General features: G+C 60.1%; 77 protein-coding genes and 5 pseudogenes (1 of these 82 only partly in view). 65 read left to right on the top strand and 17 right to left on the bottom strand.

Annotated elements, in window-relative coordinates; genetic code table 11:
- Together B9A15_RS13565 and B9A15_RS13570 are read right to left on the bottom strand one after the other, a co-directional pair.
- Positions 1-129: the 5' end (the start) of a PQQ-dependent dehydrogenase, methanol/ethanol family gene (locus tag B9A15_RS13565; RefSeq protein WP_280173803.1), read on the bottom strand. 1,854 nt of this gene lie to the left of the window's left edge; the window shows 129 of its 1,983 coding nt (coding positions 1-129); it begins with the start codon at positions 127-129; its stop codon lies beyond the left edge, outside the window.
- A 164-nt stretch (positions 130-293) separates the two neighbouring features.
- Complete coding sequence (locus B9A15_RS13570) at positions 294-743, bottom strand: hypothetical protein (RefSeq protein ID WP_084410644.1); 450 nt, start codon at positions 741-743, stop codon at positions 294-296.
- Positions 744-1,329: 586 nt separating this feature from the next.
- On the opposite strand from B9A15_RS13570, the gene B9A15_RS13580 reads away from it, so the two are divergent.
- On the top strand, positions 1,330-2,331 hold the full coding sequence (locus B9A15_RS13580; protein WP_084410648.1) for an SDR family oxidoreductase: 1,002 nt from the start codon (positions 1,330-1,332) through the stop codon (positions 2,329-2,331).
- 69 nt (positions 2,332-2,400) lie between these two features.
- Here the strand turns inward: B9A15_RS13580 and B9A15_RS13585 are convergent, their stop codons facing one another.
- Positions 2,401-2,652: a hypothetical protein gene (locus B9A15_RS13585; protein WP_084410650.1), complete on the bottom strand. Its 252-nt coding sequence runs from the start codon at positions 2,650-2,652 to the stop codon at positions 2,401-2,403.
- A 535-nt stretch (positions 2,653-3,187) separates the two neighbouring features.
- Between B9A15_RS13585 and B9A15_RS13590 the strand changes: the two genes are divergently transcribed.
- The 9 genes from B9A15_RS13590 to hydA all read left to right on the top strand — a co-directional run bounded on the left by B9A15_RS13590 (position 3,188) and on the right by hydA (position 15,135).
- Entirely contained in the window at positions 3,188-3,937 is a 750-nt protein-coding gene (locus B9A15_RS13590; protein ID WP_244556951.1) for a Crp/Fnr family transcriptional regulator, read from the top strand.
- 43 nt (positions 3,938-3,980) lie between these two features.
- A complete protein-coding gene (locus B9A15_RS13595) occupies positions 3,981-4,652 on the top strand; it encodes an HWE histidine kinase domain-containing protein (RefSeq protein WP_084410652.1) in 672 nt (223 codons plus the stop codon).
- Positions 4,653-4,983: 331 nt separating this feature from the next.
- Positions 4,984-8,646 carry a PAS domain S-box protein gene (locus B9A15_RS13600; RefSeq protein ID WP_170923295.1) on the top strand — a complete coding sequence of 1,221 codons (3,663 nt, stop codon included), beginning with the start codon at positions 4,984-4,986 and terminating at the stop codon, positions 8,644-8,646.
- 412 nt (positions 8,647-9,058) lie between these two features.
- Positions 9,059-9,790, top strand: a complete 732-nt coding sequence (locus tag B9A15_RS13605) for a GntR family transcriptional regulator (protein WP_084410655.1) — start codon at positions 9,059-9,061, stop codon at positions 9,788-9,790.
- Positions 9,791-10,114: 324 nt separating this feature from the next.
- Positions 10,115-10,909, top strand: coding sequence for a basic amino acid ABC transporter substrate-binding protein (locus B9A15_RS13610; RefSeq protein ID WP_084410657.1), 795 nt, complete (start codon positions 10,115-10,117; stop codon positions 10,907-10,909).
- A gap of 94 nt (positions 10,910-11,003) precedes the next feature.
- Entirely contained in the window at positions 11,004-11,678 is a 675-nt protein-coding gene (locus B9A15_RS13615; protein ID WP_084410659.1) for an amino acid ABC transporter permease, read from the top strand.
- Positions 11,678-12,430, top strand: coding sequence for an amino acid ABC transporter ATP-binding protein (locus tag B9A15_RS13620; protein ID WP_084410661.1), 753 nt, complete (start codon positions 11,678-11,680; stop codon positions 12,428-12,430). The genes B9A15_RS13615 and B9A15_RS13620 overlap by 1 nt, the downstream gene beginning before the upstream one ends.
- Positions 12,431-12,488: 58 nt before the next feature.
- Positions 12,489-13,706 carry a cysteine desulfurase-like protein gene (locus tag B9A15_RS13625; RefSeq protein WP_084410663.1) on the top strand — a complete coding sequence of 406 codons (1,218 nt, stop codon included), beginning with the start codon at positions 12,489-12,491 and terminating at the stop codon, positions 13,704-13,706.
- A 22-nt stretch (positions 13,707-13,728) separates the two neighbouring features.
- The gene (gene hydA / locus B9A15_RS13630) at positions 13,729-15,135 is read left to right on the top strand and encodes a dihydropyrimidinase (RefSeq protein ID WP_084410665.1); all 1,407 of its coding nucleotides are present in this window, start codon (positions 13,729-13,731) and stop codon (positions 15,133-15,135) included.
- Between the two features lie 146 nt (positions 15,136-15,281).
- Here hydA and B9A15_RS13635 read toward each other — a convergent pair whose 3' ends face one another.
- Complete coding sequence (locus B9A15_RS13635; protein ID WP_244556952.1) at positions 15,282-16,349, bottom strand: nuclear transport factor 2 family protein; 1,068 nt, start codon at positions 16,347-16,349, stop codon at positions 15,282-15,284.
- 244 nt (positions 16,350-16,593) lie between these two features.
- Here B9A15_RS13635 and B9A15_RS13640 point away from each other — a divergent pair, with 244 nt between their 5' ends.
- From B9A15_RS13640 to B9A15_RS13710, 14 genes are all read left to right on the top strand, one after another.
- The gene (locus B9A15_RS13640) at positions 16,594-17,829 is read left to right on the top strand and encodes an ABC transporter substrate-binding protein (RefSeq protein ID WP_084410667.1); all 1,236 of its coding nucleotides are present in this window, start codon (positions 16,594-16,596) and stop codon (positions 17,827-17,829) included.
- 189 nt (positions 17,830-18,018) lie between these two features.
- Positions 18,019-19,047: a carbohydrate ABC transporter permease gene (locus tag B9A15_RS13650; protein WP_084410671.1), complete on the top strand. Its 1,029-nt coding sequence runs from the start codon at positions 18,019-18,021 to the stop codon at positions 19,045-19,047.
- A gap of 4 nt (positions 19,048-19,051) precedes the next feature.
- Positions 19,052-19,933, top strand: coding sequence for a carbohydrate ABC transporter permease (locus tag B9A15_RS13655; protein ID WP_084410673.1), 882 nt, complete (start codon positions 19,052-19,054; stop codon positions 19,931-19,933).
- Positions 19,934-19,939: 6 nt separating this feature from the next.
- On the top strand, positions 19,940-20,992 hold the full coding sequence (locus B9A15_RS13660; RefSeq protein WP_084410675.1) for an ABC transporter ATP-binding protein: 1,053 nt from the start codon (positions 19,940-19,942) through the stop codon (positions 20,990-20,992).
- Positions 20,993-21,017: 25 nt separating this feature from the next.
- The gene (locus B9A15_RS13665; RefSeq protein ID WP_084410677.1) at positions 21,018-21,566 is read left to right on the top strand and encodes an ester cyclase; all 549 of its coding nucleotides are present in this window, start codon (positions 21,018-21,020) and stop codon (positions 21,564-21,566) included.
- 22 nt (positions 21,567-21,588) lie between these two features.
- Positions 21,589-22,917 carry a histidinol dehydrogenase gene (hisD, locus tag B9A15_RS13670; protein ID WP_084410679.1) on the top strand — a complete coding sequence of 443 codons (1,329 nt, stop codon included), beginning with the start codon at positions 21,589-21,591 and terminating at the stop codon, positions 22,915-22,917.
- 4 nt (positions 22,918-22,921) lie between these two features.
- A complete protein-coding gene (locus tag B9A15_RS13675; RefSeq protein ID WP_210190520.1) occupies positions 22,922-23,977 on the top strand; it encodes a nuclear transport factor 2 family protein in 1,056 nt (351 codons plus the stop codon).
- Positions 23,974-24,741, top strand: coding sequence for an SDR family NAD(P)-dependent oxidoreductase (locus B9A15_RS13680; RefSeq protein ID WP_084410681.1), 768 nt, complete (start codon positions 23,974-23,976; stop codon positions 24,739-24,741). The genes B9A15_RS13675 and B9A15_RS13680 overlap by 4 nt, the downstream gene beginning before the upstream one ends.
- Entirely contained in the window at positions 24,741-25,763 is a 1,023-nt protein-coding gene (locus B9A15_RS13685) for a LacI family DNA-binding transcriptional regulator (RefSeq protein ID WP_084410683.1), read from the top strand. The genes B9A15_RS13680 and B9A15_RS13685 overlap by 1 nt, the downstream gene beginning before the upstream one ends.
- Positions 25,760-26,728 carry a nuclear transport factor 2 family protein gene (locus B9A15_RS13690; protein ID WP_084410685.1) on the top strand — a complete coding sequence of 323 codons (969 nt, stop codon included), beginning with the start codon at positions 25,760-25,762 and terminating at the stop codon, positions 26,726-26,728. The genes B9A15_RS13685 and B9A15_RS13690 overlap by 4 nt, the downstream gene beginning before the upstream one ends.
- A gap of 54 nt (positions 26,729-26,782) precedes the next feature.
- Positions 26,783-27,769 (top strand): cupin domain-containing protein, encoded by a 987-nt coding sequence (locus B9A15_RS13695; protein WP_425292961.1) that lies wholly within the window; start codon positions 26,783-26,785, stop codon positions 27,767-27,769.
- A gap of 46 nt (positions 27,770-27,815) precedes the next feature.
- On the top strand, positions 27,816-28,526 hold the full coding sequence (locus B9A15_RS13700) for an alpha/beta fold hydrolase (protein WP_084410687.1): 711 nt from the start codon (positions 27,816-27,818) through the stop codon (positions 28,524-28,526).
- Entirely contained in the window at positions 28,523-29,221 is a 699-nt protein-coding gene (locus B9A15_RS13705; protein ID WP_084410689.1) for an RraA family protein, read from the top strand. The genes B9A15_RS13700 and B9A15_RS13705 overlap by 4 nt, the downstream gene beginning before the upstream one ends.
- A gap of 187 nt (positions 29,222-29,408) precedes the next feature.
- Positions 29,409-29,903: a hypothetical protein gene (locus B9A15_RS13710; RefSeq protein WP_084410691.1), complete on the top strand. Its 495-nt coding sequence runs from the start codon at positions 29,409-29,411 to the stop codon at positions 29,901-29,903.
- Here the strand turns inward: B9A15_RS13710 and B9A15_RS13715 are convergent.
- Positions 29,904-30,230 (bottom strand): annotated as a pseudogene (locus B9A15_RS13715) (transposase); the annotation flags it as partial.
- Between the two features lie 258 nt (positions 30,231-30,488).
- On the opposite strand from B9A15_RS13715, the gene B9A15_RS23855 reads away from it, so the two are divergent.
- A complete protein-coding gene (locus tag B9A15_RS23855) occupies positions 30,489-30,746 on the top strand; it encodes a DUF6538 domain-containing protein (protein ID WP_425292962.1) in 258 nt (85 codons plus the stop codon).
- 502 nt (positions 30,747-31,248) lie between these two features.
- Here B9A15_RS23855 and B9A15_RS13725 read toward each other — a convergent pair.
- Positions 31,249-32,265, bottom strand: a complete 1,017-nt coding sequence (locus B9A15_RS13725) for a helix-turn-helix domain-containing protein (protein ID WP_139798381.1) — start codon at positions 32,263-32,265, stop codon at positions 31,249-31,251.
- 425 nt (positions 32,266-32,690) lie between these two features.
- Here B9A15_RS13725 and B9A15_RS13730 point away from each other — a divergent pair, with 425 nt between their 5' ends.
- From B9A15_RS13730 to B9A15_RS13775, 10 genes are all read left to right on the top strand, one after another.
- The gene (locus tag B9A15_RS13730; protein ID WP_084410696.1) at positions 32,691-33,944 is read left to right on the top strand and encodes an NHLP bacteriocin system secretion protein; all 1,254 of its coding nucleotides are present in this window, start codon (positions 32,691-32,693) and stop codon (positions 33,942-33,944) included.
- Entirely contained in the window at positions 33,941-36,106 is a 2,166-nt protein-coding gene (locus tag B9A15_RS13735) for an NHLP family bacteriocin export ABC transporter peptidase/permease/ATPase subunit (protein ID WP_244556953.1), read from the top strand. Before B9A15_RS13730 ends, B9A15_RS13735 begins: the two co-directional genes overlap by 4 nt.
- Positions 36,107-36,110: 4 nt before the next feature.
- A complete protein-coding gene (locus tag B9A15_RS13740; RefSeq protein ID WP_084410700.1) occupies positions 36,111-38,972 on the top strand; it encodes an NHLP bacteriocin export ABC transporter permease/ATPase subunit in 2,862 nt (953 codons plus the stop codon).
- Between the two features lie 44 nt (positions 38,973-39,016).
- Positions 39,017-39,403 (top strand): Nif11-like leader peptide family RiPP precursor, encoded by a 387-nt coding sequence (locus tag B9A15_RS13745; protein ID WP_084410702.1) that lies wholly within the window; start codon positions 39,017-39,019, stop codon positions 39,401-39,403.
- Between the two features lie 22 nt (positions 39,404-39,425).
- On the top strand, positions 39,426-39,869 hold the full coding sequence (locus B9A15_RS13750; protein WP_084410704.1) for a Nif11-like leader peptide family RiPP precursor: 444 nt from the start codon (positions 39,426-39,428) through the stop codon (positions 39,867-39,869).
- Between the two features lie 190 nt (positions 39,870-40,059).
- On the top strand, positions 40,060-40,401 hold the full coding sequence (locus B9A15_RS13755) for a Nif11-like leader peptide family natural product precursor (protein ID WP_170923297.1): 342 nt from the start codon (positions 40,060-40,062) through the stop codon (positions 40,399-40,401).
- 43 nt (positions 40,402-40,444) lie between these two features.
- A complete protein-coding gene (locus B9A15_RS13760; RefSeq protein ID WP_139798382.1) occupies positions 40,445-40,786 on the top strand; it encodes a hypothetical protein in 342 nt (113 codons plus the stop codon).
- Positions 40,787-40,898: 112 nt separating this feature from the next.
- A complete protein-coding gene (locus B9A15_RS13765) occupies positions 40,899-41,291 on the top strand; it encodes a hypothetical protein (RefSeq protein ID WP_139798383.1) in 393 nt (130 codons plus the stop codon).
- A gap of 80 nt (positions 41,292-41,371) precedes the next feature.
- Positions 41,372-41,743, top strand: coding sequence for a Nif11-like leader peptide family RiPP precursor (locus B9A15_RS13770; RefSeq protein WP_139798384.1), 372 nt, complete (start codon positions 41,372-41,374; stop codon positions 41,741-41,743).
- Between the two features lie 44 nt (positions 41,744-41,787).
- Positions 41,788-42,000, top strand: coding sequence for a hypothetical protein (locus B9A15_RS13775; RefSeq protein WP_084410714.1), 213 nt, complete (start codon positions 41,788-41,790; stop codon positions 41,998-42,000).
- A gap of 987 nt (positions 42,001-42,987) precedes the next feature.
- Here B9A15_RS13775 and B9A15_RS23025 read toward each other — a convergent pair.
- Positions 42,988-44,145 (bottom strand): DUF4214 domain-containing protein, encoded by a 1,158-nt coding sequence (locus tag B9A15_RS23025; protein ID WP_084410716.1) that lies wholly within the window; start codon positions 44,143-44,145, stop codon positions 42,988-42,990.
- A gap of 793 nt (positions 44,146-44,938) precedes the next feature.
- On the opposite strand from B9A15_RS23025, the gene B9A15_RS13785 reads away from it, so the two are divergent.
- The 16 genes and pseudogenes from B9A15_RS13785 (at position 44,939) to B9A15_RS23865 (ending at position 61,810) form a co-directional block, all read left to right on the top strand.
- Entirely contained in the window at positions 44,939-46,102 is a 1,164-nt protein-coding gene (locus B9A15_RS13785) for a tyrosine-type recombinase/integrase (RefSeq protein WP_084410718.1), read from the top strand.
- A 194-nt stretch (positions 46,103-46,296) separates the two neighbouring features.
- Positions 46,297-47,613 carry a hypothetical protein gene (locus tag B9A15_RS13790; protein ID WP_139798387.1) on the top strand — a complete coding sequence of 439 codons (1,317 nt, stop codon included), beginning with the start codon at positions 46,297-46,299 and terminating at the stop codon, positions 47,611-47,613.
- A 544-nt stretch (positions 47,614-48,157) separates the two neighbouring features.
- Positions 48,158-48,871 carry a hypothetical protein gene (locus tag B9A15_RS13800; protein ID WP_084410724.1) on the top strand — a complete coding sequence of 238 codons (714 nt, stop codon included), beginning with the start codon at positions 48,158-48,160 and terminating at the stop codon, positions 48,869-48,871.
- Positions 48,868-49,707 (top strand): ParB/RepB/Spo0J family partition protein, encoded by an 840-nt coding sequence (locus B9A15_RS13805; RefSeq protein WP_084410726.1) that lies wholly within the window; start codon positions 48,868-48,870, stop codon positions 49,705-49,707. Before B9A15_RS13800 ends, B9A15_RS13805 begins: the two co-directional genes overlap by 4 nt.
- On the top strand, positions 49,704-50,174 hold the full coding sequence (locus B9A15_RS13810; RefSeq protein ID WP_084410728.1) for a YdaU family protein: 471 nt from the start codon (positions 49,704-49,706) through the stop codon (positions 50,172-50,174). The genes B9A15_RS13805 and B9A15_RS13810 overlap by 4 nt, the downstream gene beginning before the upstream one ends.
- The gene (locus B9A15_RS13815) at positions 50,171-51,664 is read left to right on the top strand and encodes a DEAD/DEAH box helicase (RefSeq protein WP_084410730.1); all 1,494 of its coding nucleotides are present in this window, start codon (positions 50,171-50,173) and stop codon (positions 51,662-51,664) included. The genes B9A15_RS13810 and B9A15_RS13815 overlap by 4 nt, the downstream gene beginning before the upstream one ends.
- Positions 51,654-51,848 (top strand): annotated as a pseudogene (locus tag B9A15_RS23860) (primase-helicase zinc-binding domain-containing protein); the annotation flags it as partial. The gene B9A15_RS13815 and the pseudogene B9A15_RS23860, both read left to right, overlap by 11 nt.
- A gap of 18 nt (positions 51,849-51,866) precedes the next feature.
- Positions 51,867-52,604, top strand: coding sequence for a DUF7146 domain-containing protein (locus B9A15_RS13820; protein ID WP_244556955.1), 738 nt, complete (start codon positions 51,867-51,869; stop codon positions 52,602-52,604).
- 358 nt (positions 52,605-52,962) lie between these two features.
- Positions 52,963-53,163 (top strand): hypothetical protein, encoded by a 201-nt coding sequence (locus B9A15_RS13825; RefSeq protein WP_084410734.1) that lies wholly within the window; start codon positions 52,963-52,965, stop codon positions 53,161-53,163.
- A complete protein-coding gene (locus B9A15_RS13830; protein ID WP_084410736.1) occupies positions 53,163-53,477 on the top strand; it encodes a hypothetical protein in 315 nt (104 codons plus the stop codon). Before B9A15_RS13825 ends, B9A15_RS13830 begins: the two co-directional genes overlap by 1 nt.
- Positions 53,477-55,735 carry a hypothetical protein gene (locus tag B9A15_RS13835; protein WP_084410738.1) on the top strand — a complete coding sequence of 753 codons (2,259 nt, stop codon included), beginning with the start codon at positions 53,477-53,479 and terminating at the stop codon, positions 55,733-55,735. The genes B9A15_RS13830 and B9A15_RS13835 overlap by 1 nt, the downstream gene beginning before the upstream one ends.
- Positions 55,735-57,369 carry a phage tail tip lysozyme gene (locus B9A15_RS13840; protein ID WP_084410745.1) on the top strand — a complete coding sequence of 545 codons (1,635 nt, stop codon included), beginning with the start codon at positions 55,735-55,737 and terminating at the stop codon, positions 57,367-57,369. The genes B9A15_RS13835 and B9A15_RS13840 overlap by 1 nt, the downstream gene beginning before the upstream one ends.
- Entirely contained in the window at positions 57,369-60,449 is a 3,081-nt protein-coding gene (locus tag B9A15_RS13845; protein ID WP_084410747.1) for a hypothetical protein, read from the top strand. Before B9A15_RS13840 ends, B9A15_RS13845 begins: the two co-directional genes overlap by 1 nt.
- 83 nt (positions 60,450-60,532) lie before the next feature.
- Positions 60,533-60,892 (top strand): hypothetical protein, encoded by a 360-nt coding sequence (locus tag B9A15_RS13850; RefSeq protein ID WP_084410749.1) that lies wholly within the window; start codon positions 60,533-60,535, stop codon positions 60,890-60,892.
- A complete protein-coding gene (locus B9A15_RS23210) occupies positions 60,889-61,572 on the top strand; it encodes a hypothetical protein (RefSeq protein ID WP_084410751.1) in 684 nt (227 codons plus the stop codon). The genes B9A15_RS13850 and B9A15_RS23210 overlap by 4 nt, the downstream gene beginning before the upstream one ends.
- On the top strand, positions 61,562-61,810 hold the full coding sequence (locus B9A15_RS23865) for an HGGxSTG domain-containing protein (RefSeq protein WP_084410753.1): 249 nt from the start codon (positions 61,562-61,564) through the stop codon (positions 61,808-61,810). The genes B9A15_RS23210 and B9A15_RS23865 overlap by 11 nt, the downstream gene beginning before the upstream one ends.
- Before the next feature lie 148 nt (positions 61,811-61,958).
- Here the strand turns inward: B9A15_RS23865 and B9A15_RS13865 are convergent.
- Positions 61,959-62,636 (bottom strand): annotated as a pseudogene (locus tag B9A15_RS13865) (IS5 family transposase); the annotation flags it as partial.
- Between B9A15_RS13865 and B9A15_RS13870 the strand changes: the two are divergent.
- Together B9A15_RS13870 and B9A15_RS13875 are read left to right on the top strand one after the other, a co-directional pair.
- Positions 62,624-64,627 carry a methyl-accepting chemotaxis protein gene (locus B9A15_RS13870; protein WP_084410755.1) on the top strand — a complete coding sequence of 668 codons (2,004 nt, stop codon included), beginning with the start codon at positions 62,624-62,626 and terminating at the stop codon, positions 64,625-64,627. The pseudogene B9A15_RS13865 and the gene B9A15_RS13870 sit on opposite strands and share 13 nt — an antisense overlap.
- A gap of 242 nt (positions 64,628-64,869) precedes the next feature.
- Positions 64,870-66,006 carry a GGDEF domain-containing protein gene (locus B9A15_RS13875; RefSeq protein WP_170923298.1) on the top strand — a complete coding sequence of 379 codons (1,137 nt, stop codon included), beginning with the start codon at positions 64,870-64,872 and terminating at the stop codon, positions 66,004-66,006.
- Between the two features lie 194 nt (positions 66,007-66,200).
- Here the strand turns inward: B9A15_RS13875 and B9A15_RS13880 are convergent, their stop codons facing one another.
- On the bottom strand, positions 66,201-66,623 hold the full coding sequence (locus B9A15_RS13880; RefSeq protein WP_084410759.1) for a BLUF domain-containing protein: 423 nt from the start codon (positions 66,621-66,623) through the stop codon (positions 66,201-66,203).
- 22 nt (positions 66,624-66,645) lie between these two features.
- Positions 66,646-68,700 carry a putative bifunctional diguanylate cyclase/phosphodiesterase gene (locus tag B9A15_RS13885; RefSeq protein ID WP_084410761.1) on the bottom strand — a complete coding sequence of 685 codons (2,055 nt, stop codon included), beginning with the start codon at positions 68,698-68,700 and terminating at the stop codon, positions 66,646-66,648.
- A 729-nt stretch (positions 68,701-69,429) separates the two neighbouring features.
- Between B9A15_RS13885 and B9A15_RS13890 the strand changes: the two genes are divergently transcribed.
- The 3 genes and pseudogenes from B9A15_RS13890 to B9A15_RS23870 form a co-directional block, all read left to right on the top strand.
- A complete protein-coding gene (locus B9A15_RS13890; RefSeq protein ID WP_280173804.1) occupies positions 69,430-70,038 on the top strand; it encodes a YrbL family protein in 609 nt (202 codons plus the stop codon).
- Between the two features lie 199 nt (positions 70,039-70,237).
- Entirely contained in the window at positions 70,238-70,651 is a 414-nt protein-coding gene (locus tag B9A15_RS13895; RefSeq protein ID WP_139798389.1) for a thermonuclease family protein, read from the top strand.
- A 63-nt stretch (positions 70,652-70,714) separates the two neighbouring features.
- A pseudogene (locus B9A15_RS23870) lies at positions 70,715-71,097 on the top strand (hypothetical protein); the annotation flags it as partial.
- 106 nt (positions 71,098-71,203) lie between these two features.
- Here B9A15_RS23870 and B9A15_RS22605 read toward each other — a convergent pair.
- On the bottom strand, positions 71,204-71,785 hold the full coding sequence (locus tag B9A15_RS22605) for a hypothetical protein (protein WP_139798390.1): 582 nt from the start codon (positions 71,783-71,785) through the stop codon (positions 71,204-71,206).
- Between the two features lie 534 nt (positions 71,786-72,319).
- On the opposite strand from B9A15_RS22605, the pseudogene B9A15_RS23405 reads away from it, so the two are divergent.
- The 3 genes and pseudogenes from B9A15_RS23405 to B9A15_RS13905 all read left to right on the top strand — a co-directional run.
- Positions 72,320-72,492, top strand: a pseudogene (locus B9A15_RS23405) (IS256 family transposase); the annotation flags it as partial.
- 146 nt (positions 72,493-72,638) lie between these two features.
- Positions 72,639-72,908 carry a hypothetical protein gene (locus B9A15_RS13900; RefSeq protein ID WP_084410765.1) on the top strand — a complete coding sequence of 90 codons (270 nt, stop codon included), beginning with the start codon at positions 72,639-72,641 and terminating at the stop codon, positions 72,906-72,908.
- Positions 72,905-73,129, top strand: a complete 225-nt coding sequence (locus B9A15_RS13905; RefSeq protein WP_084410767.1) for a hypothetical protein — start codon at positions 72,905-72,907, stop codon at positions 73,127-73,129. The genes B9A15_RS13900 and B9A15_RS13905 overlap by 4 nt, the downstream gene beginning before the upstream one ends.
- A gap of 118 nt (positions 73,130-73,247) precedes the next feature.
- Here B9A15_RS13905 and B9A15_RS13910 read toward each other — a convergent pair whose 3' ends face one another.
- Together B9A15_RS13910 and B9A15_RS13915 are read right to left on the bottom strand one after the other, a co-directional pair.
- A complete protein-coding gene (locus tag B9A15_RS13910; protein ID WP_170923299.1) occupies positions 73,248-75,197 on the bottom strand; it encodes a VCBS domain-containing protein in 1,950 nt (649 codons plus the stop codon).
- A gap of 432 nt (positions 75,198-75,629) precedes the next feature.
- Positions 75,630-75,833: a hypothetical protein gene (locus tag B9A15_RS13915; RefSeq protein WP_084410771.1), complete on the bottom strand. Its 204-nt coding sequence runs from the start codon at positions 75,831-75,833 to the stop codon at positions 75,630-75,632.
- 107 nt (positions 75,834-75,940) lie between these two features.
- On the opposite strand from B9A15_RS13915, the gene B9A15_RS13920 reads away from it, so the two are divergent.
- Positions 75,941-76,600, top strand: a complete 660-nt coding sequence (locus B9A15_RS13920; RefSeq protein ID WP_084410773.1) for an SOS response-associated peptidase — start codon at positions 75,941-75,943, stop codon at positions 76,598-76,600.
- Between the two features lie 99 nt (positions 76,601-76,699).
- Here the strand turns inward: B9A15_RS13920 and B9A15_RS13925 are convergent, their stop codons facing one another.
- From B9A15_RS13925 to B9A15_RS13940, 3 genes are all read right to left on the bottom strand, one after another.
- Positions 76,700-77,881: a PAN domain-containing protein gene (locus tag B9A15_RS13925; RefSeq protein ID WP_170923300.1), complete on the bottom strand. Its 1,182-nt coding sequence runs from the start codon at positions 77,879-77,881 to the stop codon at positions 76,700-76,702.
- Between the two features lie 111 nt (positions 77,882-77,992).
- Positions 77,993-79,006 carry a winged helix-turn-helix domain-containing protein gene (locus B9A15_RS23410; protein ID WP_244556956.1) on the bottom strand — a complete coding sequence of 338 codons (1,014 nt, stop codon included), beginning with the start codon at positions 79,004-79,006 and terminating at the stop codon, positions 77,993-77,995.
- Positions 79,003-79,248, bottom strand: coding sequence for a helix-turn-helix domain-containing protein (locus tag B9A15_RS13940; RefSeq protein ID WP_084410777.1), 246 nt, complete (start codon positions 79,246-79,248; stop codon positions 79,003-79,005). Before B9A15_RS13940 ends, B9A15_RS23410 begins: the two co-directional genes overlap by 4 nt.
- Before the next feature lie 105 nt (positions 79,249-79,353).
- Between B9A15_RS13940 and B9A15_RS13945 the strand changes: the two genes are divergently transcribed.
- The 5 genes from B9A15_RS13945 to B9A15_RS13965 all read left to right on the top strand — a co-directional run bounded on the left by B9A15_RS13945 (position 79,354) and on the right by B9A15_RS13965 (position 83,435).
- Positions 79,354-79,653, top strand: a complete 300-nt coding sequence (locus tag B9A15_RS13945; RefSeq protein WP_084410779.1) for a hypothetical protein — start codon at positions 79,354-79,356, stop codon at positions 79,651-79,653.
- Between the two features lie 62 nt (positions 79,654-79,715).
- Entirely contained in the window at positions 79,716-80,549 is an 834-nt protein-coding gene (locus B9A15_RS13950; protein WP_170923301.1) for a twin-arginine translocation signal domain-containing protein, read from the top strand.
- Positions 80,546-80,911: a hypothetical protein gene (locus B9A15_RS13955; RefSeq protein WP_139798392.1), complete on the top strand. Its 366-nt coding sequence runs from the start codon at positions 80,546-80,548 to the stop codon at positions 80,909-80,911. The genes B9A15_RS13950 and B9A15_RS13955 overlap by 4 nt, the downstream gene beginning before the upstream one ends.
- 174 nt (positions 80,912-81,085) lie before the next feature.
- Positions 81,086-81,862 (top strand): hypothetical protein, encoded by a 777-nt coding sequence (locus tag B9A15_RS13960; protein WP_139798393.1) that lies wholly within the window; start codon positions 81,086-81,088, stop codon positions 81,860-81,862.
- Positions 81,863-82,127: 265 nt separating this feature from the next.
- On the top strand, positions 82,128-83,435 hold the full coding sequence (locus tag B9A15_RS13965) for a DUF4214 domain-containing protein (protein ID WP_084410787.1): 1,308 nt from the start codon (positions 82,128-82,130) through the stop codon (positions 83,433-83,435).
- Between the two features lie 171 nt (positions 83,436-83,606).
- Here B9A15_RS13965 and B9A15_RS13970 read toward each other — a convergent pair whose 3' ends face one another.
- A complete protein-coding gene (locus tag B9A15_RS13970; protein ID WP_084410789.1) occupies positions 83,607-83,975 on the bottom strand; it encodes a tudor domain-containing protein in 369 nt (122 codons plus the stop codon).
- Positions 83,976-84,273 lie beyond the last annotated feature (298 nt).

Raw genomic sequence — 84,273 nt, forward strand, 5'->3', positions numbered from 1 at the left:
TTGAGCGAGCGCGAGACCGGGAAGCGCCAGAACAAGGGCGAGCGCCGTCATGGCTCGGAAAGTATGCCGTCCCCGCGCGACCCCTGCGCTCGGTCCGGTCTTCGTTTGCGGATGAACCCATGCCGCCATGACGTCTCCCCTCGTCTCGTCGAAGCACCAGCCGCTGCCGTTTTTGGTCTCTGAGGACGCACCGTCGACAAGAGTGATGCAGTCGAGGCCAACCGAGAGAGAACACGAGGAGTTCCTGCGAATGTGATTGGCGGGCTAGGGAACCAATTCGACCGGCGAGGTCGTCACCCCGGCTCGCAACGCCCTAATGTCTCGCCGCCATGGGCCGGCAGATATTCCCGCCGCTCGCCCCGTTTCAGTGTGATTTCGTCAAGGTTCGGCGCCTGCAAGGCAGACCAGAGGGCGCGGAAATCCTGAGCGCAATCCGGGCAATCCGTGACGCCGACGCCGACCACGTCGTGCCTGACGAGATACCGGGTGTCATCGATGAAGATCTCCGTCCGCGACCGAGGCTCGGGATCGGACCCGTCGACGACGATATCGAGAACAGCGCCGCCGCCGAAGCGATCCTTGACGCATTCGACGATCAGATGGGTCTGGGACGTGCCGAGTTCATAGCGCGTCTCGGTCAGCGTCTCCTCGATGCGCCAATCGCTTGGCTGGCTCTCAGCCAGCGGTGCGAAGGCGACCATGCCGATAGTTCCGAACATGACGACGACGAAAGAACGAAGCATTTGAGGGGCCTTCTCTACTGTCAGGCGAGTTGCGGTGAAGGGCGGCGAAAGCCAATGGCGCGGCCCTATGAGACCGCAGCCCGATCGAGGCGGGTCGTTACGCCCGGCACGCGCTGGCGCAAGAGGCAACGCTCCGCGGCGATGGCGCCCAGCCGCGGCGTGTCTCTCCGCCTCGTTGGGCGGATCCATTGATCCAAACCACGCAAGAAAAACGGCCGGGCAATCCAGCGATTGCAGGCGGCGCGTTCGATCTGCGTGCAGCCAATCATAGGGCACCGAAGGAGTAGGAGGACTGTTGCGAAGAGCCCTGATCCTCCTTCGAGCCCGGATTTCAGATGCGACGTCTAACAATCGAAACGGCAAGATATCGCGGGACGGTGATCGTGTCTTACCAGCGAAAGCCATGGCCACGGTTCGCTGCGTCAGTCTGTATTTCAAATCACAGCCTATGAGCTGAATGTATAATTCGTTGTTCGGCAAGGTTTTTCGATGGCGCAATCTCGGAACTGGCGACGCGAAGGCCGCATTGCTTTGCCGTTCCGCACATCAACCCAAAACCGCCAAACGATGCGAGAAGGGAAACCTCATGGCCGAATTCGACCCAACCCGGCGTGCAATCGTCGCCGGCGCCGCGCTGACGGGCGCCGCCGCCGTCACCGGGAGCGCCTTTGCCCAAGGCGATCAACCGAGCAATGGCGATGCGCCTATGACCCAGAAAGCGGCCGATTTCCCCGAGCCTCCCTATCCGCAGCAGGAGCAGCCTTGGCCGGGTCTCGCTCAGAAAATGAATCCTCGGCCCGATCACGGCGAGGAAAGCTATCAGGGATCTGGTCGCCTGAAAGGCAAGCGCGCTCTGATTACCGGTGGCGATAGCGGTATCGGCCGCGCCGCTGCCATCGCCTTTGCCAAGGAGGGCGCCGATGTGGCGATCTGTTATCTCGAGCAGGAAGAGCCCGACGCCCAAGACGTGAAGCGGGTGGTCGAGGACCAGGGGCGCACCTTCGCAGCCTTTCCAGGCGATCTGCGTGACAAGGACTACACCACCTCGCTGCCGCAGCGAGCAGTCGATGAAATCGGCGGGCTCGACATTCTGGTCAACAACGCGGCGTATCAGCAATGGGTGCCGGGCTTGGAAGAACTGTCGGACGAGCAGTTCGACCAGACGATGCAGACCAATCTCTATGCCATGTTCTGGCTGACGAAGGCCGCGCTGCCCCATCTCAATCCTGGGGCTGCGATTATCAACACTTCGAGTGAAGTCGCGGCGTCCCCGCCCAAGATCCTCATCGATTATTCCATGACGAAGGCGGCGATCCTGGCGTTCACGAAAACCATGGCGAAACAGCTCGGCCCGCGTGGCATTCGGGTCAACGCCGTGGCGCCCGGACCGATCTGGACGCCGCTTCAAGTGGCAGGTGGGCAGAAGCCGGAGAACCTCGTGCAGTTCGGTTCGAGCACCCCTGTCGGACGCGCTGGCCAACCGGTGGAACTCGCCCCGCTCTACGTCGCGCTTGCGGACCCCGCCTTCAGCTATTCGACCGGACAGGTTTTCGGGGCCACCGGCGGTGATCCGCAGCCGGGCGCCTGATGCCAACGATCCATCGCGCCGGCCCTACCGCCATACCCCAGGCGCCTTGGGCCGGTTGCGCTTGATCCTTCAGTTGGTGAGCGGATCGAGTGGATCGACCTCGCCATTGGCGGTCGCAATAGGGGAAAAGAGAACCGGGATGCCTCGGATGTGGGCTTCCTGTAAAATTCGACGTTCCACCAGCGCCAGGAGGACGGCGTCAGACCTTCCCAACGCCTTCGAAGCCCGGGCTGTCGCTTCGCAGAAAATAAGGACGCCCGACTGTCGGGAGTCTTCCAAGGCCGTGTCGATCGCGACGTCCAATGAAATAGCCATTTCCATGATCCCTCCTGGCGAAAGCCAGAGAGTCGTGCGTTTTCATCGCCCCATCTTCCACTTATGTATAATTCTGGTTGAGAAATATTGTTCGCCGACTTGGTCGATCCACGCTTCACGGTTGAACGCGCTCAAGCGTCTTCTGTGCGGAGGGGTCACCACCACTGTGGGATGTCTTCAACTCTGGTGCACCGCCCGCATGTTCGAATACCAGCGGGGCGTTCGATCAGGCCTTGTACCACCGGACGAATGTATTGACCCCTCGGGGTCAATACACGTCTGGCGAAGGGCTCACACGCCGCTCGGATCGCTGCTGGCGTCCCAAAAAGGACGCTTCGATGTCCGCACAAAGTATAAACCGATCGAATTTTTACGCAAAAGTGGTAGGCGCCATCATAAGTTAATGAGAATGCGCACCAGTCCCTTATAGATCAATCAAACGGCTTAGACGCAGACCATTTCGCTACTCATGATCGATCGAGATCGGAGCGTGGTATAAGAACGATAAGTCAAGTCTAGAGTTGAGCGGACAGGACGACGTTTGACCTTCTCATTAAACAAACCCGTGTGGGCTCGTCCTTTCATCAAGAAGCTGCGTCATGGGGCGCCCCTTACCGAAGGCGACGTGCAGATCCTGATCGAACTTGCCCGGCGCACACAGCGTCTTGAGGCTGGGAAAGACATTGTAACCGAGAGCGGTCAACCGCGTTCAATTATTTTGATTCTGGATGGCTGGGCCTGCCGCTACAAAATTCTCCCGGATGGAAGACGGATGAATACCTCTGTATTTCTAGCCGGTGATCTCTGCGAGCCGTTCGGTGTGCTTCCGCGCTTCCTGGATCATGGGCTTGCCAGCCTGACGCCGATCGTTTTTGCACGTATACTGTTGAGTGAAATCAAAGCGCTGGTTCGGGAGAATCCCCGTATCGAGGAGGCCCTCTGGTGGGATCTGCTCGCAACGAATGCGATCGAGCGCGAGCACATGGTCAGTCTCGGGCGCCGGCTGGCGGTGGAGCGCCTCGGACACGTCTTCTGCGAGTTCCATCTCCGGCTCCAAATGGTGGGCCGGACCGATGGGTCGAGTTATGACATGCCGCTGACGCAAAGCACTTTGAGTGATCTGTTCGGGCTTTCCCTTGTTCAAGCCAATCGTTCAGTGCAAGAATTGCGGCAACGTGGGCTGATATCCCTACGCAAACGTCGACTGACGATCCACGATCTCGAAGGCTTGCGAGAGCTTTCATCCTTTGACGGAACGTATCTTCAGACTGCTGTTCCCAACTCAACCTGATTTGTCGGCAGCTCCGGTTTGACGACGCGAGTGACAAGACCCCATGAGCGATCCTACGGCACGTTTAGATAAGCTCGAGGCCGACAATCGAAGGCTGCGGCGTCTTCTCGATCAGAGCAACGCTCCTGGCGAGCTCCGGCATCGGCTTCGCAACACCGTGGCAATGCTGCGGATGATCATTCGACGGTCCGCGGACACCGAGCGCGATATCGAGAGCTATGCCGGGCATATAGAGGATCGTCTCGACGCGCTTGCCCGCGCGCAGGCTCAAGCCGACGAAACCGGTTGTGTCGACTTGCATAAGATGATTGCCGACGAACTAACTTTCTATAAGGCCGACGAAAGCGAGCGGATCGTTCTGACAGGACCAAAACTTGCTTTGAGTGCCAAGGCCGGACAGGTTTTTGGCTTGGCGATTCATGAACTTGCCGTCAACGCCGTAGAGCATGGCGAATTGGGCAGTTCGAGAGGACGGCTCGATGTGGAGTGGCACGTCGTGGACGCGGATCCGCAGGCGATCCTGACCCTCGCATGGCAAGAGGAAGAACGACGCGACGTCGCACAGCCGACACACAATGGTTTCGGCATGGAAGTCCTGACGAAGATGCTGGTCTATGAGCTTGATGCTCAGACGAGCCTCGATTTCGCTGGAGATGCGTTCCGTTGCACGATCAGACTGCCGCTGACGCAGAAGGTGGGAACTGTCGTGCTCTGATCGCGGCCCAAAGCTATTTCAGAAGAAATGATCGGCTTTCATCGGTTTGCCGTTTTGGCGATCCATCCATCAGAACCATCTCGATTGCGCCCCTGTTTCTTTGAATTATTGGAAATCAGTACCAGGCTGTTTGTCAGCCAAGTCATGAGGCACGGCCGAGGCGAGAGTGGCCTCGGTGTCTTTCCGGCGCCACCGGTTTCGACTGATCCCGGCGAAGACGCGCTCGACGACCCAGCGGCGAAGATCACCGCGATACGCGAAACCAAGCCTTGGTGGCCCATCTTGAAAGCGCAGCGATGCCTCGTATCCTCTTCGGTATGAGGATTCACTCGTGAACACTTGGCCGCCCGGTGAAGGGGAAATGGCCCGCCGCATCCGCAGCATGAATTGGGCGACCACCCCGCTCGGGCCCATCGAGCATTGGCCGCAAAGCCTGCGGACCGCGCTTGACATGGTGCTCGCAATGTCGCGACCGGCCAGCCTGTTCTGGGATCCCGGTCACATCCAGCTCTACAACGACGCCTATGTCGCGATTGCCCAAGATCGGCACCCGACGCTCCTCGGCGCACCCGTTGCCGAGGGTTGGCCCGACGCCTACGAAGTCGCGATTCGGCCGGTGATAGAGGCATCCCGTAAGGGGCGATCGACGCGACTTACCGACTATGCTGTGACGTTGCAGACGGTGGACGGTGGTACGGAAGAGCGGGTATTTACCGTGGATTGGTCACCCGTCCGCGACGAGGCAGGAGCCGTGGCCGGCTCGCTAATGCTCGCGATGGAGGTTACGGAGCGCCGACGGGCCGAGCGGTCCCTGCGCGACAGCGAGGCGAGGCACCGGCTTTTGGTCGGAAGTTGGGCGCAGGCGGTGTGGGAAGCAGACCCCAACGGCGTTGTCATCGCGGACAGCCCAAGCTGGCGCCCCTATACCGGACAGGCCTTGGAGGGGTGGCTCGGCTACGGCTGGGTGAACGCAATTCACCCAGATGACCGCGCATATGCTGAGCAGCAATGGCGCGAGGCGGTTGCTGCAAGATCCTTGGTCAACGCTGAATTTCGCCTTCGCTCTCCCGATGGCGGCTGGCGGTGGACCAATGTTCGCGCCGCTCCCGTTCCCGATGCAGGCGGAATCATCGAGAAGTGGGTCGGCATGAATATCGACATCGACGCGCGCAAACGCGCGGAGATGGCGCTGCAGGAGGGCGAGGAGCGGCAGGCGTTCTTGCTCAAGTTGAGCGATGCCTTGCGGCTGATTGCGGACCCGATCGAGATTCAAAAGACTGCCACCCGGCTGCTTGGCGAGCAGATCCAGGCGAGCCGCGTTTTCTACGTCCTGGTCGAGGAGGACGAGGACACGGCGACGATCCTCGCGAACTACACGAGTGGCGTTTCGGCCAGGCTCGGTCGTTACTCGCTCTCGGCCTTCTCGTCCTTTGCGGCGGGCGAATGGCGATCCGGACGCACGGCGAGCACGGACGACGTCGACGCCGACCCGCGCTTTGGCGAGATCGAACGCGCGGCCTACGCTTCGGTGTCGACGCGGGCGGGCTTTGGTCTTCCACTGATCAAGGGAGGGCGATTGGTGGCGCTGCTGGGCGTCAACCAGTCGACGCCGCGACACTGGACCGACGACGAGAAGGAACTGGCGCGTGAGGTCGCTGAGCGCACCTGGGCGGCGGTGGAGCGGACCCGCGCCGAGACGGCCCTGCGGAGGAGCGAGGAGCGGCTGCGCGCCCTGTTCGAGTCCATCGACGAGGGCTTCTCCGAGATGCAGGTCATCCTCGACGAGGAAGGCCATGTCGTCGATTGGCTTCATCTGGCCCTGAACGGCAACTTCAGCCGGGTCACCGGAATCCCCGACATCACCGGGCGCCTCGCAAGCGAGGTTTTTCCGAACTTGGAGGGAGAGTGGTTCAGGCGGATGGACCTGGCCTATCGCACCGGCGAGCCGCAGCGTTTCGAAACCGAGCTGGCGGAGCTAGGCCGCTGGTTCGACAACTACATCACCCGATTGGGCGGCGAAGACGACAAACGTGTGTTTGGGGTCTTCGGCGACATCACCGAACGCAAGTTGGCGGAGCGGACGCTGCGCGAAAGCGAGGAGCAGCAGGCGTTCCTGCTGAAGCTGAGCGACGCCCTTCGAGGAGAAGTCGAGCCCCGGCAAATCGAGCGAACAGCGCTCGATCTTCTGGCTTCACACCTTTCCCTCGACCGCGCGTACATAACCACATCCGATTACGGTAAGGGCGAGACGGAGGTGCCAGTCGAGGTGCAGCGCATCGACCTTCCGTCGCTGGTGGGGGTCTTCCCGCATTCCGAATTTCCGGAGTCGGCGAGCTTGGTCAATGATGGAACGCTGGTCATAGAGGATGTCGCGAAGACGACCCAACTGTCTGGCCGCAATCGTCAATCCTTCAACGCCATCAAGATCGGATCGCTGATCGGAGTGGGTCTACGCAAGGGCGACAGCGACATTTTCTGGACGCTCGCTGCGGCGATGAGTGGTCCGCGTAAGTGGACTTCGGGCGAAGTTCACCTGATGGAGCAGGCGGCGGAGCGAGTCCTCGCCGCCATCGCTCGCGCCAGCGCCGAAGCGGCCCTGCGCCAAAGCGAGGAGCGCTTTCGCCAGTTCGCTCAGGCTTCGGCGTCCGGTCTCTGGATCAGAAACGCCGAGACCCTGGCCATGGAATATGTCAGCCCAGCCGTCGGGGCGATCTACGGCGTCGAGTCGGAGGCCTTCCTCGGCGATGTGCAGCGCTGGGCCGCGCTCATCGTGCCGGAAGACCGCGAGGCTGCATTGCAGCACATGGAACGGGCGCTCCACGGCGAGCCTGCCGTTCATGAGTTCCGCATTCGGCAGCCCAATGACCAGGCCTTCCGCTGGATCCGCAATACCGATTTCCCGCTCATGGGCCATGACGGGGCTGTCGAGCGCATCGGCGGCATCGCCGAGGACGTTACCGAGGCCAAGCTCGCCGTCGAACACCAAGGCGTTTTGCTGGCAGAGTTGCAGCACCGTGTGCGCAATATCATGGCGATGATCCGATCAATGGCGCTGCGAACCGCCGATGGCGCTGTCGACATCGAGGACTATCGATCGCTGTTGGAGGGGCGGCTCATGGCGCTTGCTCGAGTTCAGGTTCTCCTGACTCGGGAGGCGAATGCGGGCGGGTCGCTCCGCGACATTATCGCAAGCGAGGTTGGCGCTCAGGCACATGGGGGCGACCAGTTCGAGATCGAGGGCCCCGACATCCGTCTGTCGCCCAAGGCGGTGGAAGTCCTGACCCTAGCTTTCCACGAACTTGCGACGAACGCCCTGAAGTACGGTGCTTTGTCGACGCCGCAGGGTCGGCTTCGCGTGTCGTGGGCTCCCTTCGAAAAGAGGGACTGCACATGGCTGGCACTCGACTGGAGCGAAGAGAGTGCGCCTCAACAACCGAAGCCGACCCGACGTGGCTTCGGCAGCGATCTGATCGAAGGCCGTATCCCCTACGAGCTAGGCGGCAGCGGCAAGGTCGTCATTGAACCCCACGGCGCCCATTGCCGATTGGAATTCCCTTTGAACGATGGCGAGAGCATCCTGGAGACCGATGCGCCCGCGCCAGCTAGGCTCTTGGGAGGAACACTCGACATGACAGATGCACCTGATCTGACCGGTTGGCGAGTCTTGGTGGTTGAGGACGACTACTACATGGCCGGGGACACCGCCGCGGCGCTGCGTGGGGCCGGGGCTGAAGTGCTGGGCCCCTGCCCAGGCGAGGAGGCCACGTTCGAGCTGTTGAAGAGTTCAACTCCCACCCACGCGATCCTGGACCTGAATCTTGGCGGAGGTGGCGCCCGCTTCGAAATTGCCCATGCCCTGAGAGACCAAGGGGTGCCGTTCATTTTCCTCACTGGATACGATCCAGAGGTCATCCCCGCCGAGTTGGTCGACGTCGTGAGGCTGCAAAAGCCTGTCGCGTTTCGAAAGATCGTCGAGGCAATCAGCCGGCTTTAGCTTCCTGAAAGCTGATCGCATTCAAGCCCGCTATGGGTGGCGCCGGCCGGAGTTGGAAGTTTTCTTTTCCGGTCTTCCCAAAGCTGCCGATCTGCTTCAGGTCCATCTCGCGGAAAGCGGCCACGTGAAGCAAGATTGTTAGCGGACCAGTACAACGTCGAAACCGAGTTCGGTTTTCGCATTTTTCCAAGCTTGATCGGCTGTCACCGGAGGGAGGCCGATTGACAAGGCAGACAATCCACTTATCCCGCTCTTCAAAATCCGAAGCCATCTCTGCGCCCGCCAGCCCCGCGAACCGTGCCGCATATGCCTTTGCCAATCGGGTGCGCGCGGGCGTGCCGAGCTAGTTGTCTTCTTCCGCGAGCCCACTTACTGACCATGGCAGGTGGTCGATTCTCTGGTCGCTTAGGCGATGCAGACAAATGGAAGAGCGTGTCGGAGAGTGGCGGTCAAGGTGAAACAGGATTCCGTCGACCGCGTGTCGCAGATCTGTGCCGCACTTCGAAGGGCGATCATCGAACGAGCGCTCCTGCCGGGGGACAAACTGCCAGAGGATGCGCTCGGGGACAGTTTCGGCGTCAGCCGGACAATCGCTCGTCAGGCGCTCGGCCAGTTGGCGGCCGAAGGTCTCGTCAGCCTGCGGCGGAACCGCAAAGCCGTCGTCGCGACCCCAACGATCGAAGAGGCCCGTGACACCTTCGAGATCCGGATCGCCCTAGAAGCCTTGGTTGCCGATTGCCTCGCCGCTTCGATCACGCCGGAACAGATCACGGAGCTGAAACGTCACGTCGCCGACCAGGAAGTGGCCGACATCGCCAGCGAGGCCGAAGCCATTCGCCTCGCAACCGATTTCCATGTGCTCCTCGCCGGCATGACCGGCAGGCCCATCCTCGAACGCTATGTGACTGAAGTCGCCTATCGCAGCGGGCTTGCCTTGTCGGCCTATGGCAGGCCGCATTCCAACGATTGTGCGATCGAGGAGCATCGCAAGATCGTCGAAGCACTCGAGAAGGGGGATGCGGACGCCGCAGCCCGCGAGATGACGGGGCATCTTTCGGCAGTCGCCGATCGAGCTCAGGTCATGACCCGCGAGGCCCCGCCTCGCGATCTCGCAACGATCCTCGCACCTTTCGTCACCAGTTGACGCTTTCGGATTCTTTCGCCCGCACACGCGGAAGGCTTTGTTCAAAGCCGCGCGATCGGCCGCGCGGGCATCAAACCGTTCGTCCTGGAAAAGCCGGAGTCCGCTTCTTCGCTCCCCTGCCCGGCGGCCTTCATGAGGCTTCGGCCACTCGCCGCGAGCGCCGAGCGTGCTGGAAAATGCGTAAGAGGGGCTTTGCATCCTCGTAAAAACTGCATACAGTTACATCATCATACTGCATGCAATAATTTGAAGCAGCATGCAGAAAAACTGTGCAGAGCATAGCCGAGCAGCCTCCTTTTTCTCGCAAAACCAAAGGTTTGTCGCATGATCAGACAGTCGCTCTTCGCATCGTGGCTTGCCGCGGCCGCGTTCATCTCCGCTCCGGCCATGGCCGAGACGCTGACCGTGGGCGCCAATGTCGGCAATGTGCCCTGGGAGTTTCAGGACGAAAGCGGCCAGATTGTCGGCTTCGAGGTCGATCTCGTGACCGAGGTCGCCGAACGACTTGGCTATGACGGGGTCGATATCCAGAACATCCCGTTCAACGGTCTGTTCTCGGCCGTCCAATCCGGCCGCATCGACGTCGCCGTGTCCTCGATCACGATCACCGACGAGCGCCTGCAATCTGTATCCTTCGCTCAGCCCTATTACGACAGCGACCAGTCGCTGGCCGCCAAGACCGATTCCGGCGTCAGGAGCAGCGCAGATCTGAAGGGCAAGGTCGTGGGCGTCGATACGGGTTCGACGGGCGACATGTATGCGACCGAGCGCGAAAGCGATTGGGGTTTGTCGGAAATCCGTCGCTATGAGGGCCTCAACCCCGCCATGCTCGACCTGCAGGCAGGCCGGATCGACGGCTACGTCTCCGATATCCCGGCGGTCGCCTATTATCTGCGCGACAAGCCAAACATGACCGTTGTCGAGCGCCTTACGACGGGCGAGCAATATTCGATGATGTTCGCCAAGGATTCCGAGCTTGCGACGAAAGCGAACGCCGTCCTCGATACGTTGAAAGACGAGGGTTTCATCGCCGAGCTTCACGAAAAATGGTTCGGCTCGAAGCCGGAAGCCACGACCAGCACGGTCGAAAAGCGCGACATGCCCAAGGCCAAGTCCTGATCGTCATCTCGCATTGACACGCCAAGCCGTGCGGTCCGCCGACCGCACGGTCGATATTTCCGGCCTTTAAGAAGGCCAAGCCGAACGGCGATCGATGGATATCGTCTCCACCTTCTTCAACATCGATGTTCTCGTCCGCTCGATGCCGCTTCTTCTTGAGGGCCTGTGGCGGACGATCGCGCTCGGCTTCCTCTCGATCGTGCTCGGCCTGATCGGCGGACTCGTTCTAGCGCTCGGCCGGATGTATGCGCCAAAGCCGATCCGCCTTCTCGTGATCGCCTATGTCGATGTCTTTCGCGCGCTCCCCGTGCTTGTCTGGCTGGTAATCGTCTATTACGCGCTTCCCTTCGTCGGCATCAGCCTCTCGCCCTTCGCTTCGGCCGCGACGGCGCTGACGATGATTTCGAGCGCCTATACGGCCGAGATCTACCGGGCGGGGATCGACGCGATTCCGCGCGGCCAGTTTGAGGCCGGCCAGGCGATCGGGCTTTCCACCTTCGATCTGATGCGAGACGTCGTGCTGCCCCAGGCGATCCGCATCGTCATTCCGCCGCTCACCAACAATTCGATCAACGTCATGAAGGACACGGCACTGGCTTCGGTCGTTGCCATGCCCGACCTCCTCAAACAGGCGACCCAGGCCCAGGCCCTCGCCGCAAATCCGACGCCCCTGATCGGTGCGGCGATCCTCTATCTGATCCTGCTTCTGCCCCTCGTGCGACTGGTCGCGGTGTTCGAGAGACGGCTCGGCCGTTCGGGGCGCCGCTGATGAGCCAAACCGCCAAGTCCCAGCCGATCATCCAGATGAGAGGCGTTACAAAGCGCTTCGGCAATTTTGCGGCGTTGCGCCAGATCGATCTCGATATCGAGGCGGGTGAGGTCGTCGTCCTCCTCGGGCCTTCGGGATCGGGTAAGTCGACGCTGATCCGCTGCATAAACTTGCTCGAGACCTATGACGAAGGGGATGTCGTCGTCGACGGCATCCGGGTCGAAGAGGGGCGCGCCTTGCGCCAAGTCCGCGAGGAGGTCGGCATGGTGTTCCAAGCCTTCAACCTCTTCCCGAACCTGACGGTTCTCGACAATATCGCGCTCGGCCCAGTGCGCGTGCGTAAACTCTCCTGGGCTGCGGCGCGAGAGAAGGCGAGACGCCTTTTGGCCCGCGTCGGGATCGCAGAGCAGGCCGACAAATATCCCATCCAGCTCTCAGGCGGGCAGCAGCAGCGGGTCGGCATTGCCCGAGCGCTGGCCATGGAGCCGCGCGTTCTGCTCTTCGACGAGCCGACCTCGGCCCTCGATCCCGAAATGGTCGGCGAGGTTCTCGACGTCATCAAGGGCCTGGCGGGATCCGGCACGACGATGCTGCTCGTCACCCACGAAATGGGGTTCGCCCGCAAGGTCGCCGATCGCATCGTCTTCATGGAGGCAGGCGAGATCAAGGAGATCGCCTCGCCCGACACTTTCTTCACCCGGCCCGAAAGCGAACGCGCCCAGGCGTTTCTCGACGCCGTTCTCAATCACTGACCCGTCTCGGCCCATCGTCCTGTCCGGGCGGAGACGACCCCATAAAAAGGCATATCCGATGGCACTCGACATCGATTTCGTCCGCAGCCAGTTCCCGGCCCTGTCGAGCGAATGGGCGTTCATGGACAATGCCGGCGGCAGCCAGACGCTCGAACGGGTCGCGGCCCGCATATCCGATTATCTTCTCACCTCGAACGTGCAGACCGGGGCGAGCTACGAGCCGAGCCTCAGATCGACCGAGCGCGTGCGCGAGGCACGCCGGGCCTATGCGCGTTTCCTGAATGTCGATCCGTCCGAAATCGTCATGGGCGCGTCAACGACGGCCCTCTTGCGGTACCTCTCGGAGGCGATGACGGGCAAATTGGCGGCAGGGGACGAGATCATCGTCACCAATACCGATCACGAGGCCAATATCGGGCCCTGGCTGAAGCATGAAGCGCGGGGTGTCAGCGTCAAGATCTGGCACTGCGACCCGGAGAGTTTCGAACTCGATCTCGACGATCTGAAGGCCTTGATGAGCGAGCGGACGAAGCTCGTCTGCGTCACCCATGCCTCCAACATCCTCGGAACGATCAACCCGATCCGTCCCATCGCCGATCTCGTCCATGAGGCCGGCGTCGAACTCTGTGTCGATGCTGTCGCCTATGCCCCCCATCGCGCGCTCGACATGCAGGCGCTTGGTGCCGACTATTACGTCTTTTCCAGCTACAAGGTCTTCGGACCCCATTTCGCGGTGATGTATGGCAAGGGCGACAAGCTCGCCGAGCTCGACAACATCTACCACTTCTTCTTCTCCAAACAGTCCGTGCCGCACAAATTGGAACCCGGCAACATCAATTATGAGAGCGCCTATGGGGCGATCGGAGCCGTCGACTATGTGGAGGAACTGGGCCTGAAGGCAGGTGCCTCGGCGGGCCGTCCGGCGATCGAGGCCGGCTTTGCCGATATCGCCGAACAGGAACGCGCCCTCACCGAGCGGCTGATGGACTTTCTGAAGAACCGCAATTCGGTGCGCATCATCGGTCGCCGCTCCAGCGCTATCGAAGACAGGGTCTCCACCGTCAGCTTCATGGTCGAGGGGAAGGATTCGAAAGCGGTGGTCGAGGCCGTCGATCCGGCGAAAATCGGCATCCGCCACGGCCATTTCTATGCCTATCGGCTGATTGACGATCTTGGGCTGATGGATCGGAACGGCGTCGTGCGCGTCTCCATGGTCCACTACAACACATTGGCGGAAGTCGATCGGCTGATCGCCGCCCTCGAACCCACATTGTGATCCGGGACGGCGAGGAAGAGCGATGTTCGACATCCTGATCAAGGGCGGCACGATCGCGACGGCAGCCGACGTCTTTGCAGCCGATGTGGCGATCAAGGACGGAACCATCGTGCAGATCGGCCGCGATCTTGGCGAGGCGCGAGAGACGATCGACGCCACTGGGCGCTATGTTCTGCCCGGCGGCATCGACAGCCATGTCCACATCTCCCAGCCCTCAGGCGAAGGGATCGTCATGGCGGACGATTTCGAAAGCGGCACGCGCTCGGCCCTGTTCGGCGGCAACACGACCATCATGCCCTTCTGTCTTCAAAGGAAGGGCGAAGGCCTGCGCGCGGCGCTGATGGACTATCATGCGCTCGCCGAGGGCAACTGCTATACCGATATCAGCTTCCATCTCATCGTGTCGGACCCGAGCGCTCAGGTTCTCGGCCAGGAATTGCCGGCTCTCGTGGAAGATGGCTACACCTCGCTGAAGGTCTTCATGACCTATGAGGATCTGCGCCTTTCGGATGCGCAGATTCTCGGCGTTCTGGACACGGCCCGGCGGACCGGCGCTCTCGTCATGGTCCATTGCGAGAACGAGGACGCGATCCGCTATCTCGTCGGCCTGCATGAGGCGGAAGGACGGTTTGAGCCCAGATCCCACGCTTCGAGCCGCCCGATCGCCGCCGAACGCGAGGCGACCCACCGCGCGCTTTCACTCGCCGAAATCGTCGATACACCGCTCGTCATCGTCCATGTCTCGAACCGGGAGGCGATGGAGGAGATCGAGCGTGCCAGGGCGCGCGGGCGCAAGGTGATCGGCGAGACCTGTCCGCAATATCTGATGCTGACGGCGGACGATCTGGACGGAATGGATTGGGAAGGCGCGAAATTCGTCTGCTCGCCGCCGCCACGGGACAAGGAAAGCCAGGCCGCCTGCTGGGACGGGATCGAGCGAGGCGTCTTCGACCTCTATTCCTCCGATCACTGTCCCTTTCGTTACGAGGATGAGCACGGAAAGCTCAATCCGAGGGGCCGCGAGAATTTCCGTCATATCCCGAACGGCATCCCGGGCGTCGAGACGCGCCTGCCGATCCTGTTCTCGGAAGGCGTGATGAAGGGGCGGATCGACCTCTCCCATTTCGTCGCCCTGAGCGCGACAAATCATGCGAAGACCTATGGGCTTTATCCGCGGAAAGGGACTATCGCCATCGGCGCCGATGCCGATATCGCGATCTGGGACCCCGAGGAAACGCGAACGATCCGCCACGCCGATCTGCATGATGCGTCGGATTATTCGCCCTATGAAGGCCTGACGATCACCGGCTGGCCTGTGTCGGTTCTCCTGGCCGGCAAACTGGTGCTGGCCGAGGGCAAACTGATCGATGAAAGCCGCAACGGCCGCTACCGATCGCGAAGCCGATCGCCTCTTGCGCGAAAATCCTAAAGATCGCCGCGCAAGCCTTTCGCGCAAACGCTCTGAGTCCTGCGGTGTAGAGTTTTCCGAGACACGAGCTGGGGGTTCAGTGGCTCCTTCGAGGAGGAGCCGTGACGGATGAGAAGCCCCCGGGCATGCGAGACTGAGCGCGCGTGTTATGCGAACGGGCGATGATCAAAATGGCTTTGCATCCGCTCGAAGACGTCGACCCCCAATTGAAGCAGGACATGGGGGATGTCGAGGGGCACCCAGTTCTCGCGGATGAGGCCCTCGTGGTGGAGGTAGAAATCCATCACCCGCATCGTGACCTCGCGGCCTGTCGGGCCCAGGCCGAGGAAATTGTCGCCATTGTGGATGGCATAGACGCTCGGCCAGCCGCCGGTCACCGAATAGGGACCATCGCCGATGCGGATGTAATGGCCGGCCCCATGGGCCTTGCGCGCGGCCATCACCTCTTCGAAACTGCCCTGGGGCCGCTGGAGCGCTTTGCGGAACGGCAATTGGTGATAGTCGACAAAGCCTTGGAGGCCGCGCGTCGTGCCGATCCCGGCCGGTCCGTACCACATCATCTTCGGATGCCAGTAATGCTTCTGCGGCATGGTCATCAGGGACTCGCGGGTCAGGCAGGCGCGATCGTCATGCTCGGCAAGGCTGCCATGCATGGCGAGCGTCTGGGCGATGCTCGTGGCCGACTGCGCGGGGTCCGTTTCGGTCAGGACGATGCCGTCGGCCGTGATCGGCCCCGGCCATAGGCCTTCCGTGCCAAGGCTCGGAGCGAGCGGCCAGAAGCCCGCCTGCCGCATCACGTCGAGAATGTCCCACAGGCAGTTGCTTTGGACGATCCGGCCGCCTTCGATCTGATGGACTTCGCCATAGCGCAGATAGATCGGCCTGCCGGTCGCCGGGATCGTCAGCCAATCCCGACGGAACGTTCCGCAATAATGGCCGATCTGAGCCACGTAATCGCGCCCCTCGTATGAGCCCCCGACAAAGATCACGTCCCGGCGCTCGAGATCGGGAAATGAGCGAAGCAACGGCGCCCACACGGTTTCCTCGATGGCTTCAAGCCCCGCCATCTCGTTGAGCGGATGGGCGCCGCGCCAGACGGCGTCCGGGGCATAGAGCGCCGCAAGCTTTGCCGGAATATCGGCCGCTGGGCTTTCCACAAGGGCGGCAAGACGGCTCATGACGTTGCGCCGGGTTTCGATGGGGATTGTGGTCACCGTTCGATCTTTCTCGAAATCGTCCTGTCCAGCAGGCTTCGCAAAAAACGCATACGTATGCAAGTTTGCTATTGCATTCGTATGCAAAAGAGGTAGCGTAGGGGCATCAGAGGCCGCCAGACAGGTGTCGCGGCCCCCAACACTTCGATCCTCCCGGCCGCCTGGCGCAAAGGGCGGCCCGACTCTGGCGCAGCCGCGTCAACCCGGCCGCGCGTACCCCCCTTTCCTTTTCAAGGAGATCAGCATGACAATCGCATGGAAGACCGCGATCACTCTGGGTGCGCTTGGCCTTTCGACCGGCGTCGCGTCCGCCGCCTGTGGCATTGAAAGCGGGTCGGTGCGCGTCCTGTCGAACGACTTCCCGGCCCTTCACGACGTCGTCGAAAAGGCGAAGGAATGCGCGGGCGACGGTGTCACCGTGACGGCCAACCAGACGGCCGAGCATGAAAGCCTCGCCGTCCCGGCGCTGTCGGCGAACCCGGCCGAATACACCTCGCATTTCGTCGCCAATTCTTCGCTTCAGCCCCTCTTGAGCAACGACCTCATCCGGCCGCTCAACGACTATATCGAAACCTACGGCAAGAACATTTCCGAGCGCCAGAAGATCAAGATCGGCGACGATGTCATGGTGATCGCTTTCGACGCGAACGCCCAGCATCTCTTTTTTCGCGAGGACATTCTGAAAGAAGCGGGCATCGAGCCTCCGAAGACCTATGAGGATGTTCTGGCCGCCGCCAAGGCCATCAAGGACAAAAGCTTGATGGCCTATCCTTTGACAGGCACCTACAAGGCCGGCTGGAACCTCGCCGAAGAATTCGTCAACATGTATCTCGGCATGGGCGGCGAATTCTTCGAGCCGGGCTCGGCGAAGCCGGCGATCGACAATGAAAAGGGTGTCGCTGCGCTCGAGATGATGAAGTCTCTCAGCGCCTATATGAACCCCGATTATCTCACCTTCGATTCCAATTCCGTACAGGCGGAATTGGAATCCGGCAGCGCGGCGATCGCGAATTTCTGGGGCTCGCGCTATGGCGCGGTCGTCGACGACGAAGGCTCGACGCCCGAAATCGCCGGTTCCATCAAGGTCGCTGCGGCCCCCACCGTCGGCGGCGGAACGATCCCTGCCACGACGCTCTGGTGGGACGGCTACACGGTTGCCAAGAATATCAGCGAAGCGGATGCGAAGGCGACCTTCATCGCCCTCGATCATGGCGCATCCGCCGAAATGGCCAATGCGAACCCGGACGCAGCCGTCTGGCTGATTGACGGCTACGAGCCCGGCCCCGGCGCGATTGGCGTTCTGGACTCCATGAACCAAGGGGCGAAGCCCTATCCGATGGTGCCCTATATGGGGCTTCTCCACACGGCTCTCGGCGCCGAGATCGTCGACTTCATGAAGGGCGAGGAAGACGCCGCGAAGGCGCTCGCCGACACGGAAGCCGCCTATAGCGCGGCCGCCCGCGAAAAGGGCTTCCTCTAGGCGCGAAGCCTCCTCCGCCGTGAGCGGGACTTAGCCGCCACGGCCTCGGCGCGAGAGCCGTCGGATCGCTTCGCGCAGAGGTTCCCTTCAGGACACTCGAGCGCCGCATGGGCTTGGTTGCGGGTCCGGCTATCCTGCCGGCCACCCTCGTCAAAACTCGCCTCAAGCTCAAAGCTCCAGGAAGCCACGATGCCGCACCGCACTTTCTTCTGGTTCATCCTGCCGTCCGCGCTGGCTATGCTCGTCTTCATCGCCCTGCCGATCGTCTCGATCGTCGTCCAGTCGCTTTATGTCGAGCATGATCGCGTCCTCGTCGAGGTCGAGAATTGCGGACCCTTCGGTTGCTCGAAAGAGGTTCGCGTCGACGCGGCGGCCACCGCCGAGCTTCAGCGCGAAGAGCCGCTCGGGCGCTTCAACGGACTGGCCACCTATACCAACCGGAACCATCTCGCCTTTGACGAGATCGGGGCCGCCTGGGCCAATGCGCCGGACATAGCTGAATTTGCCGGCGAAATCCTGTCGCTGCCCTTCTATCGCGCGCTGAGCTTCACCCTCGCCTACACCGCCGTCGTGACGCCCTTCGTCATTGTTCTGGGCTTCCTGATCGCCCTTGCCGTCAACATGCTTCCGAGCCTTCTGAAGGGGCCGGTGATCTTCGTCTCGCTCCTGCCGATGATCATCACGCCGCTGATCGGCTCGCTGGTCCTCTTCTGGATGATCGATTCCAACGGCGTGATCGGCGCAACAATCCAGGCGCTCGCCAACGATCCGGCCCTCTCGCTCAAGGCTTCGGCGCCCCTCACCTGGATCACCCTTTTCGTCTACGGCATCTGGCATTCGACGCCCTTTGCCTTCGTCGTCTTCTATGCCGGCCTCCAGACCGTTCCGAAGGACACAATGGAATCGGCGATGATCGACGGCGCCAGCACCTTCGAGCGGGTGCGCTTCGTGACGCTGCCGCATCTCTCGCCGCTCCTGGTCTTTGTCGGTCTGATCCAGCTCATGGACAATTTCCGGGTTTTCGAGCCGATCGTCGGCTTCAACGCCGAGGCCAATGCCACCTCACTCTCCTGGATCATCTTCAACGATCTGCGCGGCGCCGGCACCCCCTTGTTCGGCTCGGCCGCCGCGACCTCGACGCTCACGCTCATCGGCGTGTCGATCCTGCTGACCCCGGTGCTGATCCGCACCTGGCGCGACTTCACCAGGAAGGGATAACGCCATGACCGCCCAAACCTCGCGCAAGGCGCCCATCCTCGCCATTCTCTCAACGGCCTTCATCGTTCTGTGGCTCTTACTGGCGGCGTTTCCCTTCCTCTGGACCCTCTGGGGGTCCTTCAAGGTGCAAGGGGACTTCTTCTCCCGCCAGGACTGGATGAACGCGCTGTCGGGCACGCGAACGATCGCCGAGACGGGAAGCGCCTTTACCGGCCAGGGCTATTACGGCGCCTGGGTACTCAACGATTTCTGGCGCTCGGCGATCAACACAGGCATCGTCACCTTTTTCGTCGTCGTGATCTCGCTGACCTTCGGCACGCTTGGCGGCTACGCGCTGTCGCGCTCGTCCTTCCGCTATGCGTTCTGGATCCTCATCGCGGCGCTGATCTTCCGCGCCATGCCCCATATCACTCTCGTCTCGGGCTATCTCCTTCCCTTCTTCCAGCTCAACATCTGGGGGTATCTGGCGACCTCGATCGTCGTTCTGGTCGCGATCAATCAGCCCTTCACGCTCTGGATGCTCCATTCCTTCTTCAAGAGCATCCCGAAGGATCTCGACGAAAGCGCCATGGTCGACGGCTGTTCGCGCTTCCAGGCCTTTCGCATGGTGATCATCCCGGTCATGTGGCCCGGCGTGATCACCACCGGCCTGTTCTCCTTCCTCCTCGCCTATAACGACTTCGCCGTCACCGCGACCCTCCTGACGCAGGAGAACCAGACCATGGTGCCGAAGATCGCCAGCTTCCTCGGCACGACCCAGGTCCAGGGCAATGTCATGTACGCCGTCTCGGCCGTCGTGTCGGCGACCGTTCCGCTCTTCATCCTCGTCCTCTTCTTCCAGCGCCAGATCGTCAGCGGGCTGACCGCCGGCGCCGTCAAGGGATAGTCCGCCATGGCCGAAATGCAGCTCAAGAACGTGTCGAAGCGCTGGGGCAATTTCATCGCCGTCGACGACTTCCACCTCTCCATCCCCGACGAGGAATTCCTCGTCCTGCTCGGACCGTCGGGTTGCGGCAAGTCGACGACGATGCGGATGATCGCCGGCCTCGAAGAGGTGTCCGGCGGCGAGATCTGGATCGGCGATCGGGTCGTCAACAAGCTCGAACCGAAAGATCGCGACATCGCGATGGTGTTTCAGAGCTACGGGCTCTACCCGACCATGAGCGTCTACGAAAACATCCGCTTTCCGCTGAAGGTCCGGCGCATCCCGAAGGACGAGCATCACGAGCGGGTCATGCGGGCCGCCGAGATGGTCGAGCTTACCGATTTCCTGGATCGCAGACCCGCCGAGCTGTCCGGCGGCCAGCGCCAGCGCGTGGCGCTCGCCCGCGCCATCGTGCGCAAGCCGACGGTCTTTCTGATGGACGAACCCTTGTCCAATCTCGACGCCAAGCTGCGCGTCTCGACCCGCGCGCAGATCAAGAACCTCCACCACGAACTGCGCACCACGACGATCTACGTCACCCATGACCAGATCGAGGCGATGACGCTCGCCGACCGCGTCGTGGTGATGAACAAGGGCGTCGTTCAGCAGGTCGGCACGCCCCTTCAGATCTATGACCGGCCCGCCAACACGTTCGTCGCGAGCTTTATCGGCTCGCCGGCGATGAATCTGATGAACGGAACGATCGAGAACGGCGTCTTCACCGGTAAGGGCGTTCGCATCGAGGGCTTGAGCAAGACGGTGACGGGGCCGGTGACCCTCGGCTTCCGCGCCGAGGACGCGACGCCCGTTACGAGCGGCGGCGAGATTTCGGCGCCGATCTTTTCGCTCGAACTTTTGGGCGAAGCCTCAATGGTGAGCGTCCATGCCGGCGGCGCGCTTGTCGCGGTCAAGGTGCCGAAGAGCTTCTCGGCCGAGATCGGCGACATATTCGGCGCTTCCGTTCCCGCCTCCATCTGCCATCTGTTCGACCGGGATACCGGCGAGCGGATCGGCGCCTGACCCCTCGATCGGAAAGCTGAACGCCATGAAGGGCATGCGTCCCGAACAAGCGGTTCTGACCCGTGACACCGACCTGTCGAAGACCGACGCGACACGGCGTGTCATCGAGGGGATGGTGGACGGTCTCAATGACCATCGGATCGCCGATATCGGCGAATTCTTCCATGCCGATTTCCGCTGGACGGGCAATCAGGGCTGCGGGTGCAAGACCGGTCTGCGCGAGTTTCAGGACAATTGGCAGCGCCCGTTCCAGGCCGCCTTTTCCGACAAGGTCTGCATCGACGAGGCCCGGCTCTTCATGGGCGAATGGGCCGCCGCCTTCGGCCGCCAGGAGGCCACCCACTCAGGCCCCTTCATGGGCGTCGCGCCGACCGGTAAGCGCGTCGAAATCCGCTACATGGATTTCTGGAAGGTCGAGGACGGCAAGATCGTCGACAATTGGGTGAATGTCGATTTCGCCCATGTGCTCGCCCAGCTCGGCGTTGACGTCTTTTCCGGCGAGGGCTGGGAGGCCTTCGATCGGGGCGAAAGGCAACCGCCGCGTCCCGATAGCCAACAATCAAACGAACAATAATGAAACATCGACGAGGGATGAAATGGCCATCACCTATCTGAAGCGGGGCAAGCCCGAGGCCGAGCGATCCGAGGATGACGCCAAGGTTCGCGGGGTCGTGGAGGCGACGCTGAAGGACATCGAAACACGGGGCGACCAGGCCGTTCGCGAACTCTCCGAAAAGTTCGACCGCTACGCGCCTCAAGATTTCCGCCTGTCCGAGAGCGAAATCGAAAGCCTGATCGGGAAGTTGTCGGCGCGCGAACTCGCCGATATCCGCTTTGCCCAGGAGCAGGTGAAGCGCTTTGCCGCCGCTCAGCGCGCCTCGATCACCGACATCGAGATCGAAACGCTCCCCGGTGTCGTCCTCGGCCATAAGACGATCCCGGTGCAGTCGGTCGGCTGTTACGTGCCGGGCGGCAAGTTCCCGATGGTCGCCTCCGCCCACATGTCCGTCGCGACGGCGAGCGTTGCCGGCGTGCCGCGCATCGTTGCCGCCACGCCGCCTTTCAGGGGCGAGCCCAATCCCGGCGTCATTGCCGCCATGCATCTTGGCGGCGCCCATGAAATCTACGTTCTCGGCGGCATCCAGGCGATCGGGGCCATGGCTCTCGGCACAGAGACGATCGACCCGGTCCATATGCTCGTCGGCCCCGGCAACGCTTTCGTGGCGGAGGCCAAGCGCCAGCTCTTCGGCCGCGTCGGCATCGATCTCTTTGCCGGACCGACGGAAACGATGGTGATCGCCGACGACACGGTGGATGCGGAAATGTGCGCCACCGATCTCCTCGGACAGGCCGAGCATGGCTACAATTCTCCGGCCGTCCTCGTCACCCGGTCACGCAGACTTGCCGAAGCCACGCTCGAAGAGATCGAGCGCATCCTCACCATCCTGCCCACCCGCGAGACGGCGGCCAAGAGCTGGGAGGATTACGGCGAGGTCATTCTCTGCGACAGCTATGAGGAGATGTTGGACGTCGCCAACGACATCGCCTCGGAACATGTGCAGGTCATGACCGATCGCGACGACTGGTTTCTGGAGAAGATGCACTCCTATGGCGCGCTGTTTCTCGGACCGCGCACCAATGTCGCCAATGGCGACAAGGTCATCGGGACCAACCATACCCTGCCGACGAAGAAGGCGGGCCGCTATACGGGCGGTCTCTGGGTCGGCAAATTCCTGAAGACGCATAGCTATCAGAAGGTCCTAACCGACGAGGCGGCCGCCGAGATCGGCGCCTATGGCTCGCGGCTCTGCATGCTGGAAGGCTTTGTCGGCCACGCCGAGCAATGCAATCTTCGCGTGCGTCGCTATGGCGGTGTGAACGTCCCCTATGGCGAAGGCGCGCCGGCTCGAGCGGCGGCGGAGTGATCGGGTGAGCCAAGATCGCCATACGGCCCACAAGGCGCTGATCGCCCCGCTTCGCGCGGCGATGGTCGACTTCTCGCAAGAGGGCGTTCGGGCAGCGCTCGCCCGCGCGCTCGCGCCTGAGGCTCTGGTGCGTCTATGCCATCCGCTCGGCGACCTCAGCGGTCCTGATGCCTTCTACGACACCGCCTATGCGCCGCTCTTCGCCGCCGTGCCCGATCTCGAACGGCGGGATTATATCGTGATGGCGGGGCCGAGCGAGGACGGTTCGGACTGGGTCGGCTGCGCCGGGAGCTATGCCGGGCGCTTCACCTCCGCCTGGATGGACATTCCACCGACGCGCCAGCACTTTCACATGCGGTTTCACGAATTCTTCCGCATCGCGGAGGGACAGGTCGTCGAAATCCAGGCGATCTGGGACATTCCGGAAGTGATGATGCAGGCCGGCGCCTGGCCGATGGCGCCGAGTCTCGGCCTCGAATGGCATGTGCCGGGCCCCGCGACCCAGGACGGCATCGTCCCCGGCCCCCATGACGAAGCGGCGGGGCAAGCGACCTGCGCCCATATCGTCGCCATGCTGGACCATATGATCCGCCACCCGGCGCTTGGCGGGCCGGAGGTGATGGAGATGCCGCGCTTCTGGCACGAGCGGATGAGCTGGTACGGCCCGGCCGGGATCGGCACGGCGCGCGGCATTCAGGGCTTTCGCCACAGGCACCAGATTCCGTTTCTGAACGCCATGCCCGATCGCGGCCAATATCCCGGTCAGGTCACCCATAACTTCTTTGGCGATCGCAACTACGCCGCCGTTACCGGCTGGCCGAACATGATGCAGACGATCAGCCAGGACGGCTGGCTGGGGATAGCGCCCGCAAACCAGCTCGTGACGCTGCGAAGTCTCGATTTCTGGCGGGTGGAGAAAGGGCAGATCCGCGAGAATTGGGTTCTGGTCGATCTGCTCCACCTCTTCGATCAGCTCGGCGTCGACGTCTTTGCGCGGATGCGCGAGGGCAACAAAGCCCGCTACGGCTTCGACCCTGAGACCGGAAAGGCCCTCTTATGAGTGAATTGCCTCGCACGCCCTCCTTCCGGCTCGAGGGTCGCCGCGCATTGGTGACCGGCGCTTCGTCCGGGATCGGCCTTGGTTGCGCCACCGCGCTTGCACAGGCCGGCGCCTCGGTCGTTCTCGCCGCTCGCCGGGTGGACAAGCTCGAAGCGGCCGTCGCGGCGCTTCGTGCCGAAGGCCATCAGGCCGAAGCCATGCGGCTCGACGTCGCCGATGTCGAGGCGGTTCGCGCAGAGCTCGCAAAGACCGGGCCGTTCGACTGTCTCGTCAACAGCGCCGGCCTTGCCCGCCACGGTCCGGCGAGCGAGACCACCGTCGAGGATTTCGACCGGGTCTCGTCCATAAATCTGAAGGGCGCCTATTTCCTGACCCAGACTGTCGCCAAGGGGCTGATCGCGGCCGGCCGTCCGGGATCGCTGATCAACATCTCCTCGCAGATGGGCCATGTGGGCGGCATCGATCGCGCGGTCTATTGCGCGACCAAGTTCGCCGTCGAGGGCTTCACCAAGGCACTCGCGATCGAATGGGGCCCGCATCGCATCCGCGTCAACACGATCGCGCCGACCTTTGTGAGAACGGAACTGACGCAAGCAAGCTTTGCCGATCCCGCCCGGCGCGCCTGGATCGAGGAAAATATTAAGCTCGGCCGGGCCGCCGAGATCGCCGACATCATGGGCGCGGCCGTTTATCTGGCGAGCGATGCCTCGGCCATGGTGACGGGCACTTCGCTTCTGGTCGATGGAGGTTGGACAGCCCACTGATGGCGCAGGACAAGGTTACATCCGTCGACGTTGCGAGACTTGCCGGCGTCAGCCAATCGGCCGTCTCGCGATATTTCACGCCCGGATCGTCAGTGTCGAAGAAGACCGCCGAGAAGGTGCGCGAAGCCGCCAAGACGCTCGGCTATCGGCCCAACATCCTCGCCCGCTCGCTGATCACCGGCCGCAGCCGCATGATCGGCCTCGTGGTCGCCTATCTGGAGAACTATTTCTATCCGGAAGCATTGGAAAAGCTCTCCACCGCGCTCCAGGCCGAGGGCTATCACGTCCTCGTCTTCATGGCCTCCCAGACCGCCGGCAATATCGACGACGTCCTCGCCGAGATCCTGGACTATCAGGTCGACGGCATCATCATGGCCTCGGCCGCGCTTTCCTCGGAACTCTCCACACGCTGCCAGGCCGCTGGCGTGCCAGTCGTCCTCTTCAACCGCCGACAGGACGATCCCTCGCTGACCGCCATCGGCTCCGATAATGTCGCGGGCGCACGTGCGCTCGCAGACTTTCTGATTGCGGCAGGCCATGAACGCATCGCCCATATCGCCGGCTGGGAAGGCGCGTCCACCCAGCGCGATCGCGAGGCCGGATTTCGCGAAGGGCTCGCGGCCGCAGGCCGTGAACTTTATGCCCGCGAACTCGGCAATTTCGAGCCGGAGACCGCCCGCGAGGCCGCCCGGCGCATGTTCGATCGGCCCGGGAGGCCGGACGCCGTCTTCGTCGCCAACGACCACATGGCCTTCTTCGTCATGGACGTTCTGCGCTTCGAATTGGGACTTTCGGTGCCGGATGACGTCTCCGTCGTCGGCTTCGACGACGTTCCGCCGGCCGCCTGGCCCGCCTATTCCCTCACCACGGTTCGCCAGCGCGCCAACCGCATGGTCGAGGAAACCGTCAGCGCCCTTCTCGAACTGATCGAGAATCCGGGGGCGGACGCCAAGCAGATCGCGCTCGAAGCGCCGCTGATCGTGCGCAAATCCGCGCGCAAGCCTGAAGGATGGGCATCATGAAGGGCTTTGACCCGAAATTCCGCGATTTTCCCGATTACATCATCTCGATCACCAAGGAGATCTGGGAAGATCGGGGCATCGCGACGCTGCACCACTATTACGCCCCCGACATCGTGGTTCGCTCACCGGCTTCCGTCGCCATGGGAAATCAGGACGTCATCGCCGCGACATTGGCCACGCTCGCCGAATTTCCCGATCGCACGCTTCTCGGCGAGGACGTGATCTGGTCCGGCACGCCGGAAGAGGGAATGCTCTCCTCCCACAGGCTGCTTTCGACCGCGACCCATCTCGGCGACGGGGTCTATGGCAAGGCTTCGGGGCGAAAGCTGACCTATCGGATCATCGCCGACTGCCATGCGATCGACAACCAGATCAACGATGAATGGCTGATCCGCGATCAGGGCGCGATCGTCCGGCAGATGGGCCTCGACCCAAAGGCCTATGCGCGCGATCTGATCGCCCGCGAGGGCGGACCGGAGGTCTGCAAGCGCCCGCTCAGCCCCGAGACCGATCGCCCGGGCCCCTATCTCGGCAAAGGCAATGAAAACGAATGGGGCCAGCGCTACGGCGAAACGCTCGATCGCATCATGAAGGCTGATCTCGGCGTGATCCCGTCCGAATACGACCGAGCCTGCCAATTGCAATATCCGGGCGGCGTGACGGCCCATGGGCGCGAGGCCGCAGACCGCTTCTGGATCGGCCTTCGGGCGAGCTTTCCGTCCGCGACCTTTACGATCGAACATCGCATCGGCCGAGACGACCCGCTGATGCCACCACGCGCCGCCATCCGCTGGAGCCTTTCGGGCAAGCATGATGGCTGGGGTGACTTCGGCCCGCCGACGGGCGCCGATGTCTATGTGCTCGGGGCGGCCCATGCCGAATTTGGCCCCTGGGGCCTGCGCCGCGAATACGTCCTCTATGACGAGACTGCGATCTGGAAGCAGATCCTGCTCAAAACCGGCTGACGCGAGCCCTTCCGCTCGGCGCCGACAGCAACGCTCGAACATAATCCTTGTGAGATGAAGATGACCTTGACCCTTAAAGAGATGGAGCGGCGGATCGTCCGCTATGGCGAATTGCAACCCTGCAAGACGGCCTTCATCGACGCGCATACGCCGGGATCGAACCAGAAGGAGAACTTCACGATCATCGGCGGCGGCGTGTCCGAGAGCCCCGACCAGCATGTCCATATCAAGGAGACGCCGGGCTTCAATATCGGCGCCGCCGGCCAGCCGCCCAGATGTCGCAATTCGCTGCACTCCCACCGCACGGCCGAGGTGTTCTTCGTTCTGAAGGGCCGCTGGCGCTTCTTCTGGGGCCGCTATGGCACGGCGGGCGAGGTGGTGCTCGAGGAAGGCGACATCTTCAACATCCCGACCGGCATCTTTCGCGGTTTCGAGAATATCGGCACCGACTATGGGATGATCATGGCGATCCTCGGCGGCGACGATGCCGGCGGCGGCGTCATCTGGGCGCCGCAGGTGATCGAGGATGCCAGAGATCATGGCCTCGTCCTCGGCGAAAACGGCAAGCTCTACGACACCAAGAAGGGCCAGACGCTGCCTGTAGGCGTCAGACCGATGCCCGTTCTGAACGAGACCGAGCTGAAGGCCTTCCCAGAGCCGACGGCCCAGGACGTCGTTCCCCATTATGTCGCGCGTTATTGGGATCTGATGGCGCTCGCCCAGAAGGCGCCGGCCAAGGTCATCGGCTCCGACGCCATTTTGAAGGACAAGCCCGGCTTCGATGTCGAGCTTCTGACGCGCGGATCGATCCCGGAATCCGCTTATACGACGGATCGCCACGAGGTGTTGATGCCGGTCCACGGGCATTGGCGCCTGTCATGGGATGGCAGCACCACGGTGCTCGCGCCGGGCGACACATGCGCCGTGCCCCCAGGGCTGTCCCATAGTCTCACCCCCTCCATGACCGGCGAGGCGAGCCTCTATCGCATCACCAACACCGACGATCCTGCCGGCGCGACCTGGACGGCAAGGGCCGCGTGATGGCGATGCGCCTGAGACGTCTTTCCGAGAGCAGCCGGGGTGGCGAATGACGCCGCTCATCCTTCTGCCCGGCATGATGTGCGACGCCCGTCTGTTCGCCCCGCAGATCGAGGCGTTCTCGGGCGAGCGTTGCGTCCATCTCGCCCCTCTCTCCGCTCACGACAAGGTCGAGGCGCTGGCCTCCGACGTCCTGGCCAACGCGCCGCCTCGCTTTGCCCTGGCCGGCCTTTCCATGGGCGGCATCGTCGCGATGGAGGTCCTGCGCCAGGCGCCCGAACGCGTCGAGCGGATCGCCTTGATCGCGACCAACCCGCGCGCCGAGGCCCAGGAGATCCAAGACCGGCGGGAGCCACAGATCGCGCGGGTACTGAAGGGCGAGCTCGAAGCCGTCATGAACGAGGCCATGCTGGCGAATTACCCCGCCGCCACCGATAAGGCGGGCTGGGGGGCCGACCATCCCCTTCGCCTCCTTTGCCTCGACATGGCTAAACGCGTCGGCGCTCAAGCCTTCGAGCGCCAGTCGCGCGCCTTGCAGACCCGGCCCGATCAGCAGGAGACCCTGAGCCACGCAAAGCTCCCCGCCCTCATCCTCTGCGGGGACGGCGACCGCCTCTGCCCGATCGAGCGGCATCAACTGATGCATTCACTCATCGCCGGCTCCGAGCTCGTCGTCCTGAAAGGCGCCGGTCATATCCTCACCCTCGAACGCCCCAACGAGACCAACGCGGCGCTCAGCCGCTGGCTGGAGCCATCATGATCGACACCGACCTTTTGACACGGCTTCGCCGCGTCGACACGCCCACCGTCTGCAATGCGATCGAAGTGGCCCAAGGCAAGCGCGGCTTTTCCGCCTTTACGCGGGGCACAATGCTCGCCTCCGATCCGAACGCCAAGGCGATCGTCGGCTTTGCCCGAACCGCCAAGATCGCCGCTCTCGAGCCCTCGAACGAAGAGCCCGCCGTCATTCGCAAACGGCGCATGGACTATTACCGCCACATGGCCGAGGCGCCGAGCCCGAGCCTCGCCGTCGTCGAGGACGTCGACTGGCCCCATTGCATCGGCGCCTATTGGGGCGAGATCAACACCACCATCCACAAGGGCTTCGGGCTGAAGGGCACTCTCACCAATGGCGTGATGCGCGATCTCGGCGATCTGCCCGACGACTACCCCGTCATTGCCGGCTCGATCGGTCCGAGCCACGGCTTCGTCCACGTCCGCGAGATCGCAACGCCGGTGACCGTGTTCGGCCTGACCATTGAGGACGGCGATCTCGTCCATGCCGACCGCCATGGCGCCCTCGTCATCCCGCCAGACACCCTCCCCCATCTCGCCGCCGCGATCGACAAGCTGTTGGCCACGGAAAAGATCGTACTGGATCCAGCCCGTCGGCCCAATTTTGATTTCGCTACATTCGAAAAAGCCTGGGCGGTCTTCGAGGCCGCACGGACTTGATCATGAGGACTTGAAGACGAAGTTGCCCCCACGTTTCATCCAGCGGGGAGTTCGTTTCCGTGGTGAACTCGCCCCCGGCATCGGCGTCAGAATATTTCCCATCTGGTTCACTGTGGACGGCGAGGAAGCGGCGGACGACGATGATGCCGCGGGTGCGGAGGCCCGCAAAGGCTAGACCTGGCGCCGCATGGTGCGCTTTGAGAAACTCGATCGTACCGTGGCCGGCAAGCTCACCTTCAAGCTAGGCAAGAAGAAGCTCGCCGTCAATCCGATCCGCTTCGTTGCCGCATGCTCGACGGGACATTTGCAGGATATCGACTGGTGCTTCGTTTTCCACCGCGGTGGCGAGACGAGCTGCCGCAAGCCGTTATTCTGGATGGAACGCGGCGTGACGTCCGATCCGGCTGATATCTCCATCAGCTATCGGTGCGGGGCGAGCGTGTCACTGTCGGACCTCTACAAGCCCGGGTTCCTTGGATCATGCAGTTCGAGTAGCTCGTGGCTCGATATCGCCGAAACTCCTAAGGAATCGTGCCCGAAGGAGCTCAAGCTCCAGCCGCGATCCGCGACCAATACGTACTTCGCGAAGGTGATCTCGGTCATCTCGCTCAGTAAAGCCAACGACCGGCTTCGCCAAACCATAGACGAGCACTCGACGACCATTAATACCAACGGGTGCTGATCAGACCCCATGCGCCCATTCCCGCATTCCGATTGAGATGATAATCCATGGCTGCTCGACGAGCGTGTTCCAGGCATGGCAGCAATGGGTGAGGATGTCTTGGTCGTCGAGGAAGATGCGGTTCGAGAGCCAGTTCTCGCGCACGAACTGCCAGATGTTTTCCTGCGGGTTCAATTCGGGCGCCTTTGAGGGCAGGAACATCAGGGTGATGTTGTCCGGCACCTTCAGCTTCGGCGTGGTATGCCAGCCGGCCTTGTCGACGATGAGAACGGCATGGGCGGCGGGATCGACCATGAGGCTGATCTCGCTCAAATGCTCGTTCATGGCAGACGACATGGCAAACCTCCGTTTGCCATAGAGAGTCAGAGTTTCGCGTCTCTGGGAATCCCAGAGAGTCGGAAATCGCTCCAGTTGGTAGAAGCGATTGATTGTCATGAGCATGAAGCGGCGAGGTTCGCGTCCTGTTGGGTGTACCATTCCTTTGGAAGTGACTATTCTTTCCTTGCGATATGAATCACTTACCACTCCCTACTGTGGACTGATTATCAGGCCGATTCATAACTTCATGTGCAACATGCGGTCGAAGTGGCGATTTCGAATCATCTCACCAAGCGGGGCGGCGCATGGCAGTACGTCCGTCGCGTGCCTGCAGACCTGCGCGATAGTTTCCCCCTCTCGCGCATTCAGAAATCGCTTCGCACGTCCATCGATCGGCAGGCTCGAGAGGCGGCACTGGACCTCGATCGACTTTGGGATCGGCGTTTTGCCGAGGTACGCGAACGCGGCGGTCGTGCCTGCGAGAACGGCGGACTGCCGGTCATCAGCACAGGTGATTTGACATAGCCGGACTGACAAGCGCTGGCATCCTGGCTCGAAGCGAGCCTCGGCGAGGAGATTGGCAGGCGCGTCTGGCGGAGACGACTGGGCCGGCACTGTCGGCGGATGCCGATCCATCCCACATCCCCTGGCGCGACGACCGGGTGCTTCTCCGTGACCAATGCCGGCGGCGGGTCGACAAAGACGCTGGCGCGGCGGCGGTGGATGCCGATCCGGCGCGGACTTGTCCGATTGCTGGCGGACTTCGAGCCCCATGCCGGGCTCCTGCGAGAAACAAAGCGAGGCTCACGGTACAAGACCGGCACGATCGATGGCGTGCGGACGGCTGGCGGGGTATGCTCAGACGTCCAGGCATGGAGCCGTACCCTTTGTTATTTCCCTCCCAGGCAATACGGGCAGGCTGCGTTTCCGGCTTCTTCGGGAACTCGAACGGGGACTGTAGTCGCAAACCGCTTAGCCAAGCGCAGTTCAGGAGAAGCAAGCAAGACGCGCGGCGACCCGCTATTCGTCAGAGGTGATGGAGCCAGTGTTCGTAGCGGCGGCCCTTCAGCGTTTCGAAATGCGACGTCATCGGCGCGCCAACGTCTCGGCGACGCATTTCGCTCGGCGAGCAGTCGAAACGCTGCCGGAAGGCCCGGCTGAAGGCGCTCTCGTTAGCAAACCCGCACGTGGCGGCGATCTCGGAAATCGCCTTGTAGCGGTTGCGCGGCGCGGTCAGGCTGGACAACGCCCGGCGCAATCGCCGCTCACGCAGATAGGCCGTCACGCCTCCAAGAGGCTCGAACAGCGAATAGAGCTTCGTGCGCGAAAGGCCGGCCATGTGAGCAATACGCGCGGCGTTCAGATCGAAATCGTCGAGATTGGCCTCGATCAAACGTTTGACCCCAATGATCCGGGCCGTTTCGAAGCCCTCTTGATCGCCAGCGTCGTCCGATGCCGATCCGTTGAGACAAGCCGCTGTCAATGCAACGGTCGCCGTGCTGATCTCCTGTGCCTGCGGGATGGAGATCGCGCCTCTCATCTTTTCCAGCGAAAGCATGTGCTGGAACAATAGTCCGACCAGTGGATCGTCCCCCCGGAGCGAGCGCATATGCTGATCGTCCGGCCGGTTCAGGCTCCTTGCCAAAGCCTGCCGGGGTATGATCAGCGACAGATTGGTAAAGTCCGAGGTCTGGCTTATGACTTCCTGCGACAGGTCGAAGACGACGAGCGACCGATCCCCGATCGAGGCGTTGCCATGCCGATGGTCGGCTTCCATGCCACCCTCGACAAACAGCTGAATCATGTAGTGATCCATACCGTCACGGGCGATGGTCGATGCGGATCGTGTCCAGGACTGCCCGAGGCTCGTGGTACGCGCCAGCATCAGATCCCCCAGGAGCGATGCTTCCACCTGGGCATCGAAATCGCGTCGGCGCGCCTCGCGTTCGGTCTCCACGTCGAAAATGCAGGAAATGCTTTCCTTCCAGGCGCCGAACCGCTCTTTCGGCGACACGTCCCGCACCGAGAAGACAGCATGCGGCAAAGGCGTTTGCGCGCCGCTCGTTTGCGTTGGCCGAGCGTTCAACGCGGAACCTCCAAAGATCTCAGGGGACCTACGGTGATCTTGGCCGCCAGGATGATCGTATCGGTCCTGGGCTTCATCCTACGGTGCGCTCCATTTCGAATGTCGGGCATGTCATTCGCATGTCCGCCAAGAAGGCAGATCCTGGAAACCCTAGGAGTGGAATCTTATCAGTCGGTGAATCCTGCGCCTTTCTTCGAAGGCCGAGCGAAAAATTCGACTTTTATTTCGGCATAGCGAATTCGTCGCGATCGCCCAGGCGAGGCCCGATCCGGGACGCTTGGCACAGTTCCAGGGACATCCTGCAAAATCAAGGAAGGACCTTCCTAGGACCTGTGTTCCTATCGTCGATGCATCCGTCGAAGGCCGGGAGCATCTGACCCTCAATGTCCATTTTCCGCCAAGAAGCCCTGAAGCGCCTCTCGTCGCCCGAGCGTCTGGACGAGGCGCTCGTCGCCGCCGCTCCGCGGCATTGGATCGCCTACGGCGCGGCGACCGCTGTCGTCGCGGCCGCGGTGGCATGGGGGTTCTTGGGCAGCGTTCCGACCCGGATCAGCGCCGACGGCATTCTCTTGAGCCACGACAGCGAAATCTTCTCGGCCGCAGCCGAGGGCAATGGCCAATTGATGGAGTTTCTCGTCAGGGTCGGTAGCCGGGTCGAGAAGGGTCAGCCCGTCGCGCTGCTGAAGCAGGATGTCAGCGAGGCTCAGCTGGTGCGGGCCAAGGACGCTCTTGCCCATGCCGAAGGCCGTCTGGAGGAGTTGCAGCGTCAACGCAACAAGAACATTGCCCATAACGAAGCCTTCGACGCCAAGCGACGCAAGGGCATCGCCGAAAAGCTCGCGAATGGGAAGCATCGGGCGGACGTGCTCCAAGAGCGACTCGTCGGAATGCGCGGGCTTCTGCGTCGAGGCTATATCGAAAAGATCAGGGTCGCCGAAGTCGAGAACGAACTGGCGAAGGTTCGGGAACAGATGTCCGAGTTTCGCTATGCCGGCCTCGACATCGACGTTGCGGCGAGCCGATTGCGCGAGGACTGGCGCAAGCAGGTGGTCGCCCAGCAGAAGGAGGTCGAGGCCGCGCGGGACAAGGTCGAGGACTTGAAGCAGCTCGTCAAGCTCACCCATACGGTGGATGCTCCGGTCACCGGCGTGGTGACCGAGGTCTCGGCCTCGCTCGGCGACGTCGTCGCCGCCGGCACGCCAGTCGTGCGCATCGCCCAGACCGGCTCGAACGAAGACGCCCTGCTCTTCGTCAGTCCCCGCGAAGGCAAGCGGATCGACGAAGGCTATGCGGTCCATGTGGAGCCTTCCGTCGTCAAAAAGGAGGAAGTCGGCACCATCCTGGCGACCGTTGAGAGCGTTTCCGAACTGCCGATGTCGAGTTCGGCGATCCAGGCAATGCTGCACAACGAGCGCCTGGTCCAGGACTTCTCCCGCGACGGGCCGCCCATCGTGGTACGCGCCGATCTGACGCGCGATCCCTCGACCCCTTCGGGCTTTGCCTGGACGGGCGGGACGGGTCCCGCCTTCGAGGTCGAGACCGGAACTTTAGTGGCGGCTACCATCACCGTGCGCGAGGAGGCGCCCGTCACTTTGATCCTGCCCTTCCTGCGTGCGATGCTCGGAGGCCGGCCGTGACACAGGCCCTCGGCAAACCCAAGAACTGGCGGGTCAGGACCCCGACCGTCCTGCAGATGGAAGCGGTGGAATGCGGCGCCGCGGCCCTGACGATCCTGATGGCCTATCACGGCAAGTGGCGTCCTCTCGACGAAGTGCGCGCCGCCTGCGGGGTGTCTCGGGACGGTTCCAAGGCGAAGAACGTCCTGGTCGCGGCGCGCGGCTACGGCTTCAAGACCAATGGCCGCAAGGCCGGGGTCGACACGGCGCTCGCCGCCGCCAAACCCTTCATCGCCTTCTGGAATTTCAACCATTTCCTTGTGGTCGAAGGAACGCGCAACGGGCGAGTCTATCTGAACGACCCCGCCATGGGCCCTCGAACGGTCAGCGTGGAGGCGTTCGACGAAGCCTTCACCGGCGTCATGCTGGAGATCGAGCCCGGCGAAGCCTTCCAGATGGACCCGGCTCCGCCGGGGGTTCTCAAACGGTTGGCCCCGCGCGCTGGGCTCGTCCGGAGTTCCATCACTCTGGCGGTGTTGATCAGCCTGACGCTGGTCGTGCCAGGTCTTCTCGTGCCGGGTTTTTCCAAGATCTTCATCGACGAGATCCTGATCCGCGGCAATTCCGACTGGCTGCGCCCCCTGCTCGCCGCGATGGCCGTGACGGCGGTCGTTTCGGCTCTGCTCACCTGGCTTCGCCAGCGCCTGCTGCTGCGTATGGAGACCAAGCTGGCGCTGGCGGAATCGGCGCGCTTCGTCTGGCACCTGATGCGGTTGCCCCTGCCCTTCTTCAGCCAGCGCCACGCCGGCGACATCTCCTATCGCATCGACGCCAACGACCGGATCGCACGTTCGGTGGCCGAGCAACTCGGCGAGAGCCTGGCGAACATGATTACCGTCGCGTTCTACGTCGTGGTCATGGCCTCCTTCGACTGGCGGCTGACGCTGGTGGCTCTCGGCCTGTCGGCCGTCAACATTTTCGTCTTCCGCGCCCTGTCGCGCCGCCGCGCCGATGCGAGCGCGCGCATGCAGCAGGATTTCGGCCGCTTCCAGGCGGCATCGGTGACCGGCATCCAAGCGATCGAGACGCTGAAGGCCACCGGCACCGACGACGACTATTTCGAACGCTGGGCCGGTTTTCAGGCCAAGCACCTCAACAATCTGCGCCGGCTGGGCAGCTACGGGGTAACGGCGAGCGCCCTGCCGCCGCTTCTCGACGGGTTGACGCTGGCCGCGATCCTCGGTTTCGGCGGTTACCGGATCATGGAAGGGTCCATGACGATCGGCACGCTGATCGCCTTCCAGGCGCTCGTCCAGAACTTCATGGCGCCCGTCCAGAGCCTCGTCGCCGTTGGCGGTAGCGTGCAAGAACTAGGTGCGGACCTTTCGCGCTCCGACGACGTGTTCGGTTATGCCCGCGACCCACGCTACGAAGGTGAGGACGATCCGCGGGCACCCTCGCGCCTGTCGGGCCGCATCGAACTCAAATCCGTCACCTTCGGCTACACGCCGTTGGAAGCGCCCCTGATCGAGAACTTCGACCTGACGCTGCGTCCCGGCGCCCGCGTGGCCCTGGTCGGCGGTTCCGGCAGCGGCAAGTCGACCGTCGCCAAGCTGGTCAGCGGTCTCTACCGGCCGTGGTCCGGCGAGATCCTGTTCGACGGCGTGCCGCTGCCGCAAATTCCGGTCGACACGCTCACCGGCTCCATCGCCTCGGTCAGCCAGGAGATCGTGCTGTTCGGCGGCACCGTGCGCGACAATCTCAGCACCTGGGACGCGACGGTTCCCGACGCGGCCCTGATCGAGGGCCTGCGCGACGCGGAGATTCTCGACGTCGTCTCGGCCCGCGGCGGCGCCCTCGAAGCGGTGGTCGAGGAAGGCGCCGGCAATTTCAGCGGCGGCCAGGCCCAACGGCTCGAGATCGCTCGCGCCCTGTCCGGCGATCCGAGCATCCTGATTCTCGACGAGGCCACCAGTGCCCTCGACCCGACGACCGAAAAGGCGATCGACGAACATATCAGGCGCCGCGGCTGCACCTGTCTGATCGTCGCCCACCGGCTTTCGACCATCCGCGATGCCGACGAGATCCTGGTGCTGGAGCGCGGCCAGGTCATCGAGCGCGGCAGCCATGATGAGCTGATGGCTCTGAACGGCGCCTATGCACGCCTGATCGCGGAGGAGTAAGGCGATGTTCAGAACCGCCACCGCCCTTGCCGCCACGCCCGTCGAAACCGAGAAGCCGCGCGTCGTCACCCGAACGATCGATGGACGGACGCCTCTGGTCCCGGCACCGCCCCTCGGCCTCATCCGGGTCGTATCGGGACGCGTGAACCTCTTCCTCGAACTGACCGATGCCGCAGGCGAGCCGACAGGAAGCAGGCGCTGCATCGCCGCTCTCGACAAGAACGATGCCGTGGCGCTGCCGGCCGAGCCGATCGCCGGTCAGCGGCTTGTCGCGGTGGGTATCGGGACCGTGGAAGTCGAAACGATGGCGAGGAAGGATCGCGCCACGGTGGAGCATGGCGATCTCGATGCGGCGCTCGAAGCGATGATCCGGGCCGCCGCGCCCGAGGAATCCGCCACGACGGCCTGGATCGTGCGTCCGGGCGACGTGGAGACCTTGCTCGGCGATCGCGTGGTCGCTGCCGACCACCTGGCCTGGGCCGCGGTGACACGCCCGGGCGGCGAGCGGGCAGAAGCGCTTCATGCCATCGGACCGAAACGCGCCCTTGCGGTCGAAGAAGGGGCCCGTTTGGCGGTTCTGGATACGGCCGCGGCCCTATCCCTACATGGCTGGGACATTCTCGACCGGCTTATGCGGGAGCTCCTGACCCGTCTTGGATCGAACCTCGCTTCATCGGCGGCCGCCGAGGTCGAGCGTGGTCTCGAACGTCGAGCGCGCGAACAGGGCCTCGTCGGCGGCGCTCTCGCCGCGTTGCCCGCCCTCATGGACGGACGGACGAACGAGATACAAAGCCGGCCGAGCATCTCCGCCAATCCGGCCGTCGAAGCTCTTCGCCTGCTCTGCGCCGCGGAGCGTATCGACGTCGCGATACCGTCGTCCGTGACACAGTTCGGCGATGCGGCGGCCGATATCGACGAAGCGATCCGGCTGTCGAGCCTTCGCTCGCGGCGCTTCCGGCTCGCAGACGATTGGTGGCGGCGCGACGGAAGCGGCTTCATCGCCCTTGGCGAAAACGGAACCCTCAAGGCAGTCCTGCGGCGCGGCCCCGGCAATTTCGCGATCGTCGACCCGGTGACCCACCAGCGGACGAAGGCGGGTGCCGAAGAAGCTTCCAAGCTCGCACCCGAGGGCGTGGTGATCTTCAGGCCGCTTCCCTGGCGCTGCCTCAGCCCTTGGGACCTGGTGCGCCACATCGTCTCGACCCCGGCACGCGCCGACATGCGCTGGGCGATGGCCATGGCTCTCGTCGCCGCTCTCATCGGCCTCTTCACGCCGATGATCACCGGGCAGATCATGAACGAGATCGTGCCCTTTGCCGAAACCGAGCGGCTCGTCCATTTCTCCCTCGGCCTGGTGATGGTCGCGCTCGGCTCGGCTCTCTTCCAGATGGTGCGCGCGGTGGCGCTCATGCGCGCCGAAGCCTTCGCCGACGGCAGCCTGCAGGCAGCCGTCTGGGATCGCCTGTTGCGACTGCCCTTGAGCTTCTACCGGCGCTATCAGGTCGGCGAACTGATGATTAAGGCGATGGCGCCGAGCCAGCTGCGCCAAGCCGTATCCGACACGGCGGCCAATTCGGCGCTGGCGGCGGTCTTTTCCGTCATGAACTTCGCGATCATGCTCTTTTACGATCCGGTCCTAGCCTTCGCTGCTTTCGCCTTCACGGGCACCGCGATGATCGTCCTGTTCACCCTCACCTGGTGGCAGCTGCGCTACGAGCGCACCCTCGTCAAGGCCGACGGCGCCGTCTCCAGCTTCGTGCTGCAGATCCTGTTCGGGATCCAGAAGATCCGGCTCTCGGGCGCCGAGAACCGCGTCTATGCCCGCTGGCTGCGAAGCTTCGGCGAGCAGCGCCTGCAGCGCTACCGCGCCGCCACCGTAGCCAATGTCACCACGACGGTGAACGGGGCCCTGCCGATCGTCGCCAGCCTCTTGTTCTTCGCTGTGATCGGACTTGGTGGCCGGGCGATCTCGATCGGCGATTTCGCCGCCTTCACCATTGCCTTTGGTCAGTTCCAAAGCGCGATGCTCGGCCTGGTCGGCGCCTTGTCGGTTTCCATCGCCGCCGTGCCGATCTACGAGAACATGAAGCCGATCATGGAGGCCCAGCCCGAGGTCGACCCGGCCCGCCGCGATCCCGGTGCCCTCAGCGGCCGTATCGCGCTGCGCGACGTGTCCTTCCGCTACCATGAGGACGGTCCCCCGGTCCTCGACCGGGTGGACCTCACGGTCGAGCCGGGAGAGTTCGTCGCCCTGGTCGGCCCCTCGGGTTCGGGCAAATCGACGATCTTCCGCATGTTTTTGGGCTTCGAGACGCCCGAATCCGGCTCGGTCGTCTATGACGGCCACGACCTGACCCATCTCGATTTGAAGGCGGTGCGCCGGCAACTCGGCGTGGTGCTCCAGCGCGGTACGCTGCTGCCCGGTTCGATCCACGAAAACATCGTCGGCTCCGCGCCGCTGCCGGAATTGGTCGCCTGGGAAGCCGCGCGCATGGCCGGCTTCGAGGACGACGTGAAGGCGATGCCGATGGGCATGCACACCATGCTCTCGGAAGGCGGCGGAGGGTTGTCGGGCGGGCAGCGCCAACGCCTGATGATCGCCCGGGCGATCGTGCGCAAGCCGCGCATCCTGCTGATGGACGAGGCGACCTCGGCCCTCGACAACCGCACCCAGGCGATCGTCTCGGAGAGCCTGTCGCACATGAACGCGACACGCATCGTCATCGCTCATCGGCTGAGCACGGTGCGCCATGCGGACCGTATCCACGTCGTCGAGGCCGGCCGGATCGTCCAGACCGGAACCTACGAAGATCTGATCGCGCGGGACGGCCCGTTCCGCGAGATCGCGCTGCGTCAGCTCGCCTGACGAGAATCGGAAAACCAGAAGAACCAAACGAAGGAGACGGTTCGATGAGCATGCAAGCACTCAACGATTTCGCGGATGCGATGCGCGCCGACGCGGATATGGCCAAGGGTCTCGTTACTGCGGTCGGCCAGAAGCAGGACGGCGAGGCCACCGAGGCTTTCGCGGCCTATGCCCGGCAGCACGGTTTCGAGATCACCGCGCAAGACCTGGCGAAACTGCGGCGCCCAGCAGAGAGCGAAGGCACCCTGTCCGACGACGAGCTGGAGACCGTGTCAGGCGCAGGCCTGTTCGATTTCGTCGGCGACATCGGGAGCGTTTGCTTGAGCACGGTGTCGGCAGGACAGAACGCCCTCTTCAGCGGACGGAATGTTGTCCAAGATATGAACAGTGCAGCCTCCTACGGGGTCAGGGGCCTACTGGATCGGAAGTAAGCCTCGCCTTGGGCACGGTCGAATGGACCGCAGCCATGCCAACGGCGGGCGAAGCCGTGCCCTCGGGGACGCATTGCGCCAATCGGCCAGACGCAGATCGAAAAACCAAGTGAACCCAACGAAGGAAAACACCTCGATGAGCATGCATGCACTCAACGACTTCGCCGATGCGATGCGAACCGACGCGGACATGGCCAAAGGCCTCGTCGCTGCGGTCGGCCAGAAGGAGGACGACGAGGCCAGAGAGGCTTTCGCGGACTATGCCCGGCAGCACGGTTTCGATGTCACGGCGCAAGACCTGGCGAAACTGCGGCGCCAAGCAGAGAGCGAAGGCGCCCTGTCCGACGAGGATCTCGAGGCCGTGTCGGGCGCGGGGCTGTTCGATTCCATAGGCTTCGTCGGGGTCGTGTACTGGAAAATGGCTGTGGTGGGAGCGGACACTCTCTTCGGCGAGCGGAACGTCTAACAAGAGATGAACCGCGGAGCCATCGACGGGCCACCGACCCGATGGAACGCAAGCAAGCTTCGCCATGTGCGCGGCAGGATGGGCCGCGGCAACGCCGACGGCGGCCGAAGCGGTGCCTTGGCAACGCGCTTCGTCAATCGGCCCGACGAGCATCGGAAATCAAGGAAACCGAACGAAGGGGAACGCTTCGATGAGCATCGAAGGAATGAGCGGCTTTGCCGCGGCCGTACGCGCGGACGATGAGATGGGCCGTGAGCTGGCCGCAACGCTCAATGGCAAGGCGGAAAGCGAGGCACAGGACGCTTTCTCGGCCTTTGCCCGGCAACGGGGCTTCGACGTGACCGCGAGCGATCTCGAGGCCACTCGGCAAGCCGCCGCCGACCACGAAGGCACCCTGGCCGACGACCACCTCGACGCCGTCGCAGGCGGCACCTTCAGCGGCGGCCCAATGGGGCTCGGCGGCAGAACCCCCTACGACCCCATCCTCGACTGGGCTGGCGGTCTCGTCAGCGACTTCCGCAAGATCTTCTAAGGCCTCACGGCACCGAAGCCGAAGGCTCGATAGCAGGAAAACGATGATGGCTATGCAAGACATGAACGACTTCGCCGAGTCGGTGCGGAACGACGACAGTCTGGCTGAAGGGCTGAGCGCCGCGCTGCGGGGCAAATACGGCAAAGAAGCCGCCAAGGCTTTCGCGGACTATGCAGAGGCGCACGGCTTTGGCGTGAGCGCGCTCGACGTCGAGGCGATGACCGAAGCGAGCGAGCATGGCCGGGCCCTTTCGGACGATCAGCTCGAAGCGGTCTCGGCCGGCACGCTTTTCAATTCGATCCCCCTCTTCAGCAAGCTCGCAGTCGACGGGCTCTTCAGAACCGTGCGTGAGGAGCGACGATCCGGCAACCCGTTCTTCCAGTAAGGCAAGTCCGCCCGATGGGGATACCCAAAGCAATTCGCACGATCGCGGCAGGACCGACCGGCAACGCTCCGGCACTTGGCGTCCTGCCGTCCAAACCAAAGGAGACAACACGATGACCACACATGCGATGAACGACTTCGCCAACGCCGTTCGGTCCGACGAGGCCATGGCTCGGGACCTGGCCGTGGCATTGGAAGGCCGAGAGGAAAGTGACGTTCCCGAGGTATTCACGACTTTCGCGCAGCAGCGCGGGTTCGAGGTGACCGCCGACGATGTCTTGGCCTTCCAGCAGTCGGCCGATGGCGACGGCGCCCTGAGCGACGACGACCTTGCCGCGGTTTCGGGCGCAGGATTGCTGTTCGGTCCGCGCCCCAGTCTGACACAAATGCTGATGCCCGGCATCACGGGCGCCCTCGTAGGCGCTGTCATGGGGGGCGTTGTCGGTACGACGACGGGAGCCGCCAGCGGTTTCCTGAACGGCATGGTGCCTGACGCCGACTCGTAAGCCTGCCTGCGAGCTCACGGCTGCCACCCAACAAACCGGCAACCGGACCGGTCCACGACGAACGAAATGGTGCGAACGACATGACGACTACCGCAATGCACGAATTCAAGACTGCCCTAAGCAACGACGAAGCGATGACCGAAGCTCTGGCGGCTGCGACCGCCGGAAAGAGCGAAAGGGAGGCCATCGAGAGCCTGATCGACTTCGCACGCCTCAGGGGCTTCGCGTTCACGATGGAAGATATCGAAGCGGCAAGGCATACCGAAGCTGGGGAAGATCACCTTTCCGAGGCGGAGCTCGAAGCAGTCGCGGGGGGAAGTCTGTTCGGCGATATATTCGTCTGGACTGCCCGCGATATAGGCGAGTCCGCGATTTCGGACGCGAAGATGGCGGCCAATCTAGGCTACCAGGCAACGCTCATCCCCGGCACCTTGAAGCTTTTCGGCCTTTGACGAACCGCCTTGCCACCCCTTGGAAACACAGGAGCATCGTATCGATGAGCGAACACATTGCGAGTGTTTTTGCAGCCCCCGAAGAAGGCCGGTCTGAAAACCGAACCGCCGGCGCCGAGCCCACTGCGCAGGGACAGTCCGCAAAGAATGAAGGGCCTCTGTCCGACGAGCAGTTGGATACGGTCGCCGGCGGCCGCCCACTCTTCATTCCGCAAGACGCCTGGGATCGCGCCCTGGCGAACAAATCCAGGCGCTGAGCGCCATTTTCCCTGAGCGATTAAGGGCAGAGACGTCCAATGACCATGCAAGCAATGACCATTTTAGGTCGGCAAAGCTCGATATACTCAAAAGGTAGCGCTTAACTATTAAGAGTGTGCCCATTTCCCGCGCCTTGCTTTTTGATAAGATCATGAAGCCTCAGCAGCTCGATACAGGGATATGACCCCACATGGGCAGCGAGCTGGTTATCGGATCCATGGAGGCTTCCGAGGTTTTGAAACCTTCTCAGAGCTACACGGCCCGTATGGTGGAAGCGATCAATGGAATGCTTCTCGATATGTACCCCGCTGTAGCCGGGAAGGATTACGAGTATCGTCGTAGGTGTTAGGAACAGAGTATTGTGAAGACGAAGACGGAAGGCCGATACGAGGGGTGACCTGAGGACACAAAGCGTAATGAAGTCATTGCTCGAATACGTCGAAACGGCATGAGCTACACCGATATTTAAAACAGTACGAAGGCTAGCCGTACGACGATTGCCAAGATCGCGAAGGGGATGAAAGCACGAATAGCACTAGAAAGCACATAGAAGCCCATAGACGGGCGCTTGTATAATCTTTCTTTTACTATGCAAAAGTTATATGCCGCTCTCTGTGCCTCTGCAGGACTATTAAGGAGGCGATACTGAATAAATACGGCAAACCCTTTCTTGGATCACAGCAGAGAGAGGCCGGTTCCCTCGATCTCTAAGATCGTCCAAGCTGTCGTTATTATTGGCGCTTAAGCTCGCTGATCAGTTATTTTCTTAGATGCTGGCTCACACCTTGTAACGTCATAGACGACGTAATCATAGATATCGCCAACTTCAATCAAGCGGTCATGCTCGCTGAAGATAGCGATTGTGGAAGTTACTCCCAGCCTTCGTTTTAGCGGCACGATGAGTCTCATGTTTCCACTGATGGCAAATCCCGGGGCGGTGTTTGCCACCCCGGTAGGAGGTTAGATAGTCATTTGCCGTGAGAGGATTAGGCAAACTGTTCGTAGCTGATAAACAGGCCATCTCCCAAAACCGACCCCACCAGATCGATTGTTTCGGAACTGTCCGCGAATAATACGAGGGTATCGTCACGCGACAGATTACCGCTTTCCAGCGCGGAAACCCAGAAAGATACGCCGGCGTCTTCCCCGGAACGTCCAAGCACGTTCTGGTACAGAAGGTCGACGAATGCCATGTTGTTTACATTTGTCCCGTATCTATCCGCGAACTCAGAAGCAGCAATGATGCCATCAGCGATGTCTTCTTTGGACGTCCCATTGTCGATCTCACCTAGCCAGAAGGCAAGACCCTCAACGTCCGGGGTGCGCCCGAAAGCCGACTGGTAGATTCGATAAACAAAGCCAGTGTTCTCCTCAGCACCAACATCCAGCAGCAAAATGCCGTCGCTGAAGCTCAGGCGCTCAACATTCACAAAGGTGTCAAACCCTTCAGAAGACTCGACGGTGGTCGCGTTTCCCAGCCCGCCAATCGTGATCGTGGCGCTCGCGTATTCGACGTCTGTATTGAATTCGTCGATCCCTTCACCGCCGTCTACGGTATCATCTCCCATGCCAGGACTACCCGAGTCGTTCCCTCCCCCGGTATTGATGATGTCGTTGCCGTCGAGGCTTCTTATGCGGTTGGCCGATTCGTTACCGGTAATAACATCGTCGAATTGTGATCCACGTACACGCTCGATCGAAGTCATGGTTTCAGCGTTGCCAAAGCCATCGGTAGCGGTACCGGCAGCTAAATCGACAGTCACGCCGGCTGGGTCGAGAACAAAGTCGATCTCGTCCACCGCTTGCTCACTTCCGGTGTAAGTATCAGCGCCGTCATTTCCACGAAAGCGTGGCTGACCAAATTCTGTATGTATGAAGACGTCGTCGAAGGGTGTGCCGTAGAGACCTTCGAGGTTCTCAAAGGTGTCAACTTGGCCATCACCTTTCTCTACAGTCCCCAATGTGATCTGCCGTACCACGTCAGACGTATAATTTACCGTTATGCCTCTCGGGTTGTCATCATAGAAAATGACGTCGAAACCCTCCAGTCCGTTTATCGTATCGCTTCCGCCTGACGAGAAGAAATCGTCATCGTCAGCTGTACCGATGAGCGGATCGTTTCCTGCAGATCCTCTTACTTCCACTTATGCCTCCTTCAGAAGTGCCCACCAAGACGAATACGAAGAGCGACCACTTTAAAATTTCCGCGCATCGAATCAAGCGGTCGTTACTCCACCAGAATCAATAAAAATTGGATTTTTATTGTCCATGCGCGCTTGATACTGCCATACGGAAACAAGACGAGCAATGTACCCCTGGGTAATAATAATTCGTTATGAGCCCTTACGGAAAGGGCTGAACGGTTCGGACGGCGATGGTTCCAGAAGGAGCCTAAACCTAGTCTGGAAGACCCGTGTAGACTCCGACCAGCTGGGCGCAGCACAAGTGCGAGTACCGATGATACGAGACCGACCTAACAAGCGCAGAATGTAAATCTTTTGTCGCTGCCGCCGAAGCGATGCGGCATCGAATGTCGTTCGTGGTCCGTTGCAGGGGATGCGATCGAAAATCCGTAGTGCCGGCCTCAAACATCATAATGATGGAGGTAAAGCCGAACCGTCCCATCAATCGCGTATGATTCCATTGTCAGGAATGAGGGTCTGGGGAGACGAATCTCGCGATCGTAGAATGCTCTTGAAGCGTATTTCGATCGGATACAAATTGGATACAGGCTTCGAATGGAATAAAGAAAAGCCAACAAATACAATGACTTGATTTCAGTGGCGGAGAGGAAGTCCGCCAAACTGGCGTTTGCCTTTATCCGCTGCCGCCCTCTGCTGCCCCTAATATGCAGGACTTTCATTCCCCTTCTGTCTTTCGACGTCCATCGTCGTCCGCTAATATCCCCATCGCAAAGTGGGGAAGAAAGTGGGGAAAATGGCAAGAGCCCTACACAAGCTGACAGAGAAGGGGACGGCCTCGACGAAGCTCAAGGTTGGGCGTCATTCCGATGGCGGCGGCCTATATCTGAATGTCGCGAAGGCCGGCACGAAGTCCTGGGTGTTTATGTGGACGGCGTCCGGCAAGCGTAGGGAAATGGGGCTTGGCTCATACCCCGCCGTCTCGCTCGCAAAGGCGCGCCGGGCGGCGGCCGGTGCCAGAGAGGCGATTTCGGAAGATCGCGATCCTCTTTCCGAGCGCCAGAAGGAGGCAGAGCCATCATTCGCGGAATGCGTTGACCGCTTCCTGGCGTCGATGGAGAGCAGCTGGCGAAACGATAAGCATCGAGCGCAATGGCGCATGACGCTCACAACCTATTGCGAGCCGATCCGTCGCAAGAGGGTATCGGAGATCGATACCAACGACGTGCTTTCTGTTTTGACGCCGATCTGGACAAGCAAACCGGAAACGGCATCCCGGCTCCGTGGACGAATTGAACGGGTTTTGGACTATGCGAAAGTCAAAGGCTGGCGGTCCGGCGAGAACCCCGCTTTGTGGCGCGGCCATCTGAAGAACATCCTCCCTGCGCGCCAACGCCTATCGCGCGGCCATCACGCGGCAATGCCATACGACGCCGTCCCGTCCTTCATGAAACGCCTGCGCCAGTCGGAGGCGGTAGCCGCTCGCGCATTGGAGTTCACGATCCTCACGGCCGCGCGCTCTGGCGAAACTCGTGAAGCAGTCTGGGCGGAGATCGATTTCGACAACGCCATATGGTCGATCCCAGCCGTACGCATGAAAGCGGGTCGAGAGCACCGCGTGCCATTGACCAAGCCCGCATTGCAGATCCTTCAAAACCTTCATGACACTCGAATTGGTGACTTGGTATTTCCCGGACAGAAGCGCGGCCGGCCGCTCAGTGTCATGGCAATGGATATGCTGCTTCGCCGCTTGAAGGTCGACGTGACTGTTCACGGCTTTCGTTCGAGCTTTCGCGATTGGGCGGGAGAAGAAACGAGCTTTGCGCGGGAAGTCGCAGAGCAGGCGCTTGCTCATGCGGTCGGCGATGCTACAGAGCGCGCATACCGCCGAGGAGATGCTTTGCAGAAAAGGCGGGAGCTTATGGAAGCGTGGACAGCATTCCTTATCGCTCAACCCTAAAGGTTCCGATCAGAAAAGTGGGAATAACTCTCAAGACTGGTGGATATCCTTCTCTGCCCACTGTTGGCCTCTTGTGTCCATGCAACGACATACCAATTCTCATAATGCGCAGGGATAGGCCGGCCAGCTGATAAGTCGAGTACGCCCTCGATTTCCCTGTGCTCCTGTTATGGCGCTATCGCGAGGCGTACGCGATGATCAATTATCTTCCGCCCGATCGTATCGAACTCCATACCGCAGTTGGCGCGCTTATTCTGCACGACCATGCCGACGATATTTCTCGAAAGAAGATCACACGAGAAGAAGTGGTGAATATCGCTTACGCCTATTTATTGCGAAATAGACTAAGCGTAGGGAATAAGGGCGAATTGAGCCAGTTTCAGGCTTATATCTCCAGCGCTGATTATGAATTTTCAACATCACATAAACCGGAGTTTGACGCCGCATTAGCGCGATGCGCCGAGATTGCAGAGTTGATGCAGAATGCTTTAAGGCGTCTACGTGACGCACTCTGCCGAGGCCAAGTCATTGCTCGTGCCTACGACGGCGCTGACGCCGTTCTGACCCCCGCTTATTGGCGCAGTCTATTCGCAGATATCGCAATCGCGACTGGTATCGCGGAGCTACCCTTGAATGGGCAAAGCCATTACAGCCGCTTCGTGTTCGATCGACACACGGTCGAGAAATGGATTGACGAAGTCGACAAGGGCGACCTGAAAGAGGGGAACCACAAGAAGCAGAATCGATCAGCGAATACGACCACCCAGAGCATGCAATCTATGCCCTCCGCTCTTCCGCTAGATTTGGAGCCGTTCTGGGATGTTGATCAGGCCCTTATTTGGATTGCAACGCGTGACTTAGGTGCCGTGAAAGCAGGAAGCACACGTGAGCATTCTCCAGACACTTTTTTGCTTATCTGCGACAGCCGCAATCTTTTATTGCCTAAGGACAGTAGTTCAAAGCAGCTCCTAAATGCGCTTTCGGGAGGACTCTTGGAGGTGCGGGCCTTTGGAAAGAACGTGCCAGCCGCTGCCTTCGACCATGCGCATGTTAGCTTTCAAGGAGAACCAGATTATCGAGCGATTTTGCATGGAATCTGCCTTGAATCGGAGGATCGGCAAAAGGCTCACTTTGATCTTACCGCTTTTCGGATTTCCGCGAGAGACATCATGCGGATATGGCCAGCAATTAGCTCACAGCCAGTCAACGAAATAAAAGCGCCTCTGGGCCAATTATCTCAGCCCGCACCTTCAGCATCTCTGGCGGAACGAAAGCAGAAGGAAAAGCAATTCAAGGCGGAATTCCGAAAGAAAATAGTCCGCTGGCAATCAAAAGAAGCAATTGAATCTCTCAGACCTACAGTCAAGCAGGCGGATGAATTAGGGTATCGATATGGTCTTTCTAGGGATACAGCGAGGTCCTTGTTGAAAGAGGTACAAGCTGAGTTCCCACAATATGACTGGGCCAAACCAGGGCGAAAATCTAGCTTAAAATCGGCTCTGCAGGCTTGATACTTAAATTGTGCGGAAATCGCGCGGTTAACGTGCGGAGAAAATCGGACCGCATATAATGACCGCGTGAATTTCAAACCGCATCTTTCTTCGCGACACCAACGGTTGGTGGCGAACGGAGAAAGAGATGCGAAGTGAATCTGTATCGCGCGGTGCGCTCACGGTAGACGAGTTCTGCGCATGGGCTTCGATTGGTCGTTCCAAATTCTACAATGAAGTGAATGCAGGCCGCCTGCTTGTTCGCAAGCTTGGTCGAAAGTCTGTCGTTACCATGACTGATGCACAGGCGTGGCTCGACTCTCTGCCGGTCCTCGAAACGAGGGAGGCAGCGTAATTACATGCACCTGAATAACGAAGCCCGGCGGCACGTGGCTGTGCCCACCGGGTCTCTGAATTCGTCGTTTGGCCGCGACGCTTCAGAAAATAGCCCTTCTCCCCTCGAACAGCAAGCCGCAGCGATCCGTCGCCGTGGTGATATTGGCGACGCCGTTGCCCGTTGCATCGCCGAGCATGTCTCCGGCCGCATCCACGGGAGGGCAACCCGATGAGCAGTCCTCTCGGATACATCCCTGGTCCTTATGGAAAGCCGATCGCCGTCTTTCAGGTCGATGGCATGCCAGATGATTTCGCTCACGATTTCGATGGCTGCATGGACATTGCGGGCATTCACGACCCCAAGGCGCGCGAACGGTGCTTCGCCGAAATCTCGGGTGCGTGGAAAGAGAAAGGGCGCGTAGCGTTCGACGTTTTTCTCAAACATGGGGGGCGCAAAGTCCCGAGATTACGGCTGGAGCGCCCCGAAAAGCCCGCATACTTCGACATTCCCAACGACGCCAAGATCAATGAGGTGAAGGAGAATTGGGTATCGCTCGTTCTCGATCAGCCTGATTGGGCGAGCCGTTCGTGCGCATTGCTCGAAGTGCTGCGCGACAACGCGGAAAAGGCAGCCGAGTGGGACGTCGCTTCCGATGCAGACGTGTTCCATACGGTCCACGCGCTTAGCATGTCCATCCTTCTCACGTCGGCGATCGAGCATCTTTGTGAAGCAGAAATCGACTGCCTTGAAGCGGCGGCATTCTACGCACTGACCACACACGACCAATGGTCTGAAGCCGGCATCGAATGGCTGCGTCCATTCCGCTTCACTTGGTTCAAAGACTGGATCTCTGAGCGGCCGGCCTATCGCGAATTCGCATCTGGAATGCGGACCGTGAACCCAGACATTCCCGCCTGGGTGGAGAAGGGAGGTCGAGCATGAGCCAGATCACCCGTATTCCCATTGATAGCATTGACCGCCGGGCAGATTGCAGGATTCCGGACGGCGATACGATCACCAATCTTGCTGAATCGATCGAGGCTGTTGGTCTGATCAACCCTATCCGCGTCCGTCGCGTGGGCGGGCGGTACGAACTGATTGCCGGCTCGCATCGGTATGCGGCTGTCGATAGCCTAGACTGGCGAGAAATACCGGCTGTCATCGTTGATGACGACGATCTCCATGCCGAACTGGCGATGATCGACGAAAACCTCTGCCGGGCGGAATTGTCTCCGTCCGACAGGGCTCGCCAGACGGCGCGGCGAAAGTCGATTTACGAGGAGCTTCACCCAGAGACTCGCCCAACGTCTGAGGGCGGCGGCGGGCGCAACAATCAAACTCGTCGCCAAGTTGGCGACGATATAGCCGAGCGCTTCACTGCTAACACCGCAGCCGCGACCGGGCAGTCCGAGCGCAAGGTCCAGCGCGACGCCGAGCGCGGCGAGAAGGTCGTTGCTGCCGCTCATGACCTTGTGCGGCACTCTCGTCTGGACACCGGTCGATATCTGGATGAACTCAAGCGATGCGCTCCTGAAGAGCAGGTCGAGCGGGTCCGGCGCGATCTCGAAGCCCGGGTGTCGCGCGCTAAACGTGTTAGCTCCACCACTGGAGAGAATGCCGCGCTCTTCCCTCGCTTCTGCAAACTTGCCGAGGAGATGACAGCGCTCTCGAACGCCGATCTCATTGAAAGCGCCGGGCAACAGCGGTCGTCGCTGGCGGGTTGGGTATCGACGCTCTCCGACAAGATGGATGTACTCTGGGCGGAGGTGGGCAAATGAACGCTCGCGCCTGGATGCCCCTCTACGTCGGCGACTATCTCGCCGATACCGCTCATCTCAATGCCGCTCAGCACGGCGCCTACCTGCTTCTCATTCTGCATTATTGGCGGAAAGGCGGCCTGCCGGACGACGACGCGCAGCTTGCGCAGATCGCCAGGATGTCGGCTGCTGAGTGGAAGCGCAATCGCTCAGTCCTCAGTGCATTCTTTCAGGATGGCTGGCAGCACGGTCGCATTGATCGCGAACTCGCGGAGGCAAAGCACAAATACGATCGCCGTGCCGAGGCAGGCGCGAAGGGCAATGCCAAGCGTTGGGGCCATCGCAATGCGATCGCAATGGGATCGCAATCACAATCACAGTCACATCCACTACGTGGAAGTCTTAGCCAAGGGAGGAAGGTCTCTAACGTAGAAGGTAGGGCTCTAGGGCTCGCGGTCGTCAATGGCAGCGTGGGAGGCGAGCTATGAAGTTCACCCTCCACCCCCATCAGACGCGTGCTCTCGACATGCTGCGTTCGTCCCTTGGCTCGGGCAAGCGGCGGCCGATGGTTCAGGCTCCGACCGGCTTCGGAAAGACGCTTCTGGCGGCATCGATCGTCGAGGGCGCACGCGCCAAAGGCAATCGCGTCTTGTTCACCGTCCCATCGATCTCGCTCGTCGATCAGACCGTTGGGCGGTTCTATGAGCAAGGCATCCACTGCGTGGGCGTCATGCAGGGGCAGCATCCGTTGACCGACGGCACGCAGCCGGTTCAGGTGGCCTCAATCCAGACGCTGATGCGTCGAAAGCTCCCGAAGGCAGACCTCGTCGTCATCGACGAAGCCCATCAGTGGTTTCAGTTCGTCGGCGAGTGGATGGCTGACGGCGATTGGCGGCGCGTACCGTTCATCGGGCTCTCGGCGACGCCTTGGACGAAGGGACTTGGCAAGCACTACGACGACTTGCTGGTTGCCGCGCGCATTGGCGAACTTATCGACGGCGGCTTCCTTTCACCCTTCAAGGTCTTCGCGCCCTCGCATCCAGACCTGTCGAAGGTGCGGACGGTGGCCGGGGATTATCACGAGGGCCAGTTGTCGGATGTCATGAGGCAGCCGACCCTGGTCGCCGATGTCGTCTCGACCTGGCTTCGCCTTGGCGAGGAGCGTCCGACGCTTTGCTTCGCTGTCGATCGCGCCCATGCCCGCAAGCTCGCGAACGAGTTCGAGGCGGCCGGCGTGCCGTGCGGCTATGTCGACGCGAACACACCGGGAGACGAGCGCACGCGGATGGGCCAACGTCTCGCCGAGGGCCAACTCAGGGTCATCTGCAATGTCGGATGCCTGACAACGGGTGTCGACTGGGATGTCCGCTGCATCATCCTGGCCAGGCCAACCAAGTCTGAGATGCTGTTCACCCAGATCATCGGCCGCGGTCTTCGCACTGCCGAAGGGAAGGACCATTGCCTGATCCTCGACCATTCGGACACGACGCTGCGCCTCGGTTTCGTGACGGATATCCATCACAAAAATCTTGATCTGGGAAAGCATCAGACAGGCGGCGGCGCTTCGGCCGAGAAAGAGCCGCCAAAGCCAAAGGAATGCCCATCGTGCTCGTATCTCAAGCCGGCCGGCGTCCATCAGTGCCCATCGTGTGGTTTCATGCCCGAACGCCAATCGCCGATCGAAGAAAAGGCCGGTGAACTCGTTCAGCTGAATGGCAGGCGGGCAAAGAAGGCCGAGGCGACACCAGAGGAGAAACAAGCGTTCTATTCGATGGCGCTCGCCTACCAGCGCGCCCATGGGAAGAGCGAGAAGTTCGCGGTCGCCAAGTACAAGGCGAAGTTTGGCGTCTGGCCCCGTGGCCTGAACTCAACGCTGATCGAGCCGGATGAAGCATTCTTGCGAGCGCTTCGAGCCGATCAAATCCGTTGGGCGAAGAAACAGGAGAAACTGAAGCGGGAGGTGCGCCATGCTGCGTGATCGTACCCCGCTCAAGGATAAAGCGCTCGGCCGTTGGCCGGGCATCCTGTCGGCCGTTGGCCTTTCGCCTCGCAGCCTGTCGGGCCGACATGGGCCTTGCCCTCTCTGCAACGGCGGCAAAGACCGATTCCGCTTCGACGACAAGGATGGACGCGGAACGTGGATCTGCTCTCAGTGCGGCGCAGGCGACGGCATCGAGCTGGTGAAGCGCTTTCTCGGGATCGAGTTCAAAGATGCTGCCGTCGAGATTGAAAAGCACATCGGGCAGGCACCCATTGCGCGATCCTCGATCGGCATCGCGCAGAGCGATGAAGCCCAGCGAAACGAAATGCGTGCAATATGGAAGCGGTCGCGGGCAATAACGGCTGACGATCCGGCGGGGCGCTACCTCAATTCGCGAACCGGCCTGCGGACGTTTCCGTCGTGCCTACGCTTCAGTCCGGACGAGCGATATGGGCCGGGCGCATTCCATCCGGCCATGATCGCAAAAGTCGATCCCTCTGATGCCGCGATCGCGAAGGGCGAGCGCTCAGCTCTTCATCGGACGTTCCTCTCGCCAGAGGGGGCAAAAGCTACCGTCGACAATCCGCGCAAGATGCTCGGGACGATGCCGTCTGGTGCAGCCGTACGGCTGATGCAGCATCAGGACGTTCTTGGGGTCGCCGAGGGTATTGAGACCGCGCTCTCGGCGGCAACGATCTTCAATGTGCCGACGTGGGCCGCGTTAACGGCTGGACTGCTGGAGGAGTGGACGCCCCCTGAGATCGTCACGACGGTCTTCGTCTTCGGCGACAACGATCACTCCTTCACCGGACAAGCTTCGGCCTTCCGACTGGCGCAGAAGCTGAAGGCGAAAGGCTTCGACGTCATCGTGGAGTTGTCGCCGCTCTTTGGCACTGACTGGAATGACGAGCATCGCCGCGAATTGGAGGTGGCGTGATGGTGGCTCCAGTCTTGATGACGTGGGACGAGGTAATCGACGTTCGAACGGCGGTAATCCATAGCGGCAAGTCTGACGCGACAATCCGCCGGCTATGTAAACAGCATGGTCTTTCGCGACAGACCACACCCCATGCCCCCTTGGAGATTTCGTTAGTCGCCCTTGAAATGGCACTTCACGGGGATTTCGAAGCTATCGAGCTGCTGCGCGAAGGTCACAGGTCAAATGATCGTGTGATCCGCTATCTTCATCATCTTGGCCTTCCAATACCGCGAAATGACCAAACCTGACTAAACGTGCCTAATCCAAAAGGCGCGGCAGATAAGCTAATATCCCATCGGATCACGGAGTTGAACTGATGGGATACGCTAATATTCACCTCAAAGGCGGCAAAGTCACTCCTGCCTTTCAGTTGGCTTTATTCGACGCTGCCAATCGCGCTGGCATGACAGTCAACGAGTTCGTCTTGATGGCGACTGCTGAAAGACTTGTCGCACGCGGCGTTGCCATCCCCGGCGTCTTCCGTCCCGGCGACATCAAGGGGACGATGGCTGCCTAATGAACACTTTGCCTTTCCAGAACGACGATCACCACGAGGCCTATGAGGCGGCTGCCGATATGCTGCTGGACGAAGCGGATCGCTTTGCGGAAGGCGTCGCCATTGCTGTCGTGAATAGCGCTGAGGAAGGAGAGGTCACCCAGCACGCAATCGACCTTGGCGCGGCAATGATGACGGGGGCGCTTCGAGCGAAGATGGAGCTTCAGGGCTACCCAACAGAATGCCTGGCGCCCTGCCTGAATAGAGCCCGTCGGGCATTTGCCGACACCATCGACTTGTTGACGGGTGACGATTCATCCCGAGGCGTCCACTGATGGCGCGGCTTTCCTCGCAAGAGAAGTACGACATTGCGCTCACCCTTGCGGGGGAGATCGATCCGCGCCTGTCACCTTGGTCTGATCCGAGGACCAGGACGGAAGCGGCGAACATTATCGCTACGATCGAGAACCGCTTTGACATTGGCACGCCTCGGGCATTCGGAGCGTCGAAGACGAAGAATTACGGTTCGCGCTCCGATGTCGTGAAGCAGAATAGCCAATACTCGACGTGGAACGATGCCAGAAGCCGGGCCACGGCACGGGCGAATTACACACGGTTCAAGGACGAGATCGACAAGGTCGTCGAGGATTTCGAGAAGGGCAAGGTAGCCCCGACCCGGCCGGACGCGACCCACTATTACGCCCCGGAGGCGATGAAGGCGCTGACCGGTCGCCCAAATCCCGCCTGGGCGCCGAGTCTCGATAGCCGCATGAGGCAGGGCGCGCACGTTTTCGGCGCGATGCCGAGCCTTTACGGCCCTAGTGCGCCCCGCCCGATGAACTACCCGACCCCTCAGGTCGAGCGGGCCTATCTCGCTCCAACACTCGATAGCATCCCGGTTCCGACAATGGCCGGCCTTGGACGCGATGTGGCATCGCGAATGCGAGGGTTCCCCGAGACGCCACGCCCGCAGACGGCCAGCCTCCCCGCCTCCGTTATGGATCGCATCGCGGGGTTTTCGACGACGCCCTCTTCTATGACTGCCTACGCGCCGCCGTCTTCAATGCCAAACCGCGCAGCGGCCGCGATCGAAGCGCAAATTGCGGGCGTAGCGTCTTCGGTTGATCGTCGCCCCTCGCCGATGCCGGGTATCCAAGCTTACAGCCCCGTGGCCGGGCCTGCGGAACTTGCGGCCGTCGCCCTTTCTCGCGCACGCACGGCTGGCATTCCGACGCCGACACGGGCTCAACCCAATGTGCCGACACCGACAGCGCGGCCGAGCTTTGGCTTGTCCGACGCGGTCATGTCTCGCATGCCTGATATGCCGGCCACGATGCCTAGCCTTGCCGACATGCGGACAAAGGCAGCGCAGCAGACCGCATCGCTCCCGGCCAGCGTGTCGGAGCGCATGGCGGGCTTCCCGTCGATGGGCTCGCTCAACGACGTGGCGAGCTACCAGGGCACAATGGGCCAACCGGCGCGATCTATGCCGGCTAATGTCCCGGCGCCTTCGCCCGCACCGCGCAACAACATCGAGGCAGCGGCGAAACAGCTCGGGGCTCCGGTCACGGCTGGGTTCTCTGGCGCAACGATGCGCGGTCTCCTCGGGGCCATTGGAGACGAGAAGCCGCAGATACAGAGCGCACCGCTCAATGCACCTAAGGCCGATCGCGTCGTCTCTCAGGCAGCGCCAAAGGCCGGTAGGGTCGCAGATCAGCAAAGCATGATCCAATCGCGCTTTGACAATGCTCCGATGAACACGCCGACCATGACGCAGATGGTGGCAGAGCCGAAGGGCTATCTCTCCGATCGGTATGGCGCGCGCGCCCAGCCGGCAAGTCTCCAGGCTCGCACGCCGACTGTCACGCCGACGCGGGCGAATGCAATGCAAGGGCCACAGATTGCGGCTCGATCGCCGTCTCTCCCGGCAACGGGTCCGATGCCCAACGCTCGCCCTGGCGTCTCGTCCATGGCTCCGCAGGCAACGGCCATGTCATTTGCCCCGGCGCAACAGACGCGGGCGCCGCAGTTTGCCGAGGTGATGACACCGCAAGCGCCAGCGCGCACGCGCAGCATCGCGCCTCGCACGGTCAACGATCCAATCGCGGTCGCTGATCGGCAGACACGCAGCCTCGGCGCTCCGTCGATCCCTGATGCACCTCGCCAGACGGGCGGGCTCCTCGGTGCAATCGGCAATGCCTTCGGCGGTATGTCGGATACGATGGGCGGCTTTGGCGGTGTGGCTGGCGGGCTTCTCGGCGGCGCTATCGCTGGCCCAGCCGGTGCGGTGGTCGGCAGCATGGTTGGCCGCGCATTCGGGGGCAACACAGGCGGCGGCAATCTCTCGCAGACGGCTCGCAGTGCTCTTGCCAACGGGTGGAGCGGGTTTGGCCCGGCGCCGCAGTCCTATGAGCAATTCAGCCGCTCGTCAGGTGGTGGCGGGAGCTTTAGCGGTGGCGGGCGACCTCGGGGCCTCTTCGGCGAGCGGAACGACGCGGCATCAAGCGCGCTGCCCGGCAAGACGACGACCTACAGCGACGGCCGGACGGAAAAGGATGGCCCGAGCAAAAGCACCGGGAAGGGCAAACGTTGATGGCGTCGATCTATGATCAATTCATCGGCACGGTCGGCCAGGGGGTCACAAACCCTTATGGCCTTGCCGCCGTGGCTGCGACCGGCAAGCACGAAAGCGGCTATTCCGCCCGCAATGCCTACGGCCAGTGGTCGGACCCAGCCGAAAGCGGCTCTCCCGGCCAAGCGGGCGGCATCTTGTCTTGGCGCAATGAGCGCCTTGCCAACCTTCGCCGTTTTGCTTCGGCTCGGGGTGATGATCCGAACCGCCCTTCACCGCAGACACAGGCCGAGTTTTTCCTTCAAGAGGACCCGGCGCTTGTCCAACGGCTGAACAGCGCGGGCAGCATCGATGAGGCGCAGAGCCTCATGAACAACGCATGGCGCTTTGCCGGATATAATCGGCCGGGCGGAGAGGCTTCGCGGCGGCGCAATACGGCCGCCGGCTATCTCTCAGACATCAGCAACGGCGAATTGACCGCCGGTCCTTCCGAATACACTGCGCCCGTTCAAGGAGGTTCGTATATGGCCGGTTATCCGTCCACGACAGGAGGTCTCGGCGGGCTCGGGGGCATCCCCATGCCTCAGCCAGAGAAGGAAAAGCCCGGCTTCTTCCAGTCTGGAGAGTTCGGCGATGTCCTTCAGGCGGTCGGCCTTTCCCTCTTATCATCACCGCGAAATGCGCCGCTTCAGAATTTCGGGACCAATCTTCTTCAACTCGAAGGCAAGCGGGAAAAGACCACTCAGCGCAACGCGACCCTCGAATATCTGAAGGCAAACCATCCTGAGATTGTCGGGGCGGTCGAGGCCGGCTTGCCGATCGGAGATGCTTTCCGCATTGCGCAGGCATCTCGTCAGCAGCGCATGGACGCAGATCAGCGCTCATCCCGTGTCGAATATCTGCGCGGGATCGATCCTGCGCTCGCCGATGCCGTTCAGTCCGGCGTCATCGATGCGGACGATGCCTACAAGATGTATGTCGATCGGAACGATCCGACGGCGAACGAGGTGAACTATGGCCTCTCACCTGTCTATGGCCGGGACGCGGAGGGTAACCTGGTTGTCGGGCAGATGGGGTCGGATGGCTCGATCGCCCGCTCTCGCACCCCGGACGGATTCACGCCGGTTTCGCCCTACGATCTGAACCGAGACAAGGCAGCAGGAACCGCTTTCGGGAAGGAAACGGGCGCGGCCGCCGCCGGAGCGCCCTCGGGCATCAGGATTGCCAATCAGGTCTCGCAGCAGGTCAGCGATCTCATTAATGATCCTTATCTTCCGCGCATGATCGGTCCCATCGACTCCCGGCTGCCTAACTGGTCGCCGGAATCGAACCGTGTCCAGGCTCGCATTGATCAGTTGCAGGGCGGCGCCTTCCTCCAGGCTCGCGAGATGCTGAAGGGAGGCGGCCAGATCACCGACTTCGAAGGCAAGAAGGCGGAGGCGGCATTTGTCCGCATGAACCAGGCCCAAAGCGTCGAGGATTTTCAAGGCGCGCTTCGAGAGTTCAACGATGCGGTGGTCGCTGGCGCACAGAAGCTTTCCCAGGCGGCCGCCGATCCCCGTTCTGGTCCGATGCCTGACGCGCCTGTTGATGCCGTTTCCTCGGGCGGCGGTTGGCAAGACGTTGATGGCGTTCGCATCCGGAGGGCTCGATAATGCCGATCTTTGAGATTGAAGGGCCGGATGGGCTCTATGAGGTGGACGCCCCCAACGAGCAGCGGGCGGTCGCAGCCTTCAAGAAGATGATGGCCGGCACAGGGAGCAATGTGCCGTCCTCGTCTGGAGGGAGGACAGCATCCGAGCCCGCCGAGATGGGCGAGCGCGCTCCAACCTATGGCGGCACGGCCATGAACGCGACGGCGGGCATCAATGAAGGCCTCTATGGCATCGCAGGGGCGCCGGTCGATCTCATGCGCGGCGGCATGAACGCGATCATCGGCGGCGCAAACTACATGGGCGCTGATCTGCCGACGATTCCAGAGAACAGCGTCGGCGGTTCTCGCTGGATTGCCGAGACGCTGGGTGAGGCCTCGCCCGTCCTTGATCCGCAGAACACAGTCGCGGAGAACACGGCCGATCGTATCGCTCGCGGCGTCGGCCAAGGCGTCGGCTATACCGTGGCGCCGGAAGCCGCTGTTGCCGCCCTGGCGCGAGGTGGCGTTCTTCAGGGTAGAGCAGGTCAGATGGCTGGCCAGGTCTTCGGTCGTGGCGACAATCTAGGAGCCGTGGGACGCAATGCCGTGGCGGGGGCTGGAGCCGGTGCCGGCGCGTCCATCGCCATCGAAGGTGCTCCGGAAGGCTGGGAGCCTGTCGCAGGCATGGCAGGCGGCCTTGTCGGTGGCGGTATCGGCGCGGTGGCCGGTACGGTCCCCAGCATTATTCGGCAGGGCGGCCGCGTGGCATCCGATACCATGGCGCCCCTGACTGCTTCCGGGCGCGAGCGACTGGCTGGTCAACGCCTTCTCGATGCTGCGGATGATCCAACGGCATTGCGATCCGCTCTCGACAACGGCGCCCAGGAACTCGTCCCCGGCTCGCGCCCGACGACCTTCCAAGCGACGGGGGATATGGGCATTGGCGCTTTGGAGCGTGGTGCGCAGACCCGCGATCCTGCAGCCTTCAATGCACGCCGTGCCGATCAGAACGCAGCCCGCGTCGAAGCTCTCTCCGGCATTGAGCGTCAGGGGGCTCCTGAGCGCGTGGGAGCAGCAGTGCGTCAGCGGCTTAGCCAGATCGATGCAGAGACAGAGAGCGCGCTTCAGCGAGTGACAGAGGCGGCCAGGACGCGCACGACGGCTCTTGGACAGGGGATGCCGCCAGAAAGCGCTGGCGACGCTCTCAGGGCCTCGCTGGAGGCAGCAAGGACGCAGGCGAAGAATGCCGAGCGTCATCTCTGGGATGCGGTCGATCCCGATGGTACGCTGACCCTGGCAACGGGTGAGGCGAAATCGCGGGCGACCAACCTTCTTCGTGATCTTCCGAAGGCCGCCAAGCCGCCAGAAGGGGAAGAGGCGGCTATCTTTGCCGCAGTCTCTGGCCTCGACGATGTCGCGCCATTCCGTGAACTGACAGCCGCGCAAAGCCGGATCAAGACCGAGATGCGGCGTGAGCGCCTTGCGAATGGGGAGAGCCCCGCCTACCGTCGCATGGTGCAACTCAACTCGGCGATCGAGAAGGACCTCGACAGTGCGATTGCCGGGAAGGTAGCTCAGGAACAGCAGGCGGTCGCGGCGGGCCAGATGAGCGCCGAGAACACCTTACTCGCGAAGGCTCAACAGTGGTCGGATGAATGGTATGCCCGACAAGCCGAGGCCAGGAGCATCAATTCGGCAAGTGCTGGATCGGATGCCGGTGGCGGATCGACTACCCTTCTTGGCTCATTCGGAACAGAGAGCCAAGCGGGAAGGCGACTTGGAAATGCTCCGAGCAATCCGAGACTACCGAGCTATGATGTCCAAAGCTTCGACGGAGCCGCCGGAGAGCGCCTGAACGCGGCTCGCGATGCCTCTCGTGATCGCGCGAACCTCTTCGACAATCGGATGCTTGCGCCCATGCGGCGACGGCCGGCAAGCACGGCACCCTATGACATGGCCTCGGCCTCCGTTCCTGCCTCGATCTTCCGGCCCGGCGCTCGCGGATATGAGGCGGTAAAAACCTTCCGCCAAGCGGTTGGCGACGATGAAGCCATGCGGACCCTCGAACAATATGCGGTCGATCGGCTTCGGCGTTCAGCCCTCCGCGATGACGGCACGCTCGACCCGTCCAAGGTCTCGGCGTGGCGGAAAACTCACGCCGACGCCCTTCGTGCCTTCCCTGATCTCGATCGCCGCTTTGCCGATGCCGCCTCTGCCTCCGACGCTATGGCCACTCTCGCGGTCCAGCGAAAACAGGCCCTTGATGCTCTGGAAAAGGGATCGGTCGGAAAATTCCTTGGGGTCGATCACCCTGACGACGTGACGGCGACGGTTGGGCAGATGTTCGGGTCGCAGGACAGCATTCGGCGGTTCACGGATCTGCGCCAAGCCATTCGGGGAGACAAGGAAGCCGAACAAGGGCTCCGGAAAGCCATTGCCGATTACATGGCTCAGCGCTTTGTCGGGAATACTGAGGCCGGCACCTCGGGCGTCGGAACCATGAAGTCTGACGGGTATCAGAACTTCATTCGGCAGAACCGTGGCTCGCTCCGAGTGGCTGGTTTCAGCGATGACGAGATCGAAATCATGGGCCGCATCGCCGATGATCTTCAACGAGCGAACCGCTCGATTGCCTCGGTGAAAAACCCTGGCGGCTCCAACACGGCTCAGGACACGCTCGCCCTTCGCGACGCGGATCAAGGCGGAACGCTTCTCGCCAAAGCCCTTGCCGGTATGGTCGGGCCTGCAAGCGGCGCCTCGGCCGGCTTCATGGTCGGTAATGGTCCAGGCGCCTTGATAGGCGGTGCCGGCGCAATGCTTCTCGGCAAGATGCGTCAGGCCGGCATCGAGAAGATCGACGACCTCGTCGCTGATGCGCTCCTCAATCCCGGAAGGGCTCGCATCCTTCTCTCACAGGCCCGAACTTCAGCACAGGAAGAGGCACTGCTGAAGCTTCTTGGCGGCATGTATGCCCACTCGATGGTCGGGGCAGCGGGCACCGTCGAAGAAGATCAGCGGAAGCGCGGTCGAACCGTGATCGACATCACTGGCGGTCGTCAGACCCTTGGCCCGTCGAGGAGGGAGCCGGCCCTTGCTCGATAAGCTTCGATCGATCTCACCAATGATCCTGACAGCGGCCGCCATGCTCACAATGCTTGCGTTCGTTATTTCGTAAAGGGGCGCCCATGTCGAAAACCCAGCATTCTGCATTGATACGAGACGATGGACGGCCTGTCGGGCGACCGTTTCGAAAAGGCGAAGGCGGTCGCCCAAAGGGGGCGAGAAACAAACTCAGCGAGGAATTCCTCGAAGCTCTCTTTGCCGACTTCCAGGCGAATGGCGCTCAGACGATCGAGCGCGTCCGCACCGAGAAGCCCGATGCGTACCTAAAGGTCATCGCGTCCATCCTGCCGAGAAACCTCAACGTTGCGGTCAACGAGACGACTGACCTTTCCGATGACGAACTCCGAATGCGTATCCGGGATTTGGAATGCACGCTGAAGCCCTTCCTTAGTCAATCCAGCAATCGAGGGAGGATACAATGACGACTGCAACCCGAAAGAAGCCCACAAGCGCCGTGGCAAAAACAGACGGCGCCAAGCCCATCTCTCTGTCCACGCCAAAGCGCCCATGGACGCCGCTTTCCCGCAAGAAATCTGACGATCCAGAAAACGACTCGACAATCAAGAACTCCACGATGCAGCTCGTCCATGACGAGAATGACCAGCATCGGCCATACGGCGGAACAGCAAGCCCTGCCTTCAATCAAGCCATGATCGGGCAGGTAATCCGCAGCGTCTGGCTCGGCACTGAGCCATTGCCGATCGAACAGCAGGAGTTCTTTCAATGCGGGCCGATCGGCGCGCTTTGGGACATCGCCCCGAAAGATGCTGTCGAGGGCATGCTCGCGGCGCAAATGGTCGCCACTCACAACGCAGCCATGGAATGCTTTCGTCGTGCCATGCTCCCTGAGCAGCCGCATGCTGGGAGGGAAATGAACCTTTCACAGGCCAATCGTCTCACGCGCTCCTACACTACTCTCGTTGCCGCGCTCGATAAGCATCGAGGCAAAGGCCAGCAGACCGTTCGCGTCGAGCATGTCCATGTCCATTCGGGCGGTCAGGCGATCGTCGGGAACGTCAACCATGAGAGCCAGCAAAAGATCGAAGAGGATGCGGCAACGGCACTCATGAGCCGGGGGAGTGAAGAGAAAGATGTCGGTTGAGCCCTTGCACGCCGCCCCACGATGCGGTGCCCATTCCCGGCGCACTGGTAAGCCCTGCCGCTCTCCCGCAATGAAGAACGGTCGGTGCCGAATGCATGGAGGAAAGAGCACTGGCCCAGCAAAAGGCTCTCAGAACGCGTTCAAGCATGGAATGAGGAGTGCGGAAACTATCGCCATGCGTAAGGCGCTGAATGCGATCTTGCGTGAGAACCGGGAGATGCTGGAAAGCCTCAGTTGAGGATGGAGGTGGCTCCGCCTGACTTTTCGAGCGAGTGTCCGTCGTCAAAACATTTCGCGCAGATCGCGGTTTGGATTAGCGGAGATCGGGCCTCGTCTCTGTTTCGCTTTAGGGTCCGTCTAGAAAGGTCGTAATGCTCTTCCGAGGCGCGGCGAATGAGGATTATGACTGAGGCGGCATAAAGGAAGGCTGTCGCTGAGGCGATTGTGGGTTCAGAATCTTTCCAAAGCCTTCGGTTCCGGCTGATCCAGCCGAAGAACAGCTCGACGACCCAGTATGATTTGCGCGATATCTTTAGAACAGGAACGGTGCCGTCACGGTTTTGAATGTCGGCGGGCTGCGTCTCGATGACGAGCGCTCTTCCATCCGTATTCACCATCGCCTGCCGTTTGCGCCCGGCGACCTTCTTGCCAGCGTCATAGCCTTTCGGCCCACCGCTTTCGGTGGTTTTGATGCTCTGGTTGTCGATCACGGCGGCGCTTGGCGAAGCCCCGCGACCGAGCCGTTCTCGGTCGGCCATCACGAGCCGATGGTTGATACTGGCGAAGACGCTCTTATCACGCCGTCGGCTGAAGTGGTCGAAGACCGTGCTCCTGGTTGGCATATCGCTGGGGATCAACCTCCAGCCGATCCCACCACGCAGCATATGGAATATGGCGTTGACGATCTCGCGGAGTGGCCACTTAGGCGGCCGTTCCACGGCCTTTGGCTTCGCCAGCAGCGGTTCCAGAATTGCCCATTCCGCGTCGGTTAGATCAGTTTCATAGCGAAGGTGATCGCGGTTATGCTCCGTGCGAGTTGTCGGGTTCCCACATGGCTCTTCCAGATCAGGCTTCAGACACCCTTTCGAATCATCGTCATCCCGACCATTCAACCCTTTCCGGACAGGCTCCAATCTCGCGCCCAGATGCAAAGAATTTTAACGAACGATACTGTATTTTCGCCAATCCGTACGCAACTAAATTGGGTAGTATCGTGTATCTTAATATTCCTCGAAAGCTGGGCATAATTGTCGGCTTCTCAGCACTGATATGCTTTGGCGTCGCGGCAATACAGTTGCTATTCCTTCGCGACATCATCTGGCAAGAACGAAGTCAGTTGATCAAAGCCCAGGTAGAAACTGCTCAGTCCATCGTCCAAGCTTTCAAGGATCTCTCTGATACCGGTACACTTACCGAGAACGAAGCAAAAGAACGTGCAGCGCATGCAGTGAGCGCTATGCGTTACGGCAAAAATGACTATTTCTTTGTCACTGACTATGCTGGCGAAATGTTAGTACACCCTACCGAAGCGCTCATTGGCAAAGTTCTATGGGACAAGCAGGATCCGAACGGTCTCTACCTATTTCGTGAGCTGATTTCGCAAGCCAGAGCTGGTGGCGGAGAAACTGCTTATCTTTGGCCCAGGACCCCGGATCAACCGCCTGTGCCCAAACTCAGCTACTCAACCGGCATCAAAGGCTGGGACTGGATGCTTGGGACCGGCGTATATGTTGACGACCTGAATACGATTTTCGTCGGCGTCGCGTGGAAATCTCTAAGTGCGTCTGCAGTGCTTTTGGCGATCCTTGCGTTTTGCGCGTGGCCGCTTGCCAGAAGTATCTCTCAACCGATCTCGCGCTTGTCTTCTGCTATGCGGAGGCTCGCCGATGGAGACATGTCGATTACCATTCCTAATCTCGATCGGCAGGATGAGATCGGTGAAATGGCGGAGGCCGTCCAAAGCTTTAAAGCGGCGGCAATAGAACGGGATAGGCTTGCACGAGAAGCTAATGAAACTCGGTTGGCCGATAGCCTCGCGAAGGAACGTCAAGTAGCGATAGACAATGCGAAAGCCGAAGATCTGCGGGTGCTCGTCGCAGCTGTAGAGAGAAGCTTCGAACGCCTATCCGCGGGTGACCTCACAGTGCGAATGGACCAGAGCGTTGCGCCTGAGTTTGTGCCCATACAGACCCAGTTCAATGACAGCGTATCTCAGCTCGAAGAGGCTATCGGCGGCGTCGTCTCCTCGGTCCAGACGATCCGCACGGGCCTGTCGGAGATTGCTATTGCCTCCAACGATCTCTCCCAGCGTACCGAGCAACAGGCTGCTTCAATCGAAGAGACCGTCGCGGCTCTTTCCGAGGTCAGTCAAGCGGTCGCCATCACTGCCGAAAGTGCAGGTCAGGCGCGCGCGAGTGCCCGCCTAGCAGCTACGAAGGCCGAACAGGGTGGGGCCATCGTCGGACGCGCTGTCTTGGCCATGGAGGAGATCGAGGATTCCTCCCAGAAGATCAACGACATCATCGGCGTCATCGACGAGATCGCCTTCCAGACCAATCTTCTGGCGCTGAATGCCGGCGTCGAGGCGGCGCGTGCCGGTGAAGCCGGCAAGGGCTTTGCGGTCGTCGCCCAGGAGGTGCGCGAGCTCGCCCAGCGTTCGGCGACCGCCGCCAAGGAGATCAAGGACCTTATTTCAACTTCGCGCGCGAGGGTAGGAGCGGGAGTCGATCTTGTCACCGCCTCGGGCCGCTCGCTGGAGGAGATCGTCGCGGAAGTGAATGCCATGACCGAGGTGATCGCGACCATCGCCTCTTCTGCGACGGAACAGGCTTCCTCCTTGCGCGAAGTCTCGGACGCCGCCGAGCAGATGGACAAGGTCACCCAGCAGAATGCGGCCATGGTTGAGGAAACTACGGCTGCCACCAAGGCGGTCGAAGCCGAAACGGAAGAGCTCGCGCGGTCAATCGGACGGTTCGACATCTCGCAGGGCGAGGGCACCCATAAACCCGTCGAACGCAGCTCTTATAGCGCCCACTCGACGCGCCGAGCCGCATGATCGTGTTCGTTACAGAGCGAGAGCCCCTCACGCCGACCAGTGCATGACGGGCTCTCTCTAACTTCGCCCACTAATATGGCGCTACCGTTTGGTTATAAAATCTTACGCATTGTCCGAAATCCGGTCGTTTGGCCGGAAGAGTGAATGCCCTTCACGTCTTTCAAACTTAAATTCATTCTTTGCCGGGTATTGTAATGTGGAACTTCTTTTATGCCTGACGTGGAAATGCAATGCTTCTTTCCTTGGACCTCCTGACCGCCTTCATTCATGGCCTTGGCATTCTGTCAATTATCGCGATCGCCTTCGGTACGTTTGAGCGCCTTCCGCTGTCCGATTTTGGGCGCTCCGTCCTGGAAGGCGCGCTTTTCGGAATCGGTGCGATCGCTGCAATGTTAGCGCCGGCACAATTGGCCGACGGTGTGCTAGTCGATCTGAGAAGCATCATCGTCGGGCTTGGCGCAGCATTCGCTGGGTGGCCGGGCGCTATCATATCGATGATATTTGCCGCAGGGTCACGCCTGTGGCTCGGTGGCCCGACGGCCATCGCCGGTGCTCTCGGCATAGCTTATGCAGCTGTGGCGGGCGTCGTTTGGGCGAAGCACATCCGTCGGCCAGGGCGCACACCCATCACCCAATTCCTTTTGTTCGGCCTCATTTTGTCTGCACACATAGTTTTCCTCTATTCCGTCCCTACTTTACCGAGCGCCAAAGTGACGGAGCTTTGGCTCTTCTTCAGCGTCGCCAGCATGCTCGCAGCCGTCACACTCGGGACACTTATGTGCCGCGAACGCCATTTCATGCTTCGCGAACGAATGCTGCGCGAGGAATCAGCGACCGATGCCCTTACAGGCCTCCTAAACCGACGCGCCTTCGACAAGATCATGGACCAGCGCATGGCCGAGGAGGCATTAGGTCGACGAAGCTTCTCATTGCTGATCGTTGATGCCGACCACTTCAAAATGCTGAATGACACCTTCGGGCATATGGCTGGCGATGACGCCCTCCGGGCCCTATCGAAGGCTCTGTCTGCCAACCTGCGGCATGAAGACGTAGCTGCTCGGCTCGGAGGGGAGGAGTTTGGCGTCATCCTGCGCACAGCGCGACGTGACGACGCCATTCGCATGGCAGAAAAGATCCGCATCAGGATTGCTGGAGAAGGAATCCAGCAGAACGGTCAACTGATCCGTTTCACTGTGAGCATTGGGGTCGCTTGCTCATGCGACAGCGAGGCTAACGCCGGCACCCTCTTCGAGATGGCCGACCGCGCACTGTACCGCGCCAAGCAAAGCGGGAGGAACCGAGTTGAAGCAAGCCTGCCGAGCGCAAATTTGGCGCAAATCTCTCGTCAGATTGCTGCTCTCAGCGCTCAGCCCGAGTAGCAGAGAAGATCTTTTCAGTACGAGAGACCGAGAGCTTGCAGAGACTTCGGATGCAATTAACGCGGTAATTTGAGTGTAACGAGGCCTTCATACGACCGATTTGGCGAATGTATGCGCCATCAAATCAGATTCACAATCCATGCCAGCGAAAGCCATGGCACAACCTACTGGGCAATGCGGACAGGATCCCCGATTTAATCGTGTGGTAGATGCACTAACTGCAAGATTTGACGAAGGGCTTGTGCTGGTCTCGCATCTATTGTTACGGCTATGTGTTGAAGATCTCGATTGACGTGCAATTGGGTGGGCTCATTCGTTGAGCCGACGAACGCCATATCCCAATTGGCGAAAAGACGGCCTTTGGCGGGCTCCAGCTCAATCACTTTGATCTGCTTGTGGCGCAGATCGCAGCATATCGTTTCGAAAGCGTCCTCTATATTTTCGCGCTTGCCTTCCAGAACCTGGATAAAGGTGCCATTGACCAGCAGAAGTACGCCAGTCAGTTCACGCTCTTTGTTCTTTGTCGCGGATATTGCTACAATTTTTCTTGTCTCTTCATGGAGTGAAGCACCGTCCCGTTCGATATCCGCTACACTTGTATAAATGAGTCTATGCATCTCGGCTGCGCCCTTTCCAATCTTATGCGGCGGGTTTTTGCAAAACAGCTTCGGCGAATAGGCACGCGACCTGCTTGTATGGTATGGGTCTACTGATCAGATATCCCTGAAGATGGTCACAACCTCCACCGGCTGAGAAAACTCTCTGTTCATCCGTTTCAATGCCCTCTGCTGTGATCTTCATGCCCAGGCTCGTGCCCAACTGAGCGATTGCTCGTATGATTGACACACTGTCCGGATCGTTCGGCACGCGGGAGATGAAAGATCTGTCGATTTTGATCCGATTAATCGGGAAACGATGTAAATAGCTAAGCGAAGAGTAGCCCGTTCCAAAATCATCGAGCGAAATCGATACACCTAATTCTCGAAGCTCATTCAAGACAGCAAGGGCTTGCACGTCATTCCCGATGAGAGACGTCTCGGTGATTTCCAATTCGAGGCGATGAGCAGGGAGATTCGCTTCGGCAAGTGCATTCTTGACAATTCGGACAAGGCGCCGATCCAAAAGTTGGATAGGAGAAAGGTTGACGGCGACAGTCAAATGAGCAGGCCAGGTTGCTGCATCCATACAAGCCTTCTTCAAGACCCAGCTGCCGATCGAGCCTATGAACCCAAGTTCCTCCGCAAGCGGAATGAAAATGACCGGTGAAAGAAGGCCACGTTCCGGATGATTCCATCTGACGAGCGCTTCGGCACCGGTGAACGCACCGGTCTTTGCATCAGTCTGGGGCTGATAGTAGACCTCGAACTCCTCGCGGTTGACCGCTCGTCGAAGATCGGCTTCCAACGACCGACGGACGAGAATTTCCTCCGACATTGAAGGTTGATAAAGCTGAAACGTCGAGCGACCAGCAGCCTTCGCAGCGTATAGGGCGATATCGGCGTTCTGGGTCAGGTCGTCGAAAGAAGCTCCATCCTTTGGTGCAGATGCAATGCCAACGCTTCCCCCAAGCTCGATCAGGTGCCCTTGAATGATCAAAGGCCGCGAAAGCATTTCGACAATCTGGCCCGCTTTCAGACGAACCTGACTCGTATCCCTCGTTTCAGCGCAGATAATCGCGAATTCATCTCCTCCGAGGCGGGCGAGATGGTCATTTGGATCAAGCACCTTCTGAAGACGGCGGGCGACTTTGTGCAGAACGAGATCGCCTAGCGAATGTCCGAGTGTGTCATTGACCGGCTTGAAACGATCCAGATCGATCATCATCAATGTGAACGGGCCTGTATGACCGAATTCGAATTCCTCGCATTGTTCACGCAGGATCTCTTTGAACTGCCGTCTGTTTGCTAATCCCGTTAGTTCATCATGGGTCGCGATGTGCAGCAGTTCATTTTGTGAAGCAATTCGAGCCCGACCATCAATCAGATGGCTGGACATGCCCGTGAAGACAATGAGCAATGCGACCACGGCGATCGCCATCGCCATCGCGCCGAATGCCTCAGAGTCCGCAGCGATCGAAACTCCCCGCAACGGCGAGACAGAAAACGCTGCCATTGCCGTAAAATGCAAAGCAACGATACCGGCCACAAAGGTCGCGGTCGCCTGTGCGGCCCTGCGATATCGCGGGCCTGACTGTTCGGATTTGATAATCGCCGTCGTCGCAACGGAAAGCGTGACAGACATTGCGATTGCTGCTGCAATATAGAGATCGTCCCACATCACGAAGCCATCGACGCGGTAGGCGAACATCCCGACGAAGTGCATCGCAGCGATGGAAAGGCCGATTGTTGCCCCGCCAGCTACATGTGCAATGAAGCGGTTTCGCGAACCGGAAAGCCAGAAGCCAATCGTCGTGCCTAAAATGGCAATGATGATAGAAATGATGGTCAACTGCGGGTCGAACGTGACCGGCGCATGGGGCTCGTATCCGAGCATTGCGATGAAGTGCGTCGCCCAGATCGCGGAACCTGCGGTCACACCGGTCAGGAAACACCAATCGACACGACTGCGTCCGATTGCGACCAGAGATCGTTGCCAAAGCTGAACAGAGGCCAGCATCCCCACTATGCACATAATTGCGGCGAGCAGGACCAGCCACATATTATGCTGAGTCAAAACACAGCTGATAACTTTCATCAGATTCCAACCGGGAGAGCGGATTTCTTGACGCGACTCGATCAGTTTGTATCGCTTAGATAAAGAAAGTTTCAATGCCCAATGACATATACCGTTAACTATGCCGGAGGTTTTTTAGAATATTTTTTATTTATGTATTGCGCGCATATTTTGACGATTTTCTTTAAATCGCGATTAATATATCTCCGTAATATTCATTCCTATGTGGACAGCATTAGTTAATTGGCTGTAGCTTCTTGAACGAGATCGCGTTCTTTTAGTGAGTGAATTTCCTCACTTTCGTACGCGCTTCAGAGCGCATTGGCTATACTGAGCGGTTTATCCAAGCGCTGAACGAGGCCCTCCTCTAGGCTCGATGGTTGAAGACCATTGAAGAACCGCGAAAAGCCCTGCTGGAATTCGAGAGAACCTACACTGAGCAGTGGAACATCGCGCGCCATCGGCACAGCCACCAGCAGCCATGAGACAAGGGCAGAAGTTCATGATCGCGCATGCTGCTTGAGCTGCAATACCTTCTTACAACCCTTCACCGGGACATCTCTGGCTCGTCGTGAAAGCGCTATCTAGAATGATCGATACGACTTGGTTGATTGACTTCCAGAATTGTGAAATTTTGTTCTTTCGCAAGGGCTTCAGCTCAAATATGACATGACCGATGAAAGCGGTCAGCCCGCCGGAGTACAGACATCAGACCGCCTGCGAACTTGCTCAAGCGATTGAGCCCTGTCCGTGTCCCACATATTTCAGGTTTCCTATCGGCAAAAAGACCTGCGTTACGCAGGCGCCGGGATGGAACGGGACGTCTACCACATAGCGTCCTCGCCAGGGCTACTCGCGAAAGTGGTCAAGCCTGGGAAGGGCGAAGCTGATCTGGCCTGCTTCCGAGAATTTCGAGCGTACCGAAATGCTGGTTGGCCGGTCGCGCCGATCCCGAAACTATATGGCACTCAGGTCACCGAATTTGGGAAAGCGCAGATCGTTGATGCGATCCTCTCGCCCGACGGCGAGCTTGGTCCAACGCTATATGAAGTTGCGGAATCCGGCGCACTGACGGAGCGACACCTCATGGATTTGAACGCCTTTGTGGATGCGGTCTACCGGTTGCGGCTGACCGCCTTCCGCTTCGCGCCACAGAACGTCGTTTTCGGCACGAGGTTCAGCGATCGTCGGAGCGGGTTCTTCATCGTCGATGGATTTGGCGATCGCCAAAGGTTCTCGCGGAAAGAGCTCTTTGCCCGAAAGAGGTCTCGTTACCTCGACGATGCAATGAGGCGCATCGAAATGCGGATCGGTCTGCCGTGGGATCCCATGGCTCGGACATTCTCGAACGTCAAATAGGATCATAGGTCAGGCATATCATTCCCATCCCATGCATCGAGGCTCTGGGCACCGTGCGGCCCTATGAAACCGGAGCGGCATCCATCTCGCGGGTAATGATCTATGCACGTCTGGCGACCGCCCTGGAGGCCCGGCAAGCAGCATAGGCGTTTCCAGCTTCAGCGACTTCACTTTTCAAGCGAGCCTCTACCTCAGTCCCATGAACCAACCTCTTCTGATCGCAACCCTCCTCTTGCTTTTCGCTACCGGGGCCCAAGCCATCCCCGTCTGTGAAGGCGGCGATAGAGCTGCACGCAAACTGACCTGCATCGTCGATGGTGACACCGGCTGGGAGCGCGGCACCAAGTGGCGCATGGCAGGCGTCGACACGCCCGAGATGGCCGGCCATGCCGAGTGCTCGCGAGAGGCTGACCTTGCCATTCAGGCTCGCGATCGGCTGCGGCAACTCATGGACGGCGGCTACCGGATCGAGGACAGTGGCGAGACCGGCCGATATGGGCGCGATCTCGTGAAGGTTCGGCTGTCCGACGGTCGAGACGCCGGCCAAGTGCTGATCAACGAAGGTCTGAGCCAGCCCTGGCCGAACGATGGCAATAAGTGGTGCGGGCGCTGATATTGCAGAGAACACCTATTTCGTCGTCCAGGCGTTCGAGAAGGAGGGCAAGCGCCTTCTCCCAACGCAGCCTACGTTATCGAGGCGAGCGACAACTTCCTGCCCGTCCGCCTGAAGCTATGGCTTGGACAGGCCTTTGCCCTGTCGCATCAGATTACCGAGGCGGCCGCCTCGACCATCGCTGCTAAGAGGAGAGCGTTGAAGCGAAGTCTGGCCGATATTCTCACGACGCCGACGGCGTGCGATCTGTCGGCGACCCCTCAGCGCAAAGGTCACGAATGGCTATCGTTCGCGCTGGGCCGCCGATGGCGAGGCTGACGTGCGAACCGGTGTTGATACGGCGAAGCTGTAGGCCAAGGCCAACCCATTCGCCACGATCTTCTCGACCATCAGCACTTGCGTCGGCGCCGAAATACGGGGTGGGTAATTACGACGTCGACATCTGAACCGTCGTCGAAACCGCCTGACTTCCAACCGGCGCCAATCCTTTCCATACAATTCGTCAGACCGTTGAAGCCTGAACCATCAAGGCGGGAAACGGAGAGTGGGCAATTACCCTAATAACACGACAGCTATCAGCTCACCGCCAACTTTCTGCACCTCTTCTTTCAATTTCCTCGCGTCGACTATAGCGCTACGCGCAGCATCATCTACTATGTCTTGAATTCGATCGAAGTTCGATGTTTCACTATAGTTAGCTATCACAACAATACTGAAACGACGGCGAAAATCCCCTATTGGAATGCGAAAATCATATTTGGCCTCGCGTCTATCGTACAATCGTTTTCCATCCCCCCTTCCTCTAGCTCGGCATCTTGTTTCCCATTCTGTAACGATACGATTGGTGCGCTGAGCTGTTGTTTCAACGATTGCGATGTAAGCGTTTCCCTTCGTTTGACCGCCCCAATTTTTGACGCACTGAAAGCGCAGCTTCACCCGCGTACCTGCACCACCTATGTCATACAGATAGGCATAGGCCGATATGCCCCTATTGCGGCGACCCTTGCGAAAAATCTCGTTGCTTTTCGCTCTACTTGCACCAACGTCTATTTGGGTGGAGCTGCTATCTGGAACGACACATCCAGACAACGAAACAGCGGCAGCCGTCAGAAGAGATAAAACAATCTTTCGCATCGGCCATTCCTTTTTGGGACTCCCTACCATTGAAGATAGATCCATAATTTACCTAAGGTCAATCGCTTCGATTGCAGAAATTCACATCGAAAGCGTTCTCCTTGCAGAGTGCCTCCGGTGGTTAGGCCAAAAGGACAAGGTGTCGTCATGGTTTGCTCGCCAATATGGACATGAAGCCGAATTAGAGCTCTTAGTTTTTTTGCCTTGTGGGTTGTGCCCTGCCGCTAGTCCTTGAGCTTCATGAACAGGCACTCGACCAGATTGCGCCATCTGTACTTCGCTGCGTCATGAAACTGCGGAGTGACCCGGCTCCGCCTAGCCGGAATGGCTGTTTCAATGTTCGCCTCTTGTTGTTGTCCGCGGTTCGCGGCTAAGTCGTATCCCATGTCGCCGAGCCGCGCCTCGGGTCCGAGTTAGCGTGCGAGCACGTTGTGTAATCTCACAGGCGCTGCCGGTGTGATCGGGGGTGGCTATCGAGGTGTATGATCGAGGTGGAGTTTTGCAACTTCAACCGCGAACCATAGGAAGGCCCCGATGACCAAGACCAGCATGGACCTTTCCGAGCTTCTGGCAAAGCACGACCAGGGCGGCTTCCTGCGCAACATCGCCGAGGCGGTCTTGCAACTTCTATGGGGGCCGACGTCGAAGGCCTCATCGGCGCCGGACGCCATGAACGCAGCGGCGATCGGGCAAGCCGAGCGCGAGGCCAAGCGGTTCGCGGGCGTGGTCGCTTTCCGCCAAATCGCGGACGACGAGACCGGCGAAGTTCTCGACGAGCCTATGATCCTTGCCCGGCACGGCGAATTGCCGTCGAATATGGCTGATGAGTGATCGGATCAGGAGGCCCGGAAAGATGCTGTCGTTCATCCGCCGCTTGAAAGACGCGCGAGCCCGCAAGCGCGCCGAGATGGAAGCGTCTGAGGACGAAGCCGCAGCGATGATCCACCGCCTCGGCAATCCTGCACCGGCGTGGGAAGAGGCGCGGTTGCGGCAGCGTGCCCACCGAGACCAGGGACAGAAGGCACAGGCTGATCACTGGCACCGGGTCCGCATGGCAATTGAGAAGCGCAACGGCTCCTATGAGCGGCCCGATTATGCGACGAGGATGCTGGAGCCAGATTGACCGCCGCCTATCCAGACGACACGCTCGGCCATCTGCGCGCTCTCGGTATGGGGCTCAACTCTCACGGCGATAACTGCACCTATTCCGAGCTCGTGGGACATACGCTGATCAACGGGTACGGTCAGGCAAAAATCTATATCCCGCAGGAGTGGCCACTGAAGTGCACGAGATGCTGCTCGCCTGACATTGTCGTGATGGTCAAAACGAATCTGATGGGCTGACTGCAGAAAGGTCCGCCGCACCACTTAAGGCACGGCGGCTATATTCTATTCGTCGAATCGCACTAACGTAAATACTTCTGGCCGCGCACACAAACACTTCTGCTCGTTCGGTAGTTGATTAAAATCCGATATTAAACGATACAGTAGAGTTCTCTTCGAAATAAGCACCTTTCCAATTCACATATATATTGTCTTCCTCAACAATTACACCGATAAGTCCTTCATATTTACCGATAACGTCAACTTTTTTGAACGAATCTATTTGATCATATTTATCATAAATATGGAAACCATTGAATTCCGCATCAGGATTCCAGCCCAGAGCGTAATCGAATATTACATCGAAGCTGTGACCTTTGAAATCTATCTTGTAGTATTCAGCGCCATTTCCCAACGCATTATTTCCAATCTCAATATTGCCACTGGAAACAATAAAATCTCTTGTCACCCCGTAGTATATCGTTGAGCTATTTGGATAGAGATACTCATAAGTCACCGTCTTACCAAGAAGCGGATCAGCGACACCTGCAACTGTGACGTTTAGGATCGCGCTAGCCAATCCCCCGTGTTCGTCAGACACGGAATAGGTAATTTCCACTTCCGCAGTTTCACCTACTTCGAGCGTACTGTAGGCGGTACCTGGATCATAGAGAATCTTGCCCTCTGAGGTCACGCTCACTGTACCCTGTCCATTGTTAGTAATTTGAGCGCCGATCAGGGAGAGCGTGTCGTTCGAGTCGGGATCGGTATCGTTGTCGAGCACATTGATTGTAATAGCCGTGTCTTCGTCCGTCATCGCAGTATCGGAGACGGCAATGGGGTCATCGTTCGCTCCAGCAATACGTACTACGAGCTTCTCCGTCGCCGTTCCGTCTTTGGAAACGACATCGATCGAATCCTCGACAACTTGCCCGGTATTCAGCGATTGAACGACCGCATCGTCATTTGCTAACGAGTATGTCCAGATGCCATCGGACGCAACGCTGAAAGCGCCGTAAGTTGCCACCAAGTTCTCGATGGATTGAAATTCATCTTCTCCAACATCTGGGTCAGCAATCGTTAGAATACCTCCGGCAACAAGTACGCCATCCTCAGTCACCGCGCCGGACATTTCGCCGGAGATCGCGGCCGGATCGTTCGTGTTAGCAACTGTGAAGTTGACTATCTGCGAGGCACTTGCGCCATGCGGATCGCTCGCAGTGATAACGATTTCCAAGCTGCCGACGTCATCGTTACTAGGAATTCCGGCGAATACGCCCGTGTCAGCGTCGAAGCTCAGCCAAGCTGGCAGAGCGCTCCCATCAGCCAATGACGCCTTGAGTGAGAGAACTTCACGATCTGCGTCAGTGAATGCGTCATCTGGCAGTTTGAACGTGAATTCGTCATCCTCATTGGCAGTCTGGTCAGGGACTTCAGCGCCGGCGACCGGTGGGTGGTTTACAGGCTGGCCGCCGCCGATGACGTTACCGCCACCGCCACTGCCGTTAGTGCGCAGCGAGTCGGCGCTGCCCGGCTCGTCGATCCGACCGTCCTGCACATCAGCATAGTATGCACGGAGGGCAGCGCCAATGTCACCTTGGACCTCGGTTGAGCCAATGAAAGTCGAGGTGAAATTTCCGGCTTGAATTGAACCCGATTGCAGAGCGCTGAGCCAGAATTGGTACCCAGCATCATCTGGCACGCGGCCTAGGATATTAGTGTAGAAGAGATTGACCAGATCCTCATTGGTCGGGTTCGCACCAATACCAGGGTTGACCTCGGCGAATTCGCTTGTCGTCACGAAGCTTTCGATGAGGTCCCGGAAGGTCAGTGAACCACTCTGAATGGCTGCGGTCCAGAATTCAAGCCCGGCGGGTTCGGGCGTTCGCTCAAGGAATGCTTGATAAAGCCCGATGATCGGAAGCACGATTGTCTGAAGTTCGACCGCGGCGTCAGTATCAGCAATACTTGCTTCGAACGTTGCTTCACCGTTGCGGCTTATCATCTCGACGCCGGCATCGAGCTCGGCGGAAGTTGGATCGCGCAGAAGGAGCCTCTGGTAAACGCCAGCGACGAAGTCGGTTTCCATCTTTTGTTGACCTTGAAAGAGCCGCCACATAGCGGCAGCCGGACAAGGCACTGAAATGTTGAAAGCCGCAATAGTGTTTTAAACATTCAGTTAAGATACGTATCGCATGCACCCTTCTTCACACATAAATAGCGTATGGTTGCGAAGAAGAACCCCCGTCATTTGTCACATACCGATCGTCGCGAAATGATTTTCTAGATAGCAATCTGCCCACTACTGGTGACTACGGGTACATGCGAAATCCGACAGACGAACAGGAAATAGCCGGCTATTAATTTTTAACTCGAAGAACCTGCGCTTACACATGCGCAGAGGGTCGAATTAGATTTATCGATCGCCGACTTCGCCCGGCATACGGTTCTTCTGATCCACATCGGTTTGTTTATCACTCGCTACCGCGCTTCCCCATCCAGCGCGCCTGTCGAAAGCTGCTCATAGCCGCTCCGGCGGCCATCGCTTCATGATGCGTGCACCGTGCCGCAGAATGAAACCATCATAGGGCTCATGCATCGTGATCGCGTGAAACAAACGCTTCGCCCATCCAAGATCGGTAAGCTCGGCGAAGACCTCATCGCGCAGATCCCCATCCTTCAGAACGCGCTCAATGATGAATCTCTGCTCGGTTCGTCGCGCCATTTGTTCCCACTCCGTTCACGCTGCGCATATGACGTGATAGGCAGGAGTCGGCAAGCCGCCGATAAACTGGCTACTTTGGGGTGGCCGGCCCAGTGAGGTCGATGGACATGTGCAATCTTTATTCCATTACCAAAGGCCAGCAGGCGATCCGAGAGTTCACAAAGGCAACGCGAGACCGCGCCGGCAACCTGCCTCCTCTTCCAGGCGTCTTCCCTGACTATGAAGCGCCCATCGTTCGCACCGCCGACGATGGTGAGCGCGAACTGACGATGATGCGCTGGGGCATGCCAAGCCCGCAATTCGCCCTCAAGGGCAAGAAGACCGACAGTGGGGTGACGAACATCCGCAACACGAAAAGCCCCCATTGGCGCCGGTGGCTTTCGCCCGAACATCGATGCGTCGTGCCTTTCACCTCGTTCAGCGAATACGAGACCGTGGACGGCAAGAAGGTGCCGATCTGGTTTGCTCTATCGGACGATAGACCCTTAGCCGTCTTCGCCGGCATATGGACGAATTGGACGAGCGTGCGAAAGGTGAAAGAAGGCGAGATCAACGCCGATCTTTTCGGCTTCCTCACGTCCGAGCCGAACAAGGAGGTCGGCGCCATTCATCCGAAAGCCATGCCGGTAATCCTTACGGAAACCCATGAGATTGATACGTGGATGCGCGCAGATTGGAACGAGGTGAAGGCGCTACAGCGGCCGCTGCCCGATGGTGCATTGACGATCGTGGCCAAGGGTGAGCGTCGCGATCCGCCGTCCGACTGATATTCGTTACCATTGTGCAAGACGCCGATAGGTATCGCGTGATCGGGCACGAAAAGGGGCCACGCAATAACGAACCTCCGACTTTACCCCATCACACCGCTAATCCAGCGGGACGTGAGTGGGGGCAAAAGTTGAAGCCGACTTTAGTCCGGTCACTGCGCCCGACATGGCCCGTACGTTGCCGACAGCGCCCTTCAGCCAGCACTGCTTTTTGGTTCTAACAAACGTGAATGCCGCGCAGTTGGCTTCGTTCACACATGCCATTCGGCAGGCAAATTCCGTTTCGGCCCCGCCCCATGGCCGTGAGGAGAGGTCGAAACCAAGAATGTCGCGGTTTTCGTAGAGGCTGGTATGGGGATCAATCGTGCCAAAGGTGTACGTTGATGCATTCGGCTCCAAACGGCTCAACAAACGACCGGAGATGGCCGCAGAGTTGCCATCCAGGTCACCTTGAGCGCTCTTGAGGAAGCAGTTCGGTCCGCGCGACATTCGAGTCATTGTATTGAACGTAAATGCTCGACACGAGCTGTCCGAAAGGCATGCACGTGCGCAACTAGGCGCGTCGGGCTCAGACCGCATTGATAGGTCGCGACCCAGAAAATCTAATCCTTCGTAGAGCGCTATCCGGTCTATCTGGTCAAAGCTGGATTGTGGGTCCTCCCGCGCAGCCGGAGCGGAGGGAGAACCCGCAATGTCACCTCCATATGCCAGCGCATCGGACGTCGGCCGTTCAGAGTTGGTTGTGACCCTATAGTCAGCCATTTCCTGACTGGTAAGGTACCTCATATCAGAACTGTCGATCGTAAGGCTTAGTTGGAGAAGTCGTATATCGGCGCCCATCGCGGAAATGTACGCCATGATCGCGGAAATTCCGTGCTGAATGTCAGCGACGGCTTGGCCGGCATCGACGCCTTGATATGAGGCAAAGGACGACCGATGCACGCCGATTGAGCCTGATTCAGCGTAGCGCTCCACGCCACCTAGAAATGCGAGTGCGCATGCCGAGGCACATTCGGCCGCCCGAATTTGGACAGAGGACAGGCCTAGCAATCGTATGGTGTTACCGAATTTCATCGATGCAACTACGTTCCCGCCAGGGGAATCAAAAGTCACGACTTTTGCCCCGGTCGAAGCAACGGCTTGCACAAGGGCCGCAGGGTCATCGTTTATCTCGAAAGCGCCTTTGAGAATGAGGAACGTGTTTCCATCATCCATCGCTATCGGACTGACGGTGATCGCCTCCGCGCGCGTTACGAATAGGACAACGAGCACGCCCAGCATTGCCTGAAGCCAGAATCTCATAGATGTCACCAAATGAGCCTTTCAGGCGACTATGATCTCCACGACACGCGCTAAAAGTCTATCGAAATCATACCGTTTTGCGACTAAGGGTTACCGAGCGTGATCGCGTTGAACAGGGTGCTTTTTCCGCCAAGTGTTCACGGTCTGCGGGCTGACGCCAATGCGCCGCGCAATCTCGCGATCGGACAATTCGGGGTGAGTGTCCAACATGGACAGGACCGTGGCCTGCTTGACAGCATTCGTTCGGCGCGTGGTAATCGGTTGTAGCGCCGATCGAGTGAATGCTCGACGCAGAATGCCGAAATCGGCCTCAATGCGATCTAAGAATGGATCGTCGCGTTCGGTTGGATCGAGCCACTGTCGCTCGAATTCATAGCGCTTCCAGTTGAAGCGCGCCTGGATATCATCCAGTGAAGTTGCAGGCCGCCCTTCGTTCAATTCACGTTCGAGGAAACGAATTCGTATCTCGACCTCGACGTAATGGCTCCATTCGCCACAGAACAAGCCGCGATCCAGCCGCAACTGGTCCCACTCCTTCACCTCACGCAATGCATCGTCCAATTTGGACGGCCACGGATAGGCTTCGATTATCGCCCTCCTCACGGCTGGCGTAATCTCCTGTTCCTTCCAGAGAATACCGGCATCCATACCGTCGAGCGTGCTGGCATATCGGTGGCGCGTCCCGTCGGGATCGGTCCAGTACTCCCATGTCGCGAAGGGCTCGATTGCAGCGTCGAGCGCAATCTCGCTCATCGTCCGAGCGAAGAGGAATTCTTCCGAGCCATGCTGTTCCAAGACAGCAGCGCGACGAACATCATCTCTCGCCTTCCTTTCGGCTTTCTCTCGGGCGCGCTCTGCCTTCCAACCCGGCTCCTTCTCCTCCATCCAGTCGTCGAATCCGTCGAAAAAGCTGGCGGGCTTCGGGGTAGTCGCCATGTCCAAATTGGACACGGCCTCTTGAAGCGTCATGCCGGCCTTTGCCGCCATCGTCTCAGCACGATGTTTCGCGGCCGCCCGTTCGCCTTCGGTCGCACCATCGCGCATGAGGGCGCAGACCTTCTGGAATTTGGTGGTGTCCAATTTGGACGCGGTTCGTGTGGTCAATCGTGGTGCTCCTTGCGCATCCGAACACCTGGACCGCCACCATTCTGGGGGATGAATTCTATCCCACCAGCTTCGAGCGCTCGTCTTATCGCGGCGATCGTACTGCTATGGCCGTTCAGTTCCCCATCCTGACTCTCTAGACGCTTGACAGTCGGCTCAGACACACCAGCAGCCTCGGCCACCGCCTTCTGAGTCATCCCAAGCATTGATCTTGCCCCCCTGAGCTGGCGCCCTGTCAGCAAAATGATCCCCCTCCATAAAAAAATGATCTCTCAGGGATTGATATGAGTGATCCTTGCGCATATATTTAATCCCATAGGGATCAAAATCAATAGGAGGCTGATTGAATGTTCGACCGCCGCGCTATCATGCAAGACGCCTGGGCTCGCTATCGGATCGAGCGTGCTGGTTTCTCGAAGTTCTCGCAGGCTGCCTTTCGTCGCTGCCTTCTTCAGGCATGGGAAAAGGCGAAGTTCCGGGCGCGCTACGCCAACCAATCGCCAGTGCTGGGTGGTCCAGTCGATCATCGGACGGACGCGCAGCGCCAGATGGATGAGCGCATCGACGCGCTGAAATACCTGTCCGCTCGCTACGACATCGCCGCGATGGAACGGTCCATCCGTGCTGAATACGCCCGCGCCGCCTGAGCGCCGGCACCTGATCCCTGCGCAAGCGGGAAATCTTCACCCCACTGAAAATGGAGAGACCCATGAGAACGACCCCCAACGGGCCGAACGGCGAAGCTATGTCCGGCATCACGCGCCGCCGCTTTTTAGCCTCGACCGCTGCCGGCGCCGCTGTTGCCGCTCCCGCTGTCGCGCTGGCATTGCAGAAGCAGACCGACGATCTCGTCCGGATGGCCGAGGCGATCGAACGTCACCGCGCCATCAATGCCGAGTTGACCGAAGCTGCGACCCTGGCCGATCGCACGCATGAGGAAACCGAGAGGCAAGCCCAAGAGAACCCTTTCCCATATGAGACGAGCGTTGGGCGTTTCGCCTATCCCGAGACTGACGAGAAGGCATATCGGAAATCTCGCTTTGGCGACTTCATCCCCGCTGTGATCTGCGACGCCGATGAACGGCGCACCCGAGACGTTTTTGATCAGTACGGCAGTTATTCCGACGCCGAGATGAATAGCCCGGACTTTCCGTCCATCCGTGCGGAGCGCAGGGCAAAATTCGATGACGGCATGGCGAACGCCAAGGCCGTATACGACGCCGATGTTGCGGCCCTTCGTGAAGCCGAGCGCAAATACGAAGACCTCTTTGAGAGGGCGAACATCGCTGAGATGGACGAGCGGACGAATGTCCTTCTCGAAGAAGAGCGGTCGGCATGGGCGGTTCTGATCAAGACCCCTGCGGCCACGCCTGAAGCGGGTCGGCTGAAGGTCGATTATGTCCTGACGGTGAAATCCTATTTCCCTCACGACGATCGCCTCCGCCTGCTCCTCTCCTCCGACCTGAATGAGAAAAGGGCTGACGCCGGGGACTCTGGACTGGCAGTGCTACTCAATTCGCTCTGTGCGGGAGGTGCGGCATGAACCGGCGCAATCTTCTCACTGGTGCGGGAACAGTGACACTCGCCGCCGCCCTTCCCATTCCCGAAGCGGTTGCTGCCACCCTCGACCCGGCATCGGCGTTCGTCCGGCGCTATCTTGCGGCTCACGCCTACGTCGATGGCCGCCACCATGAGACAGACGAGGAGCTTCATCAGGACTGCGCCGAATTTCTCGACCCAGTTTACGAAGAGCTTATTGACGCAATGCCGGTTCCGACGACTGACGCCGGCTTATACGACGTTATCCGCCCTATGAATTGGCAAGACATGTCGATGAACCCGGATGGGATTGAAGCACTGGCGGCTGCGGCTTTGACCTATATTGATGGGAGGGTCGAGAAATGAGACGTAAAAGCCTCACGGTCGGGTCGATTGATAAATCGACGCCCATTATGAGCTCATGCGCTCGAATTGTCGGCGTCGCCGATCGGCCTCCGCGTCGGGCCGTTCACGCCGAGCGAAGCCTCACGGAAGGCGGCAGACGCGTGGCGCCGGGTGCAAAGCGGCAAGCCGATTGGGGTGCCTGTCATTCACAAGATCGACGAAGCGGCCGCAGCCGCAGCCATCGGCCAGGCGCTCGGGACGATGAGCGCCAAGACGTCCGAAGCGGCAATGATGCTCAAAGGCATGTTCGGCTTCACCACGGGTCCGACGGTGGACACCTCGTCGATCGACGCGGCCACCGGCAAGGCCGCGATCGCCAGACCGGCGATGCACGAGGCCCTGTCCGTCTCAGCGACCGTTCAGGTGATCAGCGGCTCGATCGACGCCGCGATCGGCAAGGCCAACGCTCTCCGCCAGGCGCTGGCCGGCCTCGGCGCCGCGACCGGCGGGCTTCGATCCGGTGGCGCAGGGAAGCCAAAATTCGCCGGCTCGGCGATCGGTGCGATGGCGAAGGGCTTCGCTACCGGTGGCCATGTCCGAGGACCGGGCACAGGAACGTCCGACAGCATCCTCGCCCGCCTTTCGAACGGCGAGTTCGTCGTCAACGCCAACGCGGCGGCGCAGAACAGGCCCGTTCTGGAAGCGCTGAATCGCGGCCAGCGGTTTCATGACCCGACGACCGCCTTTGTCCGCGAACCGCGTGACGGGGCAAAGTCGGGGCGTGGCGGCCCATCGTTGGCGGGCGCAATCGGCAACACGACCACGCACAACGTCACGCAGCATCACACATGGAACATCAAGTCGACCGATCCGAAGGGTGCGGCCGATGAGATTGGGCGTGTGCACTCTCGTGTGAACCGTCGATCCCTTTCGATTGCGATCGATGGGCGACAAGCACCATGGGAGCGCTGATCGATAATGCTCGCATGGTGCCTTTTACGTTCTCCGTCCCGACATTCAGCCCCGACAAGATCGGTCGGCAGTCGTCGGGTCGGATAACGTTCAAGAAACTGCGAAAATGATGGGCGCTCAAAACTTTCGTTTGACAGCATTACTTTGGGGTAGGCTTATTTTGGCCTCTGACGCGTCCCGCTGAATCTAGGCGGTGCCGTCTCTCGATTTGTCTGAACGGCCTATAGCATTCGCCGTGATCGGCACTGAGCAAAGGATCACAGAGATGGCTTTCAATAACGCGCAGTATCCATTCCTTATTGAGGGTCCGGGAGCGTTGGCTCGTAACCTTGGACAGATCGCAGCCAATCAAACGCTGTCGTTCGATGAATATTTCGATTCTCGGTCGTCGTTCACCGATCGCGCCGACGCGCCCTATGCGGGCGACCCAGATGGACAGGACGCAGCAAGTCTCGGAATTTCTTCGCAGAGCTATTATGTCGAGACACTCGGCGAAACGACCGTGAAGATTTCGCTTGATCCGTTCGAAATCGGGCGCCTTTCTGGAGATGACCATTCCATAATTTTGGTTAATGTCGAAGAACGAGCTTTCGGAGACGCCAACACTGCGAATGAGCCTACGCTCTTTCGATACATCCTCGTGCTTTCCGAGAAAGGGGTAAGCCTCACCTGGCCGAACGATGCCGATGACAATTCCTACGCTCAGGATTATCCGGCAGCCGGTTGGCAAACCCGCTTCCTTCCCGAGGCAGACTCGTTTTCCTTTAAGCTTCCTGCGACCGGGACCTTCGCGGTCGACATTCAGGCCGAGCGCCATGATTTCGATATCGGTGCGGACCTGCCCCGCTACGGCGTGAACTACGATATCGAGTTTTCAGGAAGCGTCCTCATTCAGTCCGGGCTTCTCAACGCAGCGGCAAGACCAGCCTCAGGCGAAGTGAACACGGCGGGCATCTCGTTCGAGACGCAACCGGGAACAAGCGGCAACGATTTAAAAGGGGAGCTGAACAATCCAACACAATTTGACGGCGGCGCTGGTTTTGACACCTATGTGATTGGCGCACCCGCAACCTCATTCACGATGGAAATGCAAGGGACCACAGTCGAATTGTCGGATGGCACCTTTTTCCATCGTCTGATCAACGTCGAGCGCGTCAATTTCTCGAACGGGTTCCTCCGCCTCGACACTGATCGAGGCGAGATAGCAGGTTCTGCGTATCGAACTTACGAAGCGGCCTTCAACCGGACACCAGACAATGACGGCCTGAAATACTGGATCGAGCAGATGGATAGCGGGTTGTCGCTCGATCAGGTTGCGGAAGGCTTCACGCGCTCGTCCGAATTCACAGCGGTCTACGGCGCAAACGTTGCCAATCGAACCTATGTCCAGACGCTCTACCAGAACGTTCTAGATCGCGCGCCAGAGCAGGCAGGGATCGATTTCTGGACTGCAATCCTCGATCGTGGCGATGGCACACGAGCCTCCGTTCTGGCAGATTTCGCCGACAGCGAGGAAAACATTCTCGGTACGTCGGCAGCGACAGATCAAGGTATCTTCATCGTCTACGGATGAGATCAACTGCCTGCCGTGCGCTCGCGCGGAGGCCGGCGGCATAAGGCAACTGACGGTCAGCATTTCACTACCGATTTTCGGAAAGTGAAAACGGCAAACCTAAGCGGTATCCAGACAAACCGCGCTCAGATAGACAGTGTCCTCCAATAAGCGGAGGACACCAATTCAAACTTAACGGCTCCGGCAGCGGCCGGTCTTCGTCGTTTCCTTGTCGCCGTCATCGTAGGCGATCCCGATTCTCTCGCCAGCGAGCGAAGAGATCGTGCCTGGATACCATTGGCCCTGGCCTTGGAAATTGCACTCAACTTCCATGCCGATCATCCAGTCATAGGGACGAACGGCGCCGACCGGCAGCGTCTCGCGATCGCCATCGTCGTATGCAACGGTGATTTTTCCGCCGCTGACCTTTTCCGCGATCCCAGGAAACCAATAGTTCCCGCCTTGATAACGAGCGAGAACCCAGTCGCCTTGCGTCTGAGCTGCGACAGGTGTGCAGAGCGCCGCGATAAGGCCAGCGCCTGCAATGATCCACGACTTCATTTGAAGTGATCCATGGGAGCAACCCTCCCTTGCTCGCGCCGAAGGGCTTTGAGCGTGTGACGCTAAGCAGGTTGCCTTATAGCAAGCAATATGGATTGCTTTGCAGCTACGAAATTCCGTAGCGTTAAACCGTTGCAGGTTTGTGGCCGTTGGCCATTCTTCAAAAATCGGAATGCCCAGTTTTGCCGATCGGGTTCCCGCTTCTAGGCTCAGGACCTATTAATTTCGTTTGAGATGTGATTCACGGTTTCCGAGAAAGGAGGCCGAGATGAGTAATCTGTTTCTGCTGAGCCAGCGC

The organism is Fulvimarina manganoxydans (assembly GCF_900176465.1).
Classification (GTDB): Bacteria; Pseudomonadota; Alphaproteobacteria; order Rhizobiales; family Rhizobiaceae; genus Fulvimarina; species Fulvimarina manganoxydans.

Excerpts from the sequence above, each read along its gene's own strand:
- B9A15_RS13790 (WP_139798387.1), top strand. The coding sequence starts at position 46,297 with ATGATCAATTATCTTCCGCCCGATCGTATCGAACTCCATACCGCAGTT.
- B9A15_RS23210 (WP_084410751.1), top strand. The coding sequence starts at position 60,889 with ATGACGACTGCAACCCGAAAGAAGCCCACAAGCGCCGTGGCAAAAACA.
- B9A15_RS13920 (WP_084410773.1), top strand. The coding sequence starts at position 75,941 with ATGTGCAATCTTTATTCCATTACCAAAGGCCAGCAGGCGATCCGAGAG.
- B9A15_RS13830 (WP_084410736.1), top strand. The coding sequence starts at position 53,163 with ATGAACACTTTGCCTTTCCAGAACGACGATCACCACGAGGCCTATGAG.
- B9A15_RS13870 (WP_084410755.1), top strand. The coding sequence starts at position 62,624 with ATGGCTCTTCCAGATCAGGCTTCAGACACCCTTTCGAATCATCGTCAT.
- B9A15_RS13690 (WP_084410685.1), top strand. The coding sequence starts at position 25,760 with ATGAAGGGCTTTGACCCGAAATTCCGCGATTTTCCCGATTACATCATC.
- B9A15_RS13915 (WP_084410771.1), bottom strand. The coding sequence starts at position 75,833 with ATGGCGCGACGAACCGAGCAGAGATTCATCATTGAGCGCGTTCTGAAG.
- B9A15_RS13655 (WP_084410673.1), top strand. The coding sequence starts at position 19,052 with ATGACCGCCCAAACCTCGCGCAAGGCGCCCATCCTCGCCATTCTCTCA.
- B9A15_RS13610 (WP_084410657.1), top strand. The coding sequence starts at position 10,115 with ATGATCAGACAGTCGCTCTTCGCATCGTGGCTTGCCGCGGCCGCGTTC.
- B9A15_RS13625 (WP_084410663.1), top strand. The coding sequence starts at position 12,489 with ATGGCACTCGACATCGATTTCGTCCGCAGCCAGTTCCCGGCCCTGTCG.
- B9A15_RS13730 (WP_084410696.1), top strand. The coding sequence starts at position 32,691 with ATGTCCATTTTCCGCCAAGAAGCCCTGAAGCGCCTCTCGTCGCCCGAG.
- B9A15_RS13950 (WP_170923301.1), top strand. The coding sequence starts at position 79,716 with ATGAGAACGACCCCCAACGGGCCGAACGGCGAAGCTATGTCCGGCATC.
- B9A15_RS13685 (WP_084410683.1), top strand. The coding sequence starts at position 24,741 with ATGGCGCAGGACAAGGTTACATCCGTCGACGTTGCGAGACTTGCCGGC.
- B9A15_RS13615 (WP_084410659.1), top strand. The coding sequence starts at position 11,004 with ATGGATATCGTCTCCACCTTCTTCAACATCGATGTTCTCGTCCGCTCG.
- hisD (WP_084410679.1), top strand. The coding sequence starts at position 21,589 with ATGGCCATCACCTATCTGAAGCGGGGCAAGCCCGAGGCCGAGCGATCC.
- B9A15_RS13755 (WP_170923297.1), top strand. The coding sequence starts at position 40,060 with ATGAGCATCGAAGGAATGAGCGGCTTTGCCGCGGCCGTACGCGCGGAC.
- B9A15_RS13800 (WP_084410724.1), top strand. The coding sequence starts at position 48,158 with ATGAGCAGTCCTCTCGGATACATCCCTGGTCCTTATGGAAAGCCGATC.
- B9A15_RS13620 (WP_084410661.1), top strand. The coding sequence starts at position 11,678 with ATGAGCCAAACCGCCAAGTCCCAGCCGATCATCCAGATGAGAGGCGTT.
- B9A15_RS13750 (WP_084410704.1), top strand. The coding sequence starts at position 39,426 with ATGGACCGCAGCCATGCCAACGGCGGGCGAAGCCGTGCCCTCGGGGAC.
- B9A15_RS13945 (WP_084410779.1), top strand. The coding sequence starts at position 79,354 with ATGTTCGACCGCCGCGCTATCATGCAAGACGCCTGGGCTCGCTATCGG.
- B9A15_RS13840 (WP_084410745.1), top strand. The coding sequence starts at position 55,735 with ATGGCGTCGATCTATGATCAATTCATCGGCACGGTCGGCCAGGGGGTC.
- B9A15_RS13775 (WP_084410714.1), top strand. The coding sequence starts at position 41,788 with ATGAGCGAACACATTGCGAGTGTTTTTGCAGCCCCCGAAGAAGGCCGG.
- B9A15_RS13765 (WP_139798383.1), top strand. The coding sequence starts at position 40,899 with ATGACCACACATGCGATGAACGACTTCGCCAACGCCGTTCGGTCCGAC.
- B9A15_RS13695 (WP_425292961.1), top strand. The coding sequence starts at position 26,783 with ATGAAGATGACCTTGACCCTTAAAGAGATGGAGCGGCGGATCGTCCGC.
- B9A15_RS13740 (WP_084410700.1), top strand. The coding sequence starts at position 36,111 with ATGTTCAGAACCGCCACCGCCCTTGCCGCCACGCCCGTCGAAACCGAG.
- B9A15_RS13880 (WP_084410759.1), bottom strand. The coding sequence starts at position 66,623 with ATGCATAGACTCATTTATACAAGTGTAGCGGATATCGAACGGGACGGT.
- B9A15_RS13805 (WP_084410726.1), top strand. The coding sequence starts at position 48,868 with ATGAGCCAGATCACCCGTATTCCCATTGATAGCATTGACCGCCGGGCA.
- B9A15_RS13850 (WP_084410749.1), top strand. The coding sequence starts at position 60,533 with ATGTCGAAAACCCAGCATTCTGCATTGATACGAGACGATGGACGGCCT.
- B9A15_RS13910 (WP_170923299.1), bottom strand. The coding sequence starts at position 75,197 with ATGGAAACCGACTTCGTCGCTGGCGTTTACCAGAGGCTCCTTCTGCGC.
- B9A15_RS13955 (WP_139798392.1), top strand. The coding sequence starts at position 80,546 with ATGAACCGGCGCAATCTTCTCACTGGTGCGGGAACAGTGACACTCGCC.
- B9A15_RS13970 (WP_084410789.1), bottom strand. The coding sequence starts at position 83,975 with ATGAAGTCGTGGATCATTGCAGGCGCTGGCCTTATCGCGGCGCTCTGC.
- B9A15_RS13825 (WP_084410734.1), top strand. The coding sequence starts at position 52,963 with ATGGGATACGCTAATATTCACCTCAAAGGCGGCAAAGTCACTCCTGCC.
- B9A15_RS13845 (WP_084410747.1), top strand. The coding sequence starts at position 57,369 with ATGCCGATCTTTGAGATTGAAGGGCCGGATGGGCTCTATGAGGTGGAC.
- B9A15_RS13580 (WP_084410648.1), top strand. The coding sequence starts at position 1,330 with ATGGCCGAATTCGACCCAACCCGGCGTGCAATCGTCGCCGGCGCCGCG.
- B9A15_RS13785 (WP_084410718.1), top strand. The coding sequence starts at position 44,939 with ATGGCAAGAGCCCTACACAAGCTGACAGAGAAGGGGACGGCCTCGACG.
- B9A15_RS13700 (WP_084410687.1), top strand. The coding sequence starts at position 27,816 with ATGACGCCGCTCATCCTTCTGCCCGGCATGATGTGCGACGCCCGTCTG.
- B9A15_RS13595 (WP_084410652.1), top strand. The coding sequence starts at position 3,981 with ATGAGCGATCCTACGGCACGTTTAGATAAGCTCGAGGCCGACAATCGA.
- B9A15_RS13710 (WP_084410691.1), top strand. The coding sequence starts at position 29,409 with ATGGTGCGCTTTGAGAAACTCGATCGTACCGTGGCCGGCAAGCTCACC.
- B9A15_RS13640 (WP_084410667.1), top strand. The coding sequence starts at position 16,594 with ATGACAATCGCATGGAAGACCGCGATCACTCTGGGTGCGCTTGGCCTT.
- B9A15_RS13815 (WP_084410730.1), top strand. The coding sequence starts at position 50,171 with ATGAAGTTCACCCTCCACCCCCATCAGACGCGTGCTCTCGACATGCTG.
- B9A15_RS13760 (WP_139798382.1), top strand. The coding sequence starts at position 40,445 with ATGATGGCTATGCAAGACATGAACGACTTCGCCGAGTCGGTGCGGAAC.
- B9A15_RS13810 (WP_084410728.1), top strand. The coding sequence starts at position 49,704 with ATGAACGCTCGCGCCTGGATGCCCCTCTACGTCGGCGACTATCTCGCC.
- B9A15_RS13895 (WP_139798389.1), top strand. The coding sequence starts at position 70,238 with ATGAACCAACCTCTTCTGATCGCAACCCTCCTCTTGCTTTTCGCTACC.
- B9A15_RS13650 (WP_084410671.1), top strand. The coding sequence starts at position 18,019 with ATGCCGCACCGCACTTTCTTCTGGTTCATCCTGCCGTCCGCGCTGGCT.
- hydA (WP_084410665.1), top strand. The coding sequence starts at position 13,729 with ATGTTCGACATCCTGATCAAGGGCGGCACGATCGCGACGGCAGCCGAC.
- B9A15_RS13605 (WP_084410655.1), top strand. The coding sequence starts at position 9,059 with ATGCAGACAAATGGAAGAGCGTGTCGGAGAGTGGCGGTCAAGGTGAAA.
- B9A15_RS22605 (WP_139798390.1), bottom strand. The coding sequence starts at position 71,785 with ATGCGAAAGATTGTTTTATCTCTTCTGACGGCTGCCGCTGTTTCGTTG.
- B9A15_RS13745 (WP_084410702.1), top strand. The coding sequence starts at position 39,017 with ATGAGCATGCAAGCACTCAACGATTTCGCGGATGCGATGCGCGCCGAC.
- B9A15_RS13660 (WP_084410675.1), top strand. The coding sequence starts at position 19,940 with ATGGCCGAAATGCAGCTCAAGAACGTGTCGAAGCGCTGGGGCAATTTC.
- B9A15_RS13965 (WP_084410787.1), top strand. The coding sequence starts at position 82,128 with ATGGCTTTCAATAACGCGCAGTATCCATTCCTTATTGAGGGTCCGGGA.
- B9A15_RS13925 (WP_170923300.1), bottom strand. The coding sequence starts at position 77,881 with ATGCTGGGCGTGCTCGTTGTCCTATTCGTAACGCGCGCGGAGGCGATC.
- B9A15_RS13900 (WP_084410765.1), top strand. The coding sequence starts at position 72,639 with ATGCTGTCGTTCATCCGCCGCTTGAAAGACGCGCGAGCCCGCAAGCGC.
- B9A15_RS13570 (WP_084410644.1), bottom strand. The coding sequence starts at position 743 with ATGCTTCGTTCTTTCGTCGTCGTCATGTTCGGAACTATCGGCATGGTC.
- B9A15_RS13885 (WP_084410761.1), bottom strand. The coding sequence starts at position 68,700 with ATGAAAGTTATCAGCTGTGTTTTGACTCAGCATAATATGTGGCTGGTC.
- B9A15_RS13705 (WP_084410689.1), top strand. The coding sequence starts at position 28,523 with ATGATCGACACCGACCTTTTGACACGGCTTCGCCGCGTCGACACGCCC.
- B9A15_RS13835 (WP_084410738.1), top strand. The coding sequence starts at position 53,477 with ATGGCGCGGCTTTCCTCGCAAGAGAAGTACGACATTGCGCTCACCCTT.
- B9A15_RS13665 (WP_084410677.1), top strand. The coding sequence starts at position 21,018 with ATGAAGGGCATGCGTCCCGAACAAGCGGTTCTGACCCGTGACACCGAC.
- B9A15_RS23865 (WP_084410753.1), top strand. The coding sequence starts at position 61,562 with ATGTCGGTTGAGCCCTTGCACGCCGCCCCACGATGCGGTGCCCATTCC.
- B9A15_RS13585 (WP_084410650.1), bottom strand. The coding sequence starts at position 2,652 with ATGGAAATGGCTATTTCATTGGACGTCGCGATCGACACGGCCTTGGAA.
- B9A15_RS13770 (WP_139798384.1), top strand. The coding sequence starts at position 41,372 with ATGACGACTACCGCAATGCACGAATTCAAGACTGCCCTAAGCAACGAC.
- B9A15_RS13680 (WP_084410681.1), top strand. The coding sequence starts at position 23,974 with ATGAGTGAATTGCCTCGCACGCCCTCCTTCCGGCTCGAGGGTCGCCGC.